We start from the raw sequence: 111,540 nt of genomic DNA, 5'->3' as shown, positions 1-111,540 counted from the left end.
GCCAGGCTCCGCCCCCTGATCCCCTCCGCCGCAAGCAGGTCGAGGACCGCATCCAGCCCCGTGCAATGGCTGCCGATGATGGTGAGGTCCGGCAGCGGATGCGCCCCCCCGATCAGCCGCACCCGCTGCACCGTCCCCGCCGCCGCCGCCTGCTCCTCCGCCGGGATGGCGAAGAACCCGTCGGCCTGGGAGAAGGCGGTGACGCTGCCCGAGCCCTTGCCGAGCGGCCAGGCCAGCAGCCGCCCCTTGGGGTCCTCCCCCAGCGAAGCCATCACATACTCGACGCGCCCCGCCTCGCTCGGCATGCGGACGGCCAGCCTCGCCTCCACCGCCGCCTCGGCCCGGGGCGGCAGCCCCGCCATCGCCCGGATCACCGGCACCGCGAATTCCTGGAAGGTGAAGACCGCGCTGGTCGGGAAGCCCGGCAACACCACCACCGGCTTGCGCCCGACGGCGCCGAGGCAGAGCGGCTTGCCCGGCTTCAGCGCCACCCCGTGCACGAGGACGCCCGGCCCCGGCAGCCGCGCGAGGATGCGGTGCGACACGTCGCCCGCTCCCTTCGAGGTGCCGCCCGACATCACCACCATGTCGGCAAGGTCGAGTGCCCGCCGCAGCGCCGCCTCCAGCTCTGGCTCGTCGTCGCGGAAGATGCCGAGCGGCACCGCCTCGCCGCCATTCTCCGCCACCGCCGCCGAGAGGACCGCCGCATTGCTGTCGTAGATGCCGCCCGGCGGCAGCGCCTCGCCCGGCGCCACCAGCTCATCGCCCGTCGAGAGCACCGCCACCCGTGGCCGCCGCACCACCGGCACCCGTGCGAGCCCCGCCGCCGCCAGCATCCCGATCTCCCGGCTGGTGACCGCCGTGCCGGCCCGCAGCACCGTCTCGCCGCGGGCGATGTCGCTGCCCGCATAGGCCACCGCCTGCCCCGCCGCCACCGGCCGGCGGACGAGCACCACCGGGCCCTCCGGCCCGTCCTCCGCCTCGGTGCTCTCGACCATGACGACGGCATCCGCCCCGCGCGGGATGACGCCGCCGGTGGCGATCGCCGTCGCCGTGCCCGGCGCCACCTCGATCGCCGGCGCCACCCCGCAGGCCAGCAACTCGGCATTGAGCAGGAGCCGCCGCGGCGCCGCCTCGCTCGCCCCGAGCGTATCCGCCGCCCGGACCGCGAAGCCGTCCATCGAGGCCCGGTCGAAGGGCGGCGCATCGGCCGCCGCCGCCACCGGCCGCGCCGTCACCCGCCCAAGCGCCTGCGCCAGCGCCACCTCCTCCGCCGGCAGGGGCGCGAGGTCGAGCGCTGCCCGGAACCGGGCGGTCGCGTCCTCGGCCGTGATGACGTCGAGGAATTGCTCCTGCCGGGCGGCGCGGCGGATGCGGTCGAGAAGGGACATGGCGCGAGGTCTAGCAGGCGGCGAAAGGCAGGGGCAGTTGGCCAACCGGGCCACCGGTCACACCCCTTCCACCTCCACCTCGGCCCCTGCCTCATACCCCTCCCGCCCCGGCGGCACGACCAGCACCGCCACCGCCGCGCCGAGCGCCGTCACCGCCTCGCCCGCCGCCCCCAGCATCACCACCTCGGTGATGCCGACCGGCGAGGCCAGCTTCCGCGCCAGGGCCATCCGCCGCCGCGCCACCGGCCCGCGCCCCGCCAGCGCGCGGACCGCCGGCCGCCCGAGCAGCCACCATCCCGCCAGCGCTCCCGGCAGGTCCCCCGGCAGCAGCACCGCCGGCACCCCGCCGATGATCCCGACCCCGGCCCCATCTCCCGGCCGCGCCGCGATCCCCGGGAAGAGCACCCGCTCCGCCCGCAGCCCTGCCGCCAGCACCAGCTCGGCCCCCGTCTCGACCAGCTCGGCCCCTTCCGCCCGCACCATCCCGGCGAGCCAGTCCGCCCCGTGCAGCGCGACGCGCGGCACCCGCACCGCCACCTCCGCCACGCCCGCCGCCCCCAGCACCAGGTCGAGCGGCCCGAGCCGGTGCCCTGCCGCCCGCAGCACCGCCCCCGCCGCCGCATCCTCGCCGGCGGGGCGGACGCCCTCGCCCGGCGCTACCCCCTCCAGTACCAGATCACCATCGCGGGTGAAGGCCGGCAGCACCGCATCCGTCCCGGCCGGCAGCGGCTCGCCCGGCGCCACCCAGGCCAGTCCCGGCAGCAGCACCGGCGCATAGGGCCCCGCCCCCTCGGTCGCGGCGGACTCGACGGCCCAGCCCTCCCGCGCCGCCACCGCCATCGCCGGCACCGCAGCCGCCGCCCGCACCGGCTCCGCCAGCACATGCCCGATGGCGTGCCCGAGCGGCAGGCGCCGCGCCGCCACCGGCGCCGCCGGCAGCAGCGCCCGCGCTTCCGCCACCGGCGCCAGCCGCCACCCGCCGCTCACCCTGGCCCCGCATGGTCGAAGGCGATCGACTTCACCAGGGCGAAGACTGCCATCCCTGGCGCCAGGCCCAGCCGCCCGACGCTGTCGCGCGTCACCCGCGCCAGCAGCGCCGTCGGCCCGACCCGGAGCCGCAGCATCGCCTCGGCCTCCCCGGCGGTGACCACCGCCTCCAGCCGCGCTGGCAGGATGTTGTGCATGGAGATCCCCCGCGGCGCCTCGGTGGCGACGGCCACGTCCCGCGCCCGCAGCCGCAGCCGGAGCCGCGTCCCCACCGCCAGCCCCGGCCGCTGCGCCACCACCAGCTCGCCCCCCTCGAAGCCCAGCCGGGTCAGCCCCCGCGCGGCATCCTGCGCCAGCACGGTGCAGCCGATCACCGCCCCCGCATCCCGCCGCCGGGCCAGCGCTGGGAGGTCCGCCCGCGCCGCCAGCGCCTCCACCGTCCCGGCGGCGAGCACGCGCCCCGCCTCCAGCAGCACCAGCCGGTCGGCCAGCGCATCCACCTCGTCCAGCGCATGGGTGACGTAGAGGATCGGCAGCCCCGCCGCGTCGCGCAGCCGGGCGAGGAAGGGCAGCACCTCCGCCCGCCGCCCGGCATCGAGCGCCGCCAGCGGCTCGTCCATCAGCAGCAGCCGCGGCCGGGCGAGCAGCGCCCGCCCCAGCGCCACCCGCTGCCGCTCCCCGCCCGAGAGCCCCAGCGGCCTTCGCCCCAGCAGCCCGCCGAGCCCCAGCAACTCCACCACCTCGCCGAAGCCCGGCCCTTCGGCATCCGTCGTGGCCCCGCGCGGCGCCCGCCGCAGCCCGTAGCGCAGGTTGGACGCGACGCTCAGATGCGGAAACAGCCGCGCATCCTGGAACACCACCCCGCAGCGCCTCCGCTCCGGAGCGACGGAAACCCCGCGCGCCGTATCCAGCAGCACCTCGCCCCCGGCGACGACCCGCCCCGCCTCCGGCCTGAGCAGCCCGGCGACCGCCGCCAGGATGGTCGACTTCCCGCAGCCCGACGGCCCGAACAGCGCCGTCACCCCCGCCCCCGGCGAGCCGAACTCCGCCTCCAGGGCGAAGCCGGGAAAGCGGTGCCGCACCGCTACCTCCAGCATCACGCCCGCCCCAGCCAGCGCCCGAGCCGCCGCCCCAGCAACTCCGCCAGCAGCAGCCCCGTTAGCGCCAGGGCGAAGGAGACCAGCGCCAGCCGCCCCGCCGCCGCCTCGCCCCCCGGGCTCTGCGTCGCGCTGTAGATCGCCAGCGGCAGGGTCTGCGTTTCGCCGGGGATGTTGGAGGCGAAGGTGATGACCGCTCCGAATTCCCCGAGCCCGGCCGCGAAGGCCGTCACCGCGCCCGCCAGGATCCCCGGCGACATCAGCGGCAGGGTGACGGTGAGGAACCGGTCGAGCCACCCCGCCCCCAGCGTCCGCGCCGCCTCCTCCAGCCCCGGGTCCAGCCCCTCCAGCCCCAGCCTTACGCTGCGCACGATCAGCGGGAAGGACATCACGGCGGTGGCCAGCGCCGCCCCCTCGGTGGTGAAGACCAGCCTGACCCCGAACCAGTCGTTGAGCGGCCCGCCGACCGGCCCCCGCACCCCGAACAGCATCAGCAGCCCCCAGCCGACCACCACCGGCGGCACCACCAGCGGCAGGTGGACCACCGCATCCAGCAGCATCCGCCCGGGGAAGCGCCCGCGCGCCAGCGCCCAGGCCACCAGCACCGCCGGCAGCAGCGAGACCAGCACCGAGCGCCCCGCCACGGCGAGGCTCAGCCGCACCGCGTCCCATTCCTCCGCCGACAGCATCCGTGCCTATGCCCCCGAAATCGCCGTCAATTCCGCATCCGTATCCCCCCGCCTGGCCGTAGCGCCAATGGAGTTCGGCATTACATGGAATCCAGCATGACCCAGCCGGCCAGCCTTGCCTTAGTTCGCCCCTCGCTTCCGGGCCTCGCCCTGCTCCGCCACGCTTTCCACCGCGCTGCCGACCATGTCGGCTGGCTCGACCGGCTGCGCATCGCCCGCCGCCTCCGCCGGATGATGCGCGCTTCCCTCGGCTATGAGCCCGACCTCCGCAACCCGCGCAGCTTCAACGAGCGCATCGCCTGGAAAATCCTGCACGACCGCAACCCGCTGATCCCGCTGACGCTCGACAAGGCCGCCGTCCGCCCCTGGGTCGCGGAGCGCATCGGCTGGCGCTACCTCGTGCCCGCGCTCGGCCTCTGGGACCAGCCGGGCGAGATCTGCTGGGAGAAGCTGCCGCGCCGCTTCGTGCTCAAGGCCAATCACGGCTCCGGCTACAACGCCTTCGTCACGGACCGCGACGCGGCCAACCGCGCCGCCATCCTCGCCACCGCCGCCGGCTGGCTTGCCGAGAATTACGGCCGCCGCACCGGCGAGTGGGGCTACCACCCGATCCGCCCGCGCCTCATCGCCGAGGAATACCTGCCCGGCGGCGGCGCCGGCGCCGTGCCGGAGGACTACAAGGTCTATGTCTTCAACGGCCGGCCGCGCCTGCTGCAGGTCCATCTCGGCCGCTACACCGAGCAGCGGCGCGAGGTGTTCTACGACCCGGTGACCCTCGCCCCGCTCGCCTTCGGCCGCCACCGCCAGGCCGACTGCCCGGACTATCCGGGCCCCCCGCCCGAAGCCATCCTGCTGCACGACCTCGCCGCCCGGCTCGGCGCCGGATTCGATGCCGTCCGCGTCGACTTCTACCTGATCGGCGGCGAACCCCGCTTCGGCGAGATGACCCATTACTCGGGCGGCGCCACCGTCCCCCTCGGCTCCACGGCGGAGGATTTCGCCCTCGGCGCAATGTGGGCGGAGGCCCAGCGGAAAAGCCCCGCCGCGCCGGGCTGACAAGCGCCGCCGGCGCGTCCACCCTGCACGGCAAGGAGGACCCGCCGCCATGAATCTCGCCCCGCTCGACACCCTCAGCCTTGAGACGCCTGCACCCCATGTGCTGGTGGTGCGCCTCAACCGCCCCGAAGTTTCGAACGCGCTGAACACCCAGATGGGCCTCGACCTCCACACGGTCTGGACCGGCCTCTTCCAGGACCCGGGCGACATCCGCTGCGTCGTCTTCGCCGCGGCCGGCGAGCGCGCCTTCTGCGGCGGCGGCGACCTGAAGGAGCGCAACGGCATGACCGACGAGGCCTGGCGCCGGCAGCACGAGATCTTCGAGCGCGCCTTCTGGGCCCAGATCGACTGCCCCATCCCCATTATCGCCGCGGTCAGCGGCCACGCCTATGCGGGGGGGCTGGAGATGGTCCTCGCCTCCGACTTCGCCTATGGCGCCGACCACGCCCGCTTCGCCCTCACCGAGGTGACGATCGGCATCATGCCCGGCGCCGGCGGCACCCAGACCCTGCCGCGGGTCGTCGGCGAGCGCCGCGCCAAGGAGATCATCCTGGCCGGCAAGCCCTTCACCGCGCAGCAGGCCGCCGACTGGGGCATCCTCAACCGCGTCTGCCCGCGCGAGGCTCTCTGGCCTGCCGTCATGGAGACGGCGACCGCCATCGCCAGCAACGCCCCGCTCTCCGTCCGGCAGGCGAAGAAGTCCATCCATTTCGGCCTGCAGATGGACATCCGCACCGCGCTGCGCTTCGAGATCGAGGCCTACAACCACCTGGTCGGCACCGAGGACCGCATCGAGGGCATCCGCTCCTTCAACGAGAAGCGCAAGCCCGTCTTCAAGGGGCGCTGATCACTCCTCACGACACCACTGCGCGGCGCCGCGGGGCCCCCGGACAGGCTCCCGCTCCGGACGGCGGAAGGCGCTGCATGTCTGAAAGGCCGCCAGGAATGACCGAGAAGCACCCCGCCACCGCCGCCCGCGGCATGGTCGTCACCAACCACCCTCTCGCCTCGGCGGCAGGGGCGGAGATGCTGGCCGCCGGCGGCAACGCCATCGATGCCGGCGTCGCCGCCCTCTTCGCGCTGACGGTGGTGGAGCCGATGATGGTCGGCCTGCTCGGCGGCGGGATGATGCATCTCCGCCTGCCGGACGGAAGCCACACCGTGCTCGACGGCCTCTCGGCGGTCCCCGCCGCCGGCCGTCCGGACATGTACCGCCCGCTCGCCCAGGACTGGCCTGCCGCGCTCGAGACCGAGGGCCGCGCCAACACGCTCGGCCCCCTCGCCATTGCGACGCCCGGCAACCTCCTCGCCTGGGCCGAGGCGCTGCGCCGCCACGGCCGCCTCTCCCTCGCCGAGGTGATGCAGCCCGCCATCCGCCTCGCCGAGCGGGGCTTCCAGGTCACCCCCTACCTCGCCGAATGCATCCGGGAGGTCGCCCCCGACCTCGCCCTCGACCCGGCGATCAGCGCCGTCTTCCTCCCCGGCGGCCAGCCGCTCGCCGCCGGCACCCGCCTCGTCCAGGCCGAAGCCGCCGCCTCCCTCCGCCAGGTTGCGGAGGACGGCCCCGCCGCCCTCCACGGCGGCCTCCTCGGCGCCGCCATCGCCGCCCATATCCGGCGCCTCGGCGGCATCCTCGCCGAGGAGGACCTCCGCGCCGCCCGCCTCGTCGAGCGCCTCCCCGTCCGTGGCAGCTATCGCGGCCTGGAGATCGTCGGCCCGCCGCCCCCATCCTCCGGCGGCGTCCATGTCGTCCAGATGCTGAACATCCTCGAAGGCTTCGACCTCCGCGCCTCCGGCTTCGGCACGCCCGAAACCTGCCACCTCCTCGCCGAGGCACTGAAGATCGCCTTCGCCGACCGCGCCGCCGCGACGGCCGACCCGGACTTCGTCGCCGTCCCGGTCGATCGCCTGCTCTCCAAGGACTACGCCGCCGAGCGCCGCGCCCTAATCGACCCGCAGCGCGCCCGCGCCTGGACCGCCGGCGTTGCGGCGGGCGAGAGCCCCAACACCACCCACCTGACCGTGGCCGATGCCGAGGGCCACATCCTCTGCGCCACCCACACCATCAACAGCCTCTTCGGCGCGCGGCTGATGGTCCCGGGAACGGGCCTCATCCCCAACAACTACATGGCCCTCTTCGACCCCCGCCCTGGCCATGCCCTCTCCATCGCGCCCGGCAAGCGCATCACCACGAGCCAGGCCCCGCTGATCGCGCTCCGCGACGGCAAGCCGATGGTCGCCCTCGGCCTCCCCGGCGGCCTCCGCATCTTCGGCAGCGCCATGCAGGCCCTGATCGCCCTCGTCGACCATGGCATGAGCCTGCAGGAAGCTGTCGAGGCCCCCCGCCTCTGGACCCAGGGCCAGGCGCTGGAGGTCGAGCCCGCCATCCCCGAGCCGACCCGCGCCGCCCTTGCGGCGATGGGCCATGAGGTGCTGCCGCTCCCCCATGTCGGCGGCGGCATGGCCGCGATCCGCTTCCACCCGGACGGCATGCTGGAAGGCGCCGCCTGCTGGCGCGCCGACGGCACCGCGATCGGCCTCGGCGGCGGCCTCGCCCGCGCCGGCGCGCGCTTCTGGCCGGAGGGGCCAAGGCGATAGGGGAGGGGACGGGACCTTCCCATCCAAAGGCGAAAGGCTCCCGAAGCTCGGGTTGCGGTGCGGGCGGAACCGGACGCGGACGGTACGCCTCGTCCGCGAGAGCTTCGGACGGCACCCCGTCGCCGAGGCCGGTTCCTCCCGCCTGTCCCGAAGCCGCAACGCGTCCCACAGGCGGTATCCACCTGCCTTCGCTCCCGGACCTGACCTCGCCGGCACGGACCCGGCCCGTCCCGGCGCCCGGCCGGGCCACGACACCATGGAACGCTGCCAACCCCGGACCGACCATTCCGGCCTTGCATCGCAACGGATTTCGTTCTATATATGTTCCGAATGCCCCGGGAACTCACCCCATGCCCCGCCGCAAGCCGCGCCGCCCCGACCCCATCCCCGCTGGTCTCTTCCCTGCCGACTTCCTCGCGCGGCACGACATCCTCCGCCGCATCTACCTCGACCCGCTCACCTGCCTGACGCCGCCCCGACCCTGGGCGCCCATGACCGACCGCGAATGGGCCGAAATGGAACCGCTCATGGCCGCCATGGGCTGCGGCGGACTGCACGAGCGCGGCCGGCCGCTCGACGGCACCCCGCGCGCCCGGCTCGACGCCATCTTCCGCTGGGCCACCACCAAGCACCAGGGCGGCCGCGCGCCCTGGCGCCTGCTGCCGCCTGGGCACGGCAAGCCGGACACCGTCTCGCGCTCCTACCGCCGCTGGGCCCGCGCCGGCCTGTGGCCCCGCCTGCTCGTGGCGCTGGCCATGCACCCGCGACGCCTCGCAACCCTGGCGCACCGCATCTGCTGCGCCTTCCGCCGCGCCATCCGCCTTTGCGGCAATCTCCACGCCATCGTCCTCGCCCGCCGCCTGCGGCTCCACTCGGCGCTGCCCGCGCCGTCGCAGTTCCTCCCCGACCCGGATTTGTCCGAAACCTACCAACCCGTCTTCACCCGCTTCGCCCAGTCCATGCTGGAGCGCCCCTGGCACCCGCCCAGGCAGCTCTGGCGCACGCTGCACTCGATGCACCGCTTCGTCGCAGGCCGCGCCCGCATCCCACGATGGATGGAGCCGGCATGACTGGCCCCGTTGATTTGCGCGCGGCGCCGTGGCGGCCTGCCCGACCGCGCAACTATCCTCGGCGCCATCGTGAATGACGCCTTCGACCTTGCCCGCGTCGAGGCCGGCCTCCTCGACCTGGCGCCCGAGCCCATCGCCCTGCCGGAGACCCTCCGCGCCACCCTCGCCCTGGTCGCCGCCGCCGCGGCGGCGAAGCGGCAGGACCTCCGCTTCGAGGCCGAGACGCCGCTCCCGGCCATCGTCGTCGCGGACCCGCTGCGGCTGCGGCAGGTCGTCACGAACCTGCTCGGCAACGCGACCAGGCTCACCTCGCCCGGCGGCCGCATCACCTTCTCCGCGGGCTGGGCGGCGGGCGAGCTTCGCCTCGCCGTCACCGGCCCCGGCCTGCCCGCAGGGGCGCTGGCCAGCCTCCGCGGCGACGTCGTGCAGGGCGCGGCGTGGAATGCTGCCGGCGAGGGCTCCGGCCTCGGCCTCGCCACCTGCGCCGCCCTGGCCGGGGCGATGGGCGGCATGCTCCGCCACGACCCCGGCCCGGAGGGGGCGGGCGCCCGCTTCACCCTCACCCTGCCCGCGCCCGAGCTGCCGAGCGAGCCGGCCCGCCCGCTTCGCCTGCTCGTCGTCGACGATGTGCTGGTCAACCGCAAGGTCGCCCGCGCCCTGCTCGAACCCGCCGGCCACCGCGTCGAGGATGCCGCCGACGGCCAGGCCGCCCTCGACGCGCTGCAATCCGGCCCGCTGCCCGACGCGGTGCTGATGGACGTGCAGATGCAGCCGCTCGACGGCATGGAAACCACGCGGCGGCTTCGCGCCCTCGGCGGCGCGGCCGCCCGCCTCCCGGTCATTGCCCTGACCGGCAGCGTCGACCCCGCGGAGCAGGCCGCCTGCCGCGCCGCCGGGATGGACGGCCACCTCTCCAAGCCGATCGAGCGCACTGCCCTGCTCGCCGAACTCGCCCGGGTGACGGCGGCACGAAGCCTGGACGGACCAGGGGGCGCCGATCGGAGGTCTCCCTGATGCCCGGCCCCTTCAGCCGGCCGGGCCTAGGCGCACCAGCAGTTCCGCGACAATCTCCTCGAATTCCAGGGGGAGAGACAGCGCCATGCCGCCACGGATCGTCATGATGGACAGCGCCCTGAGCGCGGCCGAGATCGCCAGGGAGCTGGCACCCTCGGGCATGGAGCTGGTGGTCGCGCCCTTCGGCAGCGAGGCCTTCAAGGCGGCGATCCCGGAGGCGGAGTATCTGGTGGGCTTCGGCAACCGGGCGATCGATGCCGGCTTCTACGCCGCGGCGCCGCGGCTGAAGCTCTTCCAGCTGCTCTCGGCCGGGTATGACACGGTCGACATTGAGGCGGCGCGGGCGGCGGGCATCCCTGTCTGCAACAATGGCGGCGCCAACTCCACCGCCGTCGCCGAGCATGCGCTGCTGCTGATGCTCGCCACCTGCCGGCGCCTCGTCAGCCAGCACGAGAACGTCGTCGCCGGCCGCTGGCGCGGCAATGACCCGAGCCAGGTGAAGCTCTACGAGCTGCGCGACAAGACCCTCGGCATCGTGGGGCTCGGCGCCATCGGCAGGAAGGTGGCGCGGCTGGCCAATGCCTTCGGCATGACCGTCCACTACTACGACATCCGCCGCGTCTCCGAGGCGGAGGAGGATGCGCTCGACATCCGCTTCAAGCTGTTCGGCGAGATCCTGCGGGGCAGCGACATCGTCTCGCTGCACGTGCCGCTGACGCCGGCCAGCCGGCACATGATCGGCGCGGCCGAGCTCGCGCGGATGAAGCCTTCGGCCTATCTCATCAACACCTGCCGCGGCCCGGTGGTGGACGAGGTGGCGCTGACGGCGGCGCTGGAGGCCGGCACCATCGCCGGCGCCGGGCTCGACGTTTTCGACCAGGAGCCGCCGGCGGCGGACAACCCGCTCTTCCGCCTGAAGAACGTGACCCTCACGCCGCATTTCGCGGGCCCGACCTGGGACAACCAGCAGGCCCGCTTCCGCAACGCCTTCGACAACTGCCAGCGCGTGGCGCGCGGGGATGCCCCCCTCTGGGTCATCCCCGAACTGGCTGTTGGCTGAGCCGGCGATTCACGTCCTGGGTGCCCGCACCCAGGACGATCGCAGGCGGCTAGCCTTCGTAGGCGACGGTCCGCTGCGTCTGCTCGCCGAGGCCCTCGATGCCGAGCGTCATGCTCTGCCCGGCCTTGAGGAAGATCGGCGAGGGCTTCTGGCCAAGGCCGACGCCCGGCGGCGTGCCGGTGAAGATCACGTCGCCCGGATGCAGGGTGATCATGCCCGAGACGTAGGAAACGATGGTCTTCACGCCGAAGATCATGGTGCGCGTGCTGCCGTCCTGCATGCGCTTGCCGTCGACATCGAGGAACATCGACAGGTTCTGCGGGTCCGGTACCTCGTCCTTGGTGACGAGCCAGGGGCCAACCGGGCCGAAGGTGTCGCAACCCTTGCCCTTGTCCCAGGCGCCGCCGCGCTCGATCTGCCACTCGCGCTCGGAGACGTCGTTGCCCACCGCATAGCCGGCGACGTGGTCGAGGGCCTGCTCCTCGCTCACGCACTTGGCGCGGGAGCCGATGACGATACAGAGCTCGACCTCCCAGTCGGTCTTCACGCTGCCGCGGGGGATGATGACGTCGTCATTCGGGCCGCTGAGGGCGCCGAGCGACTTGAGGAAGACGATCGGCTCCTTCGGCACCGGCGCGCCGGTCTCGGCGGCGTGGTCGGCATAGTTGAGGCCGATGCAGATGAGGTTCTTCATCCCCGCGACCGGTGGGCCGAGGCGCGGGTTGCCGGGCACGGCGGGCAGCGTCGATGGGTCGATGCCGGCGAGCTTCGACAGGCTCGCGGCGGAGAGCGCCTCGCCGGCCAGGTCGGGGATGACGCCCGAAAGGTCGCGGATGGTGCCCGAGGCGTCGAGCATCCCCGGTTTCTCCTGGCCCTCGGGGCCGTAGCGCAGCAGCTTCATGGATGTCTCCTTGCGACCCTTCGCGCCGGCGCAAAGGGTTGGTGTGGCGGCTTTGCGCCGGCGCGCAAATTACAACGTCCAGCCGCCATCGATGACGATGGCCTGACCGGTGACGAAGGTGCTTTCCGGAGCGGAGAGATAGACGACGAGCGCGGCCATCTCCTCCGCCGTCGCCAGCCGGCCCATGGCCTGGCGGGAAACGAAGGCGGCGCGGGCCGCCTCCTCGCTGCCGGCCGCGGCGGCATTGGCGGAGATGCGCTCGCCGAGGCTCGGCGTGTCGACCGTGCCGGGGCAGAGGCAGTTGCAGCGGATGCCGCGCGTCACGTACTCGGTGGCGACGGATTTCGTCAGGCCGATCACCGCGGCCTTGGTGGTGCCATAAAGGAAGCGGTTCGGCGCGCCCTTCACCGAGGAGCAGGCGGAGGACATGTTGACGATCACGCCGCCGCCGCGGCCGAGCATCCCCGGCAGCGCGGCGCGGATCGTCTGCCACATGGAGCGGACGTTCAGCGCAAAGCCGAAATCCCACTCGTCGTCGGTGCAGGTCTCAATGGTGTTCTGGTGGACGAAGCCGGCGCAGTTGAACAGGACGTCGAGCGGGCCGGCCCCCTGGATGGCGGCGGCGACGGCGGCATCGTCGAGCACGTCGAGCACCATGGTCTTGATGCCCGCGGCCTCAAGGCCGGCGAGTTTCCCGGCATTCAGATCGGTGGCGACGACGCTGGCGCCTTCCGCCGCATAGGCGAGGGCAGAGGCCCGGCCGATGCCCTGGCCTGCCGCCGTCACGAAGCACCGCTTGCCCGCCAGCCTGCCCGCCATGACCCGTTCCCCCCGTTCTGGGGGTCATGATCACGGCCGGGCGGCTGGCGTCAACCCGGGGGGGCGGGTCAGCGGGTCTGGTTGCTGGCGATGGCGAGGCGCCGGGCCGGCGGGTTGCGGGGATAGGTGACCGCCACGGAGGGTGCGGCATCGGGCACTCGGGCTGCCTCGGCGGTCATGGCCTGGTAGACGGAGACGCGGGCATTCTGCGCCAGCGTCCGGGCCGCGGTGCTCTCCTCGGGGGCTTGCTGCGCCAGGGCGGGCGCAGCCAGGCCGAGCAGCAGCGCGGCGGCAAGCGGCATCATGGGGTTGCGCATGGAAGTCTCTCCTCGGTGGGCGGCGCGATGGCCGCCCGTTGCGGAGAGAGATAGGGCTGTTGCGCCGCAGCGCAAATGGCAAAGGGTGGATGGGCCATATCCACGAAATGGATATGGCCGCACCCGTCAGTGGTTGTGGCGGCTCTCGCCGCGCGTGTTCAGCACGTCGAGGTAGAGGGTCGCTGGCTCCAGGCAGCCGCCGGTGCCGAGCTGGCCGACCATGCTGCGCTGGATCTCCTCCCAGGGGGTCTTGTTGACCAGCTTGGGCGGCTGCCAGGCGGCGCGGCGGGCGGCCAGCTCCTCCTCGGGGATCAGCAGGTCGACCTTGCGGGTGTTGAGGTCGATGCGGATCGGGTCGCCCGACTTCATCAGGGCGAGGCCGCCGCCGACCGCCGCCTCGGGCGAGACGTTGAGGATGGAGGGGCTGGCCGAGGTGCCGCTCTGCCGCCCGTCGCCCATGGTCGGCAGGCTGTCGATGCCGGCCTTCAGCAGGGCGGCGGGGGGCTGCATGTTCACCACCTCGGCGCTGCCCGGGTAGCCGACCGGGCCGCAATTGCGGATGACGAGGACGGTGTGCTCGTCGATGCCGAGCGACGGGTCCTCGATCCGGTCGTGATAGTCCTCCGGCCCCTCGAAGACGACGACCTTGCCGGTAAAGACGTCCGGCGGGTTCGACAGGAAGCGATTCCGGAAGGCCTTGTCGATCACGCTGATCTTCATGACCGCGCTGTCGAAGATGTTGCCGGAGAGGATGGCGAAGCCGGCCTTCTCCTTCAGCGGAACGCTGTAGTGGCGGATCACCTCGCGGTCCGGCTCCTCCAGCGTCTCGAGGTTGGAGGCGAGGCTGCGGCCGGTGACGGTCATCACGCCGCCATGCACCTTGCCGGCGTTCAGCAGCTCCTTCATCACCGCCGGCACGCCGCCGGCGCGGTGGAAGGCCTCGCCCAGGAAGCGCCCGGCCGGCTGGCAGTCGACCAGCAGCGGGATGTCGTGGCCGATGCGGTCCCAGTCCTCGATCTTCAGCTCGACGCCCATGTGGCGGGCGATGGCGAGGATATGCGGCGGGCAGTTGGTGGAGGCGCCGAGGGCGGAGGCGGCGACGATCGAGTTCTCGAAGGCCTCGCGCGTCATGATGTCGGAGGGGCGCAGGTTCTCGTGCACCATCTCCACGATGCGCTTGCCCGTCGCGTGGGCGATCTGCCCGCGCTCGCGGTAGGGGCCGGGGATGGCGGCGCAGCCGGGCAGCGACATGCCCAGCGCCTCGGCCAGCGAGTTCATCGACAGCGCCGTGCCCATGGTGTTGCAATGGCCGACGCTGGTGGAGCTGCTGGCGACCAGCTCCATGAAGCCGTCATAGTCGATCTTGCCCTCGGCCAGCAGCTTGCGGCCTTCCCAGACGATGGTGCCGCTGCCGGTCAGCCGGCCCTTCCAGTGACCGTCGAGCATCGGCCCGCCGGAGAGGACGATGGCGGGGATGTTGACGGTCGCCGCGCCCATCAGCACGGCGGGGGTCGTCTTGTCGCAGCCTGCCGTCAGCACCACGCCGTCCATCGGGTAGCCGTGCAGGATCTCGACGAGCGAGAGATAGGCGAGGTTGCGGTCGAGCGCCGCGGTCGGGCGCTTGCCGGTCTCCTGGATCGGGTGGATCGGGAATTCGAGCGGGATGCCGCCGGCGTCGCGGATGCCGGCCTTCACCCGCTCGGCGAGCGCCAGGTGGTGGCGGTTGCAGGGGGCGATGTCGCTGCCGGTCTGGGCGATGCCGATGATCGGCTTGCCGGATTGCAGCTCGCCGCGCGTCATGCCGAAATTGAGGAAGCGCTCGACGTAGAGCGCGGTCATGCCCGGGTCTTCCGGGTCATCGAACCAGCGCTGGCTGCGCAGCTTGAAGGACTTCTTGGTCTGGTCGGAACTGGCCATGGCGATTACTCCCGCTGCCGTGAACGTCGTGCCACGGACCTTCCCTGTCAACGATGCGTGCCGTTACGGAAAGACGAGGTCGCCCTGGGCGCAGGTGTTGACCCGGCGGCGCTCCTTCGCCTCGCCCCCGTCGAGGATGATGCGGATGTCGTTCACGCATTGGCCGGGCGGCAGGGCGACGAGGTGGCTGGCGCCGCTGCCGAGCGTCCTGCTGCCGAGCCGGTCCTCGCCCCAGGCATTCACCGCGGCCGAGGCAACGTAGATCTCGTTGATGGCGCGGGCACCGCGGTTGGTGATGCGGACCGAGGCCTCCTTCGCCGCCGCCGGCAAGGCCAGAAGGCAGGCGAGGAGGGCGAAGGGCAGGCGCATGGCGGCTCCGTCAGGCGATGGCTTCTTCGAGGAAGACCTGCACCGCCTGGAAGAGCGCCCCACGGTTGCGCTCCATGACGATGCTATGGGTCCCTTCGGCGAGTTGGACCAAGCGCTTGCCGGGACTCGCGGTCAGCAGCGGGAAAAGGGTGTTGGCCAGCGCCGGCGGCGTGTCGCGGTCCCACTCGGCGACCACCAGAAGGGTCGGGACCGTGATCTTCGCCGGGTCGTAGAAGGGCTTGCCGGCCTGCCAGAATTCGCGGTTGTCGAGCAGTATGCCGTTTGGGGCGCGCAGCGCGGGCGGGTTGCGGCGCTGGCCCTCGGGGTCGGTGGCGAAGGTGACGCCGGCCCAGTGCTCGAACCAGCCGGGCGGGATGAGGGCGGCGCGCTTGGCCTCCGGCACGCCGGTCATCCAGCGCTCGCGGGCCTGGGCCTGCGTGACATAGCGATAGGCGCCGAGTTCGCCGGAGGTGCCGGCGGCGGCGAGGCTCGGCCCGTCGCGCAGCCATTGCGGGGCGTAGAGGACCAGGCGCTCGACCAGCGACGGGTTGTCGGCGGTAAAGCGGGCCATCAGGCTGGTGCCCCAGGACCAACCCATATGGACGATCTTCGGCAGGCTCCGGCGCTGGCGGATGAAGGCGGCGGCGGCGGCGATGTCGGCGACGGCCGTCTCGCCGCGGACGAGGGGCTGGCCGGCCTCGGGCGGCTGCGCCATCTCCGGGGGTCGGGTGCTGCGGCCATAGCCGCGGAGATCCAGGCACCAGACATCGAAGCCGCGGCCGGCGATGTAGTCCATCCAGGAGAGGCCGCCGAGCGGCAGGTCGAAGGCGGTGCTGGCCGGGTAGGTGGCGCCATGGACGAAGAGCAGGGTGCGGTCCGGGCGCGGCTGCAGCCCCTCCTGGTGCTTGTTGCGGAGGAAGAGCTCGATCCCCGCATCCTTGGAGGGAACCATGAACTCCTCGGTCTGCACCGCTGGGGTGCCTTGGGCCCCGGCGGCGGCGGGCAGCAGCGAGGCGGCGGCGAGGGCAGGGGGGGCGGCGAGCATCGCGCGGCGGTGCATTGGGTCTTCCTCGCTGGATGGGTCTTTGATGCCAGCCTAGCGCGGAAGCCGCCCTATTCCACTACCCCCGGCGGATCGTCATGTGCCAAGCGGGTCGGGAGCGACTACATCCCCCAGCATGATAGGGATGGAAACACGCGGCCTTGGCTGGTGGGGCGAGGCGCGCGCGACAATTGGGCTGGCCTGGCCGCTGGCGCTCACCAATCTCAGCCAGCATGCGATGGCGGCGACCCATGCGCTCATCCTCGGCTGGTTCTCGACCGAGGCGTTGGCGTCGGGGACCCTGGGCGCCAACCTCTACTGGCTGATGATGGCGCCGGCGCTCGGCGCCGGCTTCGCCGCGGCGCCGGTGATGGCGCAGGCGCGCGGCATGGGGCAGCGGCGCGGCGGGGCCGCGCGCGGCTGGGTGCGGGAGATGCGGCGCGGGGCGCGGAGCGCGCTGGTGGCGACGGTCATCCTGCTCGTCCCCTCGCTGCTGCTGCTCTGGCATGGCGAGGCGGTGCTGCTGGCACTCGGGCAGGAGCCACCGCTGGCGGCGGGCGCCGGAGCCTATCTGCGGGCGATGATGTGGGGCTTGATTCCCTTCTGCGGCTTCATCGTGCTGCGCGGCTTCCTCGCCGCAATGGACCGGCCGGGGCCGGCGCTCTGGGTGACGGGGGCGGCGGTCATCGCCAATGCGCCGCTGGCCTGGCTGCTGGTCTTCGGCGCCTATGGGTGGCCGGGGCTCGGGGTGGTCGGGGCCGGGCTCGCCAGCGCGCTTGCCGACCTGCTGATGCTGGGAGCGCTGCTCGTGCTGATCGCGCGGGACCGGCGGCTCAGGCGCTTCCGGCTGCTCGGGCGGTTCTGGCGGATCGACTGGCCGCGGCTGCGGGAGGTCTTCCGCATCGGCCTGCCGATCAGTGGGCAGATGCTGATGGAGATCGGCGTGTTCAGCGCGGCGGCGCTGGCGATGGGCTGGTTCGGCGCCGTTGCCGTCGCGGCGCATGCCATTGCGCTGCAGGTCTCGGCGCTCAGCTTCATGGTGCCGATGGGGATCGGCCAGGCGGCGACGGCGCGAGTCGGCATCATGGCCGGGCGGGGGGATGCGGCCGGGGCCTGGAGGGCCGGCTGGGTGGCGATCGGGCTCGGGGCCGGCTTCATGCTGGCGATGGCGGCGCTGCTGCTGCTCGGGGCACGGCCGATCGCCTGGGCCTTCCTCGATGCGGCGGAGCCGCAGGCGGCGGCGGTGGCCGGCATGGCGGCGGTGCTGCTGACCATTGCGGGTCTGTTCCAGCTGACCGACGGCGTGCAGGTGGTGGCCGCGGGGGCTCTGCGGGGGCTGAAGGACACGCAGGTGCCGATGCTGATGGCGGCGCTGGGCTATTGGGGGGTGGGGATGCCGGTCGGGCTCGGCCTCGCGGTCTGGGCGGGGGTGGGGCCGGCGGGGATCTGGCTGGGGCTGGCGGCCGGCGTCGGGCTGGTCGCCGTGCTGCTGCTGCTGCGCTGGCGGCGGCTGTCCGTGGCGTCGCGCGAAGGAGAAGCCTTCGCCGGCGCATGAGGCGGGCCCCTTCGGAGGGCCCGGTCCATGCGCGGCTGCCCCGCCCTTCTCGTGCTTGGCCTGTCCAATGGCTGCCAGTGGACCCTGCTCGGAGGTCGGAGCAGGGATCTGCCTCAGGCGACCTCGAAGATCGCCTCGATCTCGACGCTGATGCCGAAGGGCAGGGACCCCATCCCGACGGCCGAGCGTGCGTGTCGCCCACGATCGCCGAAGACCTCCACGAACAGGTCCGAGCAGCCGTTGATGACCTTCGGGTGGTCGGTGAACTCCGGCACCGCGTTCACCATCCCGAGCACCTTCACCACCCGGGTCACGGCGTCGAGGCTGCCCACTGCCCCGCGCAGCGCCGACAGCAGCACCAGGCCGGTGAGGCGCGCATGCTGGTACGCCTCCTCCACCGATACATCCTTCCCGACCTTGCCGGTGGCGAAGGTGCCGTCGGGCCTGATCGGGCCCGTGCCGGCGAGGTAGACCAGGTTTCCGGTCCGCACGGCCGGGACGTAATTGGCGACCGGGGCGCCCGACCTGGGCAGCTCTATTCCGCGCTCCCGAAGCCGCTGTTCGGCGGACCCCGCCGCAGGGGCCTGGGCGAGAGCGCGGCCCGGCGCCAGGGCGGCGGCCGATGCCGCCATCCCGAAGGCGAGAACCGATCGGCGATCGAGCCTTTGCATGGCACCTTCACCTCCGCCTGGTCCGCCCTTGGGCCCTGGGCGGTACCGCCAGGATGCATGCAATGCCCGGAGCGGTTCAAGCAGGATGGGGCCTGCTGGCCTATTCGCTCTCGGGCGGGATGACGTTGGTGCGGCGGCCCTCGACGAGGACGTCGCGCATCGTCTCGATGCTCTTGATGCGGATGTCCCGCCAGGCCTCCGGCGTGTGGAAGGCGATGTGCGGGGTGATGACGAGGCGGCCGCGCAGCCACTCCTCCCCGTCGCGGTAGGCGCGGAGCAGGGAGGGGATGGGTTCGGCTGGCGGCTCCTCCGGGATGACGTCGAGGCCGGCGCCGGCGAGGTGGCCGTCGCGCAGGACCCGCTCCAGCGCGTCGATGTCGATAATGGGGCCGCGGGCGGTGTTCACCACGACCGCGTTCTTCGGCAGCAGGCGCAGCTCCCGCTCGCCGATCAGGCCGCGCGTGGCGCGGGTCAGCGGGCAGTGGATGGAGAGCACGTCGGACTGGGCGAGCAGCTCGTCCATGCTGCGGACGCGCTGGATGCCGAGCGCGCGGTCCCAGCCGTTGGGCTGGTTCGGGTCGTAGAAGACGACGCGGTAGCCGAAGGCCTTCGCCCTGAGCGCCGCCGCCGAGCCGATGCGGCCGAGGCCGAGGATGCCGAAGGTCTGCACCTCCTGCCGGCGGTGCAGCGGGGACTGCATCACCGCCCAGGGCGCAGGCGACGGGCCGCGTTGGGTGTCGTGGTAGAGGATGAGGCCGCGGCGGAGCGAGAGCGCCAGGAGGACGGCGAATTCGGCGACCTCCTGCGTGCCGTAGTCCGGCAGGTTGCAGACGGTGATGCCGCGGGCGGCGGCGGCGGCGCGGTCCACCCGGTCATAGCCGACGCCCATGCGGACGATGACCTTCAGCTTCGGGAAGCGGGCGATCTGCTCGGCCGGGACCCACATGCGGAGCGTCATCAGCCCGTCCACCTCGGCGAGCATCTCATCGGGCAGCTCGGCGATGCTGGTCTTGGCATTGCCGCGGATGATGCGGACCCCGGGGCCGAGGATCTCCTGTTCGGGGATGGTATCCGGGTACAGCCCCTCGGGCTCGAGCACCGTCAGCACCACGCGTGTTTCCTCCTGGATGGCAAGGCGCCGGAGGATGCGGTTGCCGGGGCGCGGGCGCAACCGCATGCTCGGCGGGGACGGACCAAGGGGCGGGCGGATGGCGGAGCGGCATTACCTCATCACCGGGGCGGCGAGCGGCATCGGCGCGGCCTGCTGCCGGGCGCTGGCGGCTCCGGGGGCGGCCATCGCCATCCATACGCGGAAGAACCGCGAAGGGGCGGAGCGCGTGGCGGAGGCGGTGCGGGCGCAGGGGGCGGAGGCGCATGTGCTGCTGGCCGACCTCGCCGGGGCCGGGGCGCCCGAGGCGCTGGTGGAGGAGGCCGCAGGGCGGATGGGCGGGCTCGACGTGGTCGTCTCCAATGCCGGCTTCGCCGACCGGACGCCGGCCGGGGCGCTGACGGATGCGGCCTTCGCCACAAGCCATGACGCCATCGCCTTCGCCTTCCTGCGGCTGGCGCGGGCGGCGGGGCCGCATCTGGCGCGGGGGAATGCACCCAGGATGATCGCCGTCTCCTCCTTCGTCGCGCATGTCTTCCGGCTGGAGCAGCCGCTTTTCCCGGCCTCCGCCGCGGCCAAGGCGGCGCTCGAGGCGCTGGTGCGGGCGCTGGCCATCGAATGGGCGCCGGGGGTGACGGTGAATGCGGTGGCGCCGGGCTTCACGCGGAAGGATTCCGGGGCGCATGCGGCGCTCGACCCCAAGGCCTTCGAGGAGCGCATCGCCCGCATCCCGCTGCGGCGGCTGGGGGAGCCGGCGGATGTGGCGGCGGCGATCGCCTTCCTTGCCTCGCCGGCGGCCGGCTACATCACCGGGCAGGTGATCCATGTGGATGGCGGGATCACGGCCTGACCCGCATGCATGGTTGCTGCGGCGCAAGAAAGCCTTGCGCCGGCGGGATGGTTCGATAGCTTCGGAGCGACCCGAGGAGAGAATCCCGCCCATGCTTCGCCGCAGCCTGCTCGCCGCCTCCGCCGTTGGCCTCGTCGCGCCTGCGCTCGCCCGGGCGCAATCCTTTCCCAAGATCACCATCGGCATGTCCGGCTGGACCGGCTTCGCGCCGCTGACGCTGGCCGAGCAGGCGGGGCTGTTCAAGGCGAACGGGCTCGATGTGGAAACCAAGTTCGTCCCGCAGCGGGAGCGCAACCTGGCCCTCGTCTCCGGCGCTCTGAACTGCGTGGTGACGACGGTCGACACCATGATCCTCTGGGCGAGCGCGGCGCCGCTGGTGCAGGTGCTGGTGCTCGACCGCTCGAAGGGCGGCGACGGCGTGGCAGTGCGGCAGAATATCGGCGGCTGGGCGGGGCTGAAGGGCAAGACGGTCGCGGTCGATGGCGCGGGGACGACGCCCTATTTCGTCCTGGCTTACATGATGCGGGAGAACGGCGTCTCCATCAAAGACGTCACCACGGCGACCTTGGCGCCGCAGCCGGCGGCGCAGGCCTTCGTCGCCGGGCAGTTCGACGCCTGCTCGACCTATGAGCCCTACCTCTCCCAGGTCCGGGCCATGGGCGAGGACAAGGGCCGCATCCTGTCGACGACGGTGCAGCATCCCTGCGTGGTCGATACTCTGGCTTTCCAGCCCGCCTTCATCCAGGCGAACCCCGAGGCGGTGCGGCGGGTGGTGAAGAGCTGGTACGACGCGTTGGCGATGATCAAGTCGGAGCCCGACCGCAGCTTCGAGATCATGGGCCGCCGGGTGAATCAGACCGGCGAGGCCTTCCGGGCCAGCGCGCAGTATATCGAGTGGCAGGATGGGGCGATGAACCGGGCCTATGTCGCCGCCGGCCTGCCGGAGTTCCAGCAGAAGGCGCTCGAGGTGCAAAAGGAAACAGGTGTCGTCCGCGGCAATGTCGACCTGGCGAAGCTGCTCGATACGCAATTCCTCGGGTGATGGAACCGCTGAAGCCGGTCTCGCCCGCCACCCGGGTCGTGCTGGGGGCGGGCTTCTTCGCCGTCTTCATCGCGGCCTGGGGCGTGGCGACCTACGGCGGCTGGGTGCCGCCGCTCTTCCTCGCCTCGCCCGGCAGGACGCTGCTGGCCGGCTGGTCGCTGCTGACGGAATTCGGCTTCCTCGGCGACATCGCGGTGACGATCTGGCGGGTGGTGGGGGGCTTCCTCATCGCCGCCGCCGTCGCCGTGCCGCTCGGCCTGCTGATGGGCGCCTTCAAGCCGGTCGAGGCCTTCTTCGAGCCCTTCCTGTCCTTCGCGCGCTACCTGCCGGCCTCCGCCTTCATCCCCCTGCTGATCCTCTGGGCGGGGGTGGGGGAGGCGCAGAAGCTTTCCGTCATCGTCATCGGCAGCGTCTTCCAGCTCGTCATCATGGTGGCCGGGGTGGCGGGGGCGACGCGGCCGGACCTTGTCGAGGCGGCGCGGACGCTGGGCTCGGGGCGGCTGGCGATCCTCCGGCGCGTCGTCATCCCGGCGGCGGCGCCGCAGATCGCGGAAACGCTGCGGCTCGTGCTCGGCTGGGCCTGGACCTATGTGATCGTCGCCGAGCTGATCGGCGCGACCAGCGGCATCGGCCACATGATCATGGACAGCCAGCGGCTGCTGGATACCGGGCAGATGATCTTCGGCATCGCCGTCATCGGCATCATCGGGCTGGTGACGGACCTGCTGTTCAAGGCGGCGAACCGGCGGCTGTTTCCCTGGGCAGCGTTGTAGTAGGAGCCGCCATGCCCGAATCCATGCTGCGCTGTTCGCTCTGTGGCGGCACAGACTTCATCCGAAGGCCGATCCTCTGGCCCGAACTCGTCGCCGCCTGGGGACTTACGGCCGAGGAAGCCGGCTACATCGACGAGCAGCAAGGATGTGCCTGTACCGCTTGCGGTGCCAACCTGCGGACCATTGCGCTCGGCAATGCCCTGCGCCAGGCGGTCGGCGCTGCGACGGTCCTCCGGTCCTTCCTGGCGACTCCTTCCGCGCAGCGCCTGCGTGTCCTCGACGTCAACGGCGCGGCTGGTCTCTCGGAGGTGCTGTCCGTGCTGCCGCATTACCGCCGCGCCGACTATCCTGAGGTCGATCTGCACGATCTCCCCTTCGCCGATGGCAGCTTCGACCTGGTGGTCCATTCCGACACGATCGAGCATGTCGCGGTACCAGTCCGCGCGCTCGAGGAATGCCGCCGCGTGCTGGCGCCTGGCGGCCGGCTCTGCTTCACCGTGCCCATCATCGTTGGGCGGATGACCCGCAACCGCTCCGGCCTGCCGAAAAGCTGGCACGGCAACCCCGAGGTCACCGGCGACGACTTCCTCGTGCAGACCGAATACGGGGCGGATGCCTGGACCCATGTCCTCCGCGCCGGCTTCACCGATGTCACGCTGACCCAGCTGCATTATCCCGCAGCCCTGGCGATGACCGCCTGGGTAGCTCCCGATCCCCTTCCGGCATGAGCCGTCAGACGCTCCGTATCGCGGGGGTGACGCGAACCTTCCCTGGCCAGGGCCGCAGCGCGCCTACGCTCGCCCTGCAGCCGACCGAGCTGTCCGTCGCGCCGGGCGAGTTCGTCGCCATCCTCGGCCCCTCGGGCTGCGGGAAGTCGACGCTGCTCAGGATCGTCGCGGGGCTCGACCGGCCAACGGGCGGGCAGGTGCTGCTCGATGGCAGGCCGGTCACGGCGCCGGGGCCGGACCGGGGGATGGTCTTCCAGTCCTACACCCTCTTCCCCTGGCTGACGGTCGAGGGGAACATCCGCTATGGCCTCCGCGAGCGTGGCCTGCCGGAGGCGCAGCAGCGGGAGGTCGCGGCGCGCTTCATCGCCCGCACCGGCCTCCGCGGCTTCGAGAACCACTGGCCGCGGCAGCTCTCGGGCGGGATGCAGCAGCGGACGGCCCTGGCGCGGGCGCTCGCCAACGACCCGGAGATCCTGCTGCTCGACGAGCCCTTCGGCGCGCTCGACCACCAGACGCGGGAGCTGATGCAGGAGCTGCTGCTGGAAATCTGGGAGGCCGACCGGAAGACGGTGCTCTTCGTCACCCATGACATCGACGAGGCGATCTTCCTCGCCAACCGCGTGCTGGTGATGTCGGCCCGGCCTGGGCGGGTGAAGGCGGAGGTGCCGGTGCCGCTGGCCTATCCGCGCGACTGGACGATGAAGACGACGCCTGAGTTCGGCGCGCTCAAGGCGCGGCTGATGGGCGAAATCCGCGAGGAGGTGCGGAAGGCGATCGCGGCGGCAGGCTAGGGCGACTCGACCGTCGCGCCGGATTGGCCGTTAATCCCCCGAAGGCGGGCGAGGGGAGGGTGCGATGCGCTTGGGCGTGATGCTGCCATTCGGCGATATCGGCGGCGAGCCGGGGGTGGTGCGGGACTTCGCCCTGGAGGCGGAGGCCATCGGCTACACCAATCTCGGCCTCGCCGACCATGTGCTCGGCGTCAACGTGGCGAGCCGCCCGGACTGGGGCGACCGCAACACCTCGGCCGACCTGTTCCACGACCCTTTCGTCTGCTTCGGCTTCCTCGCGGGCCTCTGCCGGCCGACGACCGAGTTCTCCACCCAGGTGCTGATCCTGGCGCAGCGCCAGGCGGTGCTGGTGGCGAAGCAGGCGGCGAGCCTCGATCTGCTCTGCGGCGGGCGGTTCCGCCTCGGCGTGGGCGTCGGGTGGAACCCGGTGGAGTTCACCGGGCTCAACGAGAACTTCTCCAACCGCGGGCGGCGCAGCGCGGAGCAGGTCGAGGTGATGCAGCGCCTTTGGGCGGAGCCGCATGTCAGCTTCGAGGGGCGCTGGCACCGGATCGACGATGCCGGGATCAATCCGATGCCCGTCAACCGGCGCATCCCGGTCTGGTTCGGCGGGCATGTGGAGCAGACGCTGGAGCGGATCGCGGCCCTCGGCGACGGCTGGATCATGAATGCCTATCCGCCGGGGGCGGAGGTCGAGGGCGAACTTGCCAAGCTGCGGCGGCTGACCGAGGCGGCGGGGCGGGACCCGGCCTCGGTCGGTCTCGAGGTTTGGGTCTCGGGCGGTGTGGGCGGCGAGGCGGAGTGGCGCCGGGAGGCGGCCTACTGGAAGGCGCAGGGGGCGACGCATCTCACTCTCACCAACACCTTCGGGCGGCGGCACCACAAGCGGATCGCCGGGCGGGGCGTTGCCGACCATCTGGCGGTGATGCGGCGCTACCAGGCGGCGGTGGCCGATCTGCTGTGAGGCTCCGGCTGGTCGCGGCGCTGCTGCTGCTGGGCTTCGGCGCCGGGGCGCAGGAGTTGCGCGGCCATGGCGGGCCGGTGCGGGCGCTGGCCGTCCTACCGGATGGTCTGGCTTCGGCGGGTTTCGATCAGGCGGTGATCCTCTGGGACCCGGAGCGGGCACGGGCGCGGCGGGTGATCCGCTGGCATGGCGGGGCTGTGAATGCCCTCGCCGCGCTGCCGGGGGGTGGCCTGGCCAGCGCGGGTGAGGATGGGCGGATCGCCCTCTGGCCGCCGGGCGGGGCGGCGCAGCCGGGGCAGGTGCTGGAGGGGCACGGAGCGCCCGTCGCGGCGCTGGCGGCGGCGCCGGATGGGATGCTGGGCAGCGCCGGCTGGGATGGGATGGTTCGCCTTTGGTCCGCCGACGGGACGGCGCGGGTGTTGGAGGGGCATCAGGGGCCGGTCAACGGCATCGCATGGACAGGCACGCGCTGGGCAAGCGCCGGCTATGACGGGACGGTTCGGACCTGGGATGGCCAGGGTGGGCAGGTGCTCGCCGAATTCGGTCTGCCGCAGCATGCGCTCCTTGCCCTGCCCGGCGGCGGGCTGGCCGCGGGCGGGGCGGATGGCATCGTCCGGCTGATCGGCGTCGATGGCGCGGTGCGGGAATGGGCCGCAGGCAGCCGGCCGGTGGTGGCGCTGGCAGCCGGCGGCGGGCGGCTGGCGGCGGCCTCGCTCGGCGGGAACGTCACCCTCTGGTCCCTCGCCGAAGGGCGCCTCCTCGCCACGCTGGAGGGGCCGGGCCTGCCGGTCTGGTCGGTCGCCTTCGCCGCGGATGGGCGGACGCTCTGGACCGGCGGGCAGGACCGGGTGGTGCGGCACTGGGATGCGGCGACCGGGGCGCCGCTCGGGCCGCTCGCCCCGGTCGCCGAGGAGGCGCTGCCGGCAGGGGGCGACCCGGAAGGCGCGCGGGTCTTCGGGGCTTGCCGCGCCTGCCATGCGCTCTCGGCCGATTCGGGGCCGATGGCGGGACCGAGCCTGCACGGCATCTTCGGCCGGCAGATGGGAAGCCTGCCGGGCTATCCCTACTCGCCACGCCTGGCCCGAGGGGACATCACCTGGACGCCGGAAACGGTGGCCGACCTCTTCACCCGCGGGCCGGATGTGGTGACGCCGGGGACGACCATGCCGGTGCAGCGCCTCGGCGACCCGGCGGCGATGGCGGCGCTGATCCGGTTCTTGGAGGTCGCTACCGCCGATCGGCCCGCCCGGTAGTGCGGCCCTGCGCATCATAGGCGCGCCAACTCCCGCCCCGGTCCTCGATCCGGCCGGTGCTGCGCCCCTCGGCGTCGTAGAGGCGGGTCGTGCCGCCATGGGTTTCGGCCCGGCCGGTCGAGCGGCCCAAGGCGTCGTAGCTGCGGCCGCCCTCGGCCCGGCCCGTGCTTCGCCCCTGTGCGTCGTAGAAGCGCGTGGCGTCTCCCCTCGCTTCGGCCCGCCCGGCGGAGCGGCCCTGGGCATCATAGAAGCGGGTGACGCCGCCGCGGGTCTCGGCACGACCGGTGGAGCGCCCCTGGGCGTCGTAGAAGCGCTCGGTTTGCGCTGCGGCGCCGGTGGCGAAGCAGAGGAGAAGCAGGAGGAGGCGGGCCATCGCGCCATGCTGCACCAGGCCCATGGCCGGATCAGGGCAGCAGGCGGGCGATCGTTACCTCCCGCATATCGCGGTCCTCCAGCTCGCGCGTCACCGGCACGGCGAAGCGCGCCATCTCCGCCAGCCCCTCACGCGGGACATAGGCGCGGCCGGGATCGGCGAGCCAGACTTCCGCGCCCGCCGCCGCCATGGCGCGCAGCCAGGGGAGGATATGGGCGGTCATCGGCGCCTCGTAGCAGACATCGCCGGCGAGGATGAGGTCCCAGCGGCAGGGGGCGCCGACCACGTCGCCGTCGAGGGCGGTGACGGCGGCGCCGTTCAGCGCGGCGTTCAGGCGGATGGCGGCGATGGCGATCGGGTCGATCTCTGCCGCCTCGACCATCGCCGCGCCGGCCCGCGCCGCGGCAATGGCGGCGAGGCCGCAGCCGGCGGCGAAGTCCAGCACGCGGCGGGCGGTGGCATGATGCGGGGCATCGAGGATCAGCCGGGCCATGGCCTGGCTGCCGGGCCAGGCGAAGGCCCAGAAGGGCGGCTCGATCCCCTCCCGCGCCAGCCATGCCTCGGTCGCCTGCCAGATCGGCGTGATCTCGGTGGCGAGGTGGAGGCTGATTTCCGGCACCAGGGCCGGGGCGGCGATGGCGGTATGGGCGCGGAGGAAGGCCTCGGCGTCGCTCACAGCCGGCCGATCAGGAAGGCGAGGGCGACGGCGAGCCCGGCCTCCCGATTCGCCTTGAAGAGGCGGAGGCATAGGGCCGGGTCGTGGATGTCGAGTCGGGCGACCTGCCGGGCCAGCAGCGCGGCCGGCAGGAGCAGGGCAGGCAGGTAGAGCCAGCCGAGGCCGCCGACCCAGCCGGCGAGCGCCAGCAGCACCAGCATCGCGGCATAGCAGGCGGCGAGGAAGGGCCGCGTCCGCTCGCCCCAGCGCAGCGCGGTGCTGCCGATGCCGACCATGGCGTCGTCCTCGCGGTCCTGATGGGCGTAGATCGTGTCGTAGCCGAGAATCCAGCAGAAGGCGGCGGCCCAGAGGATCAGCGCCACCGCATCGACGCGCCCGGTCGCGGCGGCGATGCCCTCCGGCGCGGCCCAGGAGAAGGTGAGGCCGAGCATCGCCTGCGGCCAGTTCGTCACCCGCTTGGCGAGCGGGTAGAGCAGGATCGGCAGCAGCGAGCAGACCCCGAGCAGGATCGCCGTGCCGTTCAGCTGCAGCAGCACGGCGAGGCCGATGCAGCAGAGCACGGCGAGGAAGACCAGGGCCTGGAAGGGCGTCACCGTCCCGGCGGCGAGCGGGCGGCCGCGGGTGCGCTCCACGCGACGGTCGATGTCGCGGTCCCAGAGGTCGTTCACCACGCAACCGGCGCCGCGCATGGCGACCGCGCCGATGCCGAAGAGGAGCGCAAGGCGCAGCCCCTCCGCCCAGCCCGGCGCGGCGAGGGCGAAGGCCCAAAGGCCAGGCAGGAAGAGCAGCCAGGAGCCGATCGGCCGGTCGAAGCGGGCCAGCAGCGCATAGGGTCGCCAGCCCTGTGGCAGGCGGGCGACCCAGCCCTGCGCCTCGATGTCGGTGAAGCCTTGCATGCGCCCTCTGTTCCAGCGAAAGGGCGCCATGTCCATCCCGCGGCTCTACCTGGATCAACCGCTCGAGGCCGGGCGCGAGGTGCCCGCCACTTCGGGCCAGGCGCACTATCTCGGCAGCGTCATGCGGCGCGGCCCCGGCGATGCCGTGCTGCTGTTCAACGGCCGCGACGGCGAGTGGGAGGGGCGCATCGCTGCCATCCGCCGCGACCGCTGCACCCTGGCCCCCGAGCGGCAGGCACGGCCGCAGGTGCCGCAGGCCGATACCCGGCTGCTGGTCGCCGCGCTCAAGCGGGACGCCATGGAATGGGTGGTGGAGAAGGCGACGGAGCTCGGCATCGGCCTGATCCAGCCGGTGCTCACGCGGCGGAGCGTGGCGGACCGGGTGAACACAACACGGTTAGCCGCCATCGCCCAGGAGGCGGCGGAGCAATGCGAGCGGCTCGGCCTGCCTAAGGTCGAGCCGGCCCGCCCCTTGCCGGCGGTGCTTGATGCATGGGATGGGATACCCCTGCTCGTCGGCGCCGAGCGGCGGAAAAGCCCGTCCCTCGGTCGTGTCGCCCAGGGGATGCACGCCCCCTGGGCGTGGCTCGTCGGGCCGGAGGGCGGGTTCGAACGGGTGGAGCTTGACGATCTGGCGCGGCGCGCCTTTGTTTCGACCGCCAGCCTCGGCCCCCGCATCCTGCGGGCGGAGACGGCGGCGGTCACGGGCCTCGCGCTTCTCCAGGCGCTGGCCGGCGACTGGGACGATCAACCGATTTCCACTGACGATGGGGCATTGGGCAACTCCGCCCGGGCCGGGACATGACGGAAGGCGAGGATGTCCAATCCTGGCGAAGCGGACCTGACGCCCATCACCGACCGGCGGCAGCTGGCCGAGTGGTTCGCCGCCGGCAGCAAGCCGCGCGGCGAATGGACGGTGGGGACCGAGCACGAGAAATTCGGCTTCACCCGAACCGGCTTCGTGAGTCCGGGCTATGACGGGGAGGGCGGCATCCGCGCCATCCTCGAAGGGTTGGCTGCGCTCGGCTGGGAGCCGATCCTCGACGACGGCAAGCCGATCGGGCTGAAGCGGGGCGGCGCCTCGATCAGCCTGGAGCCGGCGGGGCAGCTGGAGCTTTCCGGCGGGTTGCAGGCCGACCTGCATGCGACGCATCTGGAACTCGAGGCGCATCTGCGAGAGGTGCATCAGGTGGCCGGACCGATGGGCGTCGGCTTCGCCGCGCTCGGCTTCCACCCGACGCATTCGCGCGCCGAGATGCCGTGGATGCCGAAAGGCCGCTACGCCATCATGCGGCGCTACATGCCGACGGTGGGCTCGCTCGGCCTCGACATGATGCAACGCACCTGCACGGTGCAGGCCAATCTCGACTATGGCGACGAGGCCGACATGGTCGAGAAGCTGCGTGTGTCGCTGGCCCTGCAGCCGGTGGCGACGGCGCTCTTCGCCAACTCGCCCTTCACCGAGGGGCGGCCGAACGGCTTCCGCAGCATGCGGGCGCAGGTCTGGACCGATACCGACGGGGCACGCACCGGCATCCCCGGCGTGGTCTTCGAGCAGGGCTTCGGCTTCGAGCGCTTCGCCGACTGGCTGCTCGACGTGCCGATGTATTTCGTCATGCGCGAGGGGCGCTGGCTGGATGCGGCGGGCGCCAGCTTCCGCGACTTCCTCGACGGAAGGCTCGGCATCCTGCCGGGCGAGCGGGCGACGGTGGGCGACTTCGCCGACCATGTGACGACGGCCTTCACCGATGTGCGGCTGAAGCGCTTCCTCGAGATGCGTGGCTCCGATGTCGGGGGGCCTGGGATGATTGTGGCGCAGGCGGCGCTCTGGGTCGGGCTGATCTACGACGACGCGGCGCAGAAGGCGGCCGCGGCGCTGATCCGCGACTGGTCTTTGGAGGAGATCCGCGCGCTGCGGGCGGCGGTGCCGCGCGAGGCGCTGACGGCCGGCATCCGCGGCCGGCGCGTGCGGGAGGTGGCGCTCGACGTGCTCGCCATCGCGCGGGACGGGCTGCGGGCGCGGGGGCTCGGCGAAGAGGTCTACCTGGCGCCGCTCGACGAGATCGCGGCGAGCGGACTGACCCAGGCGGACCGGCTGCTTCATCTCTATGAGCGGGCTTGGGGCGGCGATGCGGCGCGGGCGCTGCTGCATGCGGAGATCTGAGGCGGAACCTGTCTGTCCAGTTGCGGTTTCCGCTCTGACAGGCGGGAGGTGCGGGCGATGGACGGGGCGCTGATACGGCAGGTGGCGGTGCCGCGGGGCGGGCGCGAGCGGGATATCGGCCTCGGCCTGCTGGTGACGGGCGGGGCGGTACTGGCCTCGGCGCTGTTCTCGGCGCGCTACTCGCCCTCGCCGGTGCATGGACGCATCCGGCGCGACTACGAGCGGCTGGAGAAGCCACCCTTCAACCCGCCCGATCCGGCCTTCGCCATCTGGGGGCCGCTCTATGCGCTGCTGACGCTCTCCGGGCTGCGGATCTGGACGGCGCCGCGCGGGCCGGCGCGGGAGCGGGCGCTCGGCCACTGGTTTGGCATCCAGGTGCTAAACGCGCTCTGGCTCTGGCTCGGCTTCGGCGAGCGGCGACTAGGGGCGGCGACGGTGGAGGCCGGGGTGACGGTCGCCAATGCCGTCGCCTATGTCGATGCGGCCCGGCGGGTCGATCCGGCCTCGGCCTGGATGGCGGCGCCCTATGCCGCCTGGATCGGCTTCGCGGCGCTGCTCAGCGAGGAGCTGTGGCGGCGGAATCGCTGACAGGCTTCGCCATGAAGACGCGGCTGAAGCCCTTCTGCACCTCGCGCCCGGTCTCGGCATAGCCGCGGCGGGCGTAGAGGGCGATGTTCGTCTCCATCAGCACATTAGTGTAGAGCCGCACCTCCGGAAGACCCCGCCGCGCCGCCTCGGCCTCGACGAAATCGAGCAGCACCCGTCCCTCGCCGCGGCCCTGGCGTCCAGGGTCGACGGCGATGTTGTCGAGCAGCAGGTGGTCCGGGTGCTGCTCGATGACGACGAGCGCGACCGGCGCACCCGCCTCCTCCAGCACCCAGGCCTCGCCGGCGGCGATGCGGGCGGCGTAGTCGTCCTCCATCGGCATCGGGCGGCGGCCGACGACCGCCACCCAAGGGCCGTAGGCCCGCTCGACGATAGCGGCCAGGACCGGCGCCTCCTCGGGCCGGGCCGGGCGGATGCTCATACGGCGGTGCCGCCGACCGTGAGGCCGGCGAGCTTCAGCGTCGGCTGGCCGACGCCGACGGGAACGCCCTGGCCCTGCTTGCCGCAGGTGCCGATGCCCGGGTCGAGCGCCATGTCGTTGCCGACCATCGTCACCTTGGTGAGGCTGTCAGGGCCGTTGCCGATCAGCGTCGCGCCCTTCACCGGGGCGCCTATCTTGCCGTCCTCGACCATGTAGGCCTCGGAGGCGGAGAAGACGAACTTGCCGCTGGTGATGTCCACCTGGCCGCCACCGAAGTTCACCGCGTAGAGGCCGCGCTTCACGCTGCGGAGGATTTCCTCCGGCGCATGCTCGCCACCCAGCATCACCGTGTTGGTCATGCGCGGCATGGGGATATGGGCGTAGCTTTGCCGCCGGCCGTTGCCGGTGGAGGCGACGCCCATCAGCCGCGCATTCTGCCGGTCTTGCAAGAAGCCCGTCAGGATGCCGTCCTCGATCAGCACGGTGCGGTTGGAGGGCGTGCCCTCGTCATCGACGGTGAGGCTGCCGCGGCGGTCGGGCATGGTGCCGTCATCGATGACGGTGACGCCCGGGGCGGCGATGCGCTGGCCGAGCAGGCCGGCGAAGGCCGAGGTCTTCTTGCGGTTGAAGTCGCCCTCCAGCCCGTGCCCGATCGCCTCGTGCAGCAGGATGCCGGGCCAGCCCGGGCCGAGCACCACCTCCATCTCGCCGGCTGGGGCCGGGACGCTGTCGAGGTTGACGAGGGCCTGGCGCAGCGCCTCGTCCACCGCCGCCTGCCAGACCGGGGCGGCGAGGATGCGGGCATAGTCGAAGCGGCCACCGAGGCCGTGGCTGCCGGTCTCCCGCCGCCCGTCCTGCTCCACCACCACGGCGACGTTGAGGCGGACGAGCGGGCGGATATCGGCGACGCGTGTGCCGTCCGGGCGGATGATCTGCACCGCCTGCCACTCGCCGAAGATGGAGGCCATCACCTGCGCGACGCGCGGGTCGCGGCCGCGGGCGAAGGCGTCGATCTCGCCGAGGAGCGCGGTCTTGGCGCCGAAATCGAGCAGCGCCAGCGGATTGCCGTCGGCATACAGCCGGGCATTGGTGGAGCGCGGGGCGAGGTCGAGCGTGCCGGAATGGCCGTGGCGGACGGCGCCGACCGTCTCCGCCGCGCGCTTCAGCGCGGCCTCGGACAGCTCGCCGGAATGGGCATAGCCGGCCGCCTCGCCGGCCACGGCACGCAGGCCGAAGCCGCGGGTGGCGTCGAAGGTGGCGGAGCGGATGCGGCCATCGTCGAGCGAGATGCCCTCGCTCTCGCGGTATTCGAGGAAGAGTTCGCCATCATCGGCGCCGGCCAGCGCCTCGCGGACCAGGCGCTCGGCGCCGGCGCGGTCGAGGCCCGCCTCGGCGAAGAACAGGCGGTCGGTGACCGAAAGCGGCGTGTCGAGCGGCATAGTGGGGGCTCCTAGAGCGTGATCGCCGGACCGGAGGCGTCGATCACACGATGAAAACACGAGGTTCAGACGGCCAGGTCGGCCAGCAGGCGGTTCTTCGGGAAGCGCAGCAAGGCGATGGTGCCCTGGCCGGGCTTGCTCTCCAGGGTGAGGGTGGCACCCTGCGCCTCGGCCAGCGCCCTCGACAGATATAGGCCGAGGCCGGAGCCGGGGAAGCGCCGCGACAATGAGGAATCGAGCTGGGTGAAGGGTTCGAAGGCGCGCGGGATGTCGGCCGCGGCGATGCCGATGCCGGTGTCGCTGACCTTCAGCACCAGGTCGCCCTCGGGCGCGATCTCGGCGCCGAGGGTCACGCTGCCGCCGGAAGGGGTGAACTTCACCGCATTGGCGAGGAGGTTCAGCAGCACCTGGCGCAGGCGCAGCTCGTCGGCGCGGAGCAGGGGCAGGCGCTGCGGCAGCGCGGCGCCGAGGGCGACGCCGGTCGTCGTCGCCGTCGCCTGCATCATCTGCACCGCACCCTCGGCCAGCGGCAGCACCGCCACATGGCCCTCGGTGATCTGGAAGCCGGTCGTCTCCGAACGGGTGACGTCGAGGATGTCGTCGATCAGCGAGAGCAGGTGCCGTCCGGCCTCATGGATCGACTGCACGTAGTCGAGCCGGCGGGCCGGGTCGCTGTCGATCAGATAGGCCTCGGAGAAGCCGATGACGGCGTTGAGCGGCGTCCGCAGCTCGTGGCTCATGGTGGCGAGGAAGCGGGACTTGGCGCGGTTGGCCGCCTCGGCCGCGTCGCGGGCGCGCTCCAGCTCGGCACGGGCGCGCAGCTCGTCCGTGGTGTCGCGGTAGCTGCGGATGTAGCCGACGCCGCCGACGCCGTCGGTGGTGATCTCGATCTTCCGCCCGTTGAGCGTCCGGAGATGGGTGGACGGCACCGCCCAGGGCCGGTCCTGCGGCACCATCGCTAGGGCGTCGGCGAAGGCGGCCGGGTCGAGGTCGCCGTTGTCGGCCTGCAACTGGATCAGCGCCTGGATCGGCTGGCCGGGCCAGATCGCGTCCGGCGGCAGGCCGTTCAGCGTGGCGGCGATGCCGTTGGCGGCGACGACGCGCCCGCCCATGTCGAAGAGGATGATGCCCTGGCGGCTGTTGTCCAGCATGGCCTGGAGGATGGCGGCGCGGCTGCGCGCCTCCTCCTCCGCCCGGACCAGGGGGGTGATGTCGGCGGTGGTGACGACGAAGCCGCCGCCCGGCGTCGGGTCGGACGTGACCTCGATGATGTGGCCATCGGCGGTCGGGCGGGTGTAGCGGGAGGGCAGGCTGCGATCCATGTCGAGGGCGAGCTGCGCCGCCCGCGCGCCGCTCTCGCCGCCGACCCCGTGGGCGAGCTGGTCCTCCACCAGCTCCTCGATGCTGCGGCCGGGGCGGAGGGTGCCCGGCGAGTAGCTGCCGAATTCGGCGGCGAGGGCATTGGCGGCGATCACCCTGCGGTCCGGACCGTAGTAGCAGATGCCGTGGCGGGTATTCTCCAGCATCACCTGCAGGACCCCGGCCCGCTCCCGCGCCGCGGCCTCGGCGCGGGTGAGCGCGGTGATGTCGGTATAGGTGGTGACGAAGCCGCCCTCCGGCGTCGGGTTGGTGGTGACCTCGATCACCCGGCCATCCGCGCCGGGCCGGACGAAGCGGAGCGGGCGGCTGTAGTCGTCCGCGACGATCCGCGGGATCTCCCCGGGATCGAGCAGGCCGGCGGCGGCGATGTCCGCGACCACCTCGCTCCAGGTGCGGCCCGGCTCGAAGGCGGCCGGGTCGAGCCCGTTGAGGCAGGCGGCAAGCAGGTTGGCGGTCACCAGCCGGTGTTCCCGGTCGAACAGCGCGATGCCGTGCAGCATGCTGTCCATCATGAGCTGGATCTGGGCGCCGCGGGCGGCGGCAGCGGCCTGCGCCTCCAGCAGCTCGGTCACGTCGGAATGGGTGACGACGAAGCCGCCATTCGGCGCCGGGTTGGAGGAAATCTCGACCAGCCGGCCGCCGCCGGTGCGGCGCAGGTAGCGGTCCGGCTTGCTGCGATCGAGGTGGATCCGGGCCTCCTTGATCGCCGCGGTCTCCTCGGCGGTGCCGAAGGAGCCGACGACGGCACTGCGGTCCACGATGTCCTCGAGCGAATCGCCGGGCCGCAGCGGCACGCGGCCGTCTTCGCCGACCAGTTCCTCGGCCAGGCGGTTGCAGGCGATCAGCCGGCGGTCCGGGCCGAAATAGGAGATGCCGTGCCGGATGTTGTCGAGCATCAGCTGCAGCGTCGCGGCGCGGTCGGAGGATTCGGCCTTGGCCTCCTCCAGGGCGGTCACGTCGGACTGGGTGATGACGAAGCCGCCATCGGGCGTCGGGTCGCTGGCGATGTCGATCACCCGGCCGTCCTGCATGCGGCGCTGGATCCGGGCCGGCTGGGAGCGGTCGCGGCCGAGCGCCGTGGCGTAGCGCCGGCTCGCCTCCGGCTCCGGGCCGAAATGGCCGAGGGCGTACTGCTCGCGGAGGATGTCGTCGAACGGGGTCCCGGTGCGCCCGGGCAGGCCGGGCAGGCCGTGATGCGGCCCGGCCAGGCGGTTGGCGAGGATCAGCCGGCGGTCCGGCCCGTAGAGGGCGATGCCGTGGCGCACGCTGTCGAGCGTGACCTGGAGGTCGCGGGCACGCCGCCTGGCCTCGGCCTCCGCCTCGGCGCGGGCGGTGATGTCGGTGAAGGTGACGACGAAGCCGCCATCGGGCGTCGGGTCGCTGAAGACCTCGACCACCTGGCCGTCCGGCATGTGCCGGGTGCGCCGCCAGGACTGGCCGCGGTCGGCCTCCAGCAGCCAGGCCAGGGTTTCGTCGCTTTCCGGCGGCGCGCCGTACATGCCGCGGGCATGCTGCCGGCGGAGCTGGTCGTCGAGGCTTGTGCCGGGCGCCAGCTCCTCGGCCGAGAGCCCGCCGATCTCGCTGGCCAGCCGGTTGGAGATGAGCAGCCGGCGGTCGGGGCCGAAAAGCATGAAGCCGTGCCGCATGGTGTCGAGCGCGGCGCGCAGCATGGCGGCGCGGGAATGCGCCTCCTGCTCCGCCTGGGCCAGGGGGGTGACGTCGGCGAAGGCGATGGAGAAGCCGCCATCCGGCATCGGGTCGGAATGGATCTCGATCAGGCGCCCGTCGCTGGTGCGGCGCATGTAGCGGTGGGGCTGGCGCCGGTCGAGCGCGAGCAGCCGCTCCAGCTCCCGCTCCGGCTCGGGGCCGAGGCCGCCGATCGCGGCCTGGCGGCGCAGGACGTCGAGCATGGACGTGCCGGGCGGCATCGGCCCATCGCCCTCGGGGAAGGGGAGGCTGCCCTGGCCGCTGCCGAGGCGCTTCACCGCGATCAGCCTGTGATCCGCATCGTAGAGGGCGATGCCGTGGCGGATGGCGTGCAGCATCGCCTCCTGCAGCTCGGCACGCTGGCGCAGCTCGGCCTCGGCGCGGGTCAGGGCGGTGATGTCGGTGATGGTGATGACGAAGCCGCCATCCGGCATGGGATCGGAAGCGACGTCGAGCATCCGCCCGTCCCGCGAGGGGCGGGTATGCCGCTGCGGTTTCGAGCGGTCGGCCGCAAGGGCCTGGGCAGCGTGCATCGCGTCGAGCGCCGGGTCACCGGAGGCGGAGGCTTCGCGCTGGGCGGCGATCAGCTCGCCGATGTGCCGGCCCGGCACCGCCATCCCGGCCGGAATGCCGGCCAGGTCGTTGACCAGCCGGTTGGCCGCCACCAATCGGCCCTCGGGGTCGAACAGGGCGACGCCGTGGCGCATGTTCTCGATCATGGCCTGGAGCGTGGCGGCACGCGCCTCGGCCGCCTTCTCCGCCTCGATCAGCGGCGTGACGTCGGACCAGGTGATGACGAAGCCGCCATCATGCGTCGGGTCGGAGCGGACATCGACGATGCGGCCGTCATGCAGCCGGCGGCGGAGAAGGCGCGGCAGGTTGCGGTCCTGGGCGGCCACGGCCTCCGGCTCCTCGCCGAACAGGCCGCGGGCGCGCTGGAGGGCGGCGATCCCGGCGGGGGTCGTGCCGGGCGGCATTTCCCCCGGGCGGAGGCCGGCCAGTTCGGCGGCGAGGTCATTGGCAACGATCAGCCGCTGGTCCGGGCCGAACAGGGCGATGCCATGCCGCATCGTCTCCTGCATGGTCTGGAGCAGCTCGGCACGCGCCCGCGAGGCGGCCTCGGCCTGGGCGATGGGGGTGATGTCGGTATAGGTGACGACATGGCCACCGGCGCCGTCGGGGCCGATGGGGTTGGAGACGACCTTGACGACCCGTCCGTTCGGCGTGGCGCGGGTGATCTCGTTGTAGCCGCCGGCCGGGCGCTGGAGCAGCCGGTCCCGCTCCGCCGCCGCCGCCTCGCCGCTGCCGAAGGTGCCGCGGGCATGCTGGAGGGCGATGAGTTCGGCACGGAGGCGGCCGGGGACCAGCTCCTCCGGTGCCAGGCCGGCGCTGGAGGCGGCGAGGGCGTTGGCGGCGAGGAGGCGGTCGTCCGGCCCGTAGATCAGGCAGCCATGCTGCATCGAGTCGAGCGCCGCGCTCAGCAGGGCGGCGCGGTCGCGGGCGGCCTGCTCGGCGCGGGCGCGGGCGGTGATGTCGCTGTAGGTGATGATGAAACCGCCACCCGGCGTCGGGTCTGAGGCGATCTCGAGCACGGTGCCGTCGGGGCGGGTACGGGTATAGCGCTGGGGGGCGCACCGGTCGAAGCTCCGCGCGGAGGCGATGCGCTCCTCGGTGGCCTCGGCATCGCCGAACTCGCCGGCGGCGGCCTGCGCCAGGACGATCGTCATGAGGCTGGCGCCGATCGGCAGCGTGTCGCCCGGGATGGCGCCAAGCCGGCGCGCCAGATCGTTCGCGGCCAACAGCCGGTCCTCGGCGTCGAACAGGGCGATGCCGTGCCGCATGCTGTCGAGCACCAGCCGGAGCAGGGCGCCCTGGTTGGCAGAGGGCACGATGGCGGCTTCGCCCTCGATCATGAAGCTCTCTCCGGAGCGCGGAGGCCATGCAGCGCCAGCAGCGCCGCGGTCAGCACCAGGACGGCCGTGGCCTGATGCAGCGTGCCGAGCCAGACCGGCACGGCATGCAGCACGGTGGCGATGCCGAGGACGTATTGCAGGGCCACCGCCCCGCCGAGGCCGAGGCAGGCGCGGCGGGCGAAGCCGGGCGGCAGGCGGCGCCAGCCGGCGAAGGCGGCGCCCAACGCGGCCAGCGCCGCGAGGCTCGCCAGCAGGCGATGGTTGAACTGCACCGTCGCCACATCGAGGGTGAGGTTGGCCCAGGCGGACTCCATCGGCCAGTAGCCCGGCGGCACCAGCTGCCCCTCCATCAGCGGGAAGGTGTTGTAGGCGAGCCCGGCCCGGTTGCCGGCGACGAAGCCGCCGGCGAGCATCGCCGCCACCAGCAGCCAGGCCGCGGCCTTGGCCTGGCGGCGGATGCTGCGGGTGGCGGGCGGGGCTTCAGCGGGGCGGGGACGCAGCAGGCTGAGGCCGGTCCAGGTCAGCGCCGCGAAGAGGCCGAGCGCCAGGCCGAGATGCATCACCAGCCGGTAGGGCGAGACGGTGGTGCGGTCCGCCTCGAAGCCGGAGGCGACCATGAACCAGCCGACCGCGCCTTGCAGGCCGCCCAGCACCAGCAGCAGCAGGAGGCGCCCCTTGTAACCCGCCGGGATGCGGCCGCGCAGCCAGAACCAGGCAAGGGGCAGCGCATAGGCGAGGCCGATCAGCCGGCCCCAGAGCCGGTGGGCCCATTCCAGCCAGAAGATCTGCTTGAAGCCCTCGATCCCGAAGCCCTGGTTGACGAGCTGGTATTGCGGGATGGTGCGGTAGAGGTCGTAGAGGCGTTGCCATTCGGCATCGGAAAGCGGCGGCAGGGTGCCGGAGAGCGGCGCCCATTCCATGATGGAAAGGCCTGAGCCGGTAAGGCGGGTGGCGCCGCCGAGGGCGACCATGACCCAGACCATGGCGGCCACGCCGAGCAGCCAGAGGCCGATGGCGCGGGGGGCTGCCCGGCTGCGGACCGGGCGCGTGGAGGGGGCATCGAAAGGCATTCCCTCAGTATAGGCGCGCAAGGCGGCAAGGACACCAATCGAACGCCACTTCAGCGAAACAATCGGCGCGGCTTGCGGCCTGCCTGCGTGGCTGCTACCGCAGCGGTGCGATGCAGACCGCCCCCGATGCGGCCGGTGCTCCGGCCGATACCCCCTCGGCGGCCCCGGCCAACCCTCCCCTGATCTCCGTCGTCATCCCGGTGCGCAACGAGGCGCCGAACATCGCCCCGCTCGTCGCCGAGATCGAGGCGGCGCTGGCCGGGCTGGCGCATGAGATCGTCTATGTCGACGACGGCTCGACCGATGGGACGCCGGCGGCGCTGCGCGAAGCGGCGGGCGCTGCGCCGCTGCGGCACCTGCGGCACCGGGCGAGTTGCGGGCAGTCGGCCGCCGTCATCACCGGGGTGAAGGCAGCGCGCGGCGCCTGGATCGCCACCCTCGACGGCGACGGGCAGAACGACCCGGCGGACATTCCCCGGCTGCTGGCGCGGGCGCAGGCCGAGATGCAGGGCAAGGCGGGGCCGGTCCTGGTGGCGGGACACCGGGTGACGCGGCGGGACAGCTGGGTGAAGCGCCGGTCCAGCCGCATCGCCAACCGCATCCGCGCCCGGCTGCTCGGCGATGCAACACCGGATACGGGGTGCGGGCTGAAAGTCTTCCCCCGCGCGCTCTTCCTCGACCTGCCGCATTTCGATCACATGCACCGCTTCCTGCCGGCGCTTGTGCTGCGCCAGGGTGGGGGGGTGGTGAGCGAGCCAGTGAACCATAGGCCGCGGGTGCGCGGGCGCTCCAACTACGGCACGCTGGACCGGCTGGCGGTGTCGATCTTCGACCTGTTCGGGGTTGCCTGGCTGCAGCGGCGCGGCTCCCGCCCCGTGGTCGAACCGGCGGTCGAGGAGTGAGCGAGCGGGGGCGGGCGGTCGCCAAGCTCCTCGTGCTGGCGGCGGGGCTGGTGGCGGCGGGGCTGCTGCTCCGGGCGCTCGGCGGGCTGCTCGGGACCGAGTGGGTGGACCGGACCATCCGCGGGCGGGGGCTCTGGGGGGAGGGCGTCTTCCTCCTTGTCGGGATGGCGGCGACGGCGGTGGGCATCCCTCGCCAGGGCGTCGCATTCCTCGGCGGCTATGCCTTCGGGGCGGTGGTGGGGACGGGGCTGGCGCTGCTGGCGCAGCTGCTCGGCTGCGCGGTTTCCTTCGCCTGGGCCAGGCTGGTCGGGCGGGGCTGGGCGGAGCGAAGGCTGGCCGGGCGGTTCGGGCGGCGGCTCAGGCCGCTGCGCGACCTCCTGGCGGCGAGTCCCTTCGATGCGACGCTGGCGCTGCGGCTGCTGCCGCTCGGCAACAACCTGGCGCTGAACCTGCTGGCGGGGATGGCGGGGGTCGCGGCGGTGCCTTTCCTTGCCGCCTCAGCGATCGGCTACCTGCCGCAGACGGTTGTCTTCGCCCTGCTCGGCAAGGGGGTGCGGGTGGACGGGGCCTGGCAGCTCGGGCTTTCGGCCGTGCTGTTGCTGGGCTCCGTCGCGATCGGCTTCGCCCTGCTCAGGCGGCACCGGGCGGGGCGGGCGCTGGAGGAGTAGCGCCCGTGGAAGCCGCTCAGTGGAGCACGAACTGGCCGTTGGCGAAGCGCAGCTCGGCTGGGCGGGTGAGGGCGGCGGAGGCGACGCGGACGGAGTGGAGCGGGCCCTCGATCTCGCGGCGCCAGAACTCCAGGAAACGGGAGAGCTCGGGAAAGGCGGGAGCGTGGTCGACCTTCTGCCAGACGAAGGTCTGGAGGACGCCCGGATGGTCCGGCATGTGGTAGAGGATCTCGGCGGTGGTCAGCCGCCAGTCGGGGATGCGGACGAAGCGCTCGAGGCTGTGCAGCACGCAAGGCGATCCTTCTCTTCGGTGCCAGCCGTTGCGGCCGGCGATTTCCTCCATTTCTGCAACGCCGAGCTTGCCACGTCTTTCCGGGTGGGTTGCAACAAAATTGTTGGATTTCAGGGGGTTGGCACTCGCACTCGGAGAGTGCTGCAAATCCCTTGACGCCCGCGCGAGCCTGCCCTAGATCGCTTGGCACTCCTCTGGGGTGAGTGCTAGCGGTCCTGCTGGCGCCTCCCGGCGGGGGGACCCATTCCAAGAGAATAGGCCAGGAGAGGACCGCATATGAGCTTCCGTCCCCTGCATGACCGCGTTCTCGTCCGTCGCGTGACGGCCGAGGAGAAGACCCGCGGCGGCATCATCATCCCCGACACCGCCAAGGAGAAGCCGCAGGAAGGCGAGGTTATCGCCGTCGGCTCCGGCACGCTGAACGACAAGGGCGAGCTCCGCGCGCTCGACGTGAAGGCCGGCGACCGCATCCTGTTCGGCAAGTGGTCGGGCACCGAGGTGAAGCTCGATGGCGAGGAGCTCCTCATCATGAAGGAGTCCGACATCATGGGCATCCTCGAGAACGCTTCCGTCGCGAAGGCCGCCTGAGCAACCGCTCCGGGGTCTGACACTCGTCAACACTGGCCGACGGGACCGCGCCGGGGCACTCAGCTCGGGCAGCGGCCGGACGCCGAACCAATGAGGTACATACATGGCTGCGAAGGACGTTAAGTTCGGCGCCAATGCGCGCGACCGCATGCTGCGCGGCGTGGACATCCTGGCCGACGCCGTGAAGGTGACGCTCGGTCCCAAGGGCCGCAACGTCGTCATCGACAAGAGCTTCGGCGCGCCGCGGATCACCAAGGACGGCGTGACCGTCGCCAAGGAGATCGAGCTGGCCGACAAGTTCGAGAACATGGGCGCGCAGATGGTGCGCGAAGTGGCCTCGAAGACCAACGACCTGGCCGGTGACGGCACCACCACCGCGACCGTGCTCGCCCAGGCGATCATCCGCGAGGGCGCCAAGGCCGTGGCCGCCGGCATGAACCCGATGGACCTGAAGCGCGGCATCGACAAGGCCGTCTCCTCCGTCGTGTCCGAGCTCGAGGCGAAGACCCGCAAGATCACCACCTCCGCCGAGGTCGCCCAGGTCGGCTCCATCTCCGCCAATGGCGAGACCGAGATCGGCGAGATGATCGCCCAGGCGATGGAGAAGGTCGGCAACGAGGGCGTCATCACGGTCGAGGAAGCGAAGAGCATCCAGACCGAGCTCGACGTCGTCGAGGGCATGCAGTTCGACCGCGGCTACGTCTCCCCGTATTTCATCACGAATGCGGAGAAGATGGTCGTCGAGATGGACAACCCCTACCTGCTGATCTTCGAGAAGAAGCTCAGCCAGCTGCAGCCGATGCTGCCGCTGCTCGAGGCGGTTGTGCAGTCCGGCCGTCCGCTCATCATCGTCGCCGAGGATGTCGAGGGCGAGGCGCTGGCCACCCTGGTCGTCAACAAGCTGCGCGGCGGCCTGAAGGTTGCGGCCGTGAAGGCGCCGGGCTTCGGCGATCGCCGCAAGGCGATGCTCGAGGACATCGCCATCCTGACCGGCGGTGAAGTGATCTCCGAGGATCTCGGCATCAAGCTCGAGAGCGTGACGCTCGCCCAGCTCGGCCGCGCCAAGACGGTGCGGATCGAGAAGGAGAACACCACGATCGTCGACGGCGCCGGCGAGAAGTCCGCGATCCAGGGCCGCGTCGAGCAGATCAAGGCGCAGATCGAGGAGACCACCTCGGACTACGACCGCGAGAAGCTGCAGGAGCGCCTGGCGAAGCTGGCCGGTGGCGTTGCCGTCATCCGCGTCGGCGGCTCGACCGAGGTCGAGGTGAAGGAGCGCAAGGACCGCGTCGACGACGCGCTGCATGCGACCCGCGCCGCGGTTCAGGAAGGCATCGTGCCGGGCGGCGGCGTGGCGCTGCTGCGCGCCTCGACCAACCTCGGCCACCTGAAGGGCCTGAACAACGACGAGCAGGTCGGCATCGAGATCGTCCGTCGCGCCATCCAGGCGCCGGCGAAGCAGATCGCCGAGAATGCCGGCAAGGACGGCGCGGTCGTCGCGGGTGAGGTGCTGCGCACCGACACCTATGTCTTCGGCTACGACGCCCAGAAGGACGAGTACAAGGACCTCGTCGCCGCCGGCATCATCGACCCGACCAAGGTCGTGCGCACGGCGCTGCAGGATGCGGCCTCGGTCGCCTCGCTGCTGATCACCACCGAAGCCATGGTGGCCGAGCGTCCGGAGCGCAAGGCTCCGGCCGGTGGTCCCCCGGGCGGCGGCATGGGCGGCATGGGCGACATGGACTTCTGATCGAGCCCGAAAGGCCGATCGGAGAGAGGGGGCGGGCCGCAGGGCCCGCCCCTTTTTCGTGTCGGTTCGGAGCCTTTCCTGTTCCGAATCCCTCACGATAACGCGTATGCGTGATCGTTGACTTCAACCGGTCGATCCGTGTCCACTCGCTGAGCCAGCAGTCCTTGGCCCGCCTTGCCGTGCCGTCCCGGAGCCCTCCGGCCGCCTTCAAGCGATCAAGCCTGGCGGTTTCGCATGGGCGATCCTCGCCCGTGCCCGATGCAAGGGAGGGCGCGTCGCAATGGCGATCGGCACCGTGAAATGGTTCAACGCAACCAAAGGGTTCGGCTTCATCGTGCCGCAGGATGGCGGCAAGGATGTCTTCGTCCACATCACCGCCGTGCAGAAAGCCGGCCTACAGGGTCTCAACGAGAATCAGAAGATCAGCTACGAGGTCGTGATGGAGCGCGGCAAGGCCGCGGCGGCGAACCTCAAGCCGCTATAGGTCAATCCAGCCGCGTCCCGCCGCGGCGGACGGTCTCGGCATGGCGGCGGGGTTCTGCACCGGGATGGGTGGCCAGCCCCTCGGGCGGGCCACCAGGGGCAGCGAGGTCGGCCTCCTTCGCCGCACCGTGAGGCGGGGTCGCCCGGCAGGGCGATGGGTGTCGCCTCTTGCGGCCAGGAAGGTCATGCCGTCCTGAGCGCTGCGGGCCGCGGCAGTGGCGCCATTCTGCACCACCGCCCGCTGGCCCGGATGGCACGCCATGATGCGGGACAGGATCCCTGCCGTGCCGGCACCGCCGAGGGTCGACACGATGAGGCGCCCCGGGCTGTCGGGCCAGGTCCGTTGAAACTGGGCCTGAGCCCCAGCCCCGCGCCGCCGGACCTGCCGCCGTGTCCCGCTTCCCATTGCCCATGGGGCGCAGAGTAGCGTGGCGGCCCGGGCGGTGCGGGCTCAGGCGGCCTTGCTGTCCTCGACCCAGACGCGGCGGGCGCCCTGGCTTTCGAGGAAGCGCTGCGCCTCCGCCTTCTCCGCCTCGGTCTGCGCCTGGATGCCGAGGGAGGGGCCTGCCGACTTCGTCACCTCCTCCGGGCGATTGCCGCTGTCGGAGGGGCTGGCGGCGGCACCGGCCGTTTCGCCGACCGCGAGCGTCGCGGCGCCGGCGGCGGCGGCGGCCGCAACGGCAGGTAGGGCGGCGCCACCGGTGGCGATGACGATTCCGGCCGCCAGCATCGAGGTCGAGGCGGTGCCGATGCCGACGAAATTCTGCCGCAGGTTACGGGCGTCGGCGCCCTTCGGATTCTCGTCGGGGGTGATGACCTGGTCGTTGTCGGCGGGGCGCTCGCCCTGTGGCGCGGCGCGGGCCTGGAGCTCACGGAACCACGTCTCGGCCTGAAGCTTGGCCGTGGCACTGTCGAGCTTCTCGCGATCCTCGAATTCACCCCAGACGACCGGGCCGGCATGGGAGGTGTGGTCGTATTCGCCGGTCCACTGGCTGCTGTCGGCGACGATGGGCATGGGCTTTCCCCTTGCAAGGCTGGGCTGAGGGAACGCCGGCGGCGGGGCATTGTTCCGCGGCGGTGGCGCCGCCCGGAGCATCGGAAGGCGGCGCGCAGGCGGAGCGTGGCGATCGGGACCTGGCCCCGATCCGCATTGAAGCCGGGATTGACGATGGGCTGGACGTCGAGCGCGGCGCTCAGCCCAGGGGCGAGGGCGGCGTCGTAATAGGTCTCGGCCACCACCTCGGGGGCGTAGTTCAGGCGACCACCGCCCGAGGATGAAGCCGACGCCTCCGGCGGCGAGGAAGCGGCGCTGGGGGCCCTGCAGGCCGCCAACATTCGCGGCGAGGCCGATCGTGTCGCCCGGGCGTTGCCAGCGCCAGCCATCCAGCGAGATCCCGCCGAAGACCGACCAGTGCATCTCGGTGAACATGATGTTCTGCGGGCGGCCTTCATTCCAGCCGAGGCGAGCGAAGGCGCCGAGCGTGCCGGTGATCTGCTGGTCCCAGTTCAGCGCCGCCATCATCATGGTGCGATGGGCGCGCAGGTGGTCGGTGTCCTCCTTGCCCGCGAGGAGGACACGCGTCAGCCCGCCGTGCGGGCCGAGCGGCTGCGCGAGGCGCCGATCAGCATGCGGAGCGCGCCGGGCTCGGCGCCCTCGATCAGCGCGTCGATGTTGCGCTCGTAGATCGGGCCGGCGACGCCGCGCTGCGCCGCGGCCGGGGTGGCGGCGGCAAGCGGCAGCAGCGCGGCGAGGACGGCGAGCCAGGCGCGCCGCAAGGTCAGTAGCGGTCGGGGACGTAGAGCTCCGCCGGCAGGGTGCGCCGCTCGTAGTTCGGGTCGAAGACGCGCTCGGGCAGCGCGACCGGCTGGTGCGGCACCTCCTCGTAGGGGATCTGCGAGAGGAGATGCTGGATGCAATTCAGCCGCGCGCGCTTCTTGTCGTTGCCCTCGACGATGTACCACGGCGCCTCGGGGATGCTGGTGCGTTCGAACATCGCCTCCTTCGCCTTGGTGTATTGCTCCCAGCGGACGCGAGACTGCAGGTCCATCGGCGAGAGCTTCCACTGCTTGATCGGGTCGTGGATGCGCATGAGGAAGCGGAGCTGCTGCTCCTGGTCGGTGATGGAGAACCAGTACTTCACCAGGATGATGCCGGAGCGGACGAGCATGCGCTCGAACTCCGGCACGTCGCGGAAGAAGTCCTCGACCTGCGCCTCGCTGGCGAAGCCCATGACGCGCTCGACGCCGGCGCGGTTGTACCAGCTACGGTCGAACAGCACGACCTCGCCCGCGGCGGGCAGATGGGCGACATAGCGCTGGAAGTACCACTGCGTCCGCTCGCGGTCGGAGGGCGCGGGAAGCGCCACGACGCGGCAGATGCGCGGGTTGGTGCGCTGGGTGATGCGCTTGATGGCGCCGCCCTTGCCGGCGCTGTCGCGCCCCTCGAACAGCACCACCACCTTGAGGCCGCGATGGGCGACCCAGTCCTGCAGCTTCACCAGCTCGCCCTGCAGCCGCAGCAGCTCGCGGAAGTAGAGGCCGCGGTCGATGGTGCGAACCTGGCGGGATTGCAGCAGGTGGCGGACCTCCTCCGGGAGGCGGCGGTCGTCGATCTCCTGCTCCAGCTCCTCGTCGAAATCGTCCTCCAGCTCCGCCTGCAGCCAGGGCCGCATGGCTTCCTCACGATCCGGCATCCGCCTTTCTCCATTCGTCGGCGGGAGAATAGCCCAGGAAGGTTGCAGGCCTATGACGTTCAGCCGCCGGCGCGGTGCACGACCGGGCCGCACAGGCCGAGGCCGGTATTGACCAGGGCGATATGGCTCAACGCCTGCGGGAAATTGCCGATCATGCGGCGGCTCGGCAGGTGGTATTCCTCGGCGAGCAGGCCGACATCGTTGCTGAGGGCAAGCACGCGGAGGAACAGCGTACGGGCTTCCTCGTGGCGGCCCTGCATGGCCATGCAGTCGGCCAGCCAGCAGGAGCAGGCGATGAAGGCGCCTTCCTGGCCGCCATCCCGGTCGGCATAGCGGTGGACGATTCCGCCATCCAGCAGGTCGCGCTCGATGGCGGCGATGGTGCCGGCGATGCGGGGGTCCTCGACGGGGAGGAAGCCCATGAGCGGCAGCATCAGCAAGCTCGCATCCAGTGCCTGCGAGCCATAGTGCTGGACGAAATGGCCAAGCTTCGGGTCGTAGCCGCGGTGGCAGACCTCGGCATGGATCTCGTCGCGGAGAGCGGCGAGGCGGGTGAGGGCTTCCGGCTCCAGCCCGTCATCCGCATGGACCTTGAGGAAGCGGTCCACCGCGACCCAGCACATCGCTTTGGAATAGACGTGGTGCTGCGGCGTGCCGCGGCTTTCCCAGAGGCCCTGGTCGGGCTGGCGCCAGCTGCGCTCGACGAACTCGATGAGGGTGCGGCCGATGCGGCGGCCGTGCTCGCTGCCGTCGATGCCGGAGCGGCGGGCGAGGTGGACGGTGTCCAGGATTTCGCCGAAGACGTCGAGCTGGACCTGGCTGGCCGCGGCATTGCCGATGCGGACGGGGCCGGAGCCCTCATAGCCGGGCAGCCAGGGCGCCTGCCATTCCTCCAGCCGGCGGGAGCCATCCACGCGGTACATGATGCGCATCTTCTCCGGCGTGCCGCCGATGGCGCGCAGCAGCCATTGCAGCCAGTCGCGCGCCTCCTCGCGGAAACCGGCATTGAGCAGGGCGCAGCAGGTGAAGGTGGAATCGCGCACCCAGCAATAGCGGTAGTCCCAGTTCATCCCGCCGCCCGGCTTCTCCGGCAGGCCGAGGGTCGGCGCGGCGATGAGGCCGCCGGTGCGGGGGTGGCTCAGCGCCTTCAGCGTCAGGAGGGAGCGGCGCACCGCGTCCGGCCATTCGGTTGGCTTGCGGAACTGGCCGATCCAGCCCTCCCAGTAGGCGAGGGTGCGGGCGAGGGCAGCCTCGGTGTCGATCGGGCCCGGCTCCGGGTCGTAGGAGCGGGCATAGCGCAGGACAAAGGGAATGGTCTCGCCGGCCGCCAGGGTGAAGCGGCCACGGGTCGTGCCATCCGCCGTCTCGAGCGGGGCAGGGCTGCGGAGCGTGACCTGGTCGGGGCCGACCACGGCGTGCATGCCATCGGCGCGCGGCGTCAGCCAGCAGGGGACGCTGCCATAGTCGAAGCGGAGGCGCAGGTCGCACTCCATTTCGACCTCGCCGCGGAGGCCGGTGAGGAGGCGGACCAGCGCGGTGCCGCCTTCGGGCTCGGCCGGCATGAAGTCGGTGAGGCGGACGGCGCCGGCCTCGGTCTCGAATTCCGTCTCCAGCACCAGCGTGTCGCCGTGGTAGCGGCGGGTGGTGCGTGCCGCGACATCGGCTGGGGCGAGGCGCCAGCGGCCATGCTCGGGGTCGCCCAGCAGGGCAGCGAAGCAGGCATCGTCGTCGAAGCGCGGCCAGCAGAGCCAGTCGATCGACCCGTCCTTCGCCACCAGCGCCGCGGTCTCGCCGTCGCCGATGAGCGCATAATCCTCGATGGGCTTTGACATGCGCCGTTGGAACCCGGAGCGGCGCCCCGGGTTGCCTGAGCGATATGTTTTGTGCCACGCACGAAAGGGGGATGAATGACCAGGATCGTCGTGGTGACCGGCGCCGGGGCAGGCGTCGGGCGGGCCGTCGTGCGGGAATTCGCGCGGCACGGCTACGATGTCGGCCTCATCGCGCGGGATGCGGCGCGGCTGGAGCAGGCGGCGGCGGAACTCAGGGCCATGGGGGTCCGCGCCATGCCGTTGCCGCTCGACGTGGCGGATGCCGGTGCCGTGGAGGCGGCGGCCGCGCGGGTGGAGGCGGAGCTTGGCCCGATCGATGTCTGGGTGAACGGCGCGATGGCGACGGTCTTCGCCCCGGTGCGGGAGACGACGGCGGAGGAGTTCCACCGGGCAACCTCCGTCACCTATCTCGGCACCGTGCATGGGACCATGGCGGCGCTGCGGCGGATGCGTGGGCGGCGGCGCGGGACGATCATCAATGTCGGCTCGGCGCTGGCCTATCGCTCGGTGCCCCTTCAGGCAGCCTATTGCGGGGCGAAGTCGGCCATCCGCGGCTTCACCGACAGCCTGCGTTCCGAGATCATGCATGACGGCGACCGCATCAACCTCTGCATGGTGCACCTGCCGGCGGTGAACACGCCGCAATTCGACTGGGCGTTGAACAAGATGGGCAAGCGGGCGCAGCCGGTCCCGCCGATCTTTCAGCCGGAGGTGCCGGCGCGGGCCATCGTCTTCGCCGCCGAGCATCCGCGCCGGGAGATCTGGGTCGGCTTCCCGACGGTGAAGGCGATCCTCGGCAACCGGATCGCGCCGGGGCTGATCGATCGCTACCTGGCGTGGAAGGGCTACAGCGGGCAGCTGACCGCGGAGCGCGAGCCGGCCTCGGTGCCGAGCAACCTCTTCGAGCCCGTGCCGGGCGATTACGGCGCGCATGGGCGGTTCGATGCGCGGGCGCGCACGGGCAGTTGGGAGATGGTCATCAGCCGGCACAGGGGCGCGGTGATGGCGGGGCTCGGCCTCGGCCTGCTGGCCGTGTTGCGGCTTGCCACGCGGAACGGTCCTGCCGCGACGCCGCGTCGCGTGGCCAGAGGGGTGGCACACCGTTCGATCCGGTGATGCGAGGCGGCCGGCGCTCCGGATACGGCGATCGAGGCCCGTCCATAAGCGGGACGGCCGGCGACTTCTTCTGGCAGCGGGCTGGCGCGAAGGCATCGGCAAGGGTGTGAGCGACTGGCGGGCGATGCTGGAGGCGGGCGCGATGCACGCCGCCGATGCCGTCGCGCATCACGCTGGAGCAGATGAGGAAGTTCACCTCCGCTCCGCTGAGCCCCGACCCGGAGGAGGGCAGCGTGTTGGTCCCACAAGGCGCGGGAGGTGCTCAGCGGCGTGCTGCCGGGGCGGAAGAGCTGAGTCCGGCTAGACTGACAGCCGCGTCAGGTTGCATGAGCGTGCTTGCAATTGATAATGACTCTTATTAACGGAACAGGAAACGATCCGAGGGTTGATCCTTGTCCGCTCGCAGCCGCCTGCCCCTGCTCTGCCTGGGGCTGACCCCCCTCCTACTCGCCGGCGCCGCCCTGGCGCAGGGCACGGATGACGCCGCGGTCCGGCTGCCGGAACTCGCCATCTCCGGCCGGCCGGCGCTCGGGGCCGTGGAGCCCCCGCGCGGCTTCGTCGCCAGCGAGGAAACGGCCGGCACCAAGGGCGCCACCCGGTTGATCGAAGTGCCGCAATCCATCTCCGTCGTGCCGCGGGCAACCATCGACGCGCTGCAGGCCCAGAGCCTCGGCGAGGCGGTGCGCTACCAGGCCGGGCTGCGGGGCGAGAGCTACGGGCCCGACCCGCGCGCCGACTTCCTGCTGCTGCGCGGCTTCGATGCGGTGGACAACGGCTACTACCTCGACGGGCTGCGCTACAGCGTCGGCTTCGCCGCGGGTTCCTACGAGCCCTACGGCCTCGACCGCTTCGAGATCGTCCGCGGCCCCGCCTCGGTGCTCTATGGGCAGATCCAGCCGGGCGGCCTCATCAACCAGGCTTCGCGCCGGCCGACCCAGACGCCGCAGGGCGAGATGCGCCTCACCGCCGGGGATTTCGGCCGGGCGCAGGCGGCGGGCACCAGCAGCGGTCCGCTCGACCGGGACGGCAAATGGTCCTACAGCCTGACAGGGCTCGGGCGGCTGGCGGACAGCCAGATCGACAAGGTGGGCAACGACCGGGCCTTCATCGCCCCGGCCATCACCTGGCGGCCGGATGACGACACGCGGCTCACGCTGCACGCCTATTACCAGCGCGACCGCACCCAGGGCGCGCAATTCCTGCCCTATCTCGGCACGGTGCGGGAGACGGCCTTCGGCCGCATCCCGACCCGGCGCTTCGCCGGCGAGTCGGGCTTCGACAAGTACGACATCACCCAATGGGGCATCGGCAGCGAGTTCGAGCGGCGGCTGAGCGACGCGGTGACGCTGCGGCAGAACATGCGCTGGGCGCATTCGGGGATCAATTGGCGGCAAACCGTCGGCATCGGGCTGCTGGCCGACGAGCGGACGCTCGGGCGCATCGGCTTCCTCTCGACGCCGGATATCGACCGCTTCCAGGTGGACAACCAGGCGGAATTCCGCTTCACGACCGGCCCGCTCGGGCACCGGCTGCTGGCCGGCTTCGACTATTCGACGGTGCGGATCTCCAACCCGCAGGCCTTCGGCGGGGCGCCGAGCCTCGACGTCTTCCGCCCCGCCTACGGCTCGCCGGTGCCGCTCGCCGCGGCGGGGACGAATACGCGGCAGAACACCTCGCAATACGGGCTCTACGCCCAGGATCAGGTTCGCCTCGGCGAGCGGCTGGTGCTGACGGCGGGCGTGCGGCAAGACTGGGTGGAGAGCAGCACGCTCGACCGCATCGGCGGCGGCACGCAGCGGCAGAGCGACACGGCGACGACGGCCCGGGTCGGCCTCGTCTACCTCACGCCGGGCGGCTTCGCGCCCTATGCGAGCTGGTCCACCTCCTTCCTGCCAACGCCGGGGACGAGCGCGGCGGGCCGCGCCTTCACGCCGCGCGAGGGCGAGCAGTTCGAGATCGGCATCAAGTACCAGCCGCCGGGGCGGGACAGCTTCGTCCAGGCCTCGCTCTTCCAGATCACTCAGACGAACAGCCTGACGACGGACCCGAACAGCCCGCTCTTCCAGGTGCAGAGCGGCGAGATCCGCGTACGGGGCGTGGAGCTGGAGGGCGTGGCGCGGCTGCCGCGCGGGCTGAGCCTCATCGGCTCCTTCACCGCGCTCGATGCGGAGATCACCAAGGGCGCGCCCGAGGAGCGCGGCAACCGCCCGGCCGGCGTGCCGGCGACGGGGGCCGGGCTCTATGCCGACCAGAGCTTCGGCGAGGAGGCCGGGCGGCTGGCGGGCCTCGGCGCCGGCCTCGGGCTGCGCTTCCTTGGCAACAGCACGACGGGGAATGCGGCGCACAACGTCGTCCCCTCGGTGACGCTGGTGGATGCGGCGCTGCGCTACGACCTTTCGCGCTTCGGCAATGCCCTTGCCGGCGCGCAGCTCGCCGTCACCGCGAACAACCTGTTCGACACCGCCTATGTCGCGCGCTGCACCAGCGACACGGCCTGCTTCTACGGCAACCGCCGGACAGTGCTCGCCAGCCTGGTGAAGCGCTGGTGAGCCTGCGTGGCTGGTCGCGGCTGCATACCTGGTCGAGCCTCGTCTGCACGGTCTTCCTGCTGCTGCTCTGCCTGACCGGGCTGCCGCTGATCTTCCACCACGAGATCGGCCACCTGACGGGCGCGGAGGTCGAGGCGCCGCCCATGCCGGAGGGCACGCCGATGGCGGACCTCGACCGCGTCGTCGCCGCGGCGCGGGCGCAGCGGCCAGGCGAGGTGGTGCAGTACCTGATCTGGGAGGAGGACGACCCGGCCATCCTCTACCTGAGCCTGGCGCCGACCCCGACCTCGCCGCCGCAGGAGCTGCGCACGGTGGTAGTCGATGCGCGCACCGCCCAGGTGCTGGACGAGCCACGCGACGAGGGCTTCATGTACTGGATGCTCCGGCTGCACACGGACCTCTTCGCCGGCATTCCCGGCAAGCTGTTCCTCGGCGCGATGGGGCTGCTCTTCGTCGTCGCCACCGTCTCGGGCGCGGTGCTCTACGGCCCCTTCGCGCGGCATGGCGAGTTCGGGACGGTGCGGCGCGGCCGGAGCGGGCGGCTGCGCTGGCTCGACCTGCACAATATCCTCGGCGTCGTCACGCTGAGCTGGGTGCTGGTGGTCGGCGCGACGGGCGTGGTCAACACCCTGGCGGAGCAGGTGCTCGCGGTCTGGCGGGCGGACCAGCTGGCCGAGATGGTGGAGCCCTGGCGCGGGCAGCCGCCGGTCGCGGCGCCGGGCTCGGTGCAGGCGGCGGTGGCGGCGACGCGGGCCGCGGCGCCGGACCGGAAGCCGTTCTTCGTCGCCTGGCCGCAGACCATGTTCTCGAGCGGGCACCATTATGCCGTCTTCCTGCGCGGCGACACGCCGCTCACCCACCGCCTGCTGACCCCGGCGCTGGTCGATGCCGAGACCGGGCGGCTCACCGACCTGCGCGCCCCGCCCTGGTACGTGACGGCGCTGCTGGTCTCGCAGCCGCTGCATTTCGGCGACTATGGAGGGATGGCGCTGAAGATCGCCTGGGCGGTGCTCGACATCGTCACCATCGTCATCCTCGGCAGCGGGTTGTGGCTGTGGTGGCGCCGGCGGCGCGAGGCGGCGGCATGAGGGCGCGGCCGCGGGTGTGGCGAATCCCGGCGGTGCTGGCGGTGCTCTCCGCCGTCGCCCTGCTGGGCGGGCTGATGAGGGACGGCGTCTGGGACGCCGTCGCCAGCCTGGCCCTGGTGCTGCCGCTGCTCGTCGCGTGGTGGGCGGGGCGGCGGGTCAGAAGCCCAGGCGCTCGCGGGCCGCGCTGAGGGTGGCGCGGGCGCCCGAGGCATAGAGGGATCCCAGCCAGTGGCGGAGCGGCCCGGTGAAGGCGGGCTGCGCCGCGAGATCGCCGAAGACCGCCTCGACCGCGAGCAAGGGGGCGGGGTCCGGGCCGCCTGCCGCCGCGCGCTCCTGCAGCAGCGGGGCCAGGGCGTGGCGGAGGGCGATCGGCCGGCCGGCCTCGTCCTCGCCGCGGGCGCAGCGCATCCAGGCGGCGACGGCGAGGGCAAGGAGCTCCACCGGCTGGCCGGCGCGCAGCCGGTCGCGCAGCGGCTCCAGCACGATGTTGGGCGAGCCGTCCGCGACGATGCGGCCCGGCGTGTCGCGGATGGCGGGGTTGGCGAAGCGTGCCGTCACCGAGTCCTTGTAGGCATCGAGGTCGATGTCCGGGACGGGCGGCACGGTCGGGCCGGTTTCGCGGTCCATGACGGCGCGCATCAGCGCGGCGAGGTCGGCATCGGCCATGCAGTCGGAGACATGGGCGTGGCCGAGCAGCACGCCGAGGCCGGCGATGGTGTGGTGGCTGGCGTTCAGCAGCCGCAGCTTCATGAACTCGTAGGGGCCGACATCGGGGACGAGCTGCGCGCCCACCTCCTCCCAGGGCGGCCGGCCGGCGGCGAAGCGGTCCTCGATCACCCACTGGCGGAAACCTTCGCAGGGCACCGGCCAGCGATCGCGGAGGCCGTGGCGGGCTTCGAGCGACTGCCGGTCCTCATCCGTGGTGCCGGGGGTGATGCGGTCCACCATGGTGGAGGGGAAGGCGGCCTTGTCCTCGATCCAGTGGGCCAACGACGGGTCGCGCAGCGTGGCGAAGGCGAGCACGGCGTCGCGCAGCACCTGGCCGTTGTGCTGGAGGTTGTCGCAGGACATCACGGTAAAGGCTGCGGCCCCGGCATCACGGCGGCGGCGCAGCGCCTCGGCGATGACGCCGATGGCGGAGCGCGGCGCCGAGGGGGCGGCGAGGTCCGCCTGGATCAGCGGGTTGCCGGGGTCGAGGCGGCGGGTGGCACGGTCGATGCAGTAGCCGTTCTCCGTCACCGTCAGGCTGACGATGCGGATGGCGGGCGCGGCCATCGCCCGCAGCAAGGCGGCGGAGGAGTCGCCGGCGAAGGCGACGGCCGCGAGCGAGCCGATGACGGTGGCGCGCTCCTCGCCCTCGCCGCGTTCGAGCAGGGTGTAGAGCCCGTCCTGCGGCGCGAGGGCGTCCACGATCCGCCGGTCGGGCGGCATCAGCCCGGCGCCGAGGATGCCCCAGGCGAGCGCGTCGGCGCGGCGCTCCATCAGGTCGTGCGCGTAGCGGGCCATGTGGGCGCGGTGGAAATTGCCCGGCCCGAGATGGACGATGCCGGCCGTGACCGCGGCCGGGTCGTAGGAGGGGGTGTGCAGCCCGGGTGGGAGGCTACGCAGGGTCGCCCGGTTCAGCTCCATCGCGCCATTCTTTCCTGTCATGCGGCGATGATCTCCACGCCCGCCGCGCGCAGCGCCTTCCGCGTCGAGGCCGGGGCTTCCTCCGCCACCAGCAGCGCGCCGCGGCCGGGGCGAGTGACGCGGCAGGGGGCGGCGCGGCGGAATTTCGCGCCATCCGCGACGACGAGCAAGCGGCCGGCACCGGCCAGCATGGCGCGGGCCACGGCCACCTCGTCCTCATGATAGTCGAGCAGCCAGCCATCCTCGCCGATGGCGCCGACGCCGGTGATGAGCGTGTCGCAGCGCCAGCGGGCGGCCAGCTCGGCGGTGGTCGCACCGGTCAGGCCGCCGTTGCGCGCCTGCCAGGCGCCGCCGAGCAGATGCACCTTCATCCCCGGCGTGGCGCCGAGGATGCGCGCGGCCGCGCTGCTGTTGGTGACGACGAGGAGGTCGCGGTGCGTGGCGGCCAGCGCCGCCGCCGTCGCCTCCACGGTGGTGCCGAGGGTGAGGAATAGCGAGGAGCCGTCGGGAATGAGCGCTGCGGCGGCGCGGGCGATGCGTTGCTTGGCGGCGCTGTTCTCGACATGGCGCACTGCGTAGTCGGTATTGGCGATGGAGGAGGGCAGGCTGGCCCCGCCGTGGTGGCGGCGGAGCAGGCCCTTCCCGGCCAGTTCCGAAAGGTCGCGCCGGATGGTCTGCGGCGTGACCGCGAGGCCGCTCGCCAGCTCCTCGATGCCGGCATAGCCGCCGCGGCGCCGCAGGGCGTCGAGAATCCCGGCATGGCGGCTGTCCGCGCCCATCTCCTCCCCCTTTTGTGCGCAAGCGCGAAAACGAAAATCCGCTTGCGGAAGCGAACATAGATCGGCTTCACTCGCCGGCACAAGAAAGACGGTTGGGAGGAAGGCCATGAAGCGGCGCGAGCTCATCGGTGGCGCCCTGTCGCTCGCGGCGGCGCCCGCGTTCGCCCAATCGGGCGGCTTCGACTGGCGGCGGCAGGACGGCCAGACCATCACCCTGATGTTCAACAACCATCCCTGGTCGCAGGCGATGCGGGAGATGGCCACCGAGTTCACCGCGCGCACCGGCATCCGCGCCCGGATCGAGATCTTCAACGAGGAGCAGTTCCGCGCCCGGCTGACGACCTTCATGCAGGGGCGCTCGGCCGAGCTCGACGTGTTCATGACGCTGGCCAGCCGCGAGGGTCCGGTCTTCCGCAAGGCGGGCTGGTATGCCGACCTCGCGCCGCTGCTGGCCGACCCGTCCCTGACGGCGCCCGACTACGATGCGGCCGACTTCGCCGCCTCCATCCAAGGTGCGAACGTCTTCGAGCGGCAGGTGGTGGCGGTGCCGATCAACCAGGAGGGGCCGCTCTTCTACTGGCGTCGGGATGTGTTCGAGCGGCTCGGCATCCCGGAGCCGCGCACGCTGGAGGACATCCCGGCGGCCGCCGCCGTCATCAAGGCGCGCGAGCCTGGCATGATCCCCTGGGCGGCGCGCGGGCTGCGCACGGCGATCCCCTACGCCTTCGTCGGCTTCGTCAACAACCTCGGCGGCTCGGTGGCGACGCCGGACGGCAAGCCGGGCATGTCGCAGCCCGGCAGCGTCAAGGCGATCGAGATGTATGCGAGCCTGCTGAAGGAGTACGGCCCGCCCGGCGCGCTGAACCATACCTTCACCCAGGTGATCGAGCTGCTCGGCGCCGGCCGCGTCGCCATGGTGCATGAGAGCAGCAACGAGTTCGCCAACATCATGCGCTTCCCGAACCGGGCGAACGACCTCGGCGTGAAGATCCTGCCGCCGGGGAAGGAGAGCGGCATCTCGAAGCCGGCGGCGATCGGCTGGGGCATCGCCATCTCCGCCCATTCGCGCAAGCAGGCGGCGGCCTGGACCTTCCTGCAATGGGCGACCTCGAAGGAGACGCAGGCGAAGCTGGTCTCGGCCGGCGTCGCGCCGCCGCGCGCCTCCGTCTTCAAGGGGCCGGCCTTCGATGCCTGGACGGCGGAGCTGCCGATCCGCCGTGCCTGGGCCGAGGCGCTGGTGCAGCTCGGCCGCGAGGGCAGCGGCGTCTTCCAGCCGCCGACCGACCGCATCCCCGAGGCGCGGGAGAAGATCGGCGACGCGGTGCAGCAGGTGGTGCTCGGCCGCGCGACCCCGGCCGAGGCGGCCCGCATGGCGGATGAAGAGCTTGCGAAGATCCAGTAGAAGCACCTCCTACCGCTGGATGGTGGCGCCGGCGTTGCTCTTCGCCGGCGTGATGATCGTCTTTCCCTTCGGCTATGCGGTGTGGCTGTCGCTCTGCGACGTGGCGCTCGGCCAACCGCCGCGGCTGAACGGTGGCGCCAATTACGCGCGGCTCGCGGGCGATGCGGATTTCTGGAACGGGCTGCGGCTGACGCTTTGGCTCTACGCCATCTCGCTTGTCGCGCAGCTGGTCATCGGCACCTGGCTCGGGCTCTTGCTGGCGCGGACGCGGCGGGCGCGGGGCATCGTCCGCACCATCCTCGTCTCGCCCTTCATGCTGCCGCCGGTGGTGATCGGGATGATGGCGATCGTGATCCTCGACCCCTCCTTCGGCATCGCCAATTGGTTGCTGGCGCAGATGGGGCTGCCGCCAAGGCTGTGGCTGTCGGACCCGGATACGGTGATCCTGACCGTCGCCGCCATCGACACCTGGCAGTGGACGCCCTTCGTCGCGCTGATCGTCATGGGCGGCTACCTCTCGCTGCCCGGCGAGGTCTTCGAGGCGGCGGAGGTCGATGGGGCGCGGGGCTGGCAGCGCTTCCGCCGGCTGACCTTGCCGCTGCTCGGGCCGACGCTGGTGACGGCGGCGGTGCTCCGCAGCGTCGACCTGCTGCGCTTCTTCGACGTGATCTACATCACGACGCAGGGCGGGCCGGGGACGGCGAGCACCACGCTCAACATCCTCGCCTATCGCCGGGGCTTCGAGTTCTTCGACATCGGCTATGCCAGCGCGATCATGGTAACGCTCTCGGCCCTCGTCTTCGGCTCGGTGCTGGTCTTCGCGCGGCTGCGGCGGGCAGTGACGTGGTAGGGCGGCGCCTCGGCCGGGCGGCGGATGCCGTGGCACTCGGCGCGGTGCTGCTGGTGCTGGTCGTGCCGGTGGCCTGGGTGGTGCTCAGTGCCTTCAAGACGCGGACGGAGGTGGCGGCGCTGCCGCCGCGCCTGTTCTTCACGCCGACGCTCGAGAATTTCGTCGAGCTGTTCGGGCGCAGCGACTTCCTCGACTACAGTTGGAACAGCTTCGTCGTGGCGGGCGGCTCGACGGTGCTCGGCCTCCTGCTCGGCGTGCCGGCGGCCTTCGCCATGGCCTGGCACCGGATGACCTGGCCGGCGACGGCGACGCTCTTCGCCCGCATGGCGCCGGGGACGCTCTTCCTGCTGCCCTGGCTGGTGATGTTCACCGCCGTCGGGCTGACCGGGACGCGGACGGTGCTTGTCCTGACGCATGCCGTCATCACCCTGCCGGTCGCGATCTGGGTGCTGCTGCCCTATCTGGAGGCGGTGCCGCGCGAGCTGGTGGAAAGCGCGCAGATCGACGGCGCACGGGCGCATCAGGTGCTGCTGCGCGTCGTGTTGCCGGTGATCGTGCCGGGGGTTGTGGTGGCGGCGATCCTCGCCTTCGTCTTCTCCTGGAACTACTTCCTCTTCGCCCTCGTGCTCTCGGGCGTCGAGAGCAAGACGGCGATCGTGGCGAGCTTCAATTTCGTGGGCGAGGGCGTGACGAACTGGGGGGCGCTCATGGCCGCCGCCGTGGTGATCGCCGCCCCGCCCTTGATCCTGACCTTGTTGATCCAGCGCCGCCTGGTGGGCGGCCTCGCGGCGGGAGCGGTGAAGGGATGAGGGCGGCGCATTTCCACGGCGAGGGCCGGATCACGGTGGAGCAGGCGGCCGAGCCCGCGCCGGCCGAGGGCGAGGTGACGGTGCGGGTCGCGGCCTGCGCGCTGTGCGGCAGCGACCTCAGGCCTCTGCGCAAGGGCTGGCCCTTCACCCCGGGACATGAGATCGCCGGGCGGGTAGACCAGCCTGGGCATGCAAGGCACGGGCAGCGCGTCGCGGTCTACATCCCCGTCTTCTGCGGGCATTGCGAGGCCTGCGAGAGCGGGCGGACGCATCTTTGCCGGAACAGCCGCGAGCTGGTCGGCTGGCAGCGGGCGGGCGGCTATGCCGATGCGGTGGCGGTGCCGGAGCGCTGCCTGCTGCCGCTGCCGGACGACGTGCCGGACCACCTGGCGCCGCTGCTGCTCGACACCATCGGCACCACGGCGCATGGCCTCAGGCTGGCGCGGCGGGTGGTGGAGGGCGGGCGGGCGCTGGTGCTGGGTGCGGGGCCGATCGGGCTCGGCGCCATCCTGGTGCTGCGGCGGATGGGGTTCGGGCCGATCTCGGTCGTCGATCCGGCCGCCTATCGCGCCGGCTTCGCGGCGAGCCTCGGCGCCGAGCCGATCACGGCCGAGGCGGCACAGGCGGGGCGCTTCGCGCTTGTCGTCGAGGCGACGGGGAAGGATGCGGCGCGGCAGGTGGCGCTGGAAGCGGTCGGCGTGGAGGGCGTCATCCTCCAGCTTGGCGAGTCCGACGCCTGGTCGATCACCGAGACGCGCTCGATCCGGCTGAAGGACTTCTTCCTGCTGCGCTCCTTCTATTTCCCGATCGGGGATTTCGCGGCGAACCTCGAACTGCTGCGGGCCGACCGGGCCGAGTATGAGCGGCTGGTGGATGACCGGGCTGGGCTCGACGGGCTGGAAGGGCTCTTAGCCGCCTTCGCCCGCGGCGAGCGGCTGAAGCCGGTGCTGGTGCCGAAGGCATGACCGGGCGCGTGGTCTGCGTCGGGATCGCGGTGCTGGACCAGGTGTGGGAACTGTCGGCGCTGCCGCCGGGGCCGGGGAAGTTCCTCTCCCATGGCTTCCGCGAAACCGGGGGCGGCATGGCGGCGACGGCGGCGGTCGCAATCGCCGCGCTCGGCGGGGCGGCGCTGTGGCATGGCAGGCTCGGCGACGACGGGCCAGGGGCGACGCTGCTCGGCTTGCTGGCGCGTTGCGGGGTGGAGCTGGTGGATGTGGTGCCGGCGCCGGGCGGCCACTCGCCCGTCTCCGGCGTGCTGGTGGATGCGGAGGGCGAGCGGATGCTCGCCGTCTTCCCGGGCGAGGGCTTGCCCCGCGAGTCGGCCCTGGCCGAGGAAAGGCTAGACGGGGCGGGGGCGGCGCTGGCCGATCCGCGCTGGCCGGCCGGGGCGGAGCGCCTGTTTCGCTTGGCGGGCGCGCGGGGGCTGCCACGGGTGCTCGACGCCGATGTGGCGGCTGCGGGCACCATCGCCGACCTCGCGCCGCTCACCGATCACATGGTCTTCTCCCAGCGCGGGCTTGTGGAATTTACCGGCATCGAGGAGCCCGCGGCGGGTCTTGCCGCGGCGGCGGGGCGGCTCCGCGGCACGCCGGCGCTCGGCCCAGCGGGCGGGCTCGGCGTCACGCTCGGGGCGCGGGGCAGCCTCTGGTGGCGGGAGGGCGGCGCGGTGCCGCTGGCCGCGCCGCGCATCGCCGCGCGCGACACCACGGGCTGCGGCGACGTGTTCCATGGCGCCTATGCGCTCGCCCTGGCCGAGAGGCGGGATGCGCCGGGGGCGGCGCGCTTCGCCACGGCGGTGGCGGCGCTGAAGGCGGAGCGGGGCCGGGGCTGGCTCGGCATGCCGGACCGCGCGGCAGTCGAGGCGCGGCTGGCCGAGGGATGGGCTTGACCCCGTGCGGGTCGTCGGTTGCAGCAGGAGAGCATGATGAACAGCAGCACCCAGAAAGCGGATCTCAGCGCTCTCGCCCGGCCGTCCGGCGCCTTCGCCATGCTGGCGGTGGATCAGCGCGAGGGCCTGCGCGCCATGATGGCGGAGTTCCAGGACGGGCCGGTGACGGACCGGCAGATGTCCGACTTCAAGATGGCCGCCTTGCGGGCGCTGACGCCGCATGCCTCGGCGGCGCTGCTCGACCGCGAGCTCGCCTGGGACCGGGCGATCGCGGAGCGGGCGGTGGCGCCGGGCTGCGCGCTCATCGCGGCCGGCGACACGTTGATCTCCGGCCCGGGCGAGCTAGTAGCCGAGGCGCGCATCGACGAGGCGGTGGTACCCGCCAAGGTGCGGGCGGAGGGCGCCGTCGCCATGAAGCTGCTGGTCATCTGGCGGCCGGACGAGCCGCCGGAGCCGCGCGTCGCCCTGGTCGACGATTTCGTCGCCCGCTGCCGGGCGGCGGGGTTGGCCAGCATCGTCGAGCCGGTCTGCCGCCGGCGCCGCGACGGGCAACCCTGGAACACCGCCGAGGGCATCCTGCCGGCGGCGCGCGAACTCGGCGGGCGCGGCGCCGATATCTACAAGGCGGAGATGCCGCTCTTCGGCAAGGGCTCGGAGGCGGAGGTGAGGCGGGCCTGCGCCGAGCTGACGCGGACGGTGCAGGGGCCCTGGGTGGTACTTTCCTCGGGTGTCGAGCCGGATGCCTTCCCCCAGGCGGTGGAATGGGCCTGCCGCGAGGGTGCCTCGGGCTTCCTCGCCGGACGGGCGGTGTGGCGCATGGTCATCGGCCGGCCGGATCTTGATGCGGCCCTGCAGCAGGAGGCCGTGCCGCGGCTGCAACGCCTGGCCGAGGTGGTGGACCGCGCCCTCGGAGGCTGAACCCCCCTGGCGGCGCCGCGGGGCGAGGACTATGGAGATGGCATGCTTCGTGCCATCCGCCTCATCGTCCTGGGCCTGATCCTGCTGCTCGGCGGTGCCTGGACCTATGCCTGGGTCAGCCGGGCGCCGGGGCAGGGCGTGGGCGAGGCCTTCATCGCGTTGCTCGGCGGCGCTTCCGGCGGCGGCGAGGCAGGGCCGGTCTCCTCCGGCGGCGTGCAGCTGCCGGCGGGCCTCGCCCTCGGCGGCCCCTTCAGCCTGACCGATCAATCCGGCAAGACGGTGACCGAGCGCGACTATGCCGGCGGCTGGATGCTGATCTACTTTGGCTACAGCTTCTGCCCGGATGTCTGCCCGACGGAGCTCGGCACCATGGCGGCCGCGCTCGACCAGCTGGGCCCGGCCGGGGCGAAGGTCGTGCCGGTCTTCATCACCGTCGACCCGCAGCGCGACACGCCGCAGCACCTGACCGACTATGTGGGCCGCTTCCATCCGCGGATGCAGGGGCTGACCGGCACGCCGGAGCAGGTGGCGGAGGCGGCGCGGCGCTACCGCGTCTACTACACCAAGGTCCAGCGGCCGGAGATGACCGACTACCTGATGGACCATTCGAGCTTCATCTATCTGGTTGGGCCGGATGCCAAGGTCCGCAGCCTGTTCCGACCGGAGCAGAGCCCGGAAACCATCGCCGCCGCGATCGCGGCGCAGATCGGCCGCCCCACCGGATGAGCCAAAGCACGATTCCCGAGCCCGGGAAAATTTGTTAACCTGTTCTTTGCAGCCGGTCCGCCGGCCGCGAGCGGAGACGACGCATGGCGGATGACGATTCGGATCAGGACGGCACGAGGGAGGCAGGCCGGGGCGCCGCGCCGCGGCATAGCCGGCGGCTGTCCGACAAGATCCTGATCGCTTTCCACCACGCCTGCGACCAGGGCGATTACGAGGTGGCGGAACAGCTTCTCCGCATCCTCGAGATGATGCTGACCCGCCGCCCCGTCTCGCCCGACACCAATCGGCGCCGCAACATGGAAAGCCTGGTCGCGGCGCATGAGCGGCTGTGGCACCTCCGCCACCCGGACACCAACATCAGCTGAGATCGAGGGCGGCTGCGTCGCGCAGCACCGCCTCCGCCGCCGGGCTGAAGCCTTCGCCAGGCCCGTGCAGCACGAGGCCGGGGGCGATGCGCGCGGGGCCACGACTTTCGCGTCGGGCCTGGAGCAGCACCCGCCTGGCGGCAACGCCCTCGCGCGGCCAGAAGGGCAGCAGCAGCGTCCCGGCGCAGCCTGCCCCGGCCAGCGCCGCCATCCCGGCATCGAGACGCGCCGCAGGCAGGATCAGGCTGAGTGTTCCTCGCCGCGCCAGCGGTGCCGCGAGGAAGCGCGCCCAGTCGCCGAGTCCCGCCGCCTCGCCGGTCGCATGCGTCATCACCTCGCGGCCCGGCTCCGGCGGCGGCGTGCCGCCCGGCCAGAAGGGCGGGTTGGCGAAGGCATGGTCGCAGGGCGGCAGCCGCCGGGCCAGCGCCCGGTCCCGCACGTCGCCCTCGATCACCTCGGCGGCGAGGCCGGCGGCGGCGGCATTTTCCCGCGCCAGTGCTGCCAGCCCGGCATCCCGCTCCAGGGCGACGATGCGGAGCCCCGGCACCCGCGCCGCGAGGCAAAGGAAGGCGGCCCCGCTGCCGCAGCCGGCCTCCAGCACCACTTGGCCGGGCCGGGCCGGGATGCCGGCGGCGAGCAGTACCGCATCCAGCCCGGCCCGCAGCCCCCGCCGAAGCTGGTGCAGCCGGACGCGCCCGCCGAGCAGCAGGTCCTCCGTGCGATCCTCGCTCACCCTGCTTCCTCGCCCGCCTCCTGCAGGATGCGACGGGCGTGCTCCCAGTCCTCATCGGCGACGGCGAGCCGCCGGGGGAAGGCGCCGATGCCGCCCTCGACCGCGCTGATATGCTGGTCGAGCAGCACGCAGCCGATGCCGGCATCCCGCAGCAGGGCCATGAGGAAACTGAGGCGAACCGGGTCCACGCCCTGGGCGATCAGCCGCATATTGCCGTCAAATCCTTGTTTTCCCTGCGCTTGCCGCCATCTGCCGGCATGGCTATGGTGCCGGCCGCCGGGGCGGCCCCGCCACGGCCTTTGTATTGGCGGGCGAAATGGGCCGTCCAGGCGATTCCGCCGAGAGGCCCTGCCCGCACGGAGCCAGGATTCAAGCGAAGTGGCAGCGGTTGCGCGTGCTGTGCCGGACGATTCCTCTGTGACCATGCCCGCAAGCGATGCGGCGACGCAGGGCGCCGAGGATGCGCTGACCGCGCTCACAACGCTGGTTCAGACCGATCTCGAAGCTTGCAACCGGCTCATCGTGCAACGCATGCACAGTCCGGTCGCGCTCATCCCGCAGCTTGCCGCGCATATCGTCGCTGCCGGTGGCAAGCGGCTGCGGCCGCTGCTGACCCTCGCCGCCGCGCAGCTCTGCGGCTATCGGGGCGAGAGGCATGTGGCGCTGGCTGCCTGCGTCGAGTTCATCCACACCGCGACGCTGCTGCATGACGACGTGGTGGACGAAAGCTCGCTCCGCCGCGGCCAGGCCAGCGCCAATGCGCTGTTCGGCAACAAGCCGAGCGTGCTGGTCGGCGACTTCCTCTTCGCCCGCGCCTTCCAGGTGATGGTCGCGGATGGCAGCCTGAAGGTGCTCGCCATCCTTTCCGAGGCCGCCGCCACCATCGCCGAGGGCGAGGTGCTGCAGCTGGCCACCCAGAACGACACCACGACGACCCAGGCGCAGTATCTGGAAGTGGTCGAGGGCAAGACCGCCGCCCTCTTCGCGGCCGCGACCCGCATCGGCGCCGTCGTCGCCGAGCGGCCGGAGGCGGAGGAGGCGGCGCTCGAGGCCTATGGCCGCAATCTCGGCATCGCCTTCCAGCTCGTCGACGACGCGCTCGACTATGCCGCGGAACAGGAGCGGCTCGGCAAGACGGTGGGCGACGATTTCCGCGAGGGCAAGATCACCCTGCCCGTGCTGCTCGCCTTCGAGCGCGGCGACGATGCGGAGCGCGAATTCTGGCGCCGCACGCTGGAGGAAAAGGAGCAGGGGCCGGACGACCTCGCCCGCGCCCAGGCCCTCATCCAGCGCCATGGCGCGCTGCGTGACACGGTCGCCCGGGCCCAGGCCTATGGCGATGCGGCGCTGGAGGCGCTCGGGCATTTCGCCGACAGCCCGGTGCGCCGCGCGCTGGCTGGCATCGTCGCCTTCTGCATCGCCCGCGCGCGATAGAGGGTCAGGGACGGGCCAGGATCACCCCGGCACCTATCAGGCACAGCAGCGTGCCGATGACATCCCGCCCGTCCGGCGCCACCCCCTCGACCGCCCACATCCAGCCGAGCGAGGCGGCGATATAGACCCCGCCATAGGCGGCGAAGGCGCGCCCCGCCGCCGCCGTCTCCACCAGCGTCAGCAGCCAGGCGAAGAGGGCGAGCGAGCTCATCCCCGCCGCCAGCCACCAGGGCGAGGCGCCGAGCCGCAGCACGGACCAGACGGCGAAGCAGCCGCCGATCTCGGCCAGCGCCGCGGCGGGATAGGCGAGGGGGGCGATCATGCTCCCACTCCTCTCACAGGGCGAAGCGCGTGCCCACCAGCAGGCTGCGGCCCGGCGTGAGGAAGCCGTTCGCCGGCTCCCACCGGCTGTTGCCGAGGTTGCGTGCCTCGAGGAAGACCGCCGCCTGCGGCAGGGCCTGCCAGGTGGCGGTGAGGTTCACCACCGTTCCGGCCGGGTTGCTGCGGGCATAGGGGTACGCGTTGCCCCCGTTGTCGTAGGAGGCGAAGGCGGCTTCCGGGCTGCGGCCGGTGAAGAGCACCGTCGGCGCGATCACGAGCTTCGGCAGCGGCGCCAGCCGTGCGGTGATGCTGACGACGTGCTCGGGCCGCCGCGGCAGCCGCCGGTCGGTGGCGGCGTCGAAGGCCTCGGTGATGGTCCAGGCGGCCGTCGTCTCGAACCAGGCGGTCGGGCGCAGCGTCAGCCCCAGCTCCGCGCCATGGATGCGGGCGCGGTCGACATTCACCAGCGTGTCGAAGCCGCCATTGTAGTTGATGAGGTCCCGCACACGGCTCTGGAAGTAGGTGAAGCTCGGGGTGAAGAAAGCTGGGCGACCGAAAGCGGGGATATCGGTCTCGCTGCCGATCTCCCATCCGATGGAGCGCTCCGGCCGCAGGTCCGGATTGCCGCGGAAGAAGCCGGTGATGATGCCGAAGCGCTGGTAGAGCGAGGGCGCCGCATAGCCCGTGCCCGCCGAGACGCGGAGCCGCGAGGCGATCTCCGGCACCGCCAGCACCGCGCCGACCCGCCAGGTGGTAGCATCGGTGAAGCCCGTGGTCGCGTCGCGGCGGAGCCCCGCCGTCAGGTCGAGCCGGCCGAAGGCGCGGTATTGCAGCGTGGCGTAGCCGCCCGTGCTGTGCTGGCTGGCATCCACCAGCGTCTGGAAGCCGGCGCCGCCGCTGCGGCTCCGTGCCTCCTCCCCCGTATGCGTCAGGCCGAAGCCGAGCGCCCCGTCCGTGAAGGCGCCGAAGGAGGGCAGGCGGACGGTATTGCCCCAATCGAGCGTGGTTCGCGTGCCGCGGTAGAAGTCCCGCGAGCTGGCGCTGCTGAGCCCGTCGGGCAGGTTGGAATAGACGCGCCGGTCCTCGGTGGCGGCGATGCGCAGCCCGGTGGTCCAGGCGCCGTCGAGGAGGCGGGTCTCGCCGCGAAGCTGGCCGTAGTACCGGCGGTCCTCGCCCGAGTAGTTCGGGTCGTCGCCGGGGACGTTGTCGAGGCCGAGATTGGTCTGCCGCCAACGCAGCAACGCCTCCACCCGGCTGCCCTCCGCCGGCGTCCAGCCGAGCCGCGCCGTGCCGAAGCCGCCGCGGAAGCCGTCCCGCTCGCCGAGCGAGGACTGGAAGCGCGTCGCCGTCGCGTTGGAGCCCTCGGTCGAGACCGACTGGCCGGAGAGGAGATAGTCGAAGGCGCCGACCGTGCCCGTCGCGCCGGGCCCGCCGCGCAGCGTCCGCTGCGTGCCGCCGGCCAGCTCGCCATAGGGCTGGATGGCGCGGTCGGCCGGCGCCCGCCGCGTCACCAGGTTGATGACGCCGCCGATCGCCGAGGAGCCGTAGAGGGCGGAGGTCGGGCCACGCAGCACCTCGATCCGCTCGATGTCGAAGAGCAGGTCATTGCCGAAATTGAAGGCCCCGCTGGCCTCGGCCGGGTCGTTGAGTGGGACGCCATCCAGCAGCACCAGCACGGCACGGCCGGAATTGCCGCGGAGGAAGGCCGTGGTTTGCGCCCCGAGTCCGCCGAGCGGCGTCAGCCGCAGGCCGGGCACGGAGACCAGCGCCTCGGCAAGGGACTGGTAGCCGCGTTCCTCGATCTGCTGGCGGGTGATGACGGTGGCGGCGGCGGGCACGCGCTCGGCCGGGGTCGGTACGCGGGTGCCGGTGACGATGGTGTCGGGGATGGCGGTCTGGGCGTGGGCGTGGCTGGCGAGGGCGGCTAGGCCGCTCGCCAGGAACAGGGACAGGCGTCGCATCGGGTCCTCCGATTGCGCGTGACGACAGAGCCCCGGCCCGGCGAGCCGGACCGTGACGGCGGACGTCGTTCCCGCAATCGGAGAGGCCCTGGGGGACCCCATGCTTCCGGTGCGCCGGTGCACCCCGCCCGGCACGCGCGAGACAACTCTGCGCCGGCCGGTCTCCTGGCTCGCGGTGCGGGACCCCGGGGGACCCCGGCCTCCCCGCCTTCTCACGCCCTGGCGGGCGCAATGGCATGTGGAGAGGCCTCACCGCCCACAGTTGCGAGGGCAGCCGCGGACGGGCGGGGCTACCCCCGCCTGCCGCATTCCCGTTTCAGCCCTCGCGGGCCACCGGCGCATGCGGGCTGGTTAGCAAGGATCGCTGCGCGCGGGCAGTGGGGATCAGAAGATCCAGCCCAGCGCCTGCACGCCGAGCCAGCAGACGACGGTGAGCACCGCCGTGGCGAAGATGCAGCCGGCGACGGTCAGCCCGACCCCCCAGGCCATCACCCGGTTGTCGTGCTCAACGAGGCCGAGCGCCATGACGATATTGCCGAAGGCGGGCGGGCCGTTGGTGCCCGGCCCCGGCAGGATCAGCATCAGCGCCACATAGGCGGTGAGCCAGCCGAAGAGGCGGTCGCCGATGGGCGAGGTGAAGAAGCCCGGCCGCGGCCGCACATAGGTCTCGATCCGTGCCATCCACTTGGAATCGCCCGCGGTCAGCCGCAGCAGGTCCGTGCGCTTCACACTCTGCCGGGCGATGAAGGCCGGCAGCTTCGGCGTCCGCCGCCCGAGCCCCATCTGGATGCCGAGCAGCAGCACCGGCAGGCCGAAGACCGAAGCCATGCCCGGCAGCAGCGAGGGCAGCAGCAGCAGCAGGATCAGCAGGCCGAAGGCGCGATCGCCGAAGGCCTCGGCCATCTCGCCGAGGGTGATGCGCTCGCCCGGGAAGCGCGCGGCCACCTCCGCCACGATGCGGGAGATGGGGGCTCCCGCCCCATGCGCGCAGCTTTCCTTGGCCGGCAGTCCGACCGGCGGCGCGTCGAGGTGTCCATCCATGTGCGGTCAGCGGTCCCTTCGATCCCAGACGCTCAGCAAAGCCCGGCCTGCCACCCAATTGACGAAGGGTGTGTCACGGCTGCCGCATCCTATGGAAAGAATGCGCGTCATGCACCGGGATTTTCGCGCGAAGCTGGACACCGGTGCGTTTCCGGCTCGATTACGCTCCGGTGAAGGCGGGCTTCCGCTTCTCCATGAAGGCGCGCCGGCCCTCGCGGTAGTCGCTGCTGTCGAAGCAGGCGGCCATGGCGGCCTGGAGCTGAGTCATGTCCCGGTCCGCCCGGTCCATCAGCACCGCCTTCACCGTCTGCTTGTTCGTGGTGAGCGAGAGCGGCGCATTGGCGGCCATGGTCGCGGCCAGCTTCGCCACCGTCTCCTCCAGCGCCTCGACCGGCACCACCTTGTTGACGAGGCCCATCCGCTCCGCCTCGTGGGCCTCGAAGCGCTCGCCGGTCATCAGGATCATATGGGCATGGGCCGGACCGACCAGGTCGACCAGGGCGCGGACCATGTCGAAGCCGTAGGCGATGCCGAGCTTCGCCGCCGGGATGCCGAACTGGCTGTCCTCGGAGGCGATGCGGATATCGGTGGACATGGCAATCCCCAAGCCGCCGCCCATGCAGAAGCCCCGGATCTGCGCGATCACCGGCTTGCGGTAGGCGGCGAGCTTGGCGCGGCCTGCGCTGGTCAGCTTCTCGTATTCGCGTTGGGCATCGGCATTGGCGCGGTTCTTCTCGAACTGGCTGATATCGGCGCCCGAGACGAAGGCCTTGTCGCCGGCGCCCTGGAGGATGACGCAGCGCACGGCGGCATCCTCGGCGAAGCGGTCGAGCGCCTCGGCCATGCCGTTCCACATGTCGACCGACATGGCGTTGCGCTTCTCCGGCTGGTTGAACACCACCCGGCCGACCCCGCCCTCGACACTTGCGAGGATCTTTCCTGCGGCGAATTCCATCCGGCTCATCCGAGCGCCCCCTTGGCCTTCAACTCTTCGATCTCAGTCTCGGAGAGCCCGGCCTCGGCCAGGATCTCCACGCCATGCTCGCCGAGGGCCGGCACGTCGCGGTAGACGCCGGTCTCCAGACCCTCGATGTTCAGCGGGTTGGCGACGACCTGGATGTCGCCCCGGCTGCGGTGGTGCATCGGCATCGCCATCTCGAGGTGCTGCACCTGCGGGTCGGCGAAGACCTCGGCGATGTCGTTGACCGGGCCGCAGGGGATGCCCGCCTCCTCCAGCCGCTCGATCCACCATTCGCTCGATTGCGTCCGGGTGACCTCGGCGATGGTGGCGTTCACCCGCGCCCGGTCCTTGCTGCGTCCCCCGGCCGTCGCCCATTCCGGCACGGCGAGCCATTCCTCATGCCCCGCCGCCCTGCAGAAATTGGTCCAGAGCTTGGGCGTGGAGGCCGCGATGTTGATCGGCTTGTCGGCAGTCGGGAAGACGCCCATCGGGATGTTGACGGGGTGGTCGTTGCCCGCCTGGCCGGCCACCTCGCCATCCATCAGGTAGCGGCTGGCCTGGAAGTCCAGCATGAAGACCTGCGCCTCGAGCAGCGAGGTGTGGACATAGCCGCCGCGCCCGGTCTTCTCCCGGTCGAACAGCTTCAGCATGATGCCGAAGGCGAGCAGGTTGCCCGCCGTCAGGTCGTTGATCGGTATGCCGACGCGCATCGGCCCGCGGCCCGGCTCGCCGGTGATGCTCATCAGCCCACCCATGCCCTGGGCGATCTGGTCCACGCCGCCACGCTTGGAATAGGGCCCGGTCTGGCCGAAGCCGGAGATGGAGGCATAGACGAGGCGCGGGTTGAGCGGCGCGAGATCCTCATAGGCGATCTTCAGGCGGTGCTTCACCTGCATCCGCATGTTCTCGACGACGACATCGGCGGTCGCCGCCAACTTGAGGAAGGCGGCGTGGCCTGCCGGGTTCTTGAGGTCGAGGGCGATGCCGCGCTTGTTGCGATGCAGGTTCACGCTGTCGAACCCATCCCGCGCCCCGCCCAGCGCATCGGCCGAGCTCGGCGGCTCGACGCGGATGACATCGGCGCCCCAATCGGCCAGGTGCCGCACGCAGGTGGGGCCGGCGCGGGCCAGGGTCAGGTCCAGCACGCGGATGCCGGCCAGCGGCAGCCGGGTCTCGGCCATCAGCTTCGGGTCGATCGGGCTTTCGGGCATCGGCGTTCCTCCCGGCGGTCGGCGGAGACTAGGCCGGGTTCGTCGGCAGGGCCAGGGCAGGGGAGGGCGGCGGCGCGAGCCTCGCCTGCCCTTCCGGGCAGAGGTCGAGCAGGACGCAGCGGCCGCAGGCCGGGCCGCGGAAGAAGCAGCAGCGCTGGCCGTGCCGCATCAGCATCTGGTGGTTGTCGTAGAACTGCTGCGCATCCCATTCCGCCGGCAGCTGAGCCTCCAGAACCGCATGCGATGGCCCGACGGGCAGGGAGGCGGGAATCAGCCCGAGCCGCGCCGCCACCCGGTGGTGATGGCTGTCGACCGGCAGGGCCCTCCGCCGCAGGTTGCTGAAGGATAGCACCGCCGCCGCCGTCTTCGGCCCAACGCCGGGCAGGGCGGCCAGCCAGGCCGTCGCCTCGGCATCGTCCATCGCTTCGAGATGCGAGAGGTCGAGGCTGCCGCGCCGCTCGGTCAACGCCCGCAGCGTCCGCTGCAGCGCGGGCGCCTTGGCCTCGGGCCAGGTAACGCCGGCGATGGCGGCCTCCACCGCGGCGACCGGGGCATCCCGTACGGCCTCCCATCCGGGGAAGGTCCGGCGCAGGCTCTCATAGGCGCGGGCGCTGTCGCGGTTCTTCGTCCGATGCGAGAGCAGGGAGGAGACTAGCTCCGAAACCGGGTCGAGCGCGTGGAAGTAATTTACCGGGCAGCCGTATTCGGCGCAGAGCAGCCGGTGCGCCTCGAGCACCAGGGCGCGTTTCGCGGGATCGGGCAGGAGGGACCGGGCCATTGCAACAGAACGGCCGTGCAGCCCGGCGGATGCCTATTCCGGCTGGAAATTAGCCGCCCTGAGTAGCGCCGTGTTCCGTAGGAGGTCCGCCTCGATATAAGCCGCGAACTCCGCCGGACTCTCGCGTACCGGCTCGAAGCCAAGCTCGGCCAGCCGCTGCACCACGGCCGGCTCTGCCATCCCCTCGCGCAGCGTCGCGTTCATCCGCCCGACGATCTCCGCCGGCAGGCCTTTCGGCCCCCAGACGCCGTACCAGGAGAAGAATTCCAGCCCCGGCATCCCGGCCTCCGCCGCGGTCGGAATCTCGGGCGCGATGGGGCTCCGTGCCGCACGGGTGATGGCGAGCGCCCGCACCTGGCCGCCGCGCGCCAGCGGCAGGGTGGCGAGGATCGGGTCCAGCATCAGCTGGACGTTGCCCGCCGCGATGTCGGCGAGCGCCGGGGCGGAGCCGCGATAGGGCACCATCGGGATGTCGAGCCCGGCCAGCCGGTTGAACTCGATGGAGGCCAGATGCCCCGCCGCCCCGAGCGCCGAGACGCCGAAGCTCCAGGCGCCGGGGGCTCGCCGCGCCGCCTCCGCCACCGCCGGGATGGTCGCCTCGGGCCGCCCCGGGTGGGCCACCAGCAGCAGCGGCCCCTGCCCGGTGCGGGCGACGGGCGTGAAATCCGCCACCGGGTCGTAAGGCACGTTCTTCAGCACCTGCCGCCCCATGACATGGACCGAGGCCGTGAGCAGGATCGTATGGCCATCCGGTGCCGCCTGGGCGACCGCCACCCCGCCGACGGTTCCGCTGCCGCCCGCCCGGTTCTCCGGCACCACGGGGACGCCGAGCCGCTCGGAAAGCTTCTGCGCCGCCAGGCGCGACATCGCATCCGTCGCGCCGCCGGGCGTATAGGGGATGACGGCGCGAATCGGCCGGCTGGGCCATGGGGCCTGGGCGAGCGCCGGCCCGGCGAGCAAGGGCAGCGTCAGCAGCGCGCGGCGTCGCATCGACGGAAGGGCCTCCCTGGTGCGGCGCACACTATAGATGTGCCGTTCCGCCCCGCGCTATGGCTGCGGCATGGAGCCCGTGGACCTCGCCCTCTGCCTCGCCATCGATGTCTCGGCCAGCGTCGATTACGATGAATTCGGGCTGATGATCGGCGGTCTCGCCGGGGCCTTCCGCGAGGCCGACATCGCCGGCGCCTGCGCCGGCGGCCCGCGCGGCGCCATCGCGGCCTGCGCCCTGTTCTGGTCGGTCGGCAGCGACCTGGCTGTGCCCTGGGCCCGCATCGACGGGCCCGCCGCCGCCGAGGCCATGGCCGTCGCCCTGGAGAATGCCCCGCGCCTGCCCGGCCCCGGCGCCACGGCGCTAGGCGATGGGATGGCGGCCGGCCTCGCCCTGCTGGCCCGCTGCCCGGCCGAGGCAACGCGCCTCGCCCTCGACATCTCCGGCGACGGGCGGAACAATCGCGGCCGGGAGCCGGGGCCGGTGCGGGATATCGGCGTGGCGGCGGGCGTCACCATCAACGGCCTCGCGGTGCTGAACGAGGAGCCGGACCTGCTGGGGCACTACCGCGCCGAGGTGATCGGCGGGCCAGGGAGCTTCGCCATGGCCTGCCCGGACTATGCCGCCTTCGCCGCGGCGATGCGGGAAAAGCTGCGGCGGGAAATCGGCGGCCTTCTGTTGTCGCGTGCCGATCGGGTATACCTCACCATAGCTTGAAGGTGCTTGTTCATGTTGCTGCTCATCCCCGGCCCGGTGCAGACCCGTCCCGAGACCCGCGCCGCCATGGCCCAGGACATCGCCCCCTGGGATCATGACTTCCGCCCGGTCTACGCCGAGATCCGCGAGCGCGTCCGCGCCATCGCGGGCGGGCAGGAGGGGGTGCATGCCACGCTGGCGCTCCAGGGCTGCGGCCATTTCATCATGGAAGCGGCGATCCGCACCTTCATCCCGGCCGGCGGCAAGGTGCTGATTCCGCAGAATGGCGCCTATGCCGACCGCGCCGTCCGCCTTGCCAGCGAGTGCGGCCGGCAGGTCGTCGCCGTCCCTGGCCCCGACACCCGCTCGGTCACGGCCGGGGAGCTCGACGCCGCGCTGGCCGCCGACCCCGCCATCTCCCATGTCGCCGTCGTCCACCATGAGACGGGCAGCGGCATGGCGAACGACCCGGAGGTGATCGGCCCGGTGGTCCGCAAGCATGGGCGGCGGCTGATCCTCGACAGCGTCTCCGCCTTCGGCGCGCTGCCGGTCGACCTCGCGGCGCATCCGGAGATCGACGCGGTCCTCTTCACCTCGGGCAAGTGCCTGGAGGGCCTGCCCGGCATCGGCTTCGCGGTCGCCCGGATCGACAGCGTGACGGCCGCCGCGGGCAACGCCGGCTCCTGGTCCTTCGACCTCGCGGATGTCCTCCAGCATGCGCTGCGCGCCGGCTGGGGCAGCTTCCGCTTCACCCCGCCGGTGCAGGCGCTGGCGGCCTTCCGCACCGCGCTCGACCTCTACGATGCTGAAGGCGGCCAGCCCGCCCGGCTGGCTCGCTACCGGGAGAATGCCCGCATCCTGTATGATGGGCTGCAAGGCCTTGGCCTCACGCCCTATCTGGAGGCGCGGCACCAGGGGCCGGTGATCGTCACCACCCACCAGCCGGCCGACCCGCGCTTCGCGCTCCAGCCCTTCGTCGATGCGCTGAAGGCGCGCGGCGTGCTGATCAGCAATTTCTTCAACACCAAGGTGCCGACCTTCCGTATCGGCTGCATTGGCGCCATCACGCCGGAGGACATGCGCGGCGCCGTCGCCGCGATCGGCGGCGCGCTCGATGATCTCGGCGTGCGGCAGCGCGAGGCGGCGTAAGCCGCCCCGCGTCCCTCCGGCCTCAGAAGCGGTAGCGTACCGACGCCCCGACCACCCAGGGGTCGAGATTAACGCGGGCATGCACCAGTCCTGAGTTGACGCTCGCCTCCGGGCGCAGGATCAGCTTCTTCACGTCGATATTGGCCAGCCAGTGCGGGGAGACCTCGTAGTCCAGGCCGGCATTGAAGGCGAAGCCGGGCGCGGTATCGACCATCACCCGCCGCACCGGCGCCGTCCGGCTGCCGCCCTCACCGTAGAAGAAGCTGACATTGATGCCGGCGCCGACATAGGGGCTGATCCGCGACTGCGGAAAGGGGTGGTACTGCAGGGTCAGCGTCGGCGGCAGCACCCAGACATGGCCGAGATTGAGGTTGCCGAGCGCCGAGCCGCGCACGCTGACATCATGCCGCGTGCTCGCCGCGATCAGGTTCAGCGAGACGTTTGGCACCATGAAATAGGTGAGGTCGAGCTGCGGGCTCGCGCTGTTGCTCGCCTGCGGACGCCCGCCGATGGCATCCACATGGCCGCCGTTGCTGGGCAGCACGCCGATGGCGCCGAACCCCACCACGATGTCGCTGGCCTGCTTGCCCCGCACGCCATCCTCGGCCTGCGCCACGCCCATCATCGCCGCCAGCGCCGCCGCAGCCGCCAGCCCAACCGTCCTCGTCATCGCACCCACATCCATCCCTGGCGGCCCATGCCGCGCGGTCGGACCCTAGTCGCGGTGGCAAGATCGTGCCTTGCGCGGAATCAAATCTGCTTTTTCTTTTTGGCCGCCGCCTTGCCGACCCGCTGCCCGGCCGCCGCCAGCGCCAGCAGCCGCCCCGGCAGCGTCTCGCGGATCGCCGGCCGCTGCTCCTTCTCCTTCTTCCAATGCTTCTTGTCCTTGCGGGTCATGCCGCAGCCGAGGCACCAGCCGGTGTCCTCGTCATACTTGCAGATATCGATGCAGGGGCTCGCCATGCCGGTCATATAGGGCCGCCATCCTGCTTGCAGGAGCGCGGCCGGGACGATAAGCGCGACCCTCCAGCCGAGAGGGACAACGCGCATGGCCACCGACCTCGAGATCGCGCGTGCCGCGACCCTCCAACCCATCGCCGGCATCGCCGCCCGTGCCGGCATCCCGGAAGAGGCGCTGATCCCTTTCGGCCGGTACAAGGCGAAGGTCGACCTTCCCTTCCTGCGCAGCCAGGCGGCGACGCCGCCAGGCCGGCTGGTGCTCGTCACCGGCATCAGCCCGACGCCCGCCGGCGAGGGCAAGACGACGACGACCATCGGCCTCGGCGACGCGCTGAACGCCCTCGGCACTCGGACCATGATCTGCCTGCGCGAGCCCTCGCTCGGCCCCTGCTTCGGCGTGAAGGGGGGCGCGACCGGTGGCGGCCATGCCCAGGTGGGGCCGATGGAGGAGATCAACCTCCATTTCACCGGCGACTTCCACGCCATCACCTCGGCCAACAATCTGCTGGCCGCGATGATCGACAACCACATCTACTGGGGCAACGCGCTCGGCATCGATGAGCGCCGCATCACCTGGCGCCGCGCGGTGGACATGAACGACCGCGCGCTGCGCGGCATCGTCAACTCGCTCGGCGGCGTTGCCAACGGCTATCCGCGCGAGGATGCCTTCGACATCACCGTCGCCTCGGAGGTGATGGCGATCTTCTGCCTCGCCACCTCGCTGGAAGACCTCCAGGCGCGGCTCGGCCGCATCATCATCGGCAGCACGCGCGAAGGGGCGCCGGTGACGGCGCGCGACCTCAAGGCCGATGGCGCCATGGCCGCGCTGCTGCGCGACGCCTTCGCGCCCAACCTGGTGCAGACCCTGGAGGGCTCGCCCGCCCTCGTGCATGGCGGCCCCTTCGCCAACATCGCGCATGGCTGCAACAGCGTCGCCGCGACGAAGCTTGGGCTTTCGCTCGCCGAGGTTGTGGTGACCGAGGCCGGCTTCGGCGCGGATCTCGGTGCCGAGAAATTCCTCGACATCAAATGCCCCGCGGCCGGCATCGTGCCCGCCGCCTCCGTCATCGTCGCGACGGTGCGCGCGCTGAAAATGCATGGCGGCGTGGCGAAGGCCGATCTCGGCCGCGAGGATGTCGCGGCGTTGCGGCGTGGCGTCGTCAACCTCGCCCGCCATGTCGAGAACATGCAGAAGTATGGGCTTGGCGTGGTTGTGGCATTGAACGCCTTCACAACCGACACGGGTGCCGAGATCGCCGCGGTGCAGGAGGCGATGGCAGCGCTCGGCACGGAGGCCGTGCTCTGCACGCACTGGGCCGATGGTGCGGCAGGCGCCGCGGACCTAGCGCGTGCCGTGCTGCGGCGGATGGAAGATAGCCCGTCGCGCTTCGCCCCGCTCTATCCGCCCGAGCTTCCGCTGGAGGCGAAGCTCCGCCGCATCGCCGGCGAGATCTACCGCGCCGCCGATGTTCAAGTCCCTGTCAGCGTTGCCGCCAAATTGCGCCGCTTCGAGGAGATGGGCTTCGGCCATGTCCCGGTCTGCGTGGCGAAGACGCAGTACAGCTTCAGCGCGGATCCGGCGCTGCTCGGCGCGCCGACCGGCCATGTGCTGCCGGTGCGCGACGTGCGGCTTTCCGCGGGCGCCGGATTCGTTGTCGCGATCTGCGGCGAGATCATGACGATGCCCGGGTTGCCGCGCCGTCCCGCAGCGGAATTCATCGGTCTCGATGCCGAGGGTGCCATCGATGGGCTGTTCTGATCGGCAACCCACGCAAGCGTGCATCCGATGAGACGTGGATACACGCAAGGGTGTCTCATCCCATTCCCACCCCGGTCCGGGCTTCGGTTAGTGTCCGCCCCCATCGACGGCTGACGCTGCGCAGGGGATGACGGGGACCGCATGCAGGAGGAGGATAGCGCGAACGGGACGGAGGCCTTCGCAACTGCGATCGCCGCCGAGATTCCCCGCCTGCGCCGCTTCGCCCGCGTGCTCGCGCGCGGCGGCGACGCGGCCGACGACCTGGTGCAGGAGACGCTGCTGCGCGCCATCGCCGCACGCGAACAGTTCGAGCCCGGTACCAACCTTCGTGCCTGGCTCTTCACCATCCTGCGCCATGCCCGTGCGGCCAACCTGCGCCGCGCGGCGCGCAGCCCGATCATGGAAGCGGAGAGCCTGCCTGAATCGCCGGTTTCGGGCGGGCAGGAGGAGCGCCAAGCGATGCGCGACGTGGCGGCGGCCTTCCGCAAGCTCGCCCGCATCCATCGCGAGGCGCTCTGGCTGGTGGTGGTGGAGGGGCTCGACTATGCCGAGGCCGCACGCATCCTGAACGTTCCGCCTGGCACCCTGCGCTCCCGCCTGTCCCGCGCGCGGGAGGCCTTGCGCGACAGCATCGGTGCCAGCCCGGTCGATTTCACGATGGACGAGGACTAAGGCCGCCTGCCGCGCAGCACCTCGAGCAGCCGCGACGGCGCCGGTGCGTCCAGTACCCAGTCGAACGCCTCGCCAAGCCCTCGCCGCAGAAGGTCGTCGAGGCGCTCGTCGTCGATCCGTGGCGCCTGAGCAAGGCGAGAACGGGCCGTCGTCATGGCAGTCTGCATCTCAAGGGTAAGTTCCTGCGCCGCGGATGGTTCCACCTGCGGGCCATCGACGGAGGGTGGCTTGCTCGGCATGGGGAAACCGCGGTTGAGACCCGGGCGGGCCGCCGGGGATTTCCCAACCTATGGGCGAGATTGCGGTGTCGCAAGCACCGAAATGTGAGTGTGTTAAACGGGCACCGAAGCGTGGCACGAAAGCGACATTGCCCGTCTGCCATGGGCCTCGCAGACTGCGCCGATGCCCCCAGACCCTTCCGCCCTGCTTCAGGCAGGCGCCACGCGCCATGCTGCGGGCGACCTTGCCGGCGCTGAGCAGCTCTACCGCCAGGTGCTGAGGCGCCGTCCGCAGGATGCCAATGCGCATAACCTGCTTGGCGTGCTTGCGCGGCAGCGTGGCGATGCCGCCAACGCCCTCCGCCATACGGAGCGCGCGCTGGCGCAGCAGCCGGAGGAGCCGGTCTTCCTTGCCAATCGCGGCGCTGCCCTGGCCGAGGCCGGCCGCCTGCCGGAGGCCGTCGTCGCCCTTCGCGCGGCCTTGGCCCGCCGGCCGGAGGACCCGGTGACGCTGCGCAACCTGGGCCAGGCCCTTTGCGCCCTGGGCGACCCGCAATCGGCCCTTGCGCCCCTAGAGGGTGCCGCACGCCTCGCGCCGGGCGCACCCGAGCCGCTTCTCGCCCTCGCCCATGCCCGCCGTGAGGCTGGCGACCTGGCCGGCGCCGTGGATGCCGCGCGTACCGCCCTGTCCGGAGCCGATCCGTCTCTGGCCGAACAGGCCTGCTTCCTGCTCGCCGCGCTGGGCGAGGCCGCGCCGCCCGCCCGCGCGCCTGCCGCTTACGTGCGCGATCTCTTTGACCAATTCGCTCCCCGCTTCGAGGCGGAGCTGACAGGACAACTCGGCTACCGCACTCCCGCCCTCCTGGCCGCCCTCCTCGAGGAGGCCGGGGCCGCTCCCCGTCGCGCGCTTCAGGTCCTCGACCTCGGCTGCGGCACCGGCCTGTCGGGTCTTGCCCTCGCCCCCTTCGCCCGCCGCCTCGAGGGCCTCGATCTATCACCACGCATGCTCGCCGAGGCCCGTCGCCGCCCGCTCTACGACGCGCTGCACGAAGGCGACCTGCTTGACTGGCTGCCCACCCGGCCGCGCGCCTTCACCCTCATCGCAGCTGCCGACGTGCTGAATTACCTCGGCGATCTCGCACCCGCGCTTGCCGCCATGGCAACGGCGCTCGCCCCCGGCGGCCTCGCCGCCTTCTCCGTCGAGGCAGGAGAGAGGGCGCCCTTCACCCTCGCCGAGGCCATGCGGTACCGGCATGACCCGGCCCATGTTGCGGACCTCGCCAGGTCGGCAGGCTTCGCCATCCTGGCGCAGCGCGAGGCGCCCCTCAGGATGGAGCGGGGGCGCCCCGTGGGAGGCGCACTCTTTATCCTGCGCCACCCTGGCTGAGAGCGGGGGTCCTTCGCCGAAGCATGCCTCGGCCGGCGCGTGCCATCGTGGCGCGGAAGTCGTAGGCGGCGCCGCCAAAGGATGGTCCGCCACGGTTGGTAGTGCGGATCGCCCAAAGAGGCCGCTTGGTGCCGAATGATCTCGCCTAGGCTTGACGGACTGGAAAGGGGCGCTCGTCATGCCTGGCACATCGAAAGTCACCCGGACGACCAGCTATTCGGTGACGACGACATCGAGTAGCGACTCCAAGGCCGCAACAGCCTCGACGTCGGACAGCTACCAGATGGATCTGAAGATCCAGGCCGGCACATCCTCCGCGGATGGCGGTTCCGGCACCGTGGCCCAAGCCAGCGGCGACGCAACGGCCATCGGCGAGGAGACCTCCGCAACCGCGGACGTCACGGCCTGGGCCCGCAGCGATGACATCTCGAGCGAAGCCTATGTCTCGACGCACATGACCTCCGCCAGCGGAACCACGGGCGGCGGCACGGCCTATGCAGGCACGACTGCCTATTCCGACATCACGGGCGACGCGGATTACGGCTTCTCGCTCGACTTCAACGAATCGGGCTCGACGAAAACCAGCACCACCTCCAGCGCCTACTCGTCGTCGCTCGCTCAGGATTACGCGTTCGACATCAAAGATGTCTACGCCGGAAGCGACTTCGCCGCGGCGGATGAGGATGCCGACCAGCCCGATGCGCCATCTGCCGAAACCGATCCCGTCCTGCCCCAATCGGCATCGGACCTGGACAGCGGGGATTGCGGCTGCGGCGACGGTGATCTGGACGGCAACATCGCGCTTGCGGACATCGATGCCTGGGCCATGGGCGACAACAGCCTTGTCGAGGTCGATGCTTCGCTCACCGCGATCGAGGACCAGTTTTCAGGCGTCACCGTCGTCACATTCATCGGCCTCGCTTGAGCTGCGGAGCATCGGGCATGCGCATCGAGGTAATCACCGGCCTTTCGGAACTCTCCCGATTGCGGCCCGCGTGGGATGCCGTCTACGACGCTGACCCCGAGGCACAGTTCTTCCTGTCCTGGCCATGGCTTTCTGGGCGGCTGCAGGAGCTCGGCAGGGCATGGTTCGTGCTGGTGGCAAGGACGGGACCCGATCCCTCGGCCTGCGTGGCGTTCCTGCCTGTGCGGCTGAGCCAGGTGAAGAGGGGGGATGCCATCCGGCGGCAATTGCGGATGGCAGGAAGCCCTATCGCTGACTACACGGGCTTTCTTTGCCGTCCCGAGCATGAGGCCCTGGCGTTGGCCGGCTTCGCCGATGCCCTGCAACGCCTGGCACGGCAGCTGCACTGGGATGATCTGGAGATCGCCAGCCTGCGAGCGTCTGACCGTCGACTGCGGCTTTTCCTGGGGCGCTTTCCCTCGAGCCGGTTCGTGCTGAAGCATTCATCCACCGTGAACGCGGACGGGGTCGACAATGCAGTCTGCCCCTATGTCAGCCTTCCGCGGAGCTGGGACGAGTATCTGCGCCATTCCGTGAGCGCTAATACGCGTCAGAAGCTTCGACGCTTCCTCAGGCTCGTCGAGGGCTCACCGGATTTCGAGGTCGTCGCTGCCCGACCCGAGACGGTGGAGCAGGACATCGGGACGCTTCTGGACTTCTGGGAAGCGAAGTGGGGAAGCCGCAAGGCTGGAAAGATGGACCGCATCAGGGCGCAGACGCGCTCGATGCTGTTGCGGTGCTCCGAGGCGGGCTGCCTGTTCCTGCCGACGCTCCGGTACCAGGGGCGGCCGGTTGGTGCCCTGACCATCCTGCTCGATCACAGGAAGAGGTCCTACCTGTTCCATATGGGCGGCAGGGATGAATCCTTCGATGCGCCGCCACCGGGCCTCTGCCTCCATGCGTTCAGCATCCGGCATGCGATCGAGGCTGGCTTCAGTTCCTACGATTTTCTCAGGGGCAACGAGGCCTATAAATTCTCCTTCGGGGCGGAACCGCATCTGCTCCGTTCGCTTGTCCTCTCACCGAAATTTTCGAGCCGGCTGAAGCAGAATTCTTCCGGCGCAGCGGACGAGACCGCACCCAGCGCCGCCTGACCTGCTTAAGAGGCCCGACGGGTGGATTCCGCCGTCCGGCACAAGGTTCAGGCGAAGTCGCCACTCCACTTCCGGCTTATGCAATTCGACAGATCGCGGTCCTTCGGCCGAACCTTGGCCTGCCTTCGGCCGGCCAGAAGCCCGCGATGGTCTTGCTGCAACGGAAGGCCTACGTCCCTTGCGGTTTCCCGAGCGAAGCACGGAGTACTTCCCTGGTGCCATGCGGCTGCCTTCGCATAATACTTTGGAGAAGAGCCTTCCGGGGGTCGATAATACCTAAGAATATTTGACCCTTGGCCCTCTGAAAACTTATCAAGAAACGGTCGGCACCAGCCGGCTCATCGAGGAGAGACCAAATGTCCAACGACCATTATGACTACGAAGTCGACGTCAAGAAGGACTTCGACGTGGATGTCGATGTCAGCTTCGAAACCGACGTCGATGTGGACGTGAAGATCGAGAAGGACATCGATGTCGACCTGGATCTCTGCGATCTGCAAGGCAACGCGGCTACTCTCAGCCTCGATGTGCAGGCTTTCGGCGACAACGGGCTGACCGAGGTGGCAAGCACCATCCTGGTGAACGAGAACTATTCCAGCATCACGGTCGAGGCCGGCGCCTACGTGAACTGACCGAAACGCCGCGGATCCTGCCGCCGGCAGGTGGACAAGCTGGTCTGCGGCGGAGAAGCCCCGGGACGTTTCCCGGGGCTTTTTTGCCAGCAATCCTCGGCGGGCGACCGCCGGGACCCCAAGGAAGGCCAGGAAGACGTCATCATCCTTTTTCCCTAGGTCGACCGAGCGGCGCCACCAAGGGATTAAGCCGACTGCACCGATACTGCCGTGCAGCCATGCCCACTAGCCTCTAACAGACGCCGCACGTGGGGGCGGCCAAAAAGGAGTCTCAGGCAGTGGCCGACAAAGACGCGACTTTCGATATCGTCCTCGCCGGCGGGTGGGCGCCGCTCGATGCCAGCTCCCAAAGGTTCGAAAGGCTCGGCGACGCAGCGGAGGACCAAGCCAGCGCCATCTCGGCGCGGGAGATCGCGGCACGATCGGCCCGACGCAACCCGAATGCGTCGACGGATCAAGGGAACGATTCATCCGAAGGCTCGTCCACGCCGGCGCTGCGGCAGAGCGGCTCGGCACAGGATCGTCAGGCGGTGACTTCCTTCGCGGCGTCGTCCAGCCTGATGACCGCATCCACGGTCGCTTACACCTCCATCGACCTGACCGATGGCGCCGACACGCGGGAGATCACGGAAGACGGCAGCTTCTCGGTCCAGGGCCTCGGCGGCAACGACGTGATCACCGTCCGTGCCGGAACAACGGGCCCGGACCGGCTTGTTGGCGGGCTCGGGCAGGATCGCCTCACGGCGGCGGAAACCGACGACATCCTCATTGGCGGTGCCGGCGGTGATACGCTGAACGGCGGGCTGGGCAGCGACACGGCGGATTATTCGACCTCCGGCGCCGCACTGACGATCTCGCTGACCACCTCCACGACCTCGACCGCAACCACGCGGCCCTCCGGCGGCGATGCCACGGGCGACGTCCTGTCCAGCATCGAGAACGTGGTCGGCACCGGATTCGCCGATTTCATCTCCGGCAACCAGCTTTCCAACCAGCTCGCGGGCGGCCTCGGAGCCGACACCGTTCGAGGCGGTGCCGGCGCCGATCTGATCGATGGCGACAGCACGGTCGGGGGCGCCACGGAGGGCGGCGTCGATCTGCTCGATGGGGGCGATGGCGACGACACTGTCCGTGGCGGCGGCGCCAATGACTCGGTGCTGGGCGGCTTCGGGAACGACCAGCTCTACGGCGATGCAGGCAACGACTTCATCTCGGCTTCCGGCGGGGACGACCTCGTCGACGGTGGCGACGGCAACGACCAGCTCGTCGCCAGTCTCGGCAACGATACCCTGCGTGGCGGTTCCGGCAACGATGACCTGAATGCCTCCAGCGGCGATGACCAGCTTTCGGGAGGTGCAGATAACGATACGCTGCTCGGCGGCGACGGCCTCGATAACCTTGCCGGCGACGCGGGGAATGACAGCCTGTCTGGCGGCGGCAATGCCACGACCGAGGTGGGCGGCGACACACTGGCAGGTGGCGACGGCGATGACACCCTGGAGGGCGGCGTCCGCGACATCCATGACGGTGGCGGCGGCATCGATACCGTGACCTTCGCAACGGCCGGGGGCGCCGCCGGCGTAGACCTGACCAATGGGGTCGGCACCGGCGCGGCACTCGATGCAACCTTCGCCAATATCGAGAACGTCACCGGCTCGGCTTTCAACGACGTCCTGCTTGGCAACGGCCTCGACAATGTTTTCGTCGGCGGTGCCGGAGCTGACCGGATGGTCGGCCAGAGCGGGATCGACACGGCCGATTACTCCGGCTCCGCCCAGGCAGTCTCGATCCAGTTCAACGCAACGGCGGCCAATCCGGCGGCTACCGGAACGGGAAGCGGCGGTGATGCCCAAGGCGATACGTTGCAGCTCATCGAGCGGGTAATCGGCTCGGCACTGGCCGATACCCTGGGCGGAGGCGATTTCAGCGAAATTTTCATCGGAGGCCTCGGCGCCGATGTGCTGAATGGTGGTGGCGGCACGAGCGATACCGCGGACTACTCCTTCTCGAGTGCCGCCATGACCGTGAATCTCGGGACTGGCACCGCATCGGACGGCGACCAACTCAGCAATATAGAGAGGGTGATCGGGACTGCCTTCGACGACACCCTGATCGGCAATGCCTCCGAGAACCGGTTGGAAGGCGGCACCGGCAACGACTGGATCGCAGGCGGTGCAGGGGTGGATACGCTGTTCGGTGGTGCAGGCATCGATACGGCCGACTATTCGACATCAGCGGCTGGCGTGCGGGTTGCGCTGACCGCCGACCCGGGGCTTTTCGCTGTGGGCACACTGGGCGACGCCGAGGGCGATTTGCTCAACCTGTTCGAAAACTTGGTCGGCTCGGCCTTGGATGACCGGTTGGTCGGCAGCACGGCCGCCAACCAAATAACCGGTGGTCTCGGTGCAGATATCCTGGGCGGCGGCACCGGTGCCGATGTCTTCCGTTATTTGTCTCTTGGCGACAGCAGTACGGCTGCAATCGACCGGCTCGGTGTTGTGGTGGGCACGACTATCACGGCGGATTTTCAGGCGGGCCTGGATAAGATCGATGTCTCCGCCATCGACACGAACGCCAGCCTCGGTGGCGATCAAGGTTTTGCCTGGAGGGGCAATGCCGTCTTCACACGTACCGGACAGGCCGAAGCGCGGTGGCAGGCGGGTTCTGGCGGGGTCGAGTTGCGGTTTGACGCGGACGGTAACGGTCTATCCGATATGCTGATTTTCGTTGTCGGAAGTTTCGGTTCTTTTGCGCAAAACGATATTGTGCTGTAGAAAAATAGTAACGCAGTTCTCGGAAATCTATAGTGGGCATTTATTATTTGATGAGCGGTGAATATTTATGACGCCTCATGGAGCCGAGCGATGCTGGCGATGGAGAAGTCAATGGCACGGCCATCGCGTTTGACGCAACTCGAGCAGGCCGTCGCCGCATGCCGCTCCACCGTCCTGGTGTTGCTGCTCTTCGGCCTCGCCAGCAACGTGCTGATGCTGGCACCGCCGCTCTACATGCTCCAGGTCTACGACCGGGTCATGGTGAGCGGCGTGGTCGAGACGCTCGTCATGCTGACGGTGATGACCGCGGTGGCGCTCCTTGTCTTCGGGCTGCTCGATGCGACCCGGTCGGTCATCACCGCGCGGCTGGGCAGCTGGCTGACGGCGCGGCTTGGCCCGGTCTACCTGTCCAACAGCGTCAGGGCGCGGCTGATAGGCGATGGCAGCGGCGCGCAGCCGCTGCGGGACCTGCAATCGGTGCAGACCTTCGTCACCTCGCCCGGCTTCAATATCTTCTTCGACGGGCCCTGGGTGCCGGTATTCCTCGTGCTGGCCTGGCTGCTCCATCCCTGGCTCGGCACCCTCGCCGTGGCTTCGGCCCTGTTGCTCCTCGGCCTCGGCATCGCCAACGAATACGTCACCCGCAAGCCGACCATCGCCTCCAGCCTGGCGCAGATCGCGGCGACGAAGCATGCCGACGCGACGATCCGCAATGCGGAGGTGGTTCGGGCGATGGGCATGCTGCCGGCGCTGATGGCGCGCTGGCAGGCGAGCAGCGAGGTGGCGCTGGCGACGCAGCAGCGCGCGGCGGAGCGCGGCGCCCTGCTCATCGGCCTTACCAAATTCGTCCGCTACTTCGTGCAGTCAGCCAGTCTCGGCATCGGCGCCTATCTCGTGCTGCAGGGCAGCCTCTCCTCCGGGGCGATGATCGCATCCTCGATCCTGCTGGGCCGCGCCCTGGCGCCGGTCGAAGGGGCGATCGGCGCGTGGCGGAGCTTCAGCATGGCGCGCATTGCCTACCAGCGCCTCAAGGCCCAGCTTCACGCCTTGCCGGAGGAGCCGCGGCGGACGCGACTGCCGGTGCCGGAGGGGCGGCTCACCCTCCACAATGTCAGCTTCGTCGCGCCGGGCTCGCGCACGCCGGTCCTGCGGTCCGTTTCCCTCGAGGCCACGCCCGGCGAGGTGCTCGCCGTCATCGGCCCCTCGGCCGGCGGCAAGAGCACGCTGTGCCGCCTCCTGGTCGGGATCGCCGAGCCGAGCGCCGGCGAGGTCCGACTGGATGGGTCGGAACTGCGGCACTGGAACTCCGAGGAGCTTGGCCGGCACGTCGGCTACTTGCCGCAGGATGTGGAGCTCTTCGCCGGCACCATTCGCGACAACATCGCCCGCATGGCCGATGCGGACGACGAGGCGGTGATCGAGGCGGCGATGCTGGCCCATGCACACGAGTTGATCCAGCGCCTGCCGCAGGGCTACGACACCGTCATCGGCGATGGCGGCATCCGCCTCTCGGGCGGGCAGCGGCAGCGCATTGGCCTGGCCCGCGCCGTCTACCGCATCCCGCGCCTCATCGTGCTGGACGAGCCCAACGCCAATCTCGACACCGGCGGGGAGGCCGCGCTGTCCGCGGCGATCGACGAGATGAAGCGGCACGGCTGCACCCTGCTCATCGTCGGGCACCGTCCCTCGACCATCGCCCTGGCCGACCGGATCCTCCTGCTGAAGGAGGGCCGAGTGGAGCTCATCGGTCCGCGCGACGAGGTGCTGAAGCGCCTGAGGAGGGCCACCAGCAGCCGGGCCGAGCCGGAGGATGCCGATGCCGCCCGCAGCGCCTAGGCCGCCATGGGCCGCGCGGCAAGTCCCGGAGGATGCCCTATGAGCGCCGCGCAGTCCCTCGTCCCCTATGACCAGCGGATGGAGGTCAGCCTGGCGGATATGCCGGGCACGGCGAGCCTGGCGCTCTCCACCCGCGCCCCGCGCCGGGTCGGGCTGCTGCTGGTCTTCCTCTTCCTCGGCGGCTTCCTGGCCTGGGGGCTCACCGTGCCCATCGCCGGCGGCGCCGTGGCGCCCGGCGTCATCAGCCCGGACGGCAACCGCCGTACGGTGCAGCATCTGGAGGGCGGCATCATTGCGGCGCTCCGGGTGCGCGACGGCGACAAGGTTTCCGCAGGCCAGCCGCTGCTGCTGCTGGAGAGCCTGCAGGCCAGGGCGATCTACAACTCGCTGCTCAGCCAGTACCAGACGCTGCTGGTGATGCAGGCGAGGCTGGAGGCCGAGCAGGCCAACCGGCCCGGGATCACGCTGCCGGCGGAGATCGAGGCGGCCTCCGGCCAGCCGGAACTCGCCAAGCTCATCGCCGGCCAGCGTGCCATCTTCGCCGCGCGGCGGGCAGCACAGGAGACCCGGGCGGTGATCCTGCGGCTCCGTGTCGAGCAGGCGCAGGAACAGATCCGCGCTCTCGAGGCCCAGGTGAGGAGCACGGTCGAGCAGCTCAGCCTGATCGGCGACGAGCTGCGCGGGAAGGAGCAGCTGCTCCGCTCGGGGCTCGTGCCGCGGCCCGAGGTGCTGCGGCTGCAGCGGGCCCAGGCCGAGTTGCTCGGTCGGCAGGGCGAGTATCTCGGGACCATCGCCCGCACGCGGCAAGTGATCGGCGAGACGGAGATGCAGCTGGTGTCGCTCGAGGCCGACCGGCTCGACAAGGTGTCCGACCAGGTCGACAAGGTGCGCGTCGAGCTGGCCGGCGTGACGGAGCGGCTCGAGGCCAGCCGCGACGTGCTGGCGCGCACCGCGGTCCTCGCGCCGATCACCGGCACTGTCATCAATCTCCGCTTCAAGACCATCGAGGGCGTCATCCGGCCCGGCGAGCCGATCCTCGACATCGTCCCTGACGAGGAGAAGCTGCTGATCGACGCGCGGGTCGCGCCGACCGATATCGATGTCGTCCATGGCGGCCTGCCGGCGCAGGTGCGGCTGACGGCCTATTCCAGCCGCGGCCTGCCCCGCATCGACGGCATCGTCCGCTCGGTCTCGGCCGACCGCCTGCAGGATCCGGCCAGCCATCAGCTCTACTACCTTGCGCGGGTGGAGGTGGACCGGGAGGTGCTGGAGCATCTCGGGCCGCATGTTGCCTTGGTACCGGGCATGCCCGCGGAGGTGCTGATCGTCCGGCGCTCGCGCACGATGATGCGCTACCTGATCGAGCCGTTCCGCGACGCCTTCCGCCGCAGCTTCCGCGAGGTCTGACCGTAAGGCGTCGGACCGAAGGCGTAGGCAGGTCTACCCCAGCGCCTCTTCCGATGCCCCGGCCTCACCCTTTGGCCCGATTTGGCCGGGCCGCGCTTTCTGTACGCTGCTCGGGTGCCGGGCGACGCAAGTGCCCACCGAAGGGGGATGCAATGGCGAAGATCAAGCTTGGGTTCAAGGCGTTGCTCGACAAGGCGATGACGGTCCAGGCGCAGGGCAATGCGACCGCCATCGGCGAGGACACGGCGGCGAATGTCAGCGTCGAGTCCCATACCATCGACCGCGGCAAGGTGACTCTCACCTTCGGCAAGGTGACGGCCACGGCCTCTGGCACCGCCGAGACCGGTGGCGCCTATGCCACGGCGCAGACCTCGGCGACGGTCGCCGGTGCCGATCTCGGCCACAGCCTAACCAAGACGACCTCGGGCAGCGGCTCCGACTGGGCTTCCGCGACCAGCGTCACCCGCTTCTTCGCCATCGACGTGAAGGGCTTCGAGTTCAAGAACGGGCATATCGTCTCGACCTCGCTGCCGGAGAAGACGGTGACCACCTCGCCGCAGGTCCCGGCCGGCAATACCGCCACGCTCGGCATGGATGCTACCGCCACCGGCGACTACAGCGTGGTCAAGGCCGAGGCGTCTGTCATCGCCACCGACAGCTTCTCGGATGTCGCGGCATCCGTGGTGTCCTCGGCCGATGGCCATTCGGACTACCACCTGTTCGGTTGACGCCTTTCAGATCGGGCCGTTCCGCTCCGGCGGTCGGCCCGGCCAGCGGTCTGGATCGGCCGCGAGCGCCGCCTGCGTTCGGTTCGCGGCGCCAAGTCGCCGCATGATGTGGCGCACGTCATCCTTGACGGCTGACTCCCGCAGGTCGAGCAGGTTGCCGATCTCCTTGTTCGACAATCCCGCCTGCAGGTGCCGCAGCACGGCCTGCTGCCGTGGGGTGAGAAGCGTCAGCCGCGCCGCCTCCACGCCGCGCAGGCCGAGGTCGATCATGCCGGTGGGCTGCGGCCTTGCGGGCCGGTCCTCGAGCAGGGCGGTCGGGGGGAAAAAGGATCCCCCCTGCATGATGAAGGACAGCGTCCGCAGCGCGATGGCGGGCTCGGTGCTGGTCGGCAGGAAGCCGCGGACGCCGAGGCGCAGAGCGGCCACCACCTCCTCCGCCGTGTCGAGGTCGGAGATGACCGCCACCGGCGTGGAGGGCATCGTGCCGAGCAGGGCCTGGAGCCATTCAGCCCCGGCCACCGCCTTCACGGAGCCGGCGCCGAGGTTGAGGATGCCGAGGGCGATGCTCGTCTGGGGCCGCGGCATGCCGCCCAGGTCTTCTGGCGCCACGGCCAGCACCGCGACCCCGTTCTCCATTGCCCAGTCCGTGAGAAAGGCGGCCAGCTCGGCCCGGCGCAGCGCCCTGGCATCAACCAGCAGGACGTGGGTCTCGCCTTTTTGTGCCTGTTGCTGCTGCACGGTTGCCCCGACCCCCGCCCATGATGACAAGGCGTTCCGGGCCAAGGAAGAACGTGGCGGCCCGGCCCGGCTGAGTAGCCTGTCGAAGATGAAACAGGCCCTGTAACTTCTACATTAAGTGGTGGCGCGAGCAATATGGTCAAAGGATCTACGCAGTATTGCAGCAGGTTGCTGGGCTGATGACTTTCATCGTTGGTACTAGCGGCATCAAAATAGTGGCGGTAGAAGGAGGTACACCCTAAGTCGAGGCTGCCTTGGCTTGGCTGCAGTCATCGATGCCGTTTGGCGCCGGCCCGCATTGCGGCGCGGCCGGCGGAACCGATAGCTCCGCCGGGACCGCCCGTCGCAAGAAGTCAGGCGGGAATGAGCTGGAGCTCGGGCCGCTCCAGGCCGGCCTGCGCCACCTGCGGGATCGCCGTCTCGATCGGCGCTTCGTCGGGCAGGTCGAGGCTGGCGGCGCAAAGGGCGGCCTGGGTCCGGTTGGCCACCTTCAGCTTCCGCATGATCTCGCGGACATGCACCTTCACCGTCGATTCGCACATGTGGAGCTCGATGGCGATCCGCTTGTTGGACTGTCCCTGCCGCAGCAGCTGGAGGACCCGCTTCTGCCGCGCAGTCAGGCTGGTGAGTCCGATATCCAGCTCGCCGATGAGCGGCGGGCCGGGGGCTGCCCTTGGCTCCGCCTCGTCCGGACCGTCGAACCGGGCGAGCAGTGCCTGCGGCGGGAAGTACACACCGCCATGGGCGATGAAGTTCAGCGCGTAGAACACCAGGTTCGGGTCCATGTCGGCAGTGATGAAGCCGCACGCTCCGGCCCGCAGTGCCGCGACCACTTCGGCGGCCTCGTCCCGGTCCGACAGCACCACGATAGGCGCGCCGGGGCAGAGCGCCTGCGCCTGCTGGATGGAATGTGCCAGCCCCTGCGGGGCGCTCGCGGGCACGACCGAGTTGAGGACGACCAGGCCTACCGAGCTGTCCGGGGCGGCCTGGTCCAGCGAGGCGATGGCGCCGAGGACCGAGAACCCGTATCCGGCTCCATCGGCCTTGACGTCCTCGAGCAGCCTCCTGAGACCCTCGCGGCGCAGTGGAGAGGGATCGACCAGAAGTATACGACAGCTTTTATTTGCTGGCGTTGCTCGGTCTTCAGGGCTACGGCTGTCACAACGATCGTCCGCCATGATCCGGTTTCCTTGATTTTTGGCCGTGATGCCGACGAGATCGGCGGTTTATTGCAGTATTTGATCGGTATGGGAGTGCTGGCCTCAGCTCATAGGCATGCTTCATGTTGCCCATGTCGTTATTGGCGCACCTCCCAGTATCTTCGTGTCCCAATGTTACCGCACCAAGATGCGTTCGACATCAACTTAACTACCCCAGATTTCGCCAACCCGTCTCTTTTTTGGGCCGGTTCACGCAGGGTGCGTGGCTTTTGGGGGCGGATACCCGCAAAGATGGCAATTCAGCGATCCCTGGTTGACTGACTCTCGATATTGGAGCGCCAAAAGAGGTATGGAACCAATCGCAGATAGCGAAGTTGTGAGTCGGCCAATTTCGTTTCGTGCAATGGTTTTTGGCCGGGCGGGATTATGCGGCGGCGCCGACAATCATGGCACTGCCACCGCGTTGCCTGGGTTTGTAATGTAATAGTTTCGGGTCACATTAGTAACCGATGGTGCTTTAGGCGTATCGCGGGGAAAAACGTCCCCCTTTGACGGTCACCTGCCATCCTTCGGAGGAGGACCAGTTTGCCGCCTACCTCCTTCGGCCATCTACCGAAGAAGGCATCCGGAGCCTCGCGCTACCCGATCGGAGACCCGCAAATTGATACTATTGACCGCCGGCAATGCGATCAGGGAGCCTTCATCGCTCAGCGCTGGACAGGACACTCGGCCGGCGAAAGGGATGCAGCATGTCCGACGGCACCTCTCACCAGCCAACACCGGACCCCGGAGCATTCCAGCGGATCGACAGCGACTTCCGCTGCGCCGTGTCCTTCTCGTGGCCCGATCCGGCCCGGCCGCCGGAGCGCGGTTCTGCCCGGCCTGCCGCCGCACCGGGCGCGTTCCGCGATCCGCACGGTGCAGCGCCGCAGCAGGTGCGCCCCGCCGAGCCCGCCTATACCCGGATGCGTCCGGCATCGGCACCGCGGCCCGACGCGGATGATCATGCCCGCTTCCCTGCCACCGGCATTCCGCCCATGGTGGCGCGGGGGGAGGCCTTCCCCATCCCGCCCCGGTCCAGCCGGCGGCGCGCCGACCGCCGCCGAGGGAGCGCACTCTACAGCGGCATGCCCGTGGCCCTGGCGCTGGCCGCCGGCACGCTCTCGATCGGACTCCTGCTTGGCGGCGCGCTCCTGCTCGACGAACTGCCTGGCCATGGGGCGCGGCCTCCGCTCGCCTCGCCCTTGCTGCCCCGCCTGGCAGGCGATGCCGGCGTGGCTACGCCATGGCGGCAACCGGCCCCGCTGCGCGAGGCGGTTCCTGACGTGCCACCGGCTCAGCAGGCTTCGGCGCCTGCGTCGCCGCCAGTGGTTCCGGCGACTCTCGTCCTTCACCCGGCGCCTGCCCCGATGCCGGCCAGGCTGGCCAGCCAGGACCTGCGGGAAGCCGCGGACGAGGCCTATCGCCGCGGCAATTTTTCGGCTGCGGCCGAGTTCTACGATCGTGCGCTGCAGGCATTGAGGCTCGAGAATGGCTCGCTCGCCGCCCCGGAAGGCGCGGCCCCCTCGGCGGGCGCCGACGCTCCCCCAACGATGCGGCTCGAGGAAGCCGTGGTCACGCTCCCATCTCCGGTCGCCGAACCGCAGCCCGAGACGCGCCCCATCCTCGCCGCGCCGCAGCCCGTGCCGCAGCCCGTGCCGACCGAAGCGCCCCGGCTGCCGCCCGCCGTCCATGCGAGCCTGATGCGGAACGGCGATGCGGCCTTGCAGCGCGGCGACATCAGCGGCGCCCGCGCCCTCTACCAGCGCGCCGCCAGCCTCGACGGCGCGGCGGCGGCGGCGCTCGTCGCAACCGGGAAGACCTACGATCCCGGCATCCTGGCCGGGCTCGGCGTGCATGGCGGCGCGCTGCCCGACGCCGCCGCGGCGGCGCGCTGGTATGAGCGGGCGCAGGCGCTTGGCGATCCCACCGCCGGAGAACTCCTGAACCGCCTACGCTGACCGGAGCTTCCGCTACTCCTCCGCCGGCACCGGCCGTGACCGGCGCGGCTGCGGACGGGGCGGCACGCTGCCGAAGCGCGTCCAGCCCGGGATGCTGGCCGCCAGGTTCACCTCGCGCCATTTCGGGTGCCGCGGCGGCCGCAGGAGGGAGTCGAATTTCAGCGAGAGCGCGCGGGAGAACCGCACCACGCGATCGCGCCGCTCGGGAAGCTGGTGGTTGTAGGCCGCCAGCACGGCCCCCACCGCCACCGTCTCGACGGTCTCACCCGCCGGCACCAGGCCCGGATAGTCCTCCGGACCGAAACTGCCCGGCAGGTAGGTTTCGAGAAGCTCCTCGCCGAGCGGGATGGGCAGCAGGCGCGCCCCTTCCGGCAGCGGCGTGGTGAAGCGGGCCGGCTTGCCGGTGACCCGCACCATCGCCGCGATGTCGCCGCGCCGCAGCTTCTCGGTCGCATCGACGGTGGCGTCGTAGACCGGCCGCACCGCGATGCCGAGCCGGGAGAACAGGAGCGTTGCCGTCATCGCCGTGCCGGAGCCGCGGTTGTCCATGGCGACGAGCTTGCCCGCTAGATCCGACAGCCGCGCGATGCCGGGCCCGGCGAAGACGTGGACCTCCTCGTTGTAGAGCTTGGCGAGGTACTGCACCTGCTGCTCCAGGCCAGGAAAGGTGCGTTGCTGCGCGGCGGCGGCGAGCACGTCGGACTGAACGATGGCGAGGTCCACACCACGCAGATAGAGCAGGTCGGAAAGGTTCTGCAGCGAGCCCTTGCCGATGATCGGCAGGATCCGAAGCCCGTCGACGCCGTCGATCACCGCCGCGATGTCGGCGGCGAAGCGCGTGTACGTACCGTCCAGCCCGCCGGAGATCACGCCGAGCACATTCGCATTCGCCGCGGCGGTCGGGTCCGGCGCGGCCCATGCACGGCCGAGCGCCGGACAGCAAAGGCCAGTGGCGAAGCCGATGAGAAGGTGACGGCGGATCATTGCTCTGCTCCCTCTGTTCGTTTGTTTTTCCCCTGAGGTAGGCACGTTTCACGAGCCCTGGCGCAATGCCTCCAGCATGGCGGCCGCAGCAGGATCGCCCATGGCGCGGGCGCGGCCGTACCAGGACCTCGCCTTGTCGCGGTCGGCGAGCCCCGGCCCGGCGCCGAAGGCCGGCAGGAGGTTCGGGTCATAGGTCTTGCCCGCCGCGATGGCTGCGCCGGCCGAGCGTGGATGAATGGTGGCCGCCTGTTCATAGAGCGTCCGCGCCCGCAGGATGTCGCCGCGCACCATGGCCGTGTCGCCCGCGCGCATCATGGCCTCGAAGCCCTGCGGTTCCGTCGCCGCGGCCGGCGGCAGCACCAGCGAAGGGAGCATCCTGCTCTGGTCGGGCTGCGCCGCCGCAGGCCACGCGGCCGCGCCGGCGAGGAGGGCGGCCACCGCCAGGCGCCCGCCTCCGTCGATGGCCAGGGAGATCCGGTTGCGTCGCGCCACTGGGCACCTCCACGGGGCGTGCAAGTGGTGGTCCATCAGGCAGTCCCGTTTCCGGCCGCCTGGCCCTGAGCTTCGGTCCAATGCAAAGGCCCGTCACGGCAATTCAACCGGGCCATGGTGCCTCCCGGGGTCAGCCCGTGCCGATGATCCGCGCCCCCGCGATGATCTGCCGCATCCGCTCGCTCTCGACCGCGCCCGCCTCGACCGCGGCGATGGCCTTCGCCTCCGCGGTCCGCACCGCATCCAGCGCGGCCGCCACCCCCTCCGCCTGATCGAGCGGCACGACGACCACACCATCCGCGTCGCCGATGACGATGTCGCCGCTCCGCACTGCCAGCCCACCGCAGATGACGGGCGCACCCACGACGCCCGGCCCGTTCGCCGCGGGCGAGGTCGGCACCACCCCCGCGGCGAAGACCGGCAGCCCCGTCGCCAGGATGCCTGCCTTGTCCCGTGCCGCGCCTTCGGTGACGAAGGCCGCGACGCGCTTGTTCTGCATCATCCCGGCAACGATGTCCCCTATCGCCGCGGCGCCGAGATAGGCGTCGTTGGCCACCACGATCACGTCGCCCGCCTGCGCCTCGGCCAGTGCGCCATAGACGCCGACGATATCCGCCGGATAGGCGAAGGCCGTCAGCGCCGGCCCGACGAAGCTGGCATTGGCCGGATCGAGCGGCTTGACCGCCCAGTGCATCGCCCCGCGGCCTGCCATCGCATCCACCAGATGCGAGGTCTGCGCCCCTCGGAATCGCTCCAGAAGGGCGGGGGAGGGGCGCCGATGCCCGCGATGGATGGTCAGCAGCGGCGGATTGTCGAGCATGGACGGTCCTTCCCCGGATCAGTCCGTCAGCTTCGCCCCGCAGCGCTACTCCGCATAGATCATCTTCCGGGTCATGCCGCCATCGGTGAGGAATTCCGCCCCGGTGACGAAGCCGCTCTCGGGTCCCAGGAGCCAGGCGACCAGCGCCGCCACGTCCTCCGGCCGGCCGGCCGACCCGTCCGGCTGGATGCTGCGCATGGTCTTCGGGGCGCAGCGCCTCGCCCCTGGTGTCGATCCAGCCGGGGCTTACGCAATTCGCCCGCACCTCCGGCCCGAGGCTGATGGCGAGCGCATGGGTCAGGGCGAGCAGCCCGCCCTTGGAGGCGCTGTAGCTCTCGGTATCCGGCTCCGACTGGTGCGCCCGGGTGGAGGCGATGGTGACGATCGCTCCGCGCGCCTGCCGCAGCATCGCCTCTGCCGCCCGCGCCAGGAGGAAGGCGCTGGTGAGGTTGGTGCCAAGGACGGCGTTCCACTCGCCGAGGCTCAGCTCGCGGATCGGCTTGCGGATCATGAAGCCGGCGTTGCAGACCAGGGCGTCGAGCCGGCCCTCCTGCGCCGCGACCCCGTCCACCAGGCGCCCGGCCGCCGCCTCGTCCGAGACGTCGGCCTGCACGAAACGGCCAGGGGTGCCCTCCGCCGCCTGCCGGTCGGCGACGACCACGCGCCAGCCATCGCGCTCGAGCCTGGCCGCGATTGCGCGGCCGATCCCCCGTGCGCCGCCCGTGACCAGCGCCACTCGCCGCCCTTGCTCCATCGCCAACCTCCCGCTGCGGCCCGTAAGCTCCCGCCGAACCATCGGGGAAAGGCCGTCCATGACCAAATCATTGCTCTTCACGCCGCTGACCATCCGCGGCGTGACGCTGAAGAACCGCATTGTTGTCGCGCCGATGCATCAATATGCCGCCAACCGAGGCTATGCGACGGACTGGCACCTGATGAATGCCGGCCGCTATGCCGCCGGCGGCGCCGGCCTCGTCATCATGGAAAGCACCAAGGTGGAGCGGCGCGGCTGCGGCACCTACGGCGACCTCGGCCTTTGGGAGGACGGGCAGATCCCCGGCATCGCCCGCTGCGCTGCCTTCATCAAGGCGCAGAATGCCGTGCCCGGCTTGCAGCTCGGCCATTCCGGCCGCAAGGCGCGGCGCTTCCGCCCCTGGGAGGGTGGTGGCCCGCTGCCGCTGGAGGCGGCCGAGGATGACTGGGAGCTCGTCGCCCCCAGCGCGCTGGCCAGCCCCGAGAGCGACCCGCTGCCCCGTGCCCTGACCCGCGCCGAGGTGCAGGACCTCGTCGGGCGCTGGGCCGAGGCCGCCGGCCGCGCCGATGCCGCCGGCATCGAGGTGCTGGAGATCCATGGCGCCCATGGCTACCTGATCCACCAGTTCCTTTCGCCCTTCAGCAATCTCCGCAACGACGAGTATGGCGGCAGCGAGGGGGGCCGCATGCGCTTCTGCCTGGAGGTGGTGGAGGCCGTGCGCGCCGTCTGGCCGGCGGAGAAGCCGCTCTTCCTGCGCCTTTCGGTCGAGGACGATGCGGGCTGGGACGTGGCGCAATCGGCCCGGCTGGCGGCCCTCGCCAAGCCGCTCGGCGTCGATGTGGTGGACTGCTCCTCGGGCGGCATGCGTGGCGCTCCCGTGGTCGGCACCGGCCCGATCACCTATGGCTACCAGGTGCCCTACGCCGAACGCCTGCGGCGCGAGGCGGGCATCGCCACCATGGCCGTCGGCCTCATCGTCCATGCCGACCAGGCCGAGGGCATCCTCCAGCGCGGCGAGGCGGACCTGATCGCGCTCGCGCGGGAGCTTCTCTACAACCCGCACTGGCCGATGGACGCCGCGCAGAAGCTCGGCGCCGACCCACGCTTCGCCCTGGTGCCGCCCGCCCAGGCCTACTGGCTGGAGAAGCGCGCCCGTCAGGTGAAGGAGCTGGTGCCGAGCACCTGGCGCGAGCGGCTGGACGGATAGCGGGGGTGGCGTGGGCCCTCGCCCATCCCGCGCAGGTCGGGCCTATACTCCCCGGCATGGCCCCACGCCGCACCCCCGACCCGCCCACCGACCTCTTCGGCGAGGCTGCCCCGCCGCCCCGCGCCGAAGCGCCCAGCGGCCCCCGCCCGCTTGCCGACCGGCTCCGGCCGGCGGAACTGGAGGAGGTGGTCGGCCAGGACCATCTGGTCGGCCCCGCCGGCGCGCTGACCGGGATGCTCGCCCGCGGCGCACTGGCCTCGCTGATCCTCTGGGGCCCGCCCGGCGTCGGCAAGACCACCATCGCCCGGCTGCTCGCCGAGCGCGCCGGCCTCGTCTTCGTGCAGCTTTCGGCGGTCTTCTCCGGCGTCGCCGATCTCAAGCGCGCCTTCGACGAGGCGCGGCAGCGCCGCCGGGCAGGGCAGGGGACGCTGCTCTTCGTCGACGAGATCCACCGCTTCAACCGGGCCCAGCAGGATGGCTTCCTCCCCGTCGTCGAGGACGGCACGGTGACGCTGGTCGGGGCGACGACGGAGAACCCGAGCTTCGCCCTCAACGGCGCGCTGCTTTCTCGCTGCCAGGTCCTGGTGCTGCGGCGCCTGGACGATGATGCCCTCGACCTCCTCCTCACCCGCGCCGAGGGGGAGGCCAGCCGCGCCCTGCCGCTGGACCCGGCGGCGCGGGCCAGCCTCAAGGCCATGGCCGATGGCGACGGGCGCTACCTGCTGAACCTCGCCGAGCAGCTCCTCGCCCTGCCGCCGGGGCAGGCGCCGCTCGATGCGGCGGCGCTGGGCGAGCTGCTGGCCCGGCGCGCCGCGCTCTACGACAAGGATCGGGAGGAGCACTATAACCTCATCTCCGCCCTGCATAAGTCGCTGCGCGGCTCCGACCCCGATGCGGCGCTCTACTGGTTCGCCCGCATGATCCAGGGCGGCGAGGACCCGCGCTACATCGCCCGCCGCCTGACCCGTTTTGCCGCCGAGGATGTCGGCCTCGCCGATCCTCGCGCCCTGCCGCTCGCCATCGCCGCCTGGGAAACCTATGAGCGCCTTGGCTCGCCGGAGGGGGAGCTGGCCCTGGTCCAGCTCGTGCTGCACCTCGGCACCGCGCCGAAGTCGAACGCCGCCTATGTCGCCTGGGGGGAGGCGCAGCGGGCGGCGCGGGAAACCGGCAGCCTGACGCCGCCGCAGCACATTCTCAACGCACCGACGAAGCTGATGAAGAACCTCGGCTATGGCCGCGGTTACGCCTACGACCATGACGAGGCGGAGGGCTTCTCGGGCCAGGACTACTTCCCCGAGGGGATGCCTTGCCGGGCCTTCTACCGCCCAACCGACCGCGGTGCCGAAGCCGCGATCGGCGAGCGGCTGGAGCGCTGGGCGGCGCTCCGCGCTGAAAGGAAGAGGGGCGGTTGAGCTACCGCTGGGCCACCCGCTGGTCGCTGTCCGGCACCTGCACCGGCGTCACGACCACCGGTGCCGTGCCCTGCTCGCGCATGCCGAGGTCCTGCGCCGTCTTAGGGCTCAGGTCGATCACCCGGCCCCGCGCATAGGGGCCGCGATCCTCGACCTTCACCTCGGCGGTACGGCCATTCTCAAGGTTGGTCACCCGCGCCGTCGTGCCGAGTGGCAGGGTGCGATGCGCCGCGGAGTTGGAGCGTGCATCGAAACGGCGGCCATTCGCCATGCGCCGGCCGTTGAACTTCTGTGCGTAGTAGCTGGCCGTGCCCCGCTGTTGCCGCGCCTGGGTCCGGGACTGATGTTGAGGGGCTCGCGCCTGCTCGGCGGCGTGGGCGGAGAGGACATGGTCCGGGGTGCCAACACCGAGGACCATGAGGGCCGCGGCTGCGGCCATCGCTGCTATCCGTGTCATGCGCCCTATGACGCCCTGCCGGGGCGAAAGTTCAACCGACCCCGCTTCGCACCTGGTGGGCCCCTGGGCTACAGGGGACGCATGACCATAGAAACCCGGATCGTGGCCGAGGCTGAGGCGGATACCCGCCTCGACCGCTGGTTCCGCCGCCATTTCCCGCAACTCACCCAGGGCGCGTTGCAGAAGATGCTGCGCACCGGGCAGGTCCGCATCGATGGCCGAAGGGCGGAAGCCAATACCCGTCTCGCCGCCGGACAGGAAGTGCGCATCCCGCCGCTGCCGGACGGGCCGCCGCCGGAGCGCGACCAGCGCCCCGTCTCGGATGAGGATGCGGCGATGCTGCAGCGCCTCGTGCTGCATATGGATGCCAGCCTCATCATCCTCGACAAGCCGCACGGCCTGCCGGTGCAGGGCGGCCCCGGCATCACCCGCCACCTGGACGGCATGCTGGATGCGCTGCGCTTCGGCTTCGAGGAGCGGCCGCGGCTGGTCCACCGCCTCGACCGCGACACCTCCGGCCTGCTGCTGCTCGCCCGCACCCCGGTGGCCGCCGCCTTCCTCGCGAAGGAGTTCCGCGGCCGCGGCGTGGAGAAGACCTACTGGGCCGTGGTCACCCCGCCGCCGCAGATCGAGGATGGCCGCATCGACATCCCGCTGGCGAAGCTCGACGGCCCACGCGGCGAGCGGATGCAGGCGGTGGAGGACCCGTCCGAGGGCGCCCGCGCCGTCACCGACTTCCGCACCCTCGATGCCGTCCGCGGCCGCGCCGCCTGGCTGGAGCTGAAGCCGCTCACCGGCCGTACCCATCAGCTCCGTGTGCATTGCGCCGAGGGGCTCGGCACCCCGATCCTCGGCGATGGAAAATATGGCGGCGGTGCCGCGCATCTGGACGGGCTGCCGGGCGAACTCCATCTGCATGCCCGTGCCCTTCGCCTGCCGCATCCGGAGGGCGGCACGATGGAAGCCTTCTCTGCCCTGCCGCCCCACATGAGGGAAACCTTCGCCTTCTTCGGCTTCGAAGCGCCGAAGACGCCGAAGCCGCGCCGCCTCGCCGCCGCCGCCCGCCGCTGAGCGCCCCCAGCCGGGAGAGACCGATATGCCCGCCGCCACATCTCGCCGCCGCTGGCTCCGCTGGACCCTGATTGCCCTGGCCGTGCTGGTGCTGCTGCCCGCCGCGGGCCTTGCCGCGTTGCTGCTGACCTTCGACCCGAACGGCCAGAAGCCACGCATCCAGGCGGCGGTGGAGGCGGCGACCGGCCGCAGCCTCGCCCTCGGCGATATCGGGGTGAAGCTGGCCCTGGCGCCGACGTTGACGGTGGAGGATGTCGCCCTCGCCAACGCCCCCGGCGGCAGCCGCCCGCAGATGGCGACCATCCGTCGGGTGGAGGTGGAGCTGGCCCTGCTCCCGCTGCTTTCCCGACGGGTGGAGGTGCGCCGCCTGGTGCTGCGGTCGCCCGACATCCTGTTGGAGACGGATGCGGCGGGGCGCCCGAATTGGGCCTTCGCCCCGCCCCAGCCCGGCCGCCCCGCTGCCCCAACGCCCCAGGGGGCGGCGCCCGCCAGCGCCGCCCGCGAGGCCGGCCAGCGCCTGGGCATCGCCGTCGACCGGCTGGAGCTGACCGACGGTCAGGTCGCCTGGCGCGACGGCCGTACGGGCGCGACCCGCGGCCTCGCCATCCCGCGGCTCGAGTCCCGTGCCGACACGGCCGGTGCGCTCCGGCTGAACGGGCAGCTTGCGCTGAATGGCATCCCACTCGCTCTCTCCGGCGAGACCGGGCCGCTCGACCGCCTGACCGACCCCGCGGCGGCAACGCCCTGGCCCCTGCGCCTGGCGCTGGAGGCGGCCGGCGCTCGCCTCGCCGCCGAGGGCGCCATCGCCCGGCCGATGCAGATGCGGGGCTGGCAGATGGCGGTCGAGGCTCGGGTACCGGAGTTGCAGAAGCTGGCCCCGCTGCTGCCCGATGCCCCGCTGCCGCCGCTGCGCGACCTCGCCCTCACCGCGAAGCTGGACGAAACATCGGTGAGCGACCTCCGCCTCACCCTCGGCGCCGCGGTGCTGGATGCGGTGCTGCCCGGCCTCCGCCTCGCCAGCCTCACCGCCACCCTGCCGCGCCAGGACCAACCCCTTGGCCTCGATGCCGAGGCGGCGCTGAACGACGTCCCGCTCCGCCTCGCCGGCACGCTCGGCGCGCCGAGCGTGCTGCTGCCCGGCGCGGCGCTGCAGCCCTTCCCGGTCGACCTCCGCCTTGCCGTGGCCGGTGCCACCGGCACGGCGAAGGGGGCCATCGCCGATCTCCGCCGCCTGGCCGGCGTCGATCTCGCCCTTTCCTTCCGGGCGCCGGACCTTGCCCCGCTGGCGCCGCTCGCCGGGGCGCCGCTGCCGCCGGTGCGGGACCTCGCCCTTGATATGCGCCTCGCCGAGCGCACGCCGGGCTTCGCTGGTGGCGCATTTCTGCGCGGGCTGCGGATCGCTTCCTCGGCGGGCGATGCGGCAGGTGACCTCACCTATGTCATCGGCCAGCGCCAGGGCGTCGAGGGTGCGCTGACCTCCACCCGCCTCGACCTCGATGCGCTCCGCCCGCCGCCCGCCGCCCCGGCCGCCGCAGCCCCGGCCGCCCCCCCGCCGCCGGCCGACCGCCGCGCCATCCCGGACGTGAAGCTGCCGCTGGAGGCGCTGCGGATCATCGATGGCGACCTGCGCTGGCAGATCGGCAGCCTGCTCGCCCAGGGCGTGACCTTGCGGCAGGTGCAGGCGCGCCTGTCGATCCAGGACGGCCGCGCCCGGCTCGATCCCTTCGCCGCGCAGATGCCGGGCGGGCCGGTCGCGCTGCGCGCCGCCGCCAACCTCACCACCGCGCCGCCCACCGTGCAGGTCGCGGCGCAGTCGCCGGGCCTCGACCTCGCCCCGCTGCTGGCGGCGCTGGGGCAGGCGCCGCCCCAGGCGACGGGCATGCTCGGCCTCGATGCCGACCTCCGCGGCCAGGGCACCGACCTCCGCGCCATCGCGGGCACCGCTCATGGCCATCTTGGCCTTTCCGTGGTGCGCGGCACCCTCTCCGGCAGCCTGCTGGAAAAGCTGCCCGCCGATCTTCGCCGCCTGTTGCCCAGCGGCATGGCCGGGCGCGACATCCCTCTCCGCTGCCTTGCCCTCCGTTTCCAGGCGGAGGACGGCATGGCCCGGTCCCGTGCCCTGCTGCTCGACACCGCGCTCGGCAGGGTGGGTGGGGAAGGGGGGGCCAACCTCAAGACCGAAACCCTTGCCTTCCGCCTCCTGCCCGACCTTCGCCTTGGCGGCATCGAGCTGAGGGCGCCGATCAACATCGCCGGGACCATGCGCGCACCCCGCATCGGCGTTTCGCCGGAAGCCGCCATCGCGGGCGGGCTCGGCGCCTTCCTTTCCTTGCAGAACACGCCGGATCGCAGCCTCCAGGCGCTGGCCGGCGCCCTGGGTGGCGGCGGGCCAGCCCTGCCGGACTGCGAGGCGGAACTCGCCATCGCCCGCGGCGGTCAACCCGGCGCGGCCCCCGCCGCCCCACCTCCTCCAACCCCGGCTCCGGCCCAGGGCCTGCCCGCCCCGGCGCAGGAGCTGTTGCGCGGCCTCTTCGGCCGAGGACGATGACATGAAGCGTTTCTGGAACAGCGCCGCCACCACCCCCCAGCCCGGCGGCTTCGGCGTGAGCCTCGACGGCAAGCCGGTCCGCCTGCCCGGCGGCGCGCCTCTGGTGGTGGACCGCGCACCGCTCGCGGAGGCGATCGCCGAAGAATGGTCGGCGGCCGGTGGCGGCGCCCGTGGCGGCGAGATGAGCATGAACGACATGCCGCTCACCCGCCTGGTCGGCACCGCGCAGGAGCGCATCGCCCCCGACCCGGCGGTGATGATCGACGGCCTCGCCCGCTATGCCGAGAGCGACCTGCTCTGCTACCGCGCCGAGGATCCGCAACTGGCCGCCCTGCAGGCCGCCGAATGGCAGCCCCTGCTCGACTGGGCCGCCCTGCGGCATGACGCGCCGCTCCGTGTCACCGCCGGCATCATGCCGGTCCGCCAGGAGGCCTCGGCCGTCGCTGCGCTCCGTGCCGCCGTCGCCGCCCGCAACCCGGTGGAACTCGCCGCCCTCGGCGTCCTGGTGCCGGCCCTCGGCAGCCTGGTGCTTGGTCTCGCCGTGGTCGAGGGACGGTTGGACGCGGCGGATGCGCATCGCCTCGCCATCCTCGACGAGACCTTCCAGGAGGAATTCTGGGGGCTCGACCAGGAGGCGGCCGAGCGCCGGGCCCGCATCGCCGGGGAGATCGCCGTTGTCGGCCGCCTGCTGGCCCTGGCGAAACCGTCATGAACGCGCATCACCTCCGCATCGAGGGCCGCGTCCAGGGTGTTGGCTACCGCGCCTGGATGGTCCACGAGGCCCGCCGGCTCGGCCTCACGGGCTGGGTTCGGAACCGCCCGGACGGCAGCGTGGAGGCGGTCGTCGCCGGCCCGGAGCCGGCCGTGCAGACCTTGCTGACCGCCTGCCGCCGTGGCCCCCTGGCGGCGCGGGTGGACCGCATCTTCGAGGCTCTCACCGATCTGCCGGAGGGGGAGGGTTTCCAGCAACGGTGAGGCGGCGCCTGACGGTGTTGCCGGGCATCGGGTTGTGCTTACACGCGATGAGGCTGGGCCAGCGCCGGCTCAGCATGCCGACCGCGCTGTGGCCGGCTACAAACGACATCTCAGCGGTCGCTGCCATCCTTCTCGGATGGTGCTGTCTGGGTCAGGAGCCTGAGGCGTCTTTTAAGTCACACACATTATGCTAAAACAACACCTGCTCCAATCTTTATGGATAAGCTGAAGCGTAAGCAGCAACCCCGACCAGCATGGCGGTGCGTTTTCAAGTTCAGGATGAGAACTCGAATGACTATTAAAAATGTTGCCATTTTTACGATTTGCTCTAACAACTATGTGCCCATGGCAAAGACTTTATTGCAAAGTGCAAAACGGCAGCATCCAGAGGCCAAGCTATATATTTGTTTGGCTGACAAAATCGTTCCGGGAGAAAAATTCTATCCATCCGACTGCATGATAATTCCCGCCGAAGATCTTGCTATACCTGACTTCAGAAAATTTGCTTTCCGCTATGATGTGATGGAGTTCAACACAGCCATCAAGCCTTTCATGTTTCTCGATTTGATTGGTCGAGGACACGATACGGTACTTTATTTTGATCCTGACATTGAGATTTTTACTCGGTTGGATGCTATTCTGGAAAAACTGGATGGTGGAGCGTCCTTCGTGCTCACGCCCCATCTCCTGGCACCCGCGGAGGGCTCCAGCGAGCCTGACGATGTCGGCATCATGCGCGCGGGGATTTACAACTTAGGCTTCCTTGGAGTCGGAGCCACCACGGAAACCCCTGCCATACTCAATTGGTGGGCGCGTCGCCTGCGTTATCAATGTGTCAATGAGCAGCAGCAGGGCTTGTTCGTCGATCAGAAATTCATGGATCTGGTGCCCGGATTCGCGTCTGCCGCATGCATCATGCGAGACCCGCGCTTCAACGTCGCCTATTGGAATCTGGCGCAGAGAAGCCTTGCGAAAGATCAGACCGGTTGGCTGGTGGACGGAAAGCCGCTTGGCTTCTTCCACTTCAGTGGGATCGATCCGGCGAACCTGACGCGGCTCTCCAAACACAGTTCTGCCTTTCGCGGCGACGCGATCGCGGCGCCACTGCAGGCATTGATGCAGCACTATGCCGAGCAGGTTCTCGCGAATGGGTTCCGTGACCTGCGGAGCTATCCTTACTCCTACGGACACTTTATTTCGGGAAATCCGATTCCTGCCCAGGCTCGCAGGCTGTTCCGAACGCAGTATGAGGATTTGGACGGCGATCCATTCGCCACGTTCGAGCCTGTGCTTCAGCGCGTTGAAACCTCGCAGATGACGCAGACAAGCGCTGAGGAGCTCAATCGGCATTTAGAGGATATTTACGCCTCGACCTCTTGGCGGATAACTCGCCCCCTGCGAATGATCAAGCAACTGTTCAAGCAACAACGCAGTATGAATTGATATCCGCCGAGTTGTTGAGGGGTGGCCTTCAGGCTGACCGCGCTCGAACTCGAGTTCAAACCATGCTCGTCACGCGGCGTACCAGCTCGGGCTGCTGTGCATCGTGTTCCAGGGTGTGGTGTAGGAGCGCTGCTCCTTGGCGGGCTGTGCCGCGTGTCAGGCGGCCGCGATTGGCAGGCTGACGGCTGAAGTATCGCTCATGGCGCTGATGGTCTCCAGCGTCATATAGCGCGATCCTTGGGTGGCGCAGTCGTCGGACTGCTCGAGGAGCACCGCACCGGCGAGCCTGACGACGGCAGCTTCGTTGGAAAGATGCCAACTAATGCTTGGCGGGGGTCTCGATCATGCTTCTTCCATGCGCGGCGCTAGCGGGATGCGTGGCGGCGCCGTGCCGACTAGGACGGGCGGCGTCGCCAGGCGGCTCCGCGCTGGCCAGCGCCGCCTCCTCCAGCAGCCAGTCTCGCAAGGCGCGGATCGCCGGCTCGTTCCCCCGCACCGGCAGATGGGCCAGGTGCCAGCCCGTTCCGCGCTGCAAGGGCGGCAGCATCGGCAACGGGTTGACCAGCCGTCCCGCCGCAAGCTCGGCGGCGACGAGGGAGCGATCCGCGAGCGCCAGTCCGAGCCCATGCAGCGCTGCCTGAGGCGGCAAAAGGGACGATCCAAAGTGGAGGGGGCGCTGAGGCCGGTTCCCACGCAGCCCGACATGCGCGAACCACTCCTCCCAGTCAGTCGGGGCAGTGTCGCTGACCAGCAGGGCCGCGTCCGCGAGGCGGCGAAGCTCGATCGGCCCGTGCGCGGAAATCCAGTGTGGGGAACAGACCGGCACGAGCCGGTCGGGGAAAAGCAGATGTGTTGCCAGGCCGGGCCATGGCCCCCTGCCATGGAGGATCACCGCTTCCGTCCCTTCCCGCAGGTTTGGTGCCTCGACGCCGGTGGAAAGGTGCAGCTCCACCTCAGCATGAGCTTGCTGGAAACGCGGCAAGCGCGGCAGCAACCAGCCCAGCGCGAAGGAGGTCTGCGCGAAAACGGAGAGCACCACCCGGGGCGGTGGGGAGAGTACGCGGGCGAGGCCGATCTCCACATTGTCCAACGCCTCGGTCAGGACCGGCAACAGCGCATGGCCCTCGGCTGTCAGGCGCAGCGAGCGCGGCCCGCGCTCGAAGAGCAAGCGGTTGAGCCGTGCCTCCAAGAGCTGGACTTGCTGGGAGATGGCGCCCGCGGTGACGCCAAGTTCCGACGATGCGGCCGCGAAGCCACCTAGGCGCGCCGCTGCCTCGAAGGCGCGGAGGGCGTTCAATGGCGGCAGGCGGCGATGCATGAGCCCCCAGCAAAGCTGTTGGTGCGAAGGAGGGCAACCCGTTCCGATGGTTTGGAGACCCTCCAGCTCGGCGTCGCCGGTTGAATAGGGGAAGATTTGCTCACTCTCAGCCAAAGATCATCTTGATTGTGCGGCGCAGCGCTTCCGGTGCATCCAGGAGCTGAGGAACCCCACACGGCCGATCCAAGTCGCCGGCGCCATAAGCGCCATGCGTCGTAGCAGGAGGCCATGGATGCGCCGTCGGCAGCTGTTGACCACTCGGGGCATGGGCCTCGCCGCCCCGGCGGTAGGAAGCCGCGCATCGGCCCAGGACGCGGCGAAGACCGTGCACTGCGTTCCTGCCGCGGATTTGCCAAACCTCGATCCAGTCTGGGGAACGGCGTATCAGATCCGCAACGCCGCGTTGCTGGTCTGGGATACGCTTTACGGCGTGGACCGGCAGTTGGTCCCGCGTGGACCTTCCGCCTGCGCCCGGGCCCCGTCATTCACGGCGGGGCGCCCGTCTTCGCGCGGAATGCGGTGGCGAGGCTGCGGTGCTGGGCCACCTGGTGAACGGGTTCTTCATTTCGGGTACGCCTCTCTACTCGGAGACCGGCGGGGAGGTGTTGAGCAAGGGCGGCGACCTCGCCGCCACTCGGTCCATGCTCGCGCAATGCGGCCATGACGGGCGGAAGATCGCCATGATGATCTTCCAGAGCGTCCATGAAGCCAAGCTCGGCAGCGCGATCGCGGCCGACATGCTCCAGCACGTCGGGTTCAATGTGGACCCGCTCGCGGTGGACTTTGCCACGATCCAGGGCTGTCACGCTAACCTTCGCTCACTACCTCGGCCTCCGCGCCAACGGCGAGAGGGTGTGGTTTGGCTGGCCGTCCAGCCCGGCGGTCGAGTCAGGGATCATCGATTGGTACGCCTCCACCATCCTGGAGGAGGAGAGGGCCATCTGCGCACGGATCAACGCGGCGGCCCTCTCCGACGTCGTCTTCGGGCCGACAGGCTTCTTCCTGTCGAAGCAGGCCTGGCGCGCCAGCCTGAATGGTGTCGTCACCGCCCCGTTCCCCGTCTTCTGGGGCGTCACCGAAGCCGTGTGAGCGAGCAAGGACTCCGACAATGAACGAACCGAAGCGCGAGTTGCACCTGAACCTCTTCATCCAGGGCATCGGCCACCATGAGGCGGCGTGGCGCCACCCCGACACCAACCCGGCCGACATGATGGACATCGGCTACTACCAACGCTTGGCGCAACAGGCGGAGGCCGCGAAGTTCGACGCCGTCTTCATCGCGGACGCCCTGGCCGTCAACGCCAACATCGAGTTCGGGCCGTTCAACAACTTTTTCGAGCCGCTGACGCTCCTTGCGGCCGTCGCCGCCGTGACGACGCATATCGGCGTCATCGGCACGGCCTCCACCACCTATGGCGAACCCTACGACATCGCCCGCCGCTTCGCTTCGCTGGACCGTGTAAGCCGGAGCCGCGCCGGTTGGAACATCGTCACCTCCAGCAACGAGCACGCCGCCCAGAACTTCGGGCATGACACGCACCTCCAGCACAGCCGCCGCTACGCGCGCGCGACCGAGTTCCTTGAGGTCGCCATGGCACTCTGGGACAGCTGGGAGGACGGTGCCATCGTCGCCGATCGCGTGGCGGGGCGCTTCGTGGACCGCGCCCGGGTGCATGCCATCGACCATATGGGGGAGAACTTCCGCGTCCGCGGTCCGCTGGATTTTCCGCGCCCGCCCCAGGGATACCCCGTGCTGGTCCAGGCCGGGTCGTCGCATGACGGTCGCGAGTTCGCCTCGCGCTTCGCCGAGGCGATCTACACCGCGCAGAACACGCTTCTCGACGCGCAGGCCTTCTACGCGGACGTGAAAATCCGCATGCTGAACTACGGCCGCACGCCTGACCAGCTCTGCATCTTGCCCGGCCTGGCCCCGATCATCGGCCGCACGACCTCCGAGGCGAAGGAGCGCCAGCAGGAGCTCAACGAGTACATCGTGCCCCAGTACGGGCTGCACATGCTGTCGAAGAACATGAACATCGACCTGTTCAGCTACCCGCTGGACGGCCCGCTGCCCGAGCTGCCCCCAGTCGAGGAGATCAACGGAGGCAAGAGCCGCTTCCAGGTCTATGTGGACATGGCCAAGCGCGGGAACCTCACCATCCGCCAGCTGCTCCACGCGATCGCCTTCGGACGTGGCCACGACACCTTCGCCGGCACGCCGGCGGAGATCGCGGACCACATGGAGGAATGGTTCACCGGAGGCGCCTGCGACGGGTTCAACCTGCTGGCGCCGAACCTGCCTGCGGACTTCATCGCCTTCGTCGAACTGGTGCTGCCGGAGCTGCGCCGCCGCGGCCTGTTCCGCACGGAGTACAGCGGCAGCACGCTGCGCGACCATTTCGGGCTGCAGCGTCCCGCCAACCAGTTCAGCCGGCCCGCCGTGCCCGCCTGAGGGGGCGACCGCGCCTCAGGCCTGAGGTGACACGGCGAAAGTGGTCCGGCCCTGGTGTTAGTGTTTCGGCGTATTTCCTCATAGTGGATGTGGAGATTGGCCATGAAGCGGCGGTTTTCGGTGGAGCAGATCGTGGCGGTGCTGAAGCAGGCTGAGTTGGGCCTGCCGGTGGCGGAGCTGACGCGCAAGCTCGGCATTTCGGAACAGACCTTCTACCGCTGGAAGAAGCAGTATGCTGGGCTGGAGACGGATCAGGTCCGTGAGTTCAAGCAGCTGACCGAGGAGAATGCCCGGCTGAAGCGGCTGGTGGCGGAGCTCAGCCTCGACAAGGCCGTGCTGCAGGACGTCCTGTCAAAAAAGTTTCCCGGCCAGCGCTCATGAAGGAAGTTGTGGCCTATGTGGCACGGAGCCACGGCTACAGCGAGCGCCGGGCCTGTTCTCTGACACGCCAGCATCGATCGACGCAGCGCAAGCCGAGCACTAGGGACCCGCGCCTCGAGATCCGGCAGCGCATGCGCGAGATTGCGCAGACGCGGATCCGCTATGGCTACCGGCGGGTCCACATCATGCTCAGGCGGGATGGCTGGACAGTGGGCCGCAATCTGGTCTGGCGGCTGTACCGCGAGGAGGGTCTTGCCTTGCGCAGCAAACGGCCGAAGCGGCGCAAGATGGTCGTGCACCGCGAGGCGCGCTACGTGCCTAAGCGTCCCAACGAGGCGTGGAGCCTGGACTTCGTCCACGACCAGCTGAGCCATGGCACGAAGTTCCGGGCGCTGACCGTGGTCGACATCTGGAGCCGTGAAGGCCTGGCGATCGAGGTTGGCCAGCAGCTCAAGGGCGAGCACGTGGTCGCGGTGCTGAACCGCCTCGTCCGCCAGCGAGGTGCGCCGAAGTACCTGTTTGCCGACAACGGCGCCGAGTTCACCGGCCAGCTGGTCGACCTTTGGGCCTACCACCACGGGGTGCAGATCGACCTCTCGCGGCCCGGCAAGCCGACCGACAACGCCTTCATCGAGACCTTCAACGGCTCGCTGCGGGACGAGTGCCTGAACCTGCATTGGTTCGAGACGCTGGCCGAGGCCTGTGCCATCGTCGAGGCCTGGCGACGGGATTACAATGAGAGCCGGCCTCACATGGCTCTCGGGCAGAAGACACCGCAAGAATATCTATTGCAAAGAGGCCCTTGCGGGTCGACGAAGGGTGCGACGGCCGGCGAAGGCTAACGCTGAACCTGGACCACCAAACCCAAGCGCCTCAGGCCGGCGAAGGCTAACGCTGAACCTGGACCACCAAACCCAAGCGCCTCAGGCCGCCGAAGGCTAACGCTGAACCTGGACCACTAAACCCAAGCGCCTCAGACTGCTGACAGAACCCATAGCCCGTGGATCCCCAATCAGGGGCAGGCCAGGTAGAGCGCACTGGTCTCGCATGAACCGCAGGCGGCTTCCAAGCGGCCAAATCCGCTCGGCGGCGGTCCCTGTCGACGGTTGCATCATGCCACAGGATAACACCGAAGCAGATACACCGTTAGAAATGCTTGCGTAGCCTCATGTTGCAGCGCAACATGGTGGCAAGTGAGGGGAGGGATAGGCAGAGGAGTTTTGCCGTGGTCGCCTTCCTTGCCGGCATCGCAGCGATCGTTGTGGTGAGCCTTGCCCTTCGGGTGGCGATCGATGAGGTCGCATCCCGCTGGGTGCATGAATTGCCTGATCTCTCCAGTAGCCTCCATGAATCCTGATGGAGCGAAGATGGCGGGCGACGACGCCCGCGTCCCGGCGGCGGCGCCGGGCCACATGGAACGCGCCATGATGAGGCTGTTGAACGAGGTTCAGAAAGCTGCCGATGGCAGCATTCCGACGCGGGTTTGCGGCCTTACAGTGGTGTTCTCGTTCGCTGGCGATGCGGATGTGACCTGGGATATCCGCCCTCCCTCGAACGAACCCACGACATAGCGCAGAACCAGACGCCACTGGGCCGCGGGCGGCGCGAAGCCTCTTCGCGTCCTCGCTTTCCAGGCGAAGGCCTTTCAACTATCTATGATTGATAGGAGCTGTCCACTCGGACATGCGTTGTTCATCACAACGTCCGGATCAAGATTATGAAGGTTGGGGTGATAATCTACGCGATGCTCGCTCTCGGTCTGGCCGAATCCGCCACAGGAACCGAACGACCGGTGAGCCCAACGTCGGCAGAGGCACCCCAGGATGCCACCGACCAATCAGGGCGGCGGCAAAGAGGACAGGCTGCTATCTTTGCTCGGGAGTTGGCTGGCAGGAGAATGGCTGATGGTGGCCGCTTCGACCCAGACGACACGGTCGCGGCAAGCAGCACCCTTCCGCTCGGTACGACGGCGCGCGTAACCAACTTACGGAATGGCCAGACGGCAATGGTCAGGGTGCGCGACCGCATCGCTGGCACGAATGGCCGCATCCTCAACGTGAGCCCCAAAGTCGCGGAAGTGCTAGGGATACGGCGAGGCGGGGTCTTTCCGGTTACCGTGGCGCCGCTCGCCGTGCCACAAGCCGACGGCGGTGTCCGGCTGGGTGCCGGAACCGGGTTGGCAGGTCAGCGCGCCTATGTCACCGGCCGCGACCGGACGACCGGACGCGGCGGCAGTGGAGCGTCCCAGTAGAACTGGTTGCCCACGGTTCTTGACGACTACCGAACTCGGCAGGCCGGGCCAGACCGCGACCGCTGCCTCGACAGCAAGATCTTCATCGGCTTTCTGAATAATCAACCAGTACGACGGAACCGTACTCCAGAAGCTCAATCCGGCGGTGTCATCTCCGATCCAGAACCCGCATACAGGTCACGACAACCCATCAAAAGTGTTGTGGGCGAGGTGTCAGCGTCGATTCGCCAAGGCGTTTCTATGAAGAGAGTCTCAACGAGACTTCTGACGAGCGGCACCATAGTATTCAGGCTCGGAGGGACAGATTCCCGAAGTCCACGCCCGATTTCCGGCACGCGACAAAGTTTGAAATCAGTGGTGCCAGCCTGCGGGCAGCCGTTGCTATGCTCCGTTGAAAGAGCCGTATGAAGCTGCGCCATGGCACCACTTACCCGACGCATCCTGCTAGCCGCACCAGCGCTGCTGCCTGGCTTCGCAACTGCACAAGGCTTCCCGAACCGCCCCATTACTTGGGTGGTTCCTTTCGCTCCGGGTGGCATCACGGATACCAGCGCCCGCATCCTGGCGAAGCGCATGAGCCAAAGCCTGAACCAGTCGGTGGTAGTCGAGAACCGCCCGGGCGCCGGCGGGACGATAGGGACCGAGGCCGTCGCTCGCAGTGCAGCGGACGGCTATACGATGCTTTACGGTAGCCAAGGGCCGATTGCTGCGGCACCGGCAATGTTTCCCGGGCTTCGTTACGATCCGCGGCGCGACCTCGAGCCGGTTCATGGCATAGGTGCATCGCCCCATCTCATCGTCACCTCGCCCGCCCGGCCGTGGCGATCGCTCAAGGAGTTGGTCAATGCGGCGCGCGGCCGGCCTGATGGCTTGACTTACGGTTCGGTCGGCGTCGGCACCTCACCACATCTAGCGGCCGAGACACTGCTGCAGGCGACCGGCGTCCGCATGGTCCATGCCCCCTACGCCAACGGTACCCAAGCATTGAACGACGTCATTGGCGGACGCCTTGATGTGATGTGGGATTACCCGCTGACGAGCCTGCCACATGTGAGGGAAGGCCGGTTGCGAGCCTTGGCGGTCACCGACAGCCAGCGGGTGGCGCTGGCAAGCGAGATTCCGACGGTTGGTGAAGCCGGGCTCCCGGGCGCCGAGTTCGTACCTTGGGCCGGGCTTTTCGTTCCAGCACGCACATCTACCGGTGTCATGGAGACACTGGCCAGCGCGATGCGGGAAGCGATTGGTGATTCCAGGGTACAGGAATTCTTCAACGGCACCGCGACAGTGCTGTGGCCGATGATGGGTCCCGACCAATTCCAGAAATTCGTAACCAGCGAAA

The 111,540-nt window shown here is 70.7% G+C and carries 108 protein-coding genes, 3 pseudogenes and 1 riboswitch (2 of these 112 cut by a window edge); of the genes and pseudogenes, 62 read left to right on the top strand and 49 right to left on the bottom strand.

Translation table 11 applies throughout. The features are described from left to right. The 4 genes in view from LH62_RS27980 to modB are tightly spaced (at most 57 nt apart) and all read right to left on the bottom strand, a layout consistent with a single transcriptional unit that may run on beyond the window. Positions 1-1,391, bottom strand: partial view of a molybdopterin biosynthesis protein gene (locus LH62_RS27980; RefSeq protein ID WP_052213623.1) — the 5' portion only. Its footprint begins 565 nt before the window's first position; the window shows 1,391 of its 1,956 coding nt (coding positions 1-1,391); the start codon lies at positions 1,389-1,391; its stop codon lies beyond the left edge, outside the window. 57 nt (positions 1,392-1,448) lie between these two features. Next, positions 1,449-2,378 carry a hypothetical protein gene (locus LH62_RS02330; protein WP_043358985.1) on the bottom strand — a complete coding sequence of 310 codons (930 nt, stop codon included), beginning with the start codon at positions 2,376-2,378 and terminating at the stop codon, positions 1,449-1,451. Beyond that, positions 2,375-3,475 carry a molybdenum ABC transporter ATP-binding protein gene (gene modC, locus LH62_RS02325; protein WP_043358983.1) on the bottom strand — a complete coding sequence of 367 codons (1,101 nt, stop codon included), beginning with the start codon at positions 3,473-3,475 and terminating at the stop codon, positions 2,375-2,377. The genes LH62_RS02330 and modC overlap by 4 nt, the downstream gene beginning before the upstream one ends. After that, a complete protein-coding gene (gene modB / locus LH62_RS02320; protein WP_043358981.1) occupies positions 3,475-4,164 on the bottom strand; it encodes a molybdate ABC transporter permease subunit in 690 nt (229 codons plus the stop codon). Before modB ends, modC begins: the two co-directional genes overlap by 1 nt. A 96-nt stretch (positions 4,165-4,260) precedes the next feature. Here modB and LH62_RS02315 point away from each other — a divergent pair, with 96 nt between their 5' ends. The 6 genes from LH62_RS02315 (at position 4,261) to LH62_RS02290 (ending at position 10,962) form a co-directional block, all read left to right on the top strand. Beyond that, a complete protein-coding gene (locus tag LH62_RS02315; protein WP_160299764.1) occupies positions 4,261-5,220 on the top strand; it encodes an ATP-grasp fold amidoligase family protein in 960 nt (319 codons plus the stop codon). Positions 5,221-5,269: 49 nt separating this feature from the next. Next, a complete protein-coding gene (locus LH62_RS02310; protein WP_043358977.1) occupies positions 5,270-6,067 on the top strand; it encodes an enoyl-CoA hydratase-related protein in 798 nt (265 codons plus the stop codon). 98 nt (positions 6,068-6,165) lie between these two features. Further along, positions 6,166-7,818, top strand: a complete 1,653-nt coding sequence (ggt, locus tag LH62_RS02305; protein ID WP_236552454.1) for a gamma-glutamyltransferase — start codon at positions 6,166-6,168, stop codon at positions 7,816-7,818. A gap of 350 nt (positions 7,819-8,168) precedes the next feature. After that, a complete protein-coding gene (locus LH62_RS02300; RefSeq protein WP_052213622.1) occupies positions 8,169-8,888 on the top strand; it encodes a transposase in 720 nt (239 codons plus the stop codon). A 69-nt stretch (positions 8,889-8,957) separates the two neighbouring features. Beyond that, the gene (locus LH62_RS02295) at positions 8,958-9,902 is read left to right on the top strand and encodes a response regulator (protein WP_144404353.1); all 945 of its coding nucleotides are present in this window, start codon (positions 8,958-8,960) and stop codon (positions 9,900-9,902) included. Between the two features lie 85 nt (positions 9,903-9,987). Continuing rightward, on the top strand, positions 9,988-10,962 hold the full coding sequence (locus tag LH62_RS02290) for a 2-hydroxyacid dehydrogenase (protein ID WP_201445409.1): 975 nt from the start codon (positions 9,988-9,990) through the stop codon (positions 10,960-10,962). A gap of 49 nt (positions 10,963-11,011) precedes the next feature. Here LH62_RS02290 and LH62_RS02285 read toward each other — a convergent pair whose 3' ends face one another. From LH62_RS02285 to LH62_RS02260, 6 genes are all read right to left on the bottom strand, one after another. After that, positions 11,012-11,863: a fumarylacetoacetate hydrolase family protein gene (locus tag LH62_RS02285; protein ID WP_043358971.1), complete on the bottom strand. Its 852-nt coding sequence runs from the start codon at positions 11,861-11,863 to the stop codon at positions 11,012-11,014. A gap of 69 nt (positions 11,864-11,932) precedes the next feature. Continuing rightward, entirely contained in the window at positions 11,933-12,682 is a 750-nt protein-coding gene (locus LH62_RS02280; protein ID WP_043358970.1) for an SDR family oxidoreductase, read from the bottom strand. A 68-nt stretch (positions 12,683-12,750) separates the two neighbouring features. Then, entirely contained in the window at positions 12,751-12,999 is a 249-nt protein-coding gene (locus LH62_RS02275; protein WP_043358969.1) for a hypothetical protein, read from the bottom strand. Positions 13,000-13,125: 126 nt separating this feature from the next. After that, a complete protein-coding gene (locus LH62_RS02270) occupies positions 13,126-14,916 on the bottom strand; it encodes an IlvD/Edd family dehydratase (protein WP_043358967.1) in 1,791 nt (596 codons plus the stop codon). 63 nt (positions 14,917-14,979) lie between these two features. After that, on the bottom strand, positions 14,980-15,285 hold the full coding sequence (locus LH62_RS27975; protein ID WP_052213619.1) for a hypothetical protein: 306 nt from the start codon (positions 15,283-15,285) through the stop codon (positions 14,980-14,982). A gap of 10 nt (positions 15,286-15,295) precedes the next feature. Next, positions 15,296-16,345 (bottom strand): alpha/beta hydrolase, encoded by a 1,050-nt coding sequence (locus LH62_RS02260; protein ID WP_043358966.1) that lies wholly within the window; start codon positions 16,343-16,345, stop codon positions 15,296-15,298. A 127-nt stretch (positions 16,346-16,472) separates the two neighbouring features. Between LH62_RS02260 and LH62_RS02255 the strand changes: the two genes are divergently transcribed. Continuing rightward, positions 16,473-17,882, top strand: a complete 1,410-nt coding sequence (locus tag LH62_RS02255) for an MATE family efflux transporter (protein ID WP_043358965.1) — start codon at positions 16,473-16,475, stop codon at positions 17,880-17,882. A 113-nt stretch (positions 17,883-17,995) separates the two neighbouring features. On the opposite strand, the gene LH62_RS02250 is transcribed toward LH62_RS02255, so the two are convergent. Both LH62_RS02250 and LH62_RS02245 read right to left on the bottom strand, forming a co-directional pair. Further along, the gene (locus LH62_RS02250; RefSeq protein WP_236552453.1) at positions 17,996-18,553 is read right to left on the bottom strand and encodes a RidA family protein; all 558 of its coding nucleotides are present in this window, start codon (positions 18,551-18,553) and stop codon (positions 17,996-17,998) included. Positions 18,554-18,653: 100 nt separating this feature from the next. Next, complete coding sequence (locus LH62_RS02245; protein WP_236552452.1) at positions 18,654-19,724, bottom strand: C-terminal binding protein; 1,071 nt, start codon at positions 19,722-19,724, stop codon at positions 18,654-18,656. Here LH62_RS02245 and LH62_RS02240 point away from each other — a divergent pair. The 7 genes from LH62_RS02240 to LH62_RS02210 all read left to right on the top strand — a co-directional run bounded on the left by LH62_RS02240 (position 19,705) and on the right by LH62_RS02210 (position 26,062). After that, positions 19,705-20,511, top strand: coding sequence for an SDR family NAD(P)-dependent oxidoreductase (locus LH62_RS02240; RefSeq protein ID WP_236552451.1), 807 nt, complete (start codon positions 19,705-19,707; stop codon positions 20,509-20,511). The two genes, LH62_RS02245 and LH62_RS02240, sit on opposite strands and share 20 nt — an antisense overlap. 91 nt (positions 20,512-20,602) lie before the next feature. Further along, on the top strand, positions 20,603-21,553 hold the full coding sequence (locus LH62_RS02235; protein ID WP_043358962.1) for an ABC transporter substrate-binding protein: 951 nt from the start codon (positions 20,603-20,605) through the stop codon (positions 21,551-21,553). Continuing rightward, positions 21,553-22,326: an ABC transporter permease gene (locus LH62_RS02230; protein ID WP_043358960.1), complete on the top strand. Its 774-nt coding sequence runs from the start codon at positions 21,553-21,555 to the stop codon at positions 22,324-22,326. The genes LH62_RS02235 and LH62_RS02230 overlap by 1 nt, the downstream gene beginning before the upstream one ends. An 11-nt stretch (positions 22,327-22,337) precedes the next feature. After that, the gene (locus tag LH62_RS02225; protein ID WP_082012309.1) at positions 22,338-23,054 is read left to right on the top strand and encodes a class I SAM-dependent methyltransferase; all 717 of its coding nucleotides are present in this window, start codon (positions 22,338-22,340) and stop codon (positions 23,052-23,054) included. After that, positions 23,051-23,845 (top strand): ABC transporter ATP-binding protein, encoded by a 795-nt coding sequence (locus tag LH62_RS02220; protein ID WP_043358959.1) that lies wholly within the window; start codon positions 23,051-23,053, stop codon positions 23,843-23,845. Before LH62_RS02225 ends, LH62_RS02220 begins: the two co-directional genes overlap by 4 nt. Positions 23,846-23,909: 64 nt before the next feature. Then, entirely contained in the window at positions 23,910-24,809 is a 900-nt protein-coding gene (locus LH62_RS02215; protein ID WP_043358957.1) for an LLM class F420-dependent oxidoreductase, read from the top strand. Further along, positions 24,806-26,062, top strand: coding sequence for a hypothetical protein (locus LH62_RS02210; RefSeq protein ID WP_043358955.1), 1,257 nt, complete (start codon positions 24,806-24,808; stop codon positions 26,060-26,062). Before LH62_RS02215 ends, LH62_RS02210 begins: the two co-directional genes overlap by 4 nt. Here the strand turns inward: LH62_RS02210 and LH62_RS02205 are convergent. From LH62_RS02205 to ubiA, 3 genes are read right to left on the bottom strand one after another with little or no spacing between them, the layout of a single operon-like run. After that, positions 26,037-26,435, bottom strand: coding sequence for a type IV secretion protein Rhs (locus tag LH62_RS02205; RefSeq protein ID WP_236552450.1), 399 nt, complete (start codon positions 26,433-26,435; stop codon positions 26,037-26,039). The two genes, LH62_RS02210 and LH62_RS02205, sit on opposite strands and share 26 nt — an antisense overlap. A gap of 31 nt (positions 26,436-26,466) precedes the next feature. Next, positions 26,467-27,111, bottom strand: a complete 645-nt coding sequence (locus LH62_RS02200) for a methyltransferase (RefSeq protein WP_043358952.1) — start codon at positions 27,109-27,111, stop codon at positions 26,467-26,469. Next, entirely contained in the window at positions 27,108-28,007 is a 900-nt protein-coding gene (gene ubiA, locus LH62_RS02195) for a 4-hydroxybenzoate octaprenyltransferase (protein ID WP_043358950.1), read from the bottom strand. The genes LH62_RS02200 and ubiA overlap by 4 nt, the downstream gene beginning before the upstream one ends. On the opposite strand from ubiA, the gene LH62_RS02190 reads away from it, so the two are divergent. Genes LH62_RS02190 through LH62_RS02180 form a run of 3 tightly spaced genes read left to right on the top strand, consistent with a single transcriptional unit; the run spans position 28,006 to position 30,759 of the window. Next, a complete protein-coding gene (locus LH62_RS02190; protein ID WP_236552449.1) occupies positions 28,006-28,812 on the top strand; it encodes a 16S rRNA (uracil(1498)-N(3))-methyltransferase in 807 nt (268 codons plus the stop codon). The genes ubiA and LH62_RS02190 overlap by 2 nt on opposite strands. A gap of 12 nt (positions 28,813-28,824) precedes the next feature. Next, positions 28,825-30,171: a glutamate--cysteine ligase gene (locus LH62_RS02185; protein WP_043358948.1), complete on the top strand. Its 1,347-nt coding sequence runs from the start codon at positions 28,825-28,827 to the stop codon at positions 30,169-30,171. A gap of 57 nt (positions 30,172-30,228) precedes the next feature. Continuing rightward, a complete protein-coding gene (locus LH62_RS02180; RefSeq protein ID WP_052213616.1) occupies positions 30,229-30,759 on the top strand; it encodes a TspO/MBR family protein in 531 nt (176 codons plus the stop codon). On the opposite strand, the gene LH62_RS02175 is transcribed toward LH62_RS02180, so the two are convergent. The 4 genes from LH62_RS02175 to LH62_RS02160 form a co-directional block, all read right to left on the bottom strand. Next, positions 30,728-31,198, bottom strand: coding sequence for a GNAT family N-acetyltransferase (locus tag LH62_RS02175; RefSeq protein WP_043358946.1), 471 nt, complete (start codon positions 31,196-31,198; stop codon positions 30,728-30,730). The two genes, LH62_RS02180 and LH62_RS02175, sit on opposite strands and share 32 nt — an antisense overlap. Further along, positions 31,195-32,637, bottom strand: coding sequence for a metalloprotease TldD (tldD, locus tag LH62_RS02170; protein ID WP_043358944.1), 1,443 nt, complete (start codon positions 32,635-32,637; stop codon positions 31,195-31,197). The genes LH62_RS02175 and tldD overlap by 4 nt, the downstream gene beginning before the upstream one ends. Positions 32,638-32,702: 65 nt before the next feature. Further along, a complete protein-coding gene (locus LH62_RS30105; RefSeq protein ID WP_052213615.1) occupies positions 32,703-37,637 on the bottom strand; it encodes a PAS-domain containing protein in 4,935 nt (1,644 codons plus the stop codon). Continuing rightward, the gene (locus LH62_RS02160) at positions 37,634-38,707 is read right to left on the bottom strand and encodes a COX15/CtaA family protein (protein WP_043358942.1); all 1,074 of its coding nucleotides are present in this window, start codon (positions 38,705-38,707) and stop codon (positions 37,634-37,636) included. Before LH62_RS02160 ends, LH62_RS30105 begins: the two co-directional genes overlap by 4 nt. A 110-nt stretch (positions 38,708-38,817) precedes the next feature. Here LH62_RS02160 and LH62_RS02155 point away from each other — a divergent pair, with 110 nt between their 5' ends. Beyond that, a complete protein-coding gene (locus tag LH62_RS02155) occupies positions 38,818-39,609 on the top strand; it encodes a glycosyltransferase family 2 protein (RefSeq protein WP_082012308.1) in 792 nt (263 codons plus the stop codon). Continuing rightward, complete coding sequence (locus LH62_RS02150) at positions 39,606-40,277, top strand: TVP38/TMEM64 family protein (protein ID WP_043358941.1); 672 nt, start codon at positions 39,606-39,608, stop codon at positions 40,275-40,277. Before LH62_RS02155 ends, LH62_RS02150 begins: the two co-directional genes overlap by 4 nt. Before the next feature lie 16 nt (positions 40,278-40,293). Here the strand turns inward: LH62_RS02150 and LH62_RS31765 are convergent, their stop codons facing one another. Next, positions 40,294-40,566, bottom strand: coding sequence for an usg protein (locus LH62_RS31765; protein WP_202833652.1), 273 nt, complete (start codon positions 40,564-40,566; stop codon positions 40,294-40,296). 279 nt (positions 40,567-40,845) lie between these two features. Between LH62_RS31765 and groES the strand changes: the two genes are divergently transcribed. From groES to LH62_RS02130, 3 genes are all read left to right on the top strand, one after another. Beyond that, entirely contained in the window at positions 40,846-41,157 is a 312-nt protein-coding gene (groES, locus tag LH62_RS02140; protein WP_043358940.1) for a co-chaperone GroES, read from the top strand. A gap of 103 nt (positions 41,158-41,260) precedes the next feature. Next, complete coding sequence (gene groL, locus LH62_RS02135) at positions 41,261-42,907, top strand: chaperonin GroEL (RefSeq protein WP_043358938.1); 1,647 nt, start codon at positions 41,261-41,263, stop codon at positions 42,905-42,907. 280 nt (positions 42,908-43,187) lie between these two features. Next, positions 43,188-43,391 (top strand): cold-shock protein, encoded by a 204-nt coding sequence (locus LH62_RS02130; protein ID WP_043337601.1) that lies wholly within the window; start codon positions 43,188-43,190, stop codon positions 43,389-43,391. A gap of 450 nt (positions 43,392-43,841) precedes the next feature. On the opposite strand, the gene LH62_RS31760 is transcribed toward LH62_RS02130, so the two are convergent. The 5 genes and pseudogenes from LH62_RS31760 to LH62_RS02110 all read right to left on the bottom strand — a co-directional run bounded on the left by LH62_RS31760 (position 43,842) and on the right by LH62_RS02110 (position 48,065). Then, on the bottom strand, positions 43,842-44,405 hold the full coding sequence (locus tag LH62_RS31760; RefSeq protein WP_043358936.1) for a hypothetical protein: 564 nt from the start codon (positions 44,403-44,405) through the stop codon (positions 43,842-43,844). 312 nt (positions 44,406-44,717) lie between these two features. After that, a pseudogene (locus LH62_RS32600) lies at positions 44,718-44,933 on the bottom strand (carbohydrate porin); the annotation flags it as partial. Positions 44,934-44,971: 38 nt separating this feature from the next. Beyond that, the gene (locus LH62_RS02120) at positions 44,972-45,166 is read right to left on the bottom strand and encodes a hypothetical protein (protein WP_043358935.1); all 195 of its coding nucleotides are present in this window, start codon (positions 45,164-45,166) and stop codon (positions 44,972-44,974) included. A 2-nt stretch (positions 45,167-45,168) separates the two neighbouring features. After that, positions 45,169-46,083 (bottom strand): polyphosphate kinase 2, encoded by a 915-nt coding sequence (ppk2, locus tag LH62_RS02115; protein WP_043358934.1) that lies wholly within the window; start codon positions 46,081-46,083, stop codon positions 45,169-45,171. A gap of 59 nt (positions 46,084-46,142) precedes the next feature. Further along, complete coding sequence (locus tag LH62_RS02110) at positions 46,143-48,065, bottom strand: glycoside hydrolase family 15 protein (RefSeq protein ID WP_255359975.1); 1,923 nt, start codon at positions 48,063-48,065, stop codon at positions 46,143-46,145. Between LH62_RS02110 and LH62_RS02105 the strand changes: the two genes are divergently transcribed. From LH62_RS02105 to LH62_RS02090, 4 genes are all read left to right on the top strand, one after another. Beyond that, complete coding sequence (locus tag LH62_RS02105) at positions 47,991-49,031, top strand: SDR family oxidoreductase (RefSeq protein ID WP_052213614.1); 1,041 nt, start codon at positions 47,991-47,993, stop codon at positions 49,029-49,031. The genes LH62_RS02110 and LH62_RS02105 overlap by 75 nt on opposite strands. Positions 49,032-49,423: 392 nt before the next feature. Beyond that, positions 49,424-51,580: a TonB-dependent siderophore receptor gene (locus LH62_RS02100; protein WP_052213613.1), complete on the top strand. Its 2,157-nt coding sequence runs from the start codon at positions 49,424-49,426 to the stop codon at positions 51,578-51,580. Continuing rightward, on the top strand, positions 51,577-52,668 hold the full coding sequence (locus tag LH62_RS02095; protein ID WP_052213612.1) for a PepSY domain-containing protein: 1,092 nt from the start codon (positions 51,577-51,579) through the stop codon (positions 52,666-52,668). The genes LH62_RS02100 and LH62_RS02095 overlap by 4 nt, the downstream gene beginning before the upstream one ends. After that, entirely contained in the window at positions 52,665-52,856 is a 192-nt protein-coding gene (locus LH62_RS02090; RefSeq protein ID WP_043358931.1) for a hypothetical protein, read from the top strand. Before LH62_RS02095 ends, LH62_RS02090 begins: the two co-directional genes overlap by 4 nt. On the opposite strand, the gene LH62_RS02085 is transcribed toward LH62_RS02090, so the two are convergent. Both LH62_RS02085 and LH62_RS02080 read right to left on the bottom strand, forming a co-directional pair. Beyond that, positions 52,825-54,318: a mannitol dehydrogenase family protein gene (locus LH62_RS02085; RefSeq protein WP_144404350.1), complete on the bottom strand. Its 1,494-nt coding sequence runs from the start codon at positions 54,316-54,318 to the stop codon at positions 52,825-52,827. The two genes, LH62_RS02090 and LH62_RS02085, sit on opposite strands and share 32 nt — an antisense overlap. Then, on the bottom strand, positions 54,315-55,076 hold the full coding sequence (locus LH62_RS02080; RefSeq protein ID WP_043358927.1) for a DeoR/GlpR family DNA-binding transcription regulator: 762 nt from the start codon (positions 55,074-55,076) through the stop codon (positions 54,315-54,317). The genes LH62_RS02085 and LH62_RS02080 overlap by 4 nt, the downstream gene beginning before the upstream one ends. Positions 55,077-55,182: 106 nt before the next feature. Here LH62_RS02080 and LH62_RS02075 point away from each other — a divergent pair, with 106 nt between their 5' ends. The 8 genes from LH62_RS02075 to LH62_RS02040 all read left to right on the top strand — a co-directional run bounded on the left by LH62_RS02075 (position 55,183) and on the right by LH62_RS02040 (position 62,034). Continuing rightward, a complete protein-coding gene (locus tag LH62_RS02075) occupies positions 55,183-56,478 on the top strand; it encodes an ABC transporter substrate-binding protein (RefSeq protein ID WP_043358924.1) in 1,296 nt (431 codons plus the stop codon). Then, the gene (locus tag LH62_RS02070; protein ID WP_236552448.1) at positions 56,462-57,328 is read left to right on the top strand and encodes a carbohydrate ABC transporter permease; all 867 of its coding nucleotides are present in this window, start codon (positions 56,462-56,464) and stop codon (positions 57,326-57,328) included. The genes LH62_RS02075 and LH62_RS02070 overlap by 17 nt, the downstream gene beginning before the upstream one ends. After that, the gene (locus LH62_RS02065; protein WP_043358921.1) at positions 57,322-58,137 is read left to right on the top strand and encodes a carbohydrate ABC transporter permease; all 816 of its coding nucleotides are present in this window, start codon (positions 57,322-57,324) and stop codon (positions 58,135-58,137) included. Before LH62_RS02070 ends, LH62_RS02065 begins: the two co-directional genes overlap by 7 nt. Continuing rightward, positions 58,134-59,102, top strand: a complete 969-nt coding sequence (locus LH62_RS02060) for an alcohol dehydrogenase catalytic domain-containing protein (RefSeq protein WP_043358919.1) — start codon at positions 58,134-58,136, stop codon at positions 59,100-59,102. Before LH62_RS02065 ends, LH62_RS02060 begins: the two co-directional genes overlap by 4 nt. Further along, positions 59,099-60,025: a PfkB family carbohydrate kinase gene (locus LH62_RS02055; RefSeq protein ID WP_043358918.1), complete on the top strand. Its 927-nt coding sequence runs from the start codon at positions 59,099-59,101 to the stop codon at positions 60,023-60,025. Before LH62_RS02060 ends, LH62_RS02055 begins: the two co-directional genes overlap by 4 nt. 36 nt (positions 60,026-60,061) lie before the next feature. After that, positions 60,062-60,943: an aldolase gene (locus LH62_RS02050; RefSeq protein ID WP_043358917.1), complete on the top strand. Its 882-nt coding sequence runs from the start codon at positions 60,062-60,064 to the stop codon at positions 60,941-60,943. A gap of 42 nt (positions 60,944-60,985) precedes the next feature. After that, positions 60,986-61,669, top strand: coding sequence for an SCO family protein (locus tag LH62_RS02045; RefSeq protein WP_043358916.1), 684 nt, complete (start codon positions 60,986-60,988; stop codon positions 61,667-61,669). Positions 61,670-61,752: 83 nt separating this feature from the next. Next, the gene (locus LH62_RS02040) at positions 61,753-62,034 is read left to right on the top strand and encodes a hypothetical protein (protein WP_043337613.1); all 282 of its coding nucleotides are present in this window, start codon (positions 61,753-61,755) and stop codon (positions 62,032-62,034) included. Here the strand turns inward: LH62_RS02040 and LH62_RS02035 are convergent. Together LH62_RS02035 and LH62_RS02030 are read right to left on the bottom strand one after the other, a co-directional pair. Further along, complete coding sequence (locus LH62_RS02035) at positions 62,027-62,767, bottom strand: tRNA1(Val) (adenine(37)-N6)-methyltransferase (protein ID WP_043358915.1); 741 nt, start codon at positions 62,765-62,767, stop codon at positions 62,027-62,029. The two genes, LH62_RS02040 and LH62_RS02035, sit on opposite strands and share 8 nt — an antisense overlap. After that, the gene (locus LH62_RS02030; RefSeq protein ID WP_043358914.1) at positions 62,764-62,976 is read right to left on the bottom strand and encodes a DUF2007 domain-containing protein; all 213 of its coding nucleotides are present in this window, start codon (positions 62,974-62,976) and stop codon (positions 62,764-62,766) included. Before LH62_RS02030 ends, LH62_RS02035 begins: the two co-directional genes overlap by 4 nt. 214 nt (positions 62,977-63,190) lie before the next feature. Between LH62_RS02030 and LH62_RS02025 the strand changes: the two genes are divergently transcribed. Continuing rightward, positions 63,191-64,201 (top strand): polyprenyl synthetase family protein, encoded by a 1,011-nt coding sequence (locus tag LH62_RS02025; protein ID WP_043364994.1) that lies wholly within the window; start codon positions 63,191-63,193, stop codon positions 64,199-64,201. Between the two features lie 4 nt (positions 64,202-64,205). Here the strand turns inward: LH62_RS02025 and LH62_RS02020 are convergent, their stop codons facing one another. The 7 genes from LH62_RS02020 to LH62_RS01990 form a co-directional block, all read right to left on the bottom strand. After that, positions 64,206-64,523 (bottom strand): YnfA family protein, encoded by a 318-nt coding sequence (locus LH62_RS02020; RefSeq protein WP_043358913.1) that lies wholly within the window; start codon positions 64,521-64,523, stop codon positions 64,206-64,208. Positions 64,524-64,536: 13 nt separating this feature from the next. After that, complete coding sequence (locus LH62_RS02015) at positions 64,537-66,483, bottom strand: TonB-dependent siderophore receptor (protein WP_043358912.1); 1,947 nt, start codon at positions 66,481-66,483, stop codon at positions 64,537-64,539. Between the two features lie 137 nt (positions 66,484-66,620). After that, positions 66,621-66,836, bottom strand: a riboswitch (cobalamin riboswitch). Positions 66,837-66,867: 31 nt separating this feature from the next. After that, the gene (locus LH62_RS02010) at positions 66,868-67,524 is read right to left on the bottom strand and encodes an exopolysaccharide biosynthesis protein (RefSeq protein ID WP_082012305.1); all 657 of its coding nucleotides are present in this window, start codon (positions 67,522-67,524) and stop codon (positions 66,868-66,870) included. Positions 67,525-67,684: 160 nt separating this feature from the next. Next, positions 67,685-68,479 carry an enoyl-CoA hydratase gene (locus LH62_RS02005; RefSeq protein ID WP_236552447.1) on the bottom strand — a complete coding sequence of 265 codons (795 nt, stop codon included), beginning with the start codon at positions 68,477-68,479 and terminating at the stop codon, positions 67,685-67,687. 5 nt (positions 68,480-68,484) lie between these two features. Continuing rightward, positions 68,485-69,696 carry a CaiB/BaiF CoA-transferase family protein gene (locus tag LH62_RS02000; RefSeq protein WP_236552446.1) on the bottom strand — a complete coding sequence of 404 codons (1,212 nt, stop codon included), beginning with the start codon at positions 69,694-69,696 and terminating at the stop codon, positions 68,485-68,487. A gap of 28 nt (positions 69,697-69,724) precedes the next feature. Next, complete coding sequence (gene nth, locus LH62_RS01995) at positions 69,725-70,474, bottom strand: endonuclease III (RefSeq protein WP_052213611.1); 750 nt, start codon at positions 70,472-70,474, stop codon at positions 69,725-69,727. 33 nt (positions 70,475-70,507) lie between these two features. Further along, a complete protein-coding gene (locus LH62_RS01990; RefSeq protein WP_052213610.1) occupies positions 70,508-71,464 on the bottom strand; it encodes a tripartite tricarboxylate transporter substrate binding protein in 957 nt (318 codons plus the stop codon). A 37-nt stretch (positions 71,465-71,501) separates the two neighbouring features. Here LH62_RS01990 and LH62_RS01985 point away from each other — a divergent pair, with 37 nt between their 5' ends. Further along, positions 71,502-72,179, top strand: coding sequence for a DUF1194 domain-containing protein (locus tag LH62_RS01985; protein ID WP_043358910.1), 678 nt, complete (start codon positions 71,502-71,504; stop codon positions 72,177-72,179). Positions 72,180-72,191: 12 nt separating this feature from the next. Continuing rightward, positions 72,192-73,307 carry a 2-aminoethylphosphonate--pyruvate transaminase gene (locus LH62_RS01980; RefSeq protein ID WP_043358909.1) on the top strand — a complete coding sequence of 372 codons (1,116 nt, stop codon included), beginning with the start codon at positions 72,192-72,194 and terminating at the stop codon, positions 73,305-73,307. Between the two features lie 22 nt (positions 73,308-73,329). On the opposite strand, the gene LH62_RS01975 is transcribed toward LH62_RS01980, so the two are convergent. Then, a complete protein-coding gene (locus LH62_RS01975; RefSeq protein WP_236552445.1) occupies positions 73,330-73,977 on the bottom strand; it encodes an OmpW family protein in 648 nt (215 codons plus the stop codon). Between the two features lie 80 nt (positions 73,978-74,057). After that, positions 74,058-74,279 (bottom strand): DUF1289 domain-containing protein, encoded by a 222-nt coding sequence (locus LH62_RS01970; protein WP_201445408.1) that lies wholly within the window; start codon positions 74,277-74,279, stop codon positions 74,058-74,060. 76 nt (positions 74,280-74,355) lie between these two features. On the opposite strand from LH62_RS01970, the gene LH62_RS01965 reads away from it, so the two are divergent. Continuing rightward, a complete protein-coding gene (locus tag LH62_RS01965) occupies positions 74,356-76,026 on the top strand; it encodes a formate--tetrahydrofolate ligase (protein WP_043358907.1) in 1,671 nt (556 codons plus the stop codon). A 141-nt stretch (positions 76,027-76,167) separates the two neighbouring features. After that, entirely contained in the window at positions 76,168-76,698 is a 531-nt protein-coding gene (locus tag LH62_RS01960; RefSeq protein ID WP_052213609.1) for an RNA polymerase sigma factor, read from the top strand. Here the strand turns inward: LH62_RS01960 and LH62_RS30975 are convergent. Further along, on the bottom strand, positions 76,695-76,865 hold the full coding sequence (locus LH62_RS30975; protein WP_160299763.1) for a hypothetical protein: 171 nt from the start codon (positions 76,863-76,865) through the stop codon (positions 76,695-76,697). The genes LH62_RS01960 and LH62_RS30975 overlap by 4 nt on opposite strands. Before the next feature lie 235 nt (positions 76,866-77,100). Here LH62_RS30975 and LH62_RS01955 point away from each other — a divergent pair, with 235 nt between their 5' ends. The 8 genes from LH62_RS01955 (at position 77,101) to LH62_RS01920 (ending at position 87,738) form a co-directional block, all read left to right on the top strand. Next, positions 77,101-78,303 carry a methyltransferase domain-containing protein gene (locus LH62_RS01955; RefSeq protein WP_043358906.1) on the top strand — a complete coding sequence of 401 codons (1,203 nt, stop codon included), beginning with the start codon at positions 77,101-77,103 and terminating at the stop codon, positions 78,301-78,303. Positions 78,304-78,586: 283 nt separating this feature from the next. Then, entirely contained in the window at positions 78,587-79,228 is a 642-nt protein-coding gene (locus LH62_RS01950; protein ID WP_043358905.1) for a hypothetical protein, read from the top strand. Positions 79,229-79,245: 17 nt separating this feature from the next. Continuing rightward, on the top strand, positions 79,246-80,361 hold the full coding sequence (locus LH62_RS01945) for a GNAT family N-acetyltransferase (RefSeq protein ID WP_052213608.1): 1,116 nt from the start codon (positions 79,246-79,248) through the stop codon (positions 80,359-80,361). Positions 80,362-80,717: 356 nt separating this feature from the next. Beyond that, complete coding sequence (locus LH62_RS01940) at positions 80,718-80,993, top strand: hypothetical protein (protein WP_043358904.1); 276 nt, start codon at positions 80,718-80,720, stop codon at positions 80,991-80,993. 278 nt (positions 80,994-81,271) lie between these two features. After that, positions 81,272-83,767 (top strand): calcium-binding protein, encoded by a 2,496-nt coding sequence (locus LH62_RS01935; protein WP_052213607.1) that lies wholly within the window; start codon positions 81,272-81,274, stop codon positions 83,765-83,767. Positions 83,768-83,878: 111 nt separating this feature from the next. Further along, complete coding sequence (locus LH62_RS01930; RefSeq protein WP_144404347.1) at positions 83,879-85,603, top strand: type I secretion system permease/ATPase; 1,725 nt, start codon at positions 83,879-83,881, stop codon at positions 85,601-85,603. A 39-nt stretch (positions 85,604-85,642) separates the two neighbouring features. Next, entirely contained in the window at positions 85,643-87,010 is a 1,368-nt protein-coding gene (locus tag LH62_RS01925) for an HlyD family type I secretion periplasmic adaptor subunit (RefSeq protein WP_201445407.1), read from the top strand. A gap of 152 nt (positions 87,011-87,162) precedes the next feature. After that, positions 87,163-87,738, top strand: a complete 576-nt coding sequence (locus LH62_RS01920; RefSeq protein ID WP_043358903.1) for a hypothetical protein — start codon at positions 87,163-87,165, stop codon at positions 87,736-87,738. A gap of 6 nt (positions 87,739-87,744) precedes the next feature. Here the strand turns inward: LH62_RS01920 and LH62_RS27965 are convergent, their stop codons facing one another. Further along, complete coding sequence (locus LH62_RS27965) at positions 87,745-88,476, bottom strand: response regulator transcription factor (RefSeq protein ID WP_052213605.1); 732 nt, start codon at positions 88,474-88,476, stop codon at positions 87,745-87,747. Positions 88,477-88,829: 353 nt separating this feature from the next. Beyond that, a complete protein-coding gene (locus LH62_RS01910) occupies positions 88,830-89,654 on the bottom strand; it encodes a response regulator transcription factor (protein ID WP_082012304.1) in 825 nt (274 codons plus the stop codon). A gap of 731 nt (positions 89,655-90,385) precedes the next feature. Between LH62_RS01910 and LH62_RS01905 the strand changes: the two genes are divergently transcribed. After that, the gene (locus LH62_RS01905) at positions 90,386-91,636 is read left to right on the top strand and encodes a hypothetical protein (RefSeq protein ID WP_043358901.1); all 1,251 of its coding nucleotides are present in this window, start codon (positions 90,386-90,388) and stop codon (positions 91,634-91,636) included. Between the two features lie 12 nt (positions 91,637-91,648). Here the strand turns inward: LH62_RS01905 and LH62_RS01900 are convergent, their stop codons facing one another. The 4 genes and pseudogenes from LH62_RS01900 to LH62_RS01885 form a co-directional block, all read right to left on the bottom strand. After that, positions 91,649-92,620, bottom strand: coding sequence for a TAXI family TRAP transporter solute-binding subunit (locus tag LH62_RS01900; RefSeq protein ID WP_052213603.1), 972 nt, complete (start codon positions 92,618-92,620; stop codon positions 91,649-91,651). Between the two features lie 48 nt (positions 92,621-92,668). Further along, positions 92,669-93,112 carry a hypothetical protein gene (locus LH62_RS01895; protein WP_052213602.1) on the bottom strand — a complete coding sequence of 148 codons (444 nt, stop codon included), beginning with the start codon at positions 93,110-93,112 and terminating at the stop codon, positions 92,669-92,671. Positions 93,113-93,242: 130 nt separating this feature from the next. Continuing rightward, complete coding sequence (locus LH62_RS01890; RefSeq protein ID WP_052213601.1) at positions 93,243-93,932, bottom strand: RraA family protein; 690 nt, start codon at positions 93,930-93,932, stop codon at positions 93,243-93,245. Positions 93,933-93,977: 45 nt separating this feature from the next. After that, positions 93,978-94,686, bottom strand: a pseudogene (locus LH62_RS01885) (SDR family oxidoreductase). Between the two features lie 58 nt (positions 94,687-94,744). On the opposite strand from LH62_RS01885, the gene LH62_RS01880 reads away from it, so the two are divergent. Then, on the top strand, positions 94,745-95,893 hold the full coding sequence (locus LH62_RS01880) for an NADH:flavin oxidoreductase/NADH oxidase (protein WP_043358899.1): 1,149 nt from the start codon (positions 94,745-94,747) through the stop codon (positions 95,891-95,893). Positions 95,894-95,949: 56 nt separating this feature from the next. Then, entirely contained in the window at positions 95,950-97,305 is a 1,356-nt protein-coding gene (locus LH62_RS01875) for a replication-associated recombination protein A (RefSeq protein WP_043358898.1), read from the top strand. A 1-nt stretch (position 97,306) separates the two neighbouring features. Here the strand turns inward: LH62_RS01875 and LH62_RS28945 are convergent, their stop codons facing one another. After that, the gene (locus LH62_RS28945) at positions 97,307-97,744 is read right to left on the bottom strand and encodes a septal ring lytic transglycosylase RlpA family protein (protein ID WP_236552444.1); all 438 of its coding nucleotides are present in this window, start codon (positions 97,742-97,744) and stop codon (positions 97,307-97,309) included. Between the two features lie 99 nt (positions 97,745-97,843). Here LH62_RS28945 and LH62_RS01865 point away from each other — a divergent pair, with 99 nt between their 5' ends. From LH62_RS01865 to LH62_RS27960, 5 genes are all read left to right on the top strand, one after another. Beyond that, positions 97,844-98,833: an RluA family pseudouridine synthase gene (locus LH62_RS01865; RefSeq protein WP_043358896.1), complete on the top strand. Its 990-nt coding sequence runs from the start codon at positions 97,844-97,846 to the stop codon at positions 98,831-98,833. A 25-nt stretch (positions 98,834-98,858) separates the two neighbouring features. Then, the gene (locus LH62_RS01860; protein WP_043358894.1) at positions 98,859-101,381 is read left to right on the top strand and encodes an AsmA family protein; all 2,523 of its coding nucleotides are present in this window, start codon (positions 98,859-98,861) and stop codon (positions 101,379-101,381) included. 1 nt (position 101,382) lies between these two features. Beyond that, a complete protein-coding gene (locus tag LH62_RS01855) occupies positions 101,383-102,093 on the top strand; it encodes an ATP12 family chaperone protein (RefSeq protein ID WP_043358892.1) in 711 nt (236 codons plus the stop codon). After that, entirely contained in the window at positions 102,090-102,356 is a 267-nt protein-coding gene (locus LH62_RS01850) for an acylphosphatase (protein WP_043358890.1), read from the top strand. Before LH62_RS01855 ends, LH62_RS01850 begins: the two co-directional genes overlap by 4 nt. A 291-nt stretch (positions 102,357-102,647) precedes the next feature. Next, positions 102,648-103,799, top strand: a complete 1,152-nt coding sequence (locus tag LH62_RS27960) for a hypothetical protein (RefSeq protein WP_144404346.1) — start codon at positions 102,648-102,650, stop codon at positions 103,797-103,799. A 319-nt stretch (positions 103,800-104,118) separates the two neighbouring features. Here the strand turns inward: LH62_RS27960 and LH62_RS01835 are convergent, their stop codons facing one another. After that, a complete protein-coding gene (locus tag LH62_RS01835) occupies positions 104,119-105,117 on the bottom strand; it encodes a LysR substrate-binding domain-containing protein (protein WP_052213599.1) in 999 nt (332 codons plus the stop codon). A gap of 485 nt (positions 105,118-105,602) precedes the next feature. Then, positions 105,603-105,923, bottom strand: coding sequence for a hypothetical protein (locus tag LH62_RS31420; protein ID WP_201445406.1), 321 nt, complete (start codon positions 105,921-105,923; stop codon positions 105,603-105,605). A 46-nt stretch (positions 105,924-105,969) separates the two neighbouring features. Here LH62_RS31420 and LH62_RS31415 point away from each other — a divergent pair, with 46 nt between their 5' ends. The 6 genes and pseudogenes from LH62_RS31415 to LH62_RS32595 form a co-directional block, all read left to right on the top strand. Then, on the top strand, positions 105,970-106,206 hold the full coding sequence (locus tag LH62_RS31415) for a hypothetical protein (protein ID WP_201445405.1): 237 nt from the start codon (positions 105,970-105,972) through the stop codon (positions 106,204-106,206). 19 nt (positions 106,207-106,225) lie between these two features. Continuing rightward, complete coding sequence (locus tag LH62_RS01820) at positions 106,226-107,569, top strand: LLM class flavin-dependent oxidoreductase (protein ID WP_043358884.1); 1,344 nt, start codon at positions 106,226-106,228, stop codon at positions 107,567-107,569. 102 nt (positions 107,570-107,671) lie between these two features. Further along, a protein-coding gene (locus LH62_RS01810; protein WP_144404345.1) for an IS3 family transposase occupies positions 107,672-108,792 on the top strand; the annotation gives its coding sequence in 2 pieces (ribosomal slippage) (positions 107,672-107,921 and positions 107,921-108,792; 1,122 coding nt in all). Between the two features lie 383 nt (positions 108,793-109,175). After that, complete coding sequence (locus tag LH62_RS32270; protein ID WP_255359971.1) at positions 109,176-109,307, top strand: hypothetical protein; 132 nt, start codon at positions 109,176-109,178, stop codon at positions 109,305-109,307. Positions 109,308-109,317: 10 nt separating this feature from the next. Further along, on the top strand, positions 109,318-109,521 hold the full coding sequence (locus LH62_RS01800; RefSeq protein WP_043358878.1) for a hypothetical protein: 204 nt from the start codon (positions 109,318-109,320) through the stop codon (positions 109,519-109,521). A 146-nt stretch (positions 109,522-109,667) separates the two neighbouring features. Next, positions 109,668-110,009: pseudogene (locus tag LH62_RS32595) on the top strand (septal ring lytic transglycosylase RlpA family protein); the annotation flags it as partial. Positions 110,010-110,030: 21 nt separating this feature from the next. On the opposite strand, the gene LH62_RS31755 reads toward LH62_RS32595, so the two are convergent. Continuing rightward, the gene (locus tag LH62_RS31755) at positions 110,031-110,339 is read right to left on the bottom strand and encodes a hypothetical protein (RefSeq protein WP_236552443.1); all 309 of its coding nucleotides are present in this window, start codon (positions 110,337-110,339) and stop codon (positions 110,031-110,033) included. A gap of 279 nt (positions 110,340-110,618) precedes the next feature. Between LH62_RS31755 and LH62_RS28930 the strand changes: the two genes are divergently transcribed. Then, positions 110,619-111,540, top strand: the 5' portion of a protein-coding gene (locus LH62_RS28930; protein ID WP_082012302.1) for a tripartite tricarboxylate transporter substrate binding protein. It continues 50 nt past the right edge of the window; the window shows 922 of its 972 coding nt (coding positions 1-922); its start codon is at positions 110,619-110,621; its stop codon lies beyond the right edge, outside the window.

The sequence above is a fragment of the Belnapia sp. F-4-1 genome, assembly GCF_000802185.1.
GTDB lineage: Bacteria > Pseudomonadota > Alphaproteobacteria > Acetobacterales > Acetobacteraceae > Belnapia.
Note: the sequence above shows the minus strand (reverse complement) of the source record. Positions and strands in the feature narration are given on the sequence as shown.

Bases quoted from the DNA above. Each gene is read 5' to 3' on its own strand.
- modC (WP_043358983.1), bottom strand. From the start codon at position 3,475: ATGCTGGAGGTAGCGGTGCGGCACCGCTTTCCCGGCTTCGCCCTGGAG.
- modB (WP_043358981.1), bottom strand. From the start codon at position 4,164: ATGCTGTCGGCGGAGGAATGGGACGCGGTGCGGCTGAGCCTCGCCGTG.
- LH62_RS02315 (WP_160299764.1), top strand. From the start codon at position 4,261: ATGACCCAGCCGGCCAGCCTTGCCTTAGTTCGCCCCTCGCTTCCGGGC.
- LH62_RS02310 (WP_043358977.1), top strand. From the start codon at position 5,270: ATGAATCTCGCCCCGCTCGACACCCTCAGCCTTGAGACGCCTGCACCC.
- ggt (WP_236552454.1), top strand. From the start codon at position 6,166: ATGACCGAGAAGCACCCCGCCACCGCCGCCCGCGGCATGGTCGTCACC.
- LH62_RS02300 (WP_052213622.1), top strand. From the start codon at position 8,169: ATGCCCCGCCGCAAGCCGCGCCGCCCCGACCCCATCCCCGCTGGTCTC.
- LH62_RS02290 (WP_201445409.1), top strand. From the start codon at position 9,988: ATGCCGCCACGGATCGTCATGATGGACAGCGCCCTGAGCGCGGCCGAG.
- LH62_RS02285 (WP_043358971.1), bottom strand. From the start codon at position 11,863: ATGAAGCTGCTGCGCTACGGCCCCGAGGGCCAGGAGAAACCGGGGATG.
- LH62_RS02280 (WP_043358970.1), bottom strand. From the start codon at position 12,682: ATGGCGGGCAGGCTGGCGGGCAAGCGGTGCTTCGTGACGGCGGCAGGC.
- LH62_RS02275 (WP_043358969.1), bottom strand. From the start codon at position 12,999: ATGCGCAACCCCATGATGCCGCTTGCCGCCGCGCTGCTGCTCGGCCTG.
- LH62_RS02270 (WP_043358967.1), bottom strand. From the start codon at position 14,916: ATGGCCAGTTCCGACCAGACCAAGAAGTCCTTCAAGCTGCGCAGCCAG.
- LH62_RS27975 (WP_052213619.1), bottom strand. From the start codon at position 15,285: ATGCGCCTGCCCTTCGCCCTCCTCGCCTGCCTTCTGGCCTTGCCGGCG.
- LH62_RS02260 (WP_043358966.1), bottom strand. From the start codon at position 16,345: ATGCACCGCCGCGCGATGCTCGCCGCCCCCCCTGCCCTCGCCGCCGCC.
- LH62_RS02255 (WP_043358965.1), top strand. From the start codon at position 16,473: ATGGAAACACGCGGCCTTGGCTGGTGGGGCGAGGCGCGCGCGACAATT.
- LH62_RS02250 (WP_236552453.1), bottom strand. From the start codon at position 18,553: ATGCAAAGGCTCGATCGCCGATCGGTTCTCGCCTTCGGGATGGCGGCA.
- LH62_RS02235 (WP_043358962.1), top strand. From the start codon at position 20,603: ATGCTTCGCCGCAGCCTGCTCGCCGCCTCCGCCGTTGGCCTCGTCGCG.
- LH62_RS02230 (WP_043358960.1), top strand. From the start codon at position 21,553: ATGGAACCGCTGAAGCCGGTCTCGCCCGCCACCCGGGTCGTGCTGGGG.
- LH62_RS02225 (WP_082012309.1), top strand. From the start codon at position 22,338: ATGCCCGAATCCATGCTGCGCTGTTCGCTCTGTGGCGGCACAGACTTC.
- LH62_RS02220 (WP_043358959.1), top strand. From the start codon at position 23,051: ATGAGCCGTCAGACGCTCCGTATCGCGGGGGTGACGCGAACCTTCCCT.
- LH62_RS02215 (WP_043358957.1), top strand. From the start codon at position 23,910: ATGCGCTTGGGCGTGATGCTGCCATTCGGCGATATCGGCGGCGAGCCG.
- LH62_RS02205 (WP_236552450.1), bottom strand. From the start codon at position 26,435: ATGGCCCGCCTCCTCCTGCTTCTCCTCTGCTTCGCCACCGGCGCCGCA.
- LH62_RS02190 (WP_236552449.1), top strand. From the start codon at position 28,006: ATGCGCCCTCTGTTCCAGCGAAAGGGCGCCATGTCCATCCCGCGGCTC.
- ubiA (WP_043358950.1), bottom strand. From the start codon at position 28,007: ATGCAAGGCTTCACCGACATCGAGGCGCAGGGCTGGGTCGCCCGCCTG.
- LH62_RS02185 (WP_043358948.1), top strand. From the start codon at position 28,825: ATGTCCAATCCTGGCGAAGCGGACCTGACGCCCATCACCGACCGGCGG.
- LH62_RS02180 (WP_052213616.1), top strand. From the start codon at position 30,229: ATGGACGGGGCGCTGATACGGCAGGTGGCGGTGCCGCGGGGCGGGCGC.
- LH62_RS02175 (WP_043358946.1), bottom strand. From the start codon at position 31,198: ATGAGCATCCGCCCGGCCCGGCCCGAGGAGGCGCCGGTCCTGGCCGCT.
- tldD (WP_043358944.1), bottom strand. From the start codon at position 32,637: ATGCCGCTCGACACGCCGCTTTCGGTCACCGACCGCCTGTTCTTCGCC.
- LH62_RS30105 (WP_052213615.1), bottom strand. From the start codon at position 37,637: ATGATCGAGGGCGAAGCCGCCATCGTGCCCTCTGCCAACCAGGGCGCC.
- LH62_RS02160 (WP_043358942.1), bottom strand. From the start codon at position 38,707: ATGCCTTTCGATGCCCCCTCCACGCGCCCGGTCCGCAGCCGGGCAGCC.
- LH62_RS02155 (WP_082012308.1), top strand. From the start codon at position 38,818: ATGCAGACCGCCCCCGATGCGGCCGGTGCTCCGGCCGATACCCCCTCG.
- groES (WP_043358940.1), top strand. From the start codon at position 40,846: ATGAGCTTCCGTCCCCTGCATGACCGCGTTCTCGTCCGTCGCGTGACG.
- groL (WP_043358938.1), top strand. From the start codon at position 41,261: ATGGCTGCGAAGGACGTTAAGTTCGGCGCCAATGCGCGCGACCGCATG.
- LH62_RS02130 (WP_043337601.1), top strand. From the start codon at position 43,188: ATGGCGATCGGCACCGTGAAATGGTTCAACGCAACCAAAGGGTTCGGC.
- LH62_RS31760 (WP_043358936.1), bottom strand. From the start codon at position 44,405: ATGCCCATCGTCGCCGACAGCAGCCAGTGGACCGGCGAATACGACCAC.
- ppk2 (WP_043358934.1), bottom strand. From the start codon at position 46,083: ATGCCGGATCGTGAGGAAGCCATGCGGCCCTGGCTGCAGGCGGAGCTG.
- LH62_RS02105 (WP_052213614.1), top strand. From the start codon at position 47,991: ATGACCAGGATCGTCGTGGTGACCGGCGCCGGGGCAGGCGTCGGGCGG.
- LH62_RS02090 (WP_043358931.1), top strand. From the start codon at position 52,665: ATGAGGGCGCGGCCGCGGGTGTGGCGAATCCCGGCGGTGCTGGCGGTG.
- LH62_RS02085 (WP_144404350.1), bottom strand. From the start codon at position 54,318: ATGACAGGAAAGAATGGCGCGATGGAGCTGAACCGGGCGACCCTGCGT.
- LH62_RS02080 (WP_043358927.1), bottom strand. From the start codon at position 55,076: ATGGGCGCGGACAGCCGCCATGCCGGGATTCTCGACGCCCTGCGGCGC.
- LH62_RS02075 (WP_043358924.1), top strand. From the start codon at position 55,183: ATGAAGCGGCGCGAGCTCATCGGTGGCGCCCTGTCGCTCGCGGCGGCG.
- LH62_RS02060 (WP_043358919.1), top strand. From the start codon at position 58,134: ATGAGGGCGGCGCATTTCCACGGCGAGGGCCGGATCACGGTGGAGCAG.
- LH62_RS02055 (WP_043358918.1), top strand. From the start codon at position 59,099: ATGACCGGGCGCGTGGTCTGCGTCGGGATCGCGGTGCTGGACCAGGTG.
- LH62_RS02050 (WP_043358917.1), top strand. From the start codon at position 60,062: ATGAACAGCAGCACCCAGAAAGCGGATCTCAGCGCTCTCGCCCGGCCG.
- LH62_RS02045 (WP_043358916.1), top strand. From the start codon at position 60,986: ATGCTTCGTGCCATCCGCCTCATCGTCCTGGGCCTGATCCTGCTGCTC.
- LH62_RS02040 (WP_043337613.1), top strand. From the start codon at position 61,753: ATGGCGGATGACGATTCGGATCAGGACGGCACGAGGGAGGCAGGCCGG.
- LH62_RS02030 (WP_043358914.1), bottom strand. From the start codon at position 62,976: ATGCGGCTGATCGCCCAGGGCGTGGACCCGGTTCGCCTCAGTTTCCTC.
- LH62_RS02025 (WP_043364994.1), top strand. From the start codon at position 63,191: ATGCCCGCAAGCGATGCGGCGACGCAGGGCGCCGAGGATGCGCTGACC.
- LH62_RS02020 (WP_043358913.1), bottom strand. From the start codon at position 64,523: ATGATCGCCCCCCTCGCCTATCCCGCCGCGGCGCTGGCCGAGATCGGC.
- LH62_RS02015 (WP_043358912.1), bottom strand. From the start codon at position 66,483: ATGCGACGCCTGTCCCTGTTCCTGGCGAGCGGCCTAGCCGCCCTCGCC.
- LH62_RS02010 (WP_082012305.1), bottom strand. From the start codon at position 67,524: ATGGATGGACACCTCGACGCGCCGCCGGTCGGACTGCCGGCCAAGGAA.
- LH62_RS02005 (WP_236552447.1), bottom strand. From the start codon at position 68,479: ATGGAATTCGCCGCAGGAAAGATCCTCGCAAGTGTCGAGGGCGGGGTC.
- LH62_RS02000 (WP_236552446.1), bottom strand. From the start codon at position 69,696: ATGCCCGAAAGCCCGATCGACCCGAAGCTGATGGCCGAGACCCGGCTG.
- nth (WP_052213611.1), bottom strand. From the start codon at position 70,474: ATGGCCCGGTCCCTCCTGCCCGATCCCGCGAAACGCGCCCTGGTGCTC.
- LH62_RS01990 (WP_052213610.1), bottom strand. From the start codon at position 71,464: ATGCGACGCCGCGCGCTGCTGACGCTGCCCTTGCTCGCCGGGCCGGCG.
- LH62_RS01985 (WP_043358910.1), top strand. From the start codon at position 71,502: ATGTGCCGTTCCGCCCCGCGCTATGGCTGCGGCATGGAGCCCGTGGAC.
- LH62_RS01980 (WP_043358909.1), top strand. From the start codon at position 72,192: ATGTTGCTGCTCATCCCCGGCCCGGTGCAGACCCGTCCCGAGACCCGC.
- LH62_RS01975 (WP_236552445.1), bottom strand. From the start codon at position 73,977: ATGACGAGGACGGTTGGGCTGGCGGCTGCGGCGGCGCTGGCGGCGATG.
- LH62_RS01970 (WP_201445408.1), bottom strand. From the start codon at position 74,279: ATGACCGGCATGGCGAGCCCCTGCATCGATATCTGCAAGTATGACGAG.
- LH62_RS01965 (WP_043358907.1), top strand. From the start codon at position 74,356: ATGGCCACCGACCTCGAGATCGCGCGTGCCGCGACCCTCCAACCCATC.
- LH62_RS01960 (WP_052213609.1), top strand. From the start codon at position 76,168: ATGCAGGAGGAGGATAGCGCGAACGGGACGGAGGCCTTCGCAACTGCG.
- LH62_RS30975 (WP_160299763.1), bottom strand. From the start codon at position 76,865: ATGCAGACTGCCATGACGACGGCCCGTTCTCGCCTTGCTCAGGCGCCA.
- LH62_RS01955 (WP_043358906.1), top strand. From the start codon at position 77,101: ATGCCCCCAGACCCTTCCGCCCTGCTTCAGGCAGGCGCCACGCGCCAT.
- LH62_RS01950 (WP_043358905.1), top strand. From the start codon at position 78,587: ATGGATCTGAAGATCCAGGCCGGCACATCCTCCGCGGATGGCGGTTCC.
- LH62_RS01945 (WP_052213608.1), top strand. From the start codon at position 79,246: ATGCGCATCGAGGTAATCACCGGCCTTTCGGAACTCTCCCGATTGCGG.
- LH62_RS01940 (WP_043358904.1), top strand. From the start codon at position 80,718: ATGTCCAACGACCATTATGACTACGAAGTCGACGTCAAGAAGGACTTC.
- LH62_RS01930 (WP_144404347.1), top strand. From the start codon at position 83,879: ATGGCACGGCCATCGCGTTTGACGCAACTCGAGCAGGCCGTCGCCGCA.
- LH62_RS01925 (WP_201445407.1), top strand. From the start codon at position 85,643: ATGAGCGCCGCGCAGTCCCTCGTCCCCTATGACCAGCGGATGGAGGTC.
- LH62_RS01920 (WP_043358903.1), top strand. From the start codon at position 87,163: ATGGCGAAGATCAAGCTTGGGTTCAAGGCGTTGCTCGACAAGGCGATG.
- LH62_RS01910 (WP_082012304.1), bottom strand. From the start codon at position 89,654: ATGGCGGACGATCGTTGTGACAGCCGTAGCCCTGAAGACCGAGCAACG.
- LH62_RS01905 (WP_043358901.1), top strand. From the start codon at position 90,386: ATGTCCGACGGCACCTCTCACCAGCCAACACCGGACCCCGGAGCATTC.
- LH62_RS01900 (WP_052213603.1), bottom strand. From the start codon at position 92,620: ATGATCCGCCGTCACCTTCTCATCGGCTTCGCCACTGGCCTTTGCTGT.
- LH62_RS01890 (WP_052213601.1), bottom strand. From the start codon at position 93,932: ATGCTCGACAATCCGCCGCTGCTGACCATCCATCGCGGGCATCGGCGC.
- LH62_RS01880 (WP_043358899.1), top strand. From the start codon at position 94,745: ATGACCAAATCATTGCTCTTCACGCCGCTGACCATCCGCGGCGTGACG.
- LH62_RS01875 (WP_043358898.1), top strand. From the start codon at position 95,950: ATGGCCCCACGCCGCACCCCCGACCCGCCCACCGACCTCTTCGGCGAG.
- LH62_RS28945 (WP_236552444.1), bottom strand. From the start codon at position 97,744: ATGGCCGCAGCCGCGGCCCTCATGGTCCTCGGTGTTGGCACCCCGGAC.
- LH62_RS01865 (WP_043358896.1), top strand. From the start codon at position 97,844: ATGACCATAGAAACCCGGATCGTGGCCGAGGCTGAGGCGGATACCCGC.
- LH62_RS01860 (WP_043358894.1), top strand. From the start codon at position 98,859: ATGCCCGCCGCCACATCTCGCCGCCGCTGGCTCCGCTGGACCCTGATT.
- LH62_RS01855 (WP_043358892.1), top strand. From the start codon at position 101,383: ATGAAGCGTTTCTGGAACAGCGCCGCCACCACCCCCCAGCCCGGCGGC.
- LH62_RS01850 (WP_043358890.1), top strand. From the start codon at position 102,090: ATGAACGCGCATCACCTCCGCATCGAGGGCCGCGTCCAGGGTGTTGGC.
- LH62_RS27960 (WP_144404346.1), top strand. From the start codon at position 102,648: ATGACTATTAAAAATGTTGCCATTTTTACGATTTGCTCTAACAACTAT.
- LH62_RS01835 (WP_052213599.1), bottom strand. From the start codon at position 105,117: ATGCATCGCCGCCTGCCGCCATTGAACGCCCTCCGCGCCTTCGAGGCA.
- LH62_RS01820 (WP_043358884.1), top strand. From the start codon at position 106,226: ATGAACGAACCGAAGCGCGAGTTGCACCTGAACCTCTTCATCCAGGGC.
- LH62_RS01800 (WP_043358878.1), top strand. From the start codon at position 109,318: ATGGCGGGCGACGACGCCCGCGTCCCGGCGGCGGCGCCGGGCCACATG.